The organism is Pseudomonas helleri, from assembly GCF_009600315.1.
Lineage (GTDB): Bacteria > Pseudomonadota > Gammaproteobacteria > Pseudomonadales > Pseudomonadaceae > Aquipseudomonas > Aquipseudomonas helleri_A.
This window is the reverse complement of sequence record NZ_WIWC01000003.1, coordinates 1-114,608: the sequence shown is the minus strand read 5'-3', so window position 1 is coordinate 114,608 and position 114,608 is coordinate 1. Positions and strand designations below refer to the sequence as shown.

Genomic DNA, 114,608 nt, shown 5'->3' with positions numbered 1-114,608 from the left:
AGTGCACTGGGTATTTCGCGTGACCGTCAGGGCGAGTTCCAAATTCGTATTGATGGGCAAAATGCTCGCAGTGCTGCTCAACTGGCAGAAATCCTTCCCCTGCAGTTGATCAACCCGGACAGCTTCCGTCTGCTGGAAGGCGCTCCAAAGATCCGTAGGCAATTTCTCGACTGGGGCGTGTTCCATGTTGAGCCGCGCTTTATGTCTACCTGGCAGCGCCTACAGAAGGCCCTACGGCAGCGGAACTCATGGCTGCGGCATGGTACACTTGACGCCGTTTCACAAGCGGCCTGGGACCGGGAATTGTGCCTGGCCAGTGCCGAAATAGATGAATACCGTCGAGCCTATATCAAAGCCTTGAAACCAGTCTTTGAACAAACTTTAAGCGAGCTGCTTGAGTTGGAAGGGCTAACGCTGAGTTATTACCGAGGCTGGGACAAAGACCGTGAGCTGAGCGCTGTGCTCGCCGGGTCTGTCCACCGTGACCAGCAAATGGGCCATACCCAGGCTGGGCCACAACGAGCTGATTTGCGCCTTAAAATCGGTGCACACAATGCCGCTGAAATCTTGTCGCGGGGTCAGCAAAAGCTAGTGGTCTGTGCGTTGCGTATTGCCCAAGGCCATTTGGTTAGCCAGGCACGGCGGGGCCAATGTATTTATCTGGTAGATGATTTGCCGTCCGAGCTGGATGAGCAGCATCGTCATGCCCTTTGCCGCTTGTTGGAAGACTTACGCTGCCAGGTCTTTATTACCTGTGTAGATCACGAATTATTGAGGGAAGGCTGGCAGACGGAAACGCCAGTTGCCCTGTTCCACGTGGAACAGGGCTGTATCACCCAGACCCACGACCATCGGGAGTGAAGGCATTGAGCGAAGAAAATACGTACGACTCAACGAGCATTAAAGTGCTGAAAGGCCTGGATGCCGTACGCAAACGTCCCGGTATGTACATTGGTGATACTGACGATGGCAGCGGTCTGCACCATATGGTGTTTGAAGTAGTCGATAACTCCATCGATGAAGCGCTGGCTGGCCATTGCGACGACATCACCATCACTATTCACCCGGATGAATCCATTACCGTGCGCGATAACGGCCGCGGCATTCCGGTGGATGTGCATAAAGAAGAAGGCGTTTCCGCGGCAGAGGTCATCATGACCGTACTGCACGCCGGCGGTAAGTTCGATGACAACTCCTATAAGGTTTCTGGCGGTCTGCACGGTGTAGGTGTATCCGTTGTTAACGCCCTGTCCGAATTGCTGGTGTTGACCGTTCGCCGTAGCGGCAAAATCTGGGAACAGACCTATGTCCATGGTGTGCCGCAAGCACCAATGGCGATCGTTGGCGAGAGCGAAACGACGGGTACTCAGATCCACTTCAAACCTTCGGCTGACACGTTCAAAAACATTCACTTCAGCTGGGACATCCTGGCCAAGCGGATTCGTGAACTGTCCTTCCTTAACTCCGGTGTGGGTATCGTCCTTAAGGATGAGCGCAGCGGTAAGGAAGAACTGTTCAAGTACGAAGGCGGCTTGCGTGCGTTCGTTGATTACCTGAACACCAACAAGACCCCGGTCAACCAAGTGTTCCACTTCAACGTTCAACGTGAAGACGGCATCGGTGTAGAAATCGCCCTGCAGTGGAACGACAGCTTCAACGAGAACCTGTTGTGCTTCACCAACAACATTCCGCAGCGCGATGGCGGCACGCACTTGGTGGGCTTCCGCTCTGCCCTGACGCGTAACCTCAATACCTACATCGAAGCTGAAGGCTTGGCCAAGAAGCATAAAGTCGCCACGACCGGTGATGATGCTCGTGAAGGTTTGACGGCCATTATTTCGGTGAAAGTGCCGGATCCCAAGTTCAGCTCCCAAACCAAAGACAAGCTGGTGTCTTCCGAAGTGAAGACGGCTGTTGAGCAGGAAATGGGTAAGTTCTTCTCCGACTTCCTGCTGGAAAATCCCAACGAAGCCAAACTGATTGTCGGCAAGATGATCGACGCGGCACGCGCGCGTGAAGCCGCACGTAAAGCCCGTGAGATGACCCGCCGCAAAGGTGCGCTGGACATCGCAGGCCTGCCCGGCAAACTTGCTGACTGCCAGGAAAAAGACCCGGCACTGTCCGAGCTGTACCTCGTGGAAGGTGACTCTGCTGGCGGCTCCGCCAAGCAGGGACGTAACCGCCGCACTCAAGCCATCCTGCCGTTGAAAGGTAAAATCCTCAACGTCGAGAAAGCCCGCTTTGACAAGATGATTTCTTCGCAAGAAGTAGGCACTTTGATCACCGCATTGGGCTGCGGTATTGGTCGCGAAGAGTACAACATCGACAAGTTGCGCTATCACAACATCATCATCATGACCGATGCTGACGTTGACGGTTCGCACATCCGTACCTTGCTGCTGACCTTCTTCTTCCGTCAGTTGCCGGAACTGATCGAGCGCGGCTACATCTACATCGCTCAGCCACCGTTGTACAAAGTGAAAAAGGGCAAGCAAGAGCAATACATCAAAGACGACGAGGCCATGGAAGAGTACATGACCCAGTCGGCTCTGGAAGACGCCAGCCTGCACTTGAACGAAGAAGCCCCGGGCATTTCGGGCGAGGCGCTGGAGCGCCTGGTGTATGACTTCCGCATGGTCATGAAGACCCTTAAGCGTTTGTCGCGCCTGTACCCACAGGAGCTGACCGAGCACTTCATCTACCTGCCAGCCGTTACCCTTGAGCAATTGGGCGACCATGCTGCCATGCAAGAGTGGATGGCGAAATTTGAAGCCCGCCTGCGCCTGAATGAAAAATCAGGTCTGGTGTACAAAGCGAGCCTTCGTGAAGACACTGAGCGTAATGTGTGGTTGCCAGAGGTCGAACTGATCTCCCACGGCCACTCAACGTTCATCACCTTCAACCGCGACTTCTTCGGCAGCAACGATTACAAAACCGTTGTTACCTTGGGCGCCCAACTAAGCACCTTGCTCGATGAAGGCGCTTACATCCAGCGTGGCGAACGTCGTAAACAAGTGACCGAGTTCAAAGAAGCCCTTGAGTGGTTGATGGCTGAAAGCACCAAGCGCCACACCATCCAGCGCTATAAAGGTCTGGGCGAAATGAACCCGGATCAACTTTGGGAAACCACCATGGACCCAAGCGTGCGTCGCATGCTGAAAGTCACCATTGAAGATGCGATCGGCGCCGATCAGATCTTCAACACCTTGATGGGGGACGCCGTAGAACCGCGTCGTGAGTTCATCGAGAGCAACGCACTGGCAGTGTCCAATTTGGACTTCTGATGTGTGACTGACTGGGGTAGATGTTTATCCACAGTTTAAAAAAACCGCCCCATCTCAAGATGGGGCGGTTTTTTTTTACGTGGATAAACCTGCTGTGCAAAAACGCACAAGCCGTAGGTGAAATCGCATCTATTCAACCTAAAATTATTCAATAGGATGGTGCAGACTGAACAATAAATAAAAGGCGCGAGGTCTTAGATGCCATCAGCCAATCAGGTGTACGACTACATCATTGTGGGCGCAGGACCCGCAGGCTCTGTACTGGCGAATCGGCTGTCTGCTGATTCCAAAAACAACGTACTGCTGCTTGAAGCGGGTGGTGAAGACAACTACCCGTGGATACATATTCCTGTGGGTTACCTCTACTGCATCGGCAATCCGCGTACCGACTGGTGCTTTAAAACCGAAGCGCAGGCCGGTTTGCAAGGTCGCAGCCTGAGTTATCCCCGAGGCAAAGTTCTGGGCGGTAGTTCGTCAATCAACGGCATGATTTACATGCGAGGCCAGGCAAGCGATTACGACCGTTGGGCCGAGCAAGGTAACCCTGGCTGGGCCTGGAAAGATGTTTTGCCGTTATTTAAACGCAGCGAAAAACACCATGGCGGCGATTCGGACTTACACGGTGCGGGTGGTGAATGGCGGGTTGAGCAACAGCGCTACTCGTGGTCGATTCTGGATGCGTTCCGGGAGGCTGCTGCCCAAAGCGGGATTCCCACCGTTGCGGACTTCAACACCGGCGATAACCAGGGCTGTGGATACTTTCAGGTCAATCAACGTGCCGGTGTGCGCTGGAATGCATCCAAGGCTTTCCTGCGGCCCGTGCTCAAGCACCCGAATTTGACTGTCTTGACCCATGTTCGAGTCGACAAGGTGGTGCTTGAAAACCTTCGCGCCACACAGGTGCGCGCCCGCTGGAAGGGTGCCGAGACGATGTTCACCGCGCGCCGAGAAATTATTTTGTGTGCCGGAGCAGTCAGTTCTCCAGGCATCTTGCAGCGCTCCGGTATCGGCCCTCGCCCTTTGCTGGAAAGTATGGGAATAACCGTTGTGCATGAATTGCCTGGCGTAGGCGGCAACTTGCAAGACCATCTTCAATTGCGGCTGATCTTCAAACTGACGAATGCTCGAACCCTGAACCAAGTAGCGAACAGCCTGTGGGGAAAAGTCGGTATGGGCCTGCGTTATGCCTACGACCGCAGTGGTCCACTGGCGATGGCGCCGAGCCAACTCGGGGCGTTCGTTAAATCTGATCCCGGGCAACCTTCCGCAAACTTGCAGTACCACGTGCAACCTCTTTCACTTGAGCGCTTTGGCGAACCGTTACATACCTTCCCGGCATTTACGGCATCGGTGTGTAACTTGCGGCCCAAAAGTCGGGGGCGTATTGATATTCGCTCTGCCAACCCTGACGACGCCCCCTTGATCGACCCTAATTACCTGAGCCATCCAGACGATTTAAAGGTGGCCGCCGATGCCATCCGCCTAACCCGAAAAATTATCGCAAACCCTGCGCTCCAGGCTTTCTGCCCCGAAGAGTATTTGCCGGGCATTGAATTGCAAACAGAGCAGCAGTTGCACGAAGCTGCCGCCCGCATAGGGACCACAATCTTTCACCCGGTGGGCACGTGCCGCATGGGCCAGGACACTGAGGCGGTGGTGGATGCCGAGTTGCGGGTTCACGGTGTTGCAGGATTGAGAGTCGCAGATGCGTCAATCATGCCCACTATTGTGTCGGGCAATACGTGTTCACCTACGCTGATGATTGGAGAGAAAGCTGCACAGATGATTCTTGCCGTACGTATTCATACAAAAGAAACAGACCACATTCGTGAAACAGTAATACCGGTCGCCTGAAGGCGATCGTGGTTTCGGTCGCAGTCATCCGAAACCGACAGTGGACAACAACAATAATCACTGTGGCCTACAAGGCCGAGGGCATTGAATATGTCGGACTCACTTGCACAAACCGCCGCTCCCGCCAAGGGAACAACCGGCCGTGAAGAACGTAAGATTATTTTTGCGTCATCCCTCGGAACCGTATTCGAGTGGTATGACTTTTTCTTGTATGGCGCTTTGGCCACGGTCCTGAGCAAGCAGTTTTTTGCCGGGGTTAACGACACCACTGCGTTTATCTTTGCGTTGATGGCTTTTGCTGCGGGGTTTTTGGTGCGCCCATTTGGCGCGTTGGTCTTTGGCCGCTTAGGCGACATGATCGGGCGAAAATATACCTTTCTCATGACCATCATTCTGATGGGCATATCCACTTTTGCAGTGGGTCTGCTGCCGACTTACGCCAGCATTGGCATTGCCGCCCCGATCATGCTGGTGGTGTTGCGCATGCTGCAAGGGTTGGCGCTGGGTGGTGAATACGGTGGGGCTGCCACATACGTGGCCGAACATGCCGCCCCACGCAAGCGTGGTTTCAATACCAGCTGGATTCAATCAACCGCCACCTTGGGCCTGCTGCTCTCGTTGGTGGTCGTGCTGAGCTGCCGCTACCTCACAGGTGATCAGTTTGAGGTCTGGGGCTGGCGCTTGCCGTTCCTGCTGTCCATTGTGCTGCTGGGTATTTCTACCTGGATCCGCATGAGCATGCATGAGTCGCCTGCCTTCGCGAAAATGAAAGCCGAAGGAAAAACAAGCAAATCGCCGATCCGTGAGTCGTTCGGCAAATGGGAAAACCTGAAAATTGTGCTGATTGCTCTGTTCGGCATAAACGCGGGCCAAGCCGTGACGTTCTATACGGCGCAGTTCTACGTGCTGTTCTTCCTCACTCAGATGCTCAAGATGGATCCGGCACAAGCCAATATGCTGCTGATTATCAGCGTGGTAATTGGTGCGCCCTTCTTTATCTTCTTTGGTTGGCTGTCTGACCGTGTAGGGCGCAAACCCATTCTGATGTTGGGCCTGTTACTGGCCACCGTGCTGTACTTTCCGTTGTTCAAAGCGCTAAGTCATTACGCGAACCCGCAGATTGATACGGCCAGCCGTCAATCACCGATTGTGGTGATGGCAGATCCATCCACCTGCACCTTTCAGTTTGATCCGGTGGGTAAGGCGCGTTTTGACAGCCCGTGCGACAAGGTTAAAACCTTTCTGGTGAAACAAGGTTTGCCCTACACCTCACAAGCTGCTGCCCCCGGCACAGGAGTACAGGTTTCGGTCGGTGAACAGAAAATCAGTGGTTTTGACGAAGCGGCCCTGCGTGCAGCGATAACAGAGGCCGGCTATCCGGCCAAGGCTGACGCGAGTTCGGTGAACGAACCGATGGTGGTACTCATCATGGTGCTTCTGACCCTGATCGCCACCATGACTTACGGCCCGCTTGCGGCAGTGATGGTGGAGCTGTTCCCGACCCGCATTCGTTATACCTCTATGTCACTGCCCTACCACATTGGCAACGGTTGGTTCGGTGGCTTTCTGCCGACCGTGTCCTTTGCTTTGGTGGTGTACACCGGGGATATTTTTTATGGGTTGTGGTACCCGATAGTGATTACGGGCGTCAGTTTTGTGGTTGGGATGTTGTTTCTCAAGGAAACCAGAAATGTGAATATCGATAAGGTTTGAACTTGCGCCGTTTTACCCTCTCCCGGAGGGAGAGGGGCCACTAACGATGGAAGTATCAGGCATAAAAAAACCGACTAAACGTCGGTTTTTTTATGCCTCAGAAAAACTTATGCACGTTTTTCACTGAAAATTAATAACCAGAAATTAGTATATAAATCATAAGGTTATGGCTTGTTTTCAAGAGAAATAAAAAAACTTGCGCACAAGTTATCCACAATTTTTCAAACCACTGCTGTTTCTTCCTGCACAGCTAAAGGTGGCAATGACCCCATAGCCCGCTGAGCATCTTCATTCCAGGCTTGCACACGGTCATTCAGCTCGGCGATTGCTCGCGGGCCTGTGCCGTTGGCGTACATAGGCTTGCCAATCACCAGCTCAATGGTCCCTGCCTTTTTAGCCCAGCCGGTCTTGGGCCAGAACTTGCCGGCATTATGGGCAATCGGTAGTACCGGCAAGTCAGCATTGACCGCCAAAGCTGTGCCTCCGCGGGAAAACTTGCCGATCTGACCATAGGGAACGCGTGTGCCTTCAGGGAAGATCAGCACCCAGATGTTGTCCTTAAGCAGCTCATCCCCCTTTTTGGCGATGTGCTTGAGCGCCGCCTTTGGGTTATCCCGGTCAATGGCAATCGGACGTAGCATTGCCATTGCCCAGCCAAAAAACGGCACGTAAAGCAATTCGCGCTTAAGCACCTGACTCAACGGCTGAAAGTAAGCCGAGAGAAAAAATGTCTCCCAGGTACTTTGGTGGTTGGCCAAAATGACACAGGGGCGCTTAGGGATGTTTTCAGCACCGGTGACTTTGACGTTGATGCCTAGAAACACCCGTGTCAGCCATAGTGCACAGCGGCACCAGTACACGTTGATAAACCGATAACGCGCACGAAAGGGCAGGAAGGGGGCGACAAAAAAGCTCAGCGAGCACCACAACAAAGAACTGGTACCCAACAGCAGGTAAAAGAAAAAAGTTCTGATGGCCTGCAGGATCGACATAGCGTCTTTTACCGTTGCTGACTAAAACCTACCCGAACAAGGCCTGCATTCACGAGACAGGCAATGGTTCAAAGCGGCTTTATTTGTTGATAAGTTCTGCGGCAATTGCCGCCAGATCGTCAAATACTAGAGTATTAACCGGAAACACTTTGGTTAAAGTTTGTAGGCCTTTTCCGGTTTTTACCAAAACTGGCTGAGAACCGACGGCTTCAGCAGCCTGCAAGTCACCTAAACTGTCGCCCACGAACCAACATTCTGCCAAGTCAGCGCCGTAATGAGTGGCAATCGTGCGCAGCATGCCAGGCTTGGGCTTGCGACAATCACACCCTTGATCAGGGCCGTGAGGACAATAAACGATAAGACCGACCTCCCCACCCTGCTCGGCCACTAACGCACGCAAGCGTGCGTGCATGGCGTCGAGGGTCGCGAGGTCGTAGTAACCGCGGGCAATGCCGGACTGGTTGGTGGCAATCGCCACCGTCCAGCCGGCCTTGCTCAACTGCGCAATGGCCTCGATCGCGCCGGGAAGTGGTATCCACTCCTCCACAGACTTGATGTAAGCGTCGGAGTCGTAATTGATCACTCCGTCCCGATCGAGAATCAGCAGTTTCAACAGCAGCCCCTTAGCCCAGCAGCGAAATATCGGCAACGCCGAGGAACAGACCGCGCAGACGTGCCAGCAAGGCGTAGCGGTTTGCCCGCACGCTAGGGTCTTCTGCGTTGATCATTACCGCCTCGAAAAACGCATCCACAGGCTCGCGCAGCGAGGCCAGGCGTGTCAGCGCTTCGTTGTACTGACGAGCAGCCGCCATTGGCTGTACGGCTTCGTCGGCTTTCTGAATGGCCGAGAACAACGAGAACTCGCTGGCATTATCGAAGTAGCGCGCTTCAACGTGAGTTGAAACCTTACCCTCAACTTTGCTCAGCAAGTTGGAAACACGTTTGTTCACCGCTGCCAGTGCTTCAGCTTCCGGCAGTTGACGGAACGCTTGAACAGCCTGCACGCGTTGGTCAAAGTCCAATGCCGAGGTCGGATTGAGCGCACGCACCGAGAGGTAGGTGGCCACATCCACGCCTTCGTCTTCATAACGCGCCCGCAGGCGATCGAAGATGAATTCAAGCACTTGATCCGCCAGACCGGCTGATTTGATCTTGGCCCCGAATGCGCTCACGGCGAATTTCACGGCTTCGGTCAGATCGAGGTCGAGCTTTTTGTCGATCAGGATGCGCAAGATACCCAGCGCCGCACGACGCAGTGCATACGGATCTTTGCTGCCGGTTGGCAACATGCCAATGCCGAAAATACCCACCAGGGTGTCGAGTTTGTCAGCGATCGCTACCGCAGCGCCCGTCAGGGTACTTGGCAACTCAGCGCCAGCGCCACGCGGCATGTATTGCTCGTTCAGAGCCAGTGCAACATCCTCTGGCTCGCCATCGTTGAGCGCGTAGTAGTAACCGGCAACGCCTTGCATTTCCGGGAACTCGCCAACCATTTCGGTCGCCAGATCGCACTTGGACAGCAACCCTGCACGGGCTGCGCGTTGTGCGTCGCCACCAATACGTGTGGCGATAAACGCAGCCAGTTTGGACACGCGCTCGGCTTTGTCATAGACGCTGCCCAGTTGTGCCTGGAACACGACGTTTTGCAGACGCTCGTTGAAGCTTTCGAGCTTCTGTTTTTTGTCTTGCTTGAAGAAGAACTCAGCATCGGTCAGACGCGGGCGAACCACTTTCTCGTTGCCGGAAATGATTTGCTGCGGGTCTTTGCTTTCGATGTTGGCCACGGTGATAAAGCGCGGCAGCAACTTGCCTTCAGCGTCCAGCAGGCAGAAGTACTTCTGGTTGTCCTGCATGGTGGTGATCAGGGCTTCTTGCGGTACATCCAGGAAGCGCTCTTCAAACGAGCACACCAGCGGCACAGGCCACTCAACCAGCGCCGTCACTTCGTCGAGCAGTGCAGGCGGAACGATAGCCGTGCCTTCCTGCATCGTGGCCAATTCAGCCACACGCTTGGTGATCAGCTCGCGACGCTCAAAGAAATCAGCCTGCACGTAGGCTTTGCGCAAGTCTTCGGCGTAGTTGGCCGGCGCGCTGATGCGTACGTTTTCCGGGTGGTGGAAGCGGTGACCACGGGATTCACGGCCGGCTTTTTGCGCGAGGATCGTGCAGTCGATCACTTCATCGCCGAACAGCATGACCAGCCATTGGGTCGGACGCACGAATTCAACCTTGCGCGCACCCCAGCGCATGCGCTTGGGAATCGGCAAGTCGTTGAGTGAGTCTTCAACGATGGTCGGCAGCAAGCTGGCGGTCGGCTTGCCGACGATTACCTGGCTGAAGCGCAGTTTTGGACCGCTCTGGTCGATTTCGCTCAGATCAACGCCGCACTTTTTGGCAAAGCCCAAGGCTGCTTGAGTCGGGTTGCCGTCTGCATCAAAGGCTGCCTGACGTGGCGGGCCGTCGATGTTGATGCTGCGGTCCGGTTGCTGGGTTTCGAGCTGGGTCAGCAGCACGGCCAGACGACGCGGGGCGGCGTAGACTTTTTTCGCGCTGAATTTTACGCCAGCGTTTTGCAGGCCTTTTTCAATACCGGCCAGAAACGCGTCAGCCAAGGTGTTAAGGGCTTTTGGCGGCAGTTCTTCAGTGCCCAGTTCAACCAGAAAATCTTGAGCACTCATTGTGCAGCCTCCAACTTAGCCAACACTTCATCACGCAAATCGGGTGGAGCCATCGGGAAGCCCAGCTTGGCGCGTGCTTCGAGATAGGCTTGAGCAACCGCGCGTGCCAAGGTACGTACACGCAGGATGTATTGCTGACGCGCCGTCACGGAGATGGCGCGACGGGCATCCAGCAAGTTGAAGGTGTGCGAGGCCTTGAGGACCATTTCGTAGCTTGGCAACGGCAGCGGCTGGTCGAGTTCGATCAGACGCTTGGCTTCGCTTTCGTAGAAATCGAACAGCTCGAACAGTTTGTCGACGTTGGCGTGTTCAAAGTTGTAAGTCGACTGCTCGACTTCGTTCTGATGGAACACGTCGCCGTAGGTGACTTTGCCGAACGGGCCGTCAGTCCAGACCAGGTCGTAGACGGAATCGACACCTTGCAGGTACATCGCCAAACGCTCAAGGCCGTAGGTTATTTCGCCAGTTACCGGGTAGCACTCAATGCCGCCAACCTGCTGGAAGTAAGTGAATTGCGTGACTTCCATACCGTTGAGCCAGATTTCCCAGCCCAGACCCCAGGCGCCTAGTGTCGGCGATTCCCAGTTGTCTTCGACGAAACGTATGTCATGCACCAGCGGATCGAGGCCGATATGTTTCAGCGAGCCCAGATACAGCTCTTGAAAGTTCGGCGGATTAGGCTTGAGAACCACCTGAAACTGGTAGTAATGCTGCAAACGATTCGGGTTTTCGCCGTAGCGGCCGTCAGTCGGGCGACGACTGGGCTGCACATAAGCGGCGTTCCAGGTTTCTGGGCCCAGGGAGCGCAAAAACGTGGCGGTATGGAATGTGCCGGCGCCCACTTCCATATCGTAGGGCTGAAGCACCACACAACCTTGCTCGGCCCAGTATTGCTGGAGGGCGAGGATCAAGTCTTGGAAGGTACGCACTGCTGGCGTAGGCTGGCTCACAAATTCACCTGTTTCTTGGGCTGCGATTTAAAGAGCGGGAGTATACCCGATTCGGTCGCGCCTCCACCTCTTGGAGCCTTTATGGCACGTTGTTTCTGGTGTTCGGATGACCCCCTGTACATGGCCTATCACGATCAAGAGTGGGGCGTGCCGCTGCGCGATGCGCATGGTTTGTTCGAGTTGTTATTGCTCGAAGGGTTCCAGGCGGGTTTGTCATGGTTCACGGTACTAAAGAAACGTGAGCACTATCGCAAGGTCATGTTCGGCTTTGATGTGCAGCGGCTGGCGGTCATGAGCGACGCTGAAATTGAGGGGTTGTTGCAAGATCCGGGGATCATTCGCAACCGTCTCAAAGTGACTGGAGCCCGCCGCAATGCCCAAGCCTGGCTGGCGCTGGAAGATCCTGTGGCGTTCTTGTGGTCGTTCGTGGGGGGCAAGCCCAAGATCAATCACTTCACCGAACGTGAGGAATTCCCGGCCGTCACTCCCGAGGCTGAAGCCATGAGCAAAGCCCTGAAAAAAGCCGGATTTACGTTCGTCGGACCGACTATTTGCTATGCCTTCATGCAGGCCAGCGGCATGGTCATGGATCACGCCACGTATTGTGATCGCTACGCGGAACTGGCCAGCGGCGGTTAGACTACTGGCTTTTGGCACACATTTAAGCCGTAGCAGCTGCCGAAGGCTGCGTCCGGCGCTGTGACATTGACTCAGCATTTACGATTGCTTCGCAACCGAACGCAGCCTTCGGCAGCTGCTACTTGTATTTTCGAGAGATCATTCTGTGGAAAAGTTTAAAGGTGCCCTGCTGGTCGGGGCTTTACGATTGTTTGCCATGCTGCCTTGGGGCGCCGTGCAACGTGTCGGTTCGGCCATTGGCTGGCTGATGTGGAAACTGCCCAACCGTTCGCGCGAGGTGGTGCGCATCAATCTGGCTAAATGCTTTCCGGAAATGGACCCGGTCGCCCGCGAACAACTGGTCGGGCAAAGCCTAAAAGACATCGGTAAAAGCCTGACCGAGAGCGCGTGCGCATGGATCTGGCCTGCGCAGCGCTCAATTGATCTGGTTCGAGAGGTCGAAGGCCTGGATGTGCTCAAGGAAGCGCTGGCCTCGGGCAAGGGCGTGGTGGGCATCACCAGTCATTTGGGCAACTGGGAGGTGCTTAATCACTTCTATTGCAGTCAGTGCAAGCCGATCATTTTTTATCGACCGCCCAAGCTCAAGGCAGTAGACGAACTGCTTCAAAAGCAACGCGTTCAGTTAGGTAACCGTGTTGCGGCGTCAACCAAAGAAGGCATCTTGAGCGTCATCAAGGAGGTGCGCAAAGGCGGTCAGGTGGGTATTCCGGCAGATCCGGAACCCGCAGAGTCGGCCGGTATTTTTGTGCCCTTTTTGGGCACTATGGCGCTTACCAGTAAGTTCGTGCCGAACATGCTGGCAGGCGGTAAAGCGGTCGGTGTTTTCCTGCACGCCTTGCGCCTACCTGACGGTTCAGGTTTCAAAGTGATACTTGAAGCGGCACCCGAAGAGATGTACAGCACCGACACGGCAACCGCCTGCGCAGCGATGAGCAAAGTGGTCGAAAAATACGTGCGGGCCTATCCGAGCCAGTACATGTGGAGCATGAAGCGCTTCAAAAAACGTCCGCCAGGCGAGGCGCGCTGGTACTGATACATCAACGCTTGTTGAGTACTCGGGCCAAACGGTCGCCGCTGAGCTGAATCACGGCGACCAGCACCACCAGCAGAACGATCACGGTGAGCATCACTTGCGTGTCAAAACGCTGATAACCGTAGCGATAGGCAATATCGCCCAAGCCGCCGGCACCAATCGCCCCCGCCATGGCGGATGAGTTGATCATCGTCACCAGAGTGATCGTGAACCCTGCGACGATGCCCGGTAACGCTTCAGGCAACAGCACATGCCAGATGATGTGATGGCGTTTGCAGCCCATGGCCTGTGCGGCCTCGATCAGGCCATGATCCACTTCGCGCAGACTGACTTCGGCAATGCGTGCGAAGAATGGTGTTGCGGCGATGGTCAGGGGAACAACGGCCGCCCAAACGCCATAGGTTGTACCGACAATCAAGCGGGTGAACGGGATCAGCGCCACCATCAGAATCAGAAAGGGAATTGAGCGAAATAAATTCACAAACGCGCCGAGTGCTTTGTTCAACGCGGGCGCCTGATAAATCCCGCCTTTGTCACTGGTAACCAGAATCACCGCCAGCGGAATGCCCAGCACCAATGCAATCAGCGATGACACACCGACCATCAGGAAGGTGTCGATTACCCCTTGCCATAAACGATCAAACCCCATAACCCACCACCTCGACGTGTTGTGCCCAGTGTTCGGCGCGCTGACGCAGCTGGTCTGCGCTCAACGCTGTGCTGCTCACACTGAGCAACAGCTGGCCCAGCGCATGCCCTTGAATGTGTTCAACGCCACCGTGCAGCAGGCGAACCTGCCCGCCGAGTGCGCTGAATAACGCACCCAAATCAGGCTCCCGTGCCTGATTGCCTGTGAAGCGAAGACGCAATATCACGCTCGACTTTGCCGACACTGGCTGCGCCGTAATACGCCCGTGCAGCGCTTCGGGCAGGCTGTCTTGCAGAGGTGCGAGCAGGGTTTTGCTGACCGCGTGCTGTGGGTCTCCAAACACCTGCCACACAGGACCTTGCTCTACGATCTGTCCCTGTTCGAGTACGACCACGCGGTGGCAAATATCGCGAATGACCGCCATCTCATGGGTAATCAAAATGATGGTCAGGCCCAACCGTTGATTGATCTCGCGCAGCAGGCCGAGAATTGACTGAGTGGTTTCCGGATCAAGGGCCGAGGTGGCCTCATCGCAGAGCAGAATCGACGGGGCGTGTACCAGCGCCCGGGCAATACCGACGCGCTGTTTTTGCCCTCCGGACAACTGGGCCGGATAGGCTGTGTGTTTGCCCTGTAAACCCACCAGTTCCAGCAGTTCGCGCACTTTCTGTTCGCGCTGAAGTTTGGGCACCCCCGCCACCTTGAGTGGTAACTCAACGTTCTGCCATACCGTTTTGGCTGACATCAGGTTGAAGTGCTGAAAGATCATGCCGGTCTGACGGCGCAACGCGACGAGCTTGTTCTCATCGAAGTCGCTGATATCGATCTGATCAATCAGCACCCGGCCGCTGCTGGGTTGTTCAAGGCGGTTGATGGTGCGGATCAACGAGGATTTACCCGCCCCGCTACGGCCAATAATTCCGAATATTTCGCCGCGCGCAATAGCCAAGTCAATGCCCTTGAGGGCATTGACTGGCCCTTGGCGACCTTTATAGGTTTTGCCAACGTTAATGAAGCGCACGTGTGCGCTGCTCAATTGCGGGTGCAATTCTGTGGGGTTCACGCCGGGCGGCGGCGGTTCGAGCCGCTCGTGAGCAATAGCCACATTCATGGTTAACCTCCCCAGCCGGGTTGGTACAGGCTGCCGTAGGTTTTATCCAGCGATGCTTTGACTACAGGTGAGTGCTGATAAATATCGATGAACTTGGCCAAGCGCGGGTCGTCTTTGTTTTTCGGCTGGATGACGAACTGAATGACATATTCGGGGTGATCAATGCCATCGAACAATAAGGCGGATTCGGCATCAAAGGTCTTGGACAGACGAATATAAGCCGGATAGCCCTGTACCAGATCGGCATCGTCATACGCACGAACCAGTTGTACGGCTTCCACCTGAAGGATATTGATCTTCTTCGGATTGGCGGTGATGTCTTCTTCAGTGGCTTTATAGCCGACGCGGGGCTTGAGGGTAATCAGCCCGGCCTTGGCCAGCAGCTGCAAACCTCGGCCACTGTTGATCGGATCGTTGGCAATGGCGACCGTGGCGCCTTGGGGTAAAGACTCAATGCTTTTGTATTTTTTTGAATACAAACCCACGTTATTGATCACCCCTTTTGCGTAGGGCACCAGATCAAAACCAGCGGCGGCATTGGCGTTTTCCAGAAACGGAATGTGCTGGAAATAGTTCACGTCTATATCGCCGCTGGCGAGGCTGACGTTGGGGGCGATCCAGTCGGTGAATTCCACCAGCTCGACTTTCAGGCCTTGTTTATCGGCCTCGGCCACTGCAGTTTCCAGCGGGATGGCAAAGGCCGCCGTTGTGCCTACCTTGAGCGGAGCCGTATCGGCGGAAGCAAAACCGCTAAAAAAGCCGAGTGCCAGAACCAGTGCCTTGACTGGGTGAGTGATGTGCTTTTTGTTCATGGTTGATTTCCAGTCAGTGCTAAAACGAATCACGCGTTGTGTCTGAATGCGGCGCCGGTATGCCGTTCCGGTAAGTGTGCGTCGCCCTCTACAAACAGCTTTTGCCGCAGGCTGCCGGTGTCGTACGCCGTTTTGTAGGACCCACGGCGTTGTAACTCAGGCACCACCAGGTCGATAAAGTCGATGTAACTTTGTGGCGTCACGATGCGGGTCAAATTGAAACCATCGAGGCCGGTTTCCGAAATCCACGATTCCAGTTCGTCAGCGACCTGCTCGGGGGAACCCACCAAGGTCATGTAACGCCCGCCGAGCGCGTGTTCCTCCAACAGCTTGCGGCGCGTCCAGTCGTTGTTTTGCAGCATTTTGGTCGCCGATTGAATGGCATTGTTTTTCACGTACTGGATTGGTTCATCCAGCTCATAGTCAGCAAAGTCGATGCCGGTGGAGCTGGAAAAATGCGCGACACCGGCTTCGGCGCTGGCGTAGCCGAGGTATTCATCACGCTTGGCCAGGGCTTCTGTTTCAGTGGGGGCAACGATGACGTTAAGGCCCATAAACAGTTTGATGTCATCCGGGTTACGGCCCGCCGCAACTGCGCTGGCGCGTAGGTTATCGACCTGTGTTTTGGTGGCTGCTTTGGTTTGCCCGCTGATAAACACACATTCGGCATGGCGTCCGGCAAACGTCAGGCCGCGCTCTGAACTGCCTGCTTGAAACAATACGGGGGTGCGTTGAGGTGATGGCTCGCACAAGTGATACCCCTCAACCTGGTAGAACTCACCCGCGTGGCTGACTTTGTGCACTTTGTCGGGTTGGGCGTAGATGCGTTGTACCGGGTCATTCAAAACTGCGTCGTTTTCCCAGCTGCCTTCCCACAGTTTGTAGAGCACTTCGAGGTATTCGTCGGCTTGGTCGTAGCGCCGGTCATGCTCGACTTGCTCCGTCAGGCCCATGGCCTTGGCGGCGCTGTCCAGGTAGCCGGTGACGATGTTCCAGCCCACTCGCCCCCCGCTTAGGTGGTCAAGGGTCGACATGCGGCGTGCGAATAAATAAGGAAGTTCGTAGGTCAAGTTAGCGGTCAGACCAAAGCCGAGGTTTTTGGTGACGGCAGCCATGGCCGAAACCAGCAACAGCGGATCGTTGACCGGCAACTGAATGGACTCTTTGAGCGGAACATCAACTGATTGTTGATAAACGTCATACACGCCTACGATGTCGGCAATAAAAAGTCCGTCAAACAGTCCGCGTTCCAGTAGCTGCGCCAGCTCTGTCCAGTATTCCAGCGTGTTGAAGCGCGTGGACGTGTCCTGTGGGTGAGTCCACATGCCGTGGTTGATATGACCAATGCAGTTCATGTTGAAGGCGTTGATCAAGATTTTCTTTTTGCTCATCAGATCGTCCCCCGCAACGGTGGATTTTCGCCATTGAGGTAGTAATTACCCACAGCGTGATACTTCCAGCGCACAGGGTCATGCAGCGTGTGCACACGTGCGTTGCGCCAATGCCGATCAAGGCCGTGTTCGGCAAGGGTTGCCTGGCTACCGGCCAGTTCAAATAACGTGCTACCGGCGGCCAGAGATATTTCGGTACTCAGGGCACGCACCTCGGCGACGGCGATGGACGCTTCGGCCACGGTGTTGGCGGTGGGGTTGGCCTGAGCCGTGTCGAGATATTCACCTGCGCGCTCAAGCAGCGCTTCTGCAGCGTGTAGACGCACGCTCAAGTGGCCGAAACTTTTTAAAGTCAGCGGGTCTTCGCTGGCGATGTCGGTGGTGGCGTCGATCCATGGCCGGGTTTTAGTGCGGACAAAGTGCAGCGAATCCTCAAAGGCCGCGCGAGCAATCCCGGTATCAATGGCTGCGTGGAGAATTTGAGCTAGCGGGCCGACGGGCGTTGGCCGTTCGAAAGCAGTCTGGAACGGGATCACATCTTCACGGGCCACAAATACGTTGTCGAACACTACAGACCCGCTGCCAGTGGTGCGTTGACCAAAACCGCTCCAGTCATCGATAACGTTTAGCCCTTCGCTGCCACGCCTTACAAAGGCCAACAGATGAACGCCGTGGTCATCCACGACCGAAGTCGGGATGCGATGCGCATAAAGCGCCCCGGTAGCGTAGAACTTGCGGCCATTGATGCGGTAACCGGTTTCTGCGGTGACCAGATGAGTGGTGCGCTCGTGTGCAGTTTTAGTCCCCAGCTCAGCCAAGGCATTGCCGAAGCGCTGGCCAGCCAATACCTCAGCGTAAAGCCGTTCTTTTTGCGTGTCAGAGCTGTTGACCCGAAGGACTTCGAGTGCATAAAAATGGTTTTGTGGAATTTGCCCCAATGAGGCATCAGCGGCAGCGATTATCGCCACAACCTGCGCTAGCGTGACATTGGAAACGCCCGCGCCGCCGTATGCCTTGGGCACAGTAATGCCCCACAGACCGGTGTGGGAAAACAGTTCGAGCTCATCGTGGGGCAGGCGCCGCTCGCGATCACGAACAACGCTCTCGCGTTTGAAATGGGCCGCTAACTCACGGGCTACATTCAGGGCCTCGGCATCGTTACGGATGACCGCAACCTGTTTGGATATCAGTGTCATGAGGGGTGGCTCCGAGGTCAGATCCAGGAATGCCGGGCAGGCAAAGTACCGTTGAGGCGATAGGCGCCGATGGCGTGATACTTCCAGCGCACCGGATCATGGAGGGTGTGAACCCGGGCATTACGCCAGTGCCGATCCAGGTTGAATTCGGCAAGGCTGGCGCGGCTTCCGGCCAGTTCGAAAAGCTTTTCACTGGCCAGCAACGACAGTTCGGTACTCAGCACTTTGGCTTCGGCGACGGCAATCGAGGCGCGAGCGGCTGTCTGCGCGTCAATCGGGGCCGCACTGACCTGATCAAGCACGCGCCCCGCTTTGTGCAGCAGCGCTTGGGCGGCATGCAACTCAATGTTCAACCTGCCGATGTCGGCAATGACATAAGGATCATCGCTGTTGCGTTCGACGTTGGCGTCGATCCAGGGACGGGATCGCTCGCGCACAAAGCTCACTGTGTCGTCGATGGCGCCACGAGCGATGCCAAGGTCTATTGCCGCTTGAATCAATTGCGAGACGGCACCTTGAATATTTGGGGTTTCGTTCAGGCGCCAGTTATCAATGACGTGCTCAGCATCGACCCGCACGTTGTTGAGTAACACGGTGCCGCTGGCGGTGGTGCGCTGGCCAAAGCCGGTCCAGTCATCAACCACGCGCAGGCCAGGTGTACCGCGACGGACGAAGGCCATGACTTGCTTGCCATCATCATTGAGCGCCTTGACCGCAATCCAGTGGGCGAACAGCGAGCCCGTGGAGTAAAACTTCTGGCCATTGATCATGAAATCATCGCCATCGGCGGTGATGCGCGCTTTTAAATCGAGGGTGTTTTTGCTGCCCCGCTCCGGCCCTGCATTGGCAATTCGCCAGCCTTTGAGAACGTGGCTGAATAGCTGCTCTTTTTGCGTTTGCGTGGCGGTGCTGGCAATCAGATTGAGAATACCCACCTGATTTTGAGGAATTTGCCCCAGCGCCGGGTCGGTAGCCGAGATGATGGCAAACACTTCGGCCAAGGTGACGAACGATACCTGCAGTCCGCCAAATTCGCGGGGAATGGAAATACTGCCCAGACCGCTGCGGGTGAATTGTTCGATCAGAGACCAAGGCAACTTTCGCTGCTGGTCCCGCTTGCCTGCCTGCTCACGGGCGGCGTTTGCCAGGTCATGAGCCGCTTGAAGGGCATCGTTGTCGGTGCGCAGGTGATGCGCTTCGAGCAACAAGGGGGCGACATCCAGGTCGCTTTGCAGATGTGCATCGGCCAAGTTGGACATTAGTACTGCTCCTTGGCGGCACTCAATGCCCTGGCGTTATGCACAAGGGTGATTGTTTTACGGGCCATACCTACCTCACGTTTACTGGGGCGCCGCTTACGCGGCGCGGATACAAAGCAAGAGAGTCCGGTGGCCCGGTGTATATACCCTAAGTGATTAAATAAATTAAAAGAACTAACTTTTAGGAATATGCATAGATTGATCGCGACGGTGCTAACTACGCCAGTTAGGCCTTGGCTCTGCAGCCTGCAGAGCCTCGCGCGGTGAAGGGTTGACGTAGTATTTATTGGCACCGATCTTGAGCGTTCGTGCGGGGGCCCAGCGTGAGTTATTGCCTACGCGGTCAATCACGCAATAGGTGACTTCAAGCTTTGGGTCTTCGCCGGCCTCTAGAATGATATGCGCAGGTACAAATACGCTGATGGGCAAGTCAACATCGGCCTTGCGTAGCTTGGGCAGGTCCATACGCACATCCCCCCAAAGCAAGGTGATCTCATCGTCAACGGCCATGTTGCGATAGGGTTCGATGCTAATGGGTACTCCGCGTTTCATCTGACTGGGATTTACCCCATAGCGCTGAATGGGTTCGGGGATCATCAAAGGGGCCAGACCCTGGTTCTCTTCGCCGATGGCGTGCCCGCCGGGGCAATCCAGCTTGATCAGCACTTTAAGTTGTGCAGAAAGAGCCGGGCTACTGCCTATATGCATCACGCGATAATAAAGACGCGCTGTACCGTTTTGAATGAAACTCTCGGGCACTCTAAGGGCCACAGGCTGACCCATATCAGCTTTGGATATTTGTTTCGAGGTTACATAACAACCGTCCCAGAAGAGTTCGATTAAGTCTCCTTCCTCCATATTTATATACGGTGTTATATGAATAAATAATTGTTCGGCCGCGCGTGCACAAATAGTGTGTTTACCCGTATTGGAAAGAGTAGGTGCGGCTAACTTGTTAGCGTGGGATGTGAAGGGCATTGTTTAGAGTTCCTGTCGTGCTAATGGGTAACGGGCCACGTCTGTACAGGTTTCACAAGGTGTGAAGAAGGTGTGTGTCACCCGGCGGGGCATTTGAATGATTTCCCCGTCGAGTAGCTGTTAACTAATGGTTTAAAGTTTTGATACGGTTTGGCCAGTTGTACTTATTAGATAAGAGGCTCTAGGCATGAGTGTCAAGTCGGGAAGTAATGAATATAAATGTCGGCGCTTGATTCAGACAATTCCTACTGGTTGAGTGCTTTTTGTTTTTTGTGTAGATAAAATATCACTTCATAAACTATTTATGTCTAGTCACGATGTATGTAGCCAGTGGAAGTACAATGCCGTCTTAAACTGAGCGGTTGATGCGTTTACCAGCTTTGCTTTAGATCGCCTGCAAAAGCCACTGGGCTCGGCGCCTTGTGTTTTTACGATTTATTTCACATTGTGATCTGCATAATACGTGAGCGAGGCAGCCCTGCCCGCTATGAGTATTCAGTCGTTGCCTCATTTCCGGGATGATCATTCAAATGGCCGTAAACCCACAGCAAACCTCACCCGAGCGTCGCTCCATGCGCCCTAACCTGCGCTGGTATCACTGGCTTTTACTGCTGGGCACATTGATTTACGGGTTAGCGTTCATCATGCATTGGGATGACCGTGGGGCGTTGTGGGTCCTCGAGCGCTTTGAAAGCACGTCAGAGCAGAATGAAAGCGTGTGGTTGCCGGACTATGTCGCGGTGATTGATGCCAAACCGTTGCCGGGCATGGAAAAGGACGAGGCGTCCGATCTGGCTTATAACCCGCTGACTAAAACACTGTTTTCAGTCATGGGTAAAAACCCGTTTTTGGTGGAGTTAACCCTCGACGGTGAGGTGCTCCGTAAAATGCCTTTGGTGGGTTGGAGCAACCCTGAAGGTTTAACGGTCATGGAAAACGGCTTGCTGGCCATCGTCGATGAGCGTGATCATATGCTGAGCATCGTCAACATTGATGCAAACACCCAAAGCCTGAATATTGCAGACTTCCCCAAATATGACCTTGGACCTTCGAAAAACCAGAATAAAGCCTTTGAAGCCATTGCCTGGGACCCGCGTCGCCAGCAATTAGTCCTCGGTGAAGAGCGTCCACCGCAATTGTTTGTGTGGAAAAGCAATGGCAGTCAGGTGCTGACCGGGGACAAGCAGAAAGTGACCAGCGACGAACTGGATCTGCGTAACCTTTCAGCGTTGAGCGTAGACCCGCGAACCGGCCACATGCTGGTGTTGTCGGCAGACTCGCACATGTTGCTGGAGCTGGATGAACTGGGCGAGCAGGTGAGCTTCATGACGTTACTGCGTGGCTTCAATGGTTTGAAAGACACCATCCCACGCGCCGAAGGTGTGGCGATAGATGATCACGGCAACCCGTATATGGTGAGCGAGCCCAACCTGTTTTATCGCTTCGAGAAAAAGGCCAGGTAGTTGGTTTAAAGGTTTAAGGTTGAATTCAGGCTATCGTGATATTTATCGCCTCTGACCTGTTTAAGAGTTCGACCCCATGCGCCGTACAAGTCCTCTGGTTCTCTGTGTAATGCTGGTGGCCTTTTTGGCTATTGGCTTTGTCGCGCAACACTTTCGTCTGTTCGAGCGTACGTGGTTTCAGATCAGCCTGCTGTGGCAGCCCTCTGATCCTTCGGCGATCAATCTGGGTGACTACCGCGCCGTCTTGCAAGGCAAGACGATTGACGGGCTTGAAGACGATGTCTCCGCTTTAACTTACGACCCGCTACGCAAAAGCCTGTTTACAGTCACCAACAAGAAAAGTGAACTGGTGGAGTTGTCTCTTGACGGCCGGATTTTGCGCCGTATCGCGTTGGTCGGTTTTGGCGATGCCGAGGCTGTGGAGTTCATTGGTCCCAACACCTATGTGATTACTGACGAGCGTCAACAACGGCTGATCAAGGTAACCATTGACGACGACACACACGAGCTTGATGCCGCTCAAGCTGAACAATTGACGCTGGGGATCAACCAGTCGGGGAATAAAGGCTTTGAGGGGTTGGCGTATGACTCGGCGGGCAAGCGCTTATTTGTGGCCAAAGAACGCGACCCGATGCTGATATATGAAGTGCGTGGCTTCCCCCATGACAACCCCCAACAACCCTATGCGACCCATGTGGTGAGCAATCCACGACGGGATGCGCGATTGTTTGTGCGGGATTTGTCGAGTTTGCAATTCGATGAACGCAGCGGCCATTTATTGGCGCTATCTGATGAGTCCAAGTTGTTACTTGAACTGGATCTGGACGGGCGGCCGATTAGCACGCTGTCGCTGAAAAAAGGCAGGCATGGTCTGGAGAAATCAGTGCCTCAAGCAGAAGGCATCGCGATGGACGACGAGGGGACGGTTTATGTCGTGAGTGAGCCGAATCTGTTTTACGTATTCAAAAAGCCCAAAAAATAGAGGGTTGATACTCTGCTGCCGATCGAGCGGCAGCAAAGTGTCAACAAAGCGCGCAAACCCTTTTCGGCTTAGTGCGCCTCATCCCAGTTATTGCCCACGCCCACTTCAACCACCAACGGCACATCCAGCGTTGCCGCTTCGCTCATGTGGCTACGCACTTGCTCGCGTACCTGATCTACCAGGTCTTCGCGCACTTCCAGTACCAATTCATCGTGCACTTGCAAGATGACGCGGGCATCAGTGCCCGAGGCCGTCAGCCAGTTATCCACAGACACCATGGCTTTCTTGATGATGTCGGCCGCAGTGCCCTGCATCGGGGCGTTGATTGCGGTGCGTTCCGCGCCTTTGCGCAACGCCGGGTTTTTTGCGTTGATATCCGGCAGGTACAGGCGACGACCAAAGATGGTCTCGACATAACCCTGCTCGGCGGCTTGGGTGCGCGTGCGCTCCATGTAATCCAGCACACCGGGATAGCGTGCGAAATAACGGTCGATATAGGCTTGTGACTGTTTACGGTCGACGCCAATCTGCTTGGCCAAGCCAAACGCGCTCATGCCGTAGATCAAACCAAAGTTAATGGCCTTGGCTTTGCGGCGCTGATCGGTGGTGACATCGTTGAGTTCAACCCCGAAAACTTCTGCGGCCGTGGCGCTGTGAACGTCCAGGTTATTACGGAAGGCGTTTAGTAAACCGGCATCCTTGGCTAAATGCGCCATGATCCGCAGTTCGATTTGCGAGTAGTCCGCCGCCAGCAATTTGTAACCTTTAGGGGCTATGAATGCCTGACGAATCCGGCGGCCTTCGGCCGTACGGATTGGAATGTTCTGCAAGTTTGGATCGCTGGAGGACAAGCGACCGGTCGCTGTGACTGCCTGATGGTAAGACGTGTGAATCCGGCCTGTGCGCGGATTAATCTGCTCTGGCAATCTATCGGTGTAGGTACTTTTCAGCTTGCTCATCGAACGGTACTGCATCAGCACCTTGGGCAACGGGTAGTCCTGTTCGGCCAGTTCGGCCAACACCGCTTCGGCGGTAGACGGTTGCCCCTTGGCGGTCTTGCTGAGGATTGGCAAACCCAGCTTTTCGTACAGGATCACGCCCAATTGCTTGGGTGAGCTGAGGTTGAATTCTTCGCCAGCAATGGCGAAAGCCTCACGTTCCAGTGCGATCATCTTATCGCCCAGCTCAACGCTCTGAACGCCCAGCAGGTTGGCATCCACCAGCGCCCCCTGACGCTCGATACGCGCCAGCACGGGCACCAACGGCATTTCGATATCGGTCAGAACCGTGTTAAGGCTTGGGATGGCCGCCAGCTTTTCGTGCAGTACGTTGTGCAAGCGCAAAGTTACATCGGCATCTTCAGCCGCGTATGGGCCTGCCTGTTCCAGTGAAATCTGGTCAAAAGTCAGTTGTTTGGCACCTTTACCGGCAATGTCCTGAAAGCTGGTGGTGCCATGACCCAGGTATTTGAGCGCCAGGCTGTCCATGTCGTGACGCGTGGCTGTCGAGTCGAGTACGTAGGACTCGAGCATGGTATCGAAGGCAACGCCCTGCACCTTAATGCCGCATGCCTGATCACCGCCAATGGCACAGTTGGCCAGAATATTGATGTCGAACTTGGCGTGCTGACCGACCTTGGCTTTGTTCGGATCTTCCAGAATGGGTTTAAGCGCGCGCAATACGGTGTCGCGATCCAGTTGCTCCGGCACACCCATATAAGAATGGGTCAACGGGATGTAGGCGGCTTCACCCGGCTTCACCGCAAAAGACAGGCCGACCAATTGCGCTTGCTGAGCATCCAACCCGGTCGTCTCGGTATCAAAGGCAATCAGTTTGGCGTCATTGAGTTTTTTGAGCCATACCTCAAACTGCGCCTGATCGAGGATAGTTTCGTACTGCGACTCAGCCTCAGCCGGTACCTCAGGTGCTTCATGAACGATTACCTGACCGGCACGCTTGGCCTCACGCTCGACTTCGGCGATCCAGCTTTTGAATTCCAGTTCGGTGTACAACTCGATCAGTTTTTCGCAGTCGGGTTCTTTGAGGTGTAAGTCTTCCAGGCCGATATCCAATGGCACATCGATTTTGATCGTCGCCAGTTGATACGACAGAAAGGCCATCTCACGGTGTTCTTCGAGCTTGGCCGGCAGGTTTTTAGCGCCGCGGATCGGCAAGGTCGGCACGATGTCGAGTTTTTCGTACAGGTCCACCAGACCGCCACCGACGCCTACCAACAAGCCTGACGCGGTCTTGGGGCCAATGCCCGGGACGCCCGGAATGTTATCTGACGAGTCACCCATCAAGGCGAGGTAATCAATGATTTGCTCAGGTGAGACGCCAAACTTCTCTTTAACGCCTTCAACGTCCATCGTGCTGCCGGTCATGGTGTTGACCAGTGTGATGTGACCATCGACCAGTTGCGCCATGTCCTTGTCGCCGGTCGAGATCACCACCGGGCGGTCAGCGGCCGCGCTGCTGCGGGCGAGCGTACCGATGACGTCATCGGCCTCAACGCCTTCAACGCACAACAACGGGAAGCCCAGCGCGATCACGCTGGCGTGCAAAGGCTCGATCTGAACCCGCATGTCATCAGGCATGCTTGGGCGATTGGCTTTATATTCGGCGTACATGTCATCGCGAAATGTCCCGCCCTTGGCATCGAACACCACGGCAAACGGGCTGTCCGGATACTGTTTGCGCAGGCTTTTGAGCATGTTCAACACGCCCTTCACGGCACCCGTCGGCATACCCTTGGAGGTAGTCAGCGGCGGCAGCGCGTGGAAAGCGCGGTAGAGATATGAAGAACCGTCCACCAGGACGAGGGGTGCTTGGCTCATGAGCAGGATCAACCTTTTCGGCGAGTCCGGCGCTAGAATGTCCGGACCAATGACGACAAAGGGACAAGGTTATCATGCGTACACTTAATCGACTGTTGCTGACCGGTTTGTTTGCACTCACTCCGCTGTTAACCTTTGCAGCCGATGATCCAGAAGTCACGATTCGCACGGAAGGCGATAAAACCATTCAGGAATACCGTCAAAACGGTTTCCTATATGCCATCAAGGTCACCCCAAAAGGAGCACCGCCGTACTTTTTAGTGCGTGCTGATGGTACTGATGCCAATTTCATCCGTTCCGACCAGCCGGATATGCTGATTCCTTCGTGGAAAATCTTCGAATGGAAGTAGCGTCTTAACTTTAATTGGCGCCGCCTTTATGCGGCGCCCGTACTGGCAATCTAAATCATGTCTGTATTCACGCCACTGACTCGCCCTGAGTTGGAAACCTTCCTTGCGCCTTACAATCTCGGCCGCCTGCTCGATTTTCAGGGGATTGCCGCGGGTAGCGAAAACACCAACTATTTCATCAGCCTTGAGCAGGGTGAATATGTGCTGACACTGGTGGAGCGCGGGCCAGTCAAAGAGATGCCGTTCTTCATTGAGCTGCTGGATGTGCTGCATGACGCTGACTTGCCAGTGCCTTTCGCTTTGCGCACTGTTGACGGTCAGGCCTTGCGCGAGCTCAAAGGCAAGCCGGCATTGCTGCAACCGCGTCTGGCGGGCAAACACATTCGTGACGCCAATGCGCAGCATTGCGCGCAGGTGGGTGAGTTGCTGGGGCACTTGCATCTGGCCACACGCGACAATGTGCTGGAGCGTAAAACCGATCGCGGTCTTGACTGGATGCTGGCCGAAGGCCCGGCGTTGAAAGCCGATCTGGAGCCTGCGGCCGCCGAGCTGCTACAAAAGGCGCTGGATGAAATTACCGCGCGTAAAGAACAGATCATGGCCCTGCCCCGAGCCAACCTGCATGGCGATCTGTTTCGCGATAACGCGATGTTTGAAGGGACGCATCTCACCGGCCTCATCGACTTTTACAACGCTTGTTCCGGGCCGATGCTGTACGACGTGGCGATTGCCCTGAACGACTGGTGTGCAGATGAGCAAGGCCAGATCGATGCGCCACGCGCTCGTGCCCTGCTGGGCGCCTATGCGGCACTGCGACCGTTCACTGCCAGTGAAGCCGAACTGTGGCCAACCATGCTGCGCGTGGCCTGCGTTCGGTTTTGGCTGTCACGCCTGATCGCCGCGCATACGTTTGCCGGTCAGGATGTGCTGATCCATGATCCGCGAGAGTTTGAAACCCGCTTGGCAGCGCATCAGGCAGTCAAGATTCAACTGCCGTTTGCGCTGTAACCCGCAATACCCGTATTCGCTGACGAGGAGCGAAGGCTGCGACACTAGTCCTGTAGCAGCTGACGAGCTCCGCGAGGCTGCGATCGGCGGCAAAGCCGTCGTAAAGCCCTTCAATCCGGTGCATCAGGCACACCCTCATTGCCGGGTTTGAGCTTTTGCGACGATTAGATCGCCGAACGTAGCCTCGCACTACTCGTCAACTGCTGCGGCCTCAACAAGGCAGGCTGAATCCCTGTCGCTGATTACAAGCTTTCCAGGCAGCCAGCCAAGTCGTTGCCCAGTTTTTCCAGCAATTGCTCATAACCCTGTGCGGTGGCCTCGGTGTAGCCACCCAAGGCATCCAGCTCCGCCAACTTCACCGGCAGGCCGGCAGTCAGGGTTTCAGCCAGGCGCGGGCGCAATGGCGGGTCACTGAACACGCAGGTCTTGCCCGCTTCCTGCAATCGCTTGCGCATGGCTGCTACGTGCTGGGCTCCCGGCTGTACTTCTGACGCCACGCTAAACGTGCCTGCATGCTGAAGGCCATAGGTGCTTTCGAAGTAGTCGTAGCCTTCATGGAAGACAAAGAACGGTTTGTCGGCTATCCCGGCTAAACGGGTTCTAAGGCGTGCATCCAGCGCATCCAGACGCTGATTGAAGGCCTTGAGATTGCTTTGATATTTAGCTGCGTTGGCGGGATCTTGCTGGCTCAGATCGGCAGCCATCTTGGCCGCGATCACTCGGGCGTTGTCGGGTGCCAGCCACAGGTGCGCATCCAGTGTGCCCGGACGATGATCATGATCATGTTCGGCGGCATCTTCTGCGTGTGAATGGCTATCTTCGGCAAAGTGACGCAGCTTGAGCTCTGGCAGGGTTTGCACCGACACCGATGGTTTAGTGCGCGTTTTGATCACGCGCGGCAGGAACCCTTCCATGTCCGGGCCGATCCAGTAAAGTAAATCGGCATCTTGGACGCGCCGTACGTCGGATGGACGCAAAGCGTAGTTATGCGGCGACGCATTAGGCGGCAGCAGCACTTCTGGCTGACCTACACCCTCCTGTACCGCTGCGGCAATCAGCTGCAACGGCTTGATGCTGGTGAGCACGGTCACCTCGGCCTGAGCCGGGCCAACCACCAGTAAACTGGCGGACAAAGCAATAAATATCGCAAAAAGACGGGGCACGATGATCACTCAGAGTGGTTTAAACAGGTAACATAATAACGTCTCTCTCGGAAATCGTCGCCGCCCATGCCTATTACCCCTCTTGCCAGTCGTCCCCATGATCACTCTCACTGTGTGCACAGCGCCTTGTCTGAAGCGGATGCGTTGTGTGCTCAAAAAGGGTTGCGCCTGACCGCTTTGCGTCGTCGGGTGCTGGAATTGGTCTGGCAAAGCCACAAGCCGTTGGGTGCCTACGATATTTTGGCCGTGTTGAGCGAGCAGGATGGTCGGCGCGCAGCGCCCCCGACCGTTTATAGGGCCCTGGATTTCCTGCTGGAAAACGGCCTGGTGCACCGCATTGCTTCGCTTAACGCCTTTATGGGGTGCAGTCATCCCGAGCACGCGCATCAGGGGCAATTCCTGATTTGTCGTCAGTGTCATGCCGCCATTGAGCTTGAGCAAAAATCCATCAGCGACGCAATCATCCACAGTGCACGAGAGGTCGGCTTTACTGTCGAAACCCAAACCGTTGAAGTGGTGGGGTTGTGTTCGGGTTGTCGGGAGGCCTGATGAGCGCTGCATTGATTCATCTGCAACAGGTGTGTGTGACCTTCGCCGGGCAAAACGTACTCGATAATATTGAGTTAAGCGTTGAGCCGGGGCAGATCGTGACGTTGATCGGCCCAAATGGCGCAGGCAAAACCACCTTGGTCAAAGCCGTATTGGGTTTGCTGAAACCGACCAGTGGTAGCGTATGGCGCAAGCCCAAGCTGCGTGTGGGGTATATGCCGCAAAAACTGCATGTCGACCCGACGCTGCCTTTGTCAGTGCTGCGCTTTTTGCGTTTGGTGCCGGGGGTTGATCGGGCCCAAGCGTTGGCTGCGCTGAAAGAAGTCGGCGCCGAAAAGGTCATCGACAGCCCGGTGCAAAGTGTCTCCGGTGGCGAAATGCAGCGCGTGTTGCTGGCGCGTGCATTGCTGCGCAAACCTGAACTGTTGGTGCTCGACGAACCCGTTCAAGGGGTGGATGTGGCGGGTCAGGCCGAGTTGTACAGCCTGATTACCCGCCTTCGCGATCGTCATGGCTGCGGCGTGCTGATGGTGTCTCACGATTTGCATCTGGTGATGAGCACCACTGATCAGGTGGTATGCCTTAATCGCCATGTGTGCTGTTCGGGTCATCCTGAGCAAGTCAGTAATGACCCGGCATTCGTCGAACTGTTCGGTAAAAACGCGCCAAGCCTGGCGATTTATCACCACCACCACGACCATGCCCATGATTTGCATGGCTCGGTGGTCAGCGAAGACGCTGCTGCGGCGTCCGCTCACGTTCATGGAGAAGGCTGCAAGCATGGCTGATTTTCTGTTGTACGCCCTGCTGGCAGGCTTGGCTTTGGCGATCGTTGCGGGGCCCTTGGGCTCATTTGTGGTGTGGCGACGAATGGCTTATTTCGGCGACACACTGTCCCACGCAGCATTGCTCGGCGTGGCGATGGGCTTTTTGCTGGATGTAAGCCCGACCATCGCTGTTACCGTTGGCTGTCTTTTGTTGGCCGTGATATTAGTCACCCTGCAACAGCGCCAGCCTTTGGCTTCTGACACGTTGCTCGGAATTCTCGCACCCAGCACCTTGTCCCTCGGGCTGGTCGTACTAAGCTTCATGCACGAAGTCCGGATCGATCTGATGGCGTACTTGTTTGGCGATCTTTTGGCCATCAGCCCTAATGATTTGATGTGGATCATCGGCGGCAGTGCGGTGGTTCTGGCATTGTTGGTGGCGCTGTGGCGGCCATTGCTGGCCATTACCGTGCATGAAGAGTTGGCGACGGTTGAAGGCCTGCCGGTCGCGGCCCTTCGCCTGACGCTGATGCTGTTGATCGCGATTGTGATTGCGGTGGCCATGAAGATCGTTGGCGTGTTGCTGATTACTTCGCTGCTGATCATCCCGGCGGCGGCGGCTCAACGACACGCCCGCTCCCCGGAGCAGATGGCTCTGGGGGCGAGTATGCTGGGGATGATGGCGGTGTGTGGTGGTCTTGCGCTGTCATGGTTCAAGGACACACCTGCCGGGCCATCGATTGTGGTGTGTGCCGCTGCACTGTTTTTGCTGAGTTTTGTTCTGCCCCGTCGAGGGGTGTAGACTTGCCCGTTTTTTGCGCACTTAGAGAGCCGCAGGAATGAAGCTGTTTAACTCCCGTTATTTGCTCCTGGCCGCATTTTCCTTGCTGCTGGGGGCCTGCCAAAGCACACCGACTGCCGACCAGCTCGCGCAGCAACAGCGTGCTGCGGCTATCGCACAGCTGGAGCAAAACCTGACCAGCAATGAACTCGCAACCGCTGAAGACGAATTGGCCGCCTTGCAGGCTCAAACTCCTGACGATCCGCAGCTGGTGCAGTATCAACGTCAATTGGCTGAGGCTTACCTGCAGCGCAGTCAGATCTTTCTGCAAAAAGGCGATGTCAACGCCGCAGCGACAGCGCTTAGCCGTGCCCGCACGTTAATGCCCAAGGCACCTGCGTTAACCAGTGGCGTCAACAGCGCCATTGCCCATGCTCGCAAGGCTGAGCTGGATAAGGCCGAAGCGGCGCTCAAAGCAGCCGAAGCGCGGCCACCGGCCAAGGTGCTTGACCCTGCCGCTGAAAGCACAACCGTGGCGCTGAACATCGCTGATATGAAGAAACTTCGCCATCAACTGGACTTGATCGCGCAAGATGTTGTCAATTATCAGTGTGGCGTTACATTGCAGGTGCCACGCACGGCTGACTATCCGTGGCTGGCCACTTTGATCAGCAAGCGAGTCAAAAAGCTCAACCCCGACTTTGACCTGAAACTGAACCGCCAGATCATTCGCCATGTGCCAGCGCAAATGGTGTTGGTTCCCAGCAAGCCGTAACATGACGCCAACCAAAAAACCCGTAGCTGTGTCATAGGCTACGGGTTTTTTTGTTTCTTAGGCTGGAATGGCCTTGGCCTTTGGCTCTCGCGCCCACACGCGGTGCTGTGCAATGGCGGCGAAGAAGGCTTTCAGATCCTTGGCATCCGTGATTGCCAATAACCCCTCATCTGCCTGCAAATGCAGCACATCCAGCAATTGTTTGGCGTCGCCGTGCAAGGCGATCGCTTTCAGGTGCTTGTAGGCCTCAAGCAGGTAATGCAGCGCAACACCATCGCCACTCAATGCTTTGATTGACGCCGCGCCACCCGGCACGAATACCGCATCAAAAACCACCGAAGGCATCCCTTCCATGGATGCGTCCACCGGCAGCAATTTGCCGTCAGCGGTTTTAACGGGTGCCGAGGTAGGGCCAAGCAGTTTGGCATGAGCGCCTTCGGCTTTCAGGGCCTGTTTCAACGTTTCGATAGCCTGACCGTCCACCCCGTTGGCTGCCAGAATCGCCACTTTGCGGGTTTTGATATCGCCCGGCAGCAGGTTGGCTTGACTCAACGCTGGCGACTCGGTCACAGAGACCTTGCGCGCAGTGACTGTGCCGGCTTTAGGGGCCGGTAAGCCCAGGTTCTCGGCAACACGCTTGGCCAGCTCAAGGTCGATATTGGCCAAGATCTCGTTCACTTGTCGTGCGCGAATGTGTTCGCGTTCGACCTTGCCCAGTTCAAAGCTATAGGCCGCGATGATGTGTTCTTGCTCGTGCTTGCTCATGCTGTGGAAAAACAGCCGGGCTTGAGAGAAGTGATCGCTGAACGAGTCGCTGCGCTGACGAATCTTGTTGGCATCGATGCGTTCCGGGTAGCTTTCAAACCCCCCGTCCTTGGCGGCGGGTGGTGTTTCTTTCGGCCAGCCGCCATCGATGGAATTAGGCTCGTAGGACGCACGGCCCTTATGGATCGTGCTGCGATGCTGGGCATCACGCTGGTTATTGTGAAAAGGCGCAACAGGCCGGTTGATCGGGATTTCGTGGAAGTTAGGCCCACCTAGGCGGCTGATCTGCGTGTCGGTATACGAGAAAAGACGGCCTTGCAGCAGCGGATCATTGGAGAAGTCGATACCCGGCACGATATGCCCTGGGCAAAACGCGACTTGCTCGGTTTCTGCGAAGAAATTGTCAGGGTTGCGATTCAGCACCATCTTGCCCAGCGGAGTGATGGGTACCAGTTCTTCGGGGATCAACTTGGTCGGATCAAGAATGTCGAAGTCGAATTTATGCTCGTCTTCCTCCGAGATGATCTGAACGCCGAATTCCCATTCAGGATAGTCGCCTGTTTCAATCGATTCCCACAGATCTCGGCGGTGGTAATCGGTATCTTTGCCTGCCAGTTTTTGTGCTTCGTCCCACACCAATGAGCAGGTGCCGGCACTTGGACGCCAATGGAATTTGACGAAGTTCGACTTGCCCTCAGCATTGATCAGCCGAAAGGTGTGGACGCCGAAACCCTGCATGCTGCGTAGGCTTTTAGGAATGGCGCGGTCAGACATGGCCCAAATCACCATGTGCGCCGACTCGGGCACCAGCGATACAAAGTCCCAGAAGGTATCGTGGGCAGAGCCTCCGGTGGGGATTTCGTTATGGGGCTCTGGTTTGACCGCGTGTACGAAGTCGGGAAACTTAATCGCATCCTGAATGAAAAATACCGGCATATTGTTGCCGACCAGATCGAAGTTGCCTTCGTCGGTGAAAAATTTGACCGCGAATCCACGTACATCTCGCACCGTATCGCCGGAGCCCCGAGGGCCTTGTACGGTTGAGAAGCGTACGAAAACGGGCGTTTTTTTGCCCGGGTCTTGCAGGAATCCGGCTTTGGTCAGCGCGCTGTGGGATTTATAGGTCTCAAAGTAGCCATGTGCACCCGTGCCTCGGGCATGCACGATGCGTTCTGGAATACGCTCGTGGTCAAAATGCGTGATTTTTTCACGCATGATGAAATCTTCGAGCAGCGACGGGCCGCGAGCACCGACTTTCAGGGTGTTCTGATTGTCGGCAATCTTCACTCCCTGATTGGTGCGCAACGCTTGGTCCGTTGCATCGTCACGAAAGGTTTCGAGACTGTCCAGTTTGACGTTGGTGTTGCTACGGTCCAGGGTGTCGGTCCCGGCCATTTGGCTCTTGCCGGAAGACGGTTTTTTGCTGCTCATCAGACATAACTCCTTGTTGGTGAAAGCCCCACGGTTTGGGCCTTACATACAATTTCCCGAGGCGGGATACGAGTTGCTCAACTAGTGACTGATGGCGGCTGGCGTCGTTCCTTTTTTCTGACCTTTAGTCGTCTTATTGCCAAATCAAAGGTTCGAGCGCAAATAAATGCTAAGAACCTCTATACGGACAGGCTAAAATGCGCGCCCGGCTAACCGCTGACTTCTATTTTCGCGCCCCACAAGGTTCGCTACGTGATTGAGTTCCATAACGTTCATAAAACTTACCGGGTCGCCGGTAAGGACATTCCCGCGCTGCACTCCACGACGTTGCGTGTCGAGAGCGGCCAGGTGTTTGGCCTGATTGGCCACTCCGGTGCGGGTAAAAGTACCCTGCTGCGTCTGATAAACCGCCTCGAAACGCCGAGCGGCGGGCAAATCATTGTCGACAACGAAGACGTGACGGCGATGGATGCCAACGGCCTGCGGCGTTTTCGCCAGCAAGTGGGCATGATCTTTCAGCACTTCAACCTGCTGGCGTCCAAGACTGTGGCGGATAACGTCGCGATGCCACTGATGCTGGCCGGTGAATTGTCCCGCAGCGCCATTGATGCGCGCGTGGCTGAGTTGCTGGCGCGGGTGGGTTTGTCCGACCATGCCAAAAAATACCCGGCGCAGCTGTCAGGCGGCCAAAAACAGCGCGTGGGTATTGCCCGTGCATTGGCCACCAAGCCCAAGGTGTTGCTGTGCGACGAGGCCACCAGTGCCCTCGACCCGCAAACCACGGCCTCTGTGTTGCAACTGTTGGCCGAGATCAATCGCGAACTGAAGTTGACCATTGTGCTGATCACCCACGAGATGGATGTGATCCGTCGTGTGTGCGATGAAGTGGCGGTGATGGACGCGGGCGTGATCGTTGAGCAAGGCCCTGTGTCGCAAGTGTTCTTGCACCCCACCCACCCGACGACCAAGCGATTTGTGCAGGAAGATGAGCAAATCGACGAAAGTGAGCAGCGCGACGATTTTGCCCATGTACCGGGTCGCATCGTACGCCTTACTTTCCAGGGCGAAGCCACCTACGCACCGCTGCTGGGTACGATTGCTCGTGAAACAGGCGTGGATTACAGCATTCTGGCTGGCCGCATCGACCGCATCAAAGACACCCCTTATGGGCAACTGACCCTCGCCATCACCGGTGGCGACATGGAGGCCGCATTTGCGCGCTTCACAGCGGCTGACGTTCATATGGAGGTGCTGCGCTAATGGAATCCCTATTGAGTTTTTTCGCCAATATTGACTGGCTGGAAATCTGGTTGGCCACGGGCGATACCTTGATGATGCTCGGCGGCTCGTTGCTGTTCACCATCCTGCTCGGTCTTCCGCTGGGTGTGCTGCTGTTTCTGTGCAGCCCGCGCCAACTGTTCGAACAAAAGGCCGTGTATTCGGTGCTGTCGCTGGTGGTGAACATTCTGCGATCGTTGCCGTTCATCATCTTGCTGATTGTGATGATCCCGCTGACGGTATTGATTACCGGCACCTCGCTGGGCGTTGCTGGCGCCATTCCACCCTTGGTAGTGGGTGCGACGCCTTTCTTCGCCCGTCTGGTCGAGACGGCGCTGCGTGAAGTGGACCGCGGCATCATTGAAGCCACGCAGGCCATGGGCGCGAGCACGCGTCAGATTATTACCAGTGCTTTGTTGCCTGAAGCGCGTCCCGGCATTTATGCGGCAATCACCGTGACGGCCATTACCTTGGTGGGTTACACCGCGATGGCGGGCGTGGTCGGTGCAGGTGGTTTGGGTGATCTGGCCATCCGTTTCGGCTATCAACGCTTCCAGACGGACGTCATGATTGTCACGGTCGTGCTGTTGCTGATTCTGGTGCAGATTCTGCAAACAGTGGGCGATCGACTGGTGGTGCACTTTTCGCGCAAATAAGCGCGACCCCTCGTTAATAAACGTAACCGCCAGCTCCGTGCTGGCAGGCGCCTGAAATCAGGTGTTCATAAGGAGTTGCTGAATGAAGAAGTTAATTGCTGCTGTGGCCGCTGTTGCGGCGTTTTCAGTTCATGCCGCTGACACGCTGACGGTGGCCGCCTCGCCGGTGCCTCACGCTGAAATTCTGGAGTTCGTGAAACCCGCGTTGGCCAAAGAAGGCGTGGACCTTAAGGTCAAGGTTTTCACCGACTACATTCAGCCCAACGTACAAGTGGCCGAAAAGCGCCTGGACGCTAACTTCTTCCAGCACCAGCCGTACCTGACCGAGTTCAACAAAGCCAAGGGCACAAACCTGATCAGCGTTGCAGCCGTTCACCTTGAGCCGCTGGGTGCTTACTCCAGCAAATACAAGAAGCTGGACGAACTGCCAAACGGCGCCACGGTTGTGATCCCGAACGACGCCACCAACGGCGGTCGTGCCTTGTTGTTGCTGGACAAAGCCGGCCTGATCAAGCTCAAGGACTCGACCAATATTCTGTCCACGGTCAAAGACATCAATGAAAACACTAAAGGCCTGAAATTCCGCGAGCTGGAAGCGGCCACCATCCCACGCGTACTGACTCAAGTTGATCTGGCGCTGATCAACACCAACTACGCGCTGGAAGCCAAGTTGAACCCGGAAAAAGACGCACTGGTCATCGAAGGCAGCGACTCGCCGTACGTGAACATTCTGGTGGCTCGCCCGGACGATAAAGATTCGGACGCCATGAAAAAACTGGCTGCTGCGCTGCACAGCCCGGAAGTGAAAGCGTTCATCAATGAGAAGTACAAAGGCGCCATCGTTCCGGCGTTCTAAGCCTAACTTTGTAGTCGCTGCCGCAGGCTGCGAGAAGAGCCGCTGCGGATCCATTGCAGCCTGCGGTAGCGACTACAGCCTCCCTTTATTTTCGCTTCACCAACTCCGGTAATTGGGCGACCATTTTCTGGGTGTTGAGCGGAGCGCGAATAAACCCTCGCTGTGTGCCGTCCGGCCCTATTAGCGCCAAATTGCCGCTGTGATCAACGGTGTAACCGGGTTTGCGGGTGTCTGCCGGGATAAACGGAATGCTCAGCGCATTCGCCACGGTTTGCAGTTCTTCAATAGACCCCGGCGTCAGGCCCACAAATTGCGGATCGAAATAGCCCAGGTATTGCTTGAGCTGCTGGGGTGTATCGCGGTTCGGGTCGACGCTGACCAGCACAATCTGCACTTTGTCCCGCACGGCCTCAGGCAGTTCACTTTTGATCTGGCGCAGCTGTGCAAGCGTGGTCGGACAGATGTCCGGGCAGAAGGTATAGCCAAAAAACAGCAGGCTCCATTTGTCTTTCAGCTCGTTTATCGCCACCGGCTGACCGTCCTGATTAGTCATCTCTATAGCCGGCAAATGACGGCTTTGCGGCAGCAAAATGATTCCGGCATCAATCAATGACGTGTTGTCGCCTTGCTGTTGATTCGACATCATTTTGTTAAACGTCAGGCCCATGACCAATGCCACCAACGCGACGAGGATATAGACAGTTTTCTGCGTTTTAGTCATAAGGTTCAACACTGGGTAGTCATCAATTAAGCGCAACGGTACAACACCTACGCCCATTGCAGAAAGTGTCCGCCCCTGACTCGGACCAAAGCCGTGCGTGCGTGGTAGTTGACCAGCACCAGTGTGAGCAACAAGGCGGCTCCACCTGCGTTGTGTGCCACCGCCAAGGCCAAAGGCAGGCCGAACAGTACATTGCTCAACCCCAGGCTTATTTGGGCGGCCAGCACCAGCAGCACGAGACCTGCCAGTTTAGGCATGCCGACTCTGCGCAGTTGCCAGGCCAACCCTACCAATACCAGCGTCAGCAGCACCGCCCCGAGTCGGTGAGCGAGGTGAATGGCAGTGCGTGCTTCGCTGTCCAGTTGGCCGCCCAGATAATTGGGGCCGATGTGTTGGGTCAAATGAAAGCCATTGGTGAAATCGGCGGCCGGCCACCACTGTCCATGACATGTTGGGAGATCGACACAAGCCACGGCGGCATAGTTGGAACTGACCCAGCCACCCAGCGCAATTTGCATGATGACCAGCACCAGTCCCGCCGTGGCCCAGCGCTGCAAGCGTCGTGGTATGGCCAGAGCTGGCAGCGACCCGGACAAACGCAGGGTCAGCAAAAACAGCAGGCTCAGGGTCGCAAAGCCTCCCATCAAATGCGCAGTGACCACCTGCGGCCACAATTTCAGGGTCACGGTCCACATGCCAAAGGCTGCTTGAATGATCACCACCAGCAAAATAAACAACGGCAGTTTGAGCGGCTGATCGGGCAGTTTTCGCTGCTTCCAGGCCGGTGCTGTCAATAACAGGATCAAGCATCCGAGGGTGCCGGCAAAATAGCGATGGACCATCTCGCTCCACCCTTTTGCCGCCTCAACCGGCGTCTCGGGAAAGTGCAGTTCGGCATGGGCCAATTGCGCGTCTGTGCTGGGCACGCTGATAAATCCGTAACAGCCCGGCCAATCCGGACAACCCAAGCCTGAATGGGTCAGTCGGGTGTAGGCCCCGAGCAACACGACCATCAGGGCCAGTAAAGTGGCCAAGAGGGCAAGGCGAAATCCGGCTTTGGCCATGACATGGCCTCCCTATCCGATATTGGACAGCTTGAGCAGGTGGCGCAGGTCAGTGAGCACGTCTTTTCCTTTGACCTGCGGGTCGTAGCGCAACACCAGGTTGCCGTGCGGATCAACGATCCACAGTTGCGCTGCGCCATTGCCTTCTGCGCCCTGTGTATAAGTCGGCACGTTCAGGGTGTAGCGCTGTAGTTGCGGGTATTCACGTTGCAACCGGGTGGCATAGGCCGTGTCTACCGGCTGCCCCACCGCCAGCGCGTGGGTCGCTCGTGAGGCATCGCGGCCCAAGCCAATTTGAAGCTGGCGGGCCAAATAGACTAACTGCTGACAATCTCCGTCACACCCGTTCGGGGCGGTCACCAGCAACTGCCAACGCTGTTCATCGCTGCTGACGCCCAACGCTGCGCGGCCTTGCCCGTTGCCAATCATTTCGCCGTGATAGTTGCGGCTTTCAGGTACCCAGAATTTGAGCGTGTACATGCTCGTGGCCAGCGCCATCGGGCCAAGGGTGAGCAGCAGAATCAGGAGCAGTTGCAAACGTCCGCGCCGCCGTATGGCCGGATCGGGCGAGCGAGGGGTATCAGAGCGATTGATGACGCTTGCCATGAGCTTTCTCCTGCGCGTGATACCAACCGAAATACCCATAAAGTCCCAGCAACGCCAGCGCCATCGCGAACCATTGCACGGCATAGGCGGTGTGTTTTTCCGGGCCCATGCCTGTGGATAACAAAGGCCAGTCGGCTAGATAAGCGGCGGCACCCGGCGCGATACGCACTTCATCGGCAAAGCCTTCGCGGCCCAGTTCGGCCCAGAGTGCAGCGGGCGCTACCGCCGTGATGAGACGCGGCCAAGGTGCGGCCAACGGATCAGCCTGTAACTGGAACACCGCACCTGGCGATTCATACACCCAGCCCAGAACATCCAGAATATTTTGCGGCGTGCTAAATACGGGAGGCGTTCGGCGATTGGGCCACGGCAGCCAGCCGCGATTGAGCAGTACCCACTGACCACTGGCTTGATCCTGAAACGGTTGCAGCAGCTCGACACCGGGCTGCCCGTCGCGAATCCGGTTGTCCAACAACAGGCTGTGCTCGGCGTCGAGATGCCCGCGTAGCTGCACACGTCGAAACACCGGTTCAGCGGTGGCTATTAGTTGATTCACTGTCAGCGGTGCGGCCTGCTGGCGTTCGGCATAGCGGGTTAACAGCACGCGTTTTTGCTCCGCCCGGCTTAGCTGCCAAAAGCCCAGTGACACCAACACAGGCAGCAACGCCATAACCACCAGCGTTGGCATTATTCCGGGGCGAGAACGCGACATGGGCACCCCGACTCACAGCACATAAACGAACAGAAACAAGCCGAGCCACACCACGTCTACAAAATGCCAATACCAAGTCGCCGCCTGAAACCCGAACTGGTGCTCGGCATTGAAATGCCCGCGGGCGATGCGAATCAGCATCACCAGTAAAATCAGGGCACCGATGGTGACGTGAGCACCGTGAAAGCCGGTGAGCATGAAGAAGGTGGCGCCATAAACACCGGAGCCCAGCGTCAGCCCCAGTTCTTTGTAAGCATGTAGATATTCCTCAGCCTGGAACCCCAAAAAGCCGATACCCAGCAACACTGTCACGCCGAGCCAGAATTTCAGCTTTTCGCGATGACCTTTGTTCAGGGCGTGATGCGCCAGCGTGAGGGTGATACTGGAAGTGACCAGCAATACGGTATTGAGTAACGGCAGTCCCCACGGGCTGATCGTGCCTTTAGGCGGGGGATAAAGCGCAGGGTCTGGGGTATGCAGCAGCGGCCAGGTGAATTGAAAATCTGGCCAGAGGATATGCGCCACCCCTTTGCTGCCCTCGCCCCCCAGCCAAGGGCCGGAAAAATGCCGCACATAAAACAGCGCGCCGAAGAACGCCACAAAGAACATCACTTCGGAAAAGATAAACCAGGTCATGCCCCATCGAAACGAGCGATCCAGCTGCGCGCTGTAAAGTCCGGCGCGGCTCTCTTTAACCACCGCGCCAAACCAGCCAAACAACATGAAGGCCACCATCAGGCCGCCGATAAAAAACAGCAATGGACCGTGGGACTCTGGTCGGGCCGCCTTCAGGTCATTAAACCAGGTCGCCAGGCCATACACCGTTACCAACAACCCCAGCGTGGCGATGATGGGCCACTTGCTTTGGGGCGGCACGTAGTAGTGATCGTGACTTGCCATGGCGCGTTCTCCTATCGGGCAGCGGTGATATCAAACAGCGTGTAAGCCAGCGTCAGGTGTTTCACTTCCTTGGGCATGTTGCGGTCGACAATAAAACGCACGGGCATTTCGATCCGCTCGCCCGGTTGCAGTGTTTGCTGGGTAAAGCAGAAGCATTCGGTCTTGTGAAAATATTGGGCGGCTTCAGCAGGCGAGATGCTGGGCACCGCCTGAGCTTTCATCGGCTGGTCGGAGGGGTTGAAGGCGACAAAGATCATCTCGTTGACCGCGCCGGGGTTGGTTACTAATTGATCGTTCTTGGGGTAGAACTCCCACACCATGTTGAGATTATTGGTGGTTAAAAATTGCACCCGCACCTGACGACTTGGATCAACTGTTTGCTCACCTTCATATTGGCCAGCGGTTTTGCCATTAATGCCGAAGGCCCGGCACATCACGTCGTAGATGGGCACCAATGCAAAGCCAAAAGCAAACATCACCACCACCATGAGTGACAGACGTAAAACCAGGCGTTTGATCGGCGTTGACGTGTTCATGGTCTTCTCCAAAAGCCCCTCACCCCAACCCTCTCCCAGAGGGAGAGGGAGCTTGAACTGTGGCGCTGCGCAAATCCGCTTTGCTTTCAATCACCTCTCGTAGGGAGAGAGGCTTGATCTGTGGCGGTGCGCAAATCTGCCTTGCTTTCAGTCCCCTCTCCCGGAGGGAGAGGGAGCTTGATCTGTGACGCTGCGCAAATCTGCCTTGCTTTCAGTCCTCTCTCCCGGAGGGAGAGGGAGCTTGATCTGTGACATTGCGCGAATCTGCTTTGCTTTTAGTCCCCTCTCCCTCCGGGAGAGGGCTAGGGTGAGGGGCTTTTAAGCCAAGCGCTCAATCAATCCGGGGTGGTGTTGTAAAGGTGTGATAAGGCGCGGGCGACGGCACGCTCCACTCCAGGCCTTCAGCGCCGTCCCAAGGCTTGGCGGGCGCTTTTGGGCCTCCGCGAATGCATTTGATGACGATAAACAGGAATAACAGCTGCGTCGCGCCAAACATAAATCCACCAATCGACGACACCATATTGAAGTCGGCAAATTGCAGGTTGTAGTCCGGAACCCTGCGCGGCATACCCGCCAGTCCAACAAAATGCATCGGGAAGAAGGTCAGGTTCATGCCCACAAACGACAGCCAGAAATGCAGCTTGCCCAAGGTTTCGTCATACATGTGGCCCGTCCATTTCGGCAGCCAGTAGTAGGTTGAGGCGAAGATTCCGAAGATGGCGCCGGGTACCAGTACGTAGTGGAAATGCGCCACCACGAAGTAGGTGTCGTGGTACTGAAAATCGGCAGGAGCGATGGCCAGCATCAACCCGGAAAAACCGCCAATGGTGAATAAAATCACAAAGGCCACCGCGAACAGCATCGGTGTTTCGAACGTCAGCGAGCCTTGCCACATGGTGCTGACCCAGTTGAACACCTTGACCCCGGTGGGCACCGCGATCAGCAGGGTGGCGTACATAAAGAACAGCTCACCCACGAGTGGTATGCCCACCACAAACATATGGTGAGCCCAAACGATAAACGACAGAAAGGCAATGCTCGCCGTGGCATAGACCATCGAGGTGTAACCGAACAGCGGTTTGCGCGAGAAGGTTGGAATGATCGCGCTAATGGCCCCGAACGCCGGCAGGATCATGATGTACACCTCGGGATGACCAAAAAACCAGAACACATGCTGGAACAACACCGGGTCACCGCCACCCGCGGCACTGAAGAAGCTGGTGCCGAAGTGAATGTCCATCAACATCATGGTCACTACGCCAGCCAGCACAGGCATCACGGCAATCAGCAAGAAGGCGGTGATCAGCCATGTCCAGACGAACAGCGGCATTTTCATCAGCGTCATGCCGGGGGCGCGCAGGTTGAGGATGGTCGCAATGACGTTGATCGCGCCCATGATTGAACTAATACCCATCAAATGGATTGCAAAAATAAAGTAAGTCACGCTTTCGGGTGCGTAAGTGGTGGATAAAGGCGCATAGAACGTCCAGCCAAAGTTCGGCCCGCCTCCGGCCATGAAGAGCGTCGAAATCAGCATTAAAAAAGCCGCTGGCAGCAGCCAAAAGCTGAAGTTGTTCATCCTTGGCAGGGCCATGTCGGGTGCGCCGATCATCAACGGGATCATCCAGTTTGCCAGCCCGACAAACGCCGGCATCACGGCGCCAAACACCATGATCAGACCGTGCATGGTGGTCATCTGATTGAAGAAGGCCGGTTCGACAATCTGTAAACCTGGCTGGAACAGTTCGGCACGAATCACCATGGCAAATGAACCACCCAGCAAAAACATGCAGAAGCTAAACCACAGGTACAACGTGCCGATGTCTTTGTGATTGGTGGTCAGAACCCAGCGCATAAGGCCTTTTGCCGGGCCGTGGGCGTGGTCAACCGCTGTGTGATCGTCGATAGCCGCACTCATGTCCTGACTCCTGCAAAGGGCCATTGGGTATTGCGCGCCCGTATGTTCATTTGCCTTGCGCCTGTTTGAGTGCCAACACATCTTTTGGGGTCACCATGTCGCCTTTATTGTTGCCCCAGGCGTTGCGTTCATACGTCACCACCGCGGCAATATCGACTTCCGAGAGTTGCTTGCCGAAAGCGGCCATCGCAGTGCCCGGCTTGCCAAAGTACACGCGGTGCAGGTGGTCTTCTTTAGGGCCAATGGCAATAGGTGAGCCTTTGAGTGCGGGGAACATGGGCGGCAGGCCCTGACCTTCAGCCTGATGACAGGCCGTGCAGGCGGTGTGATAAACCTTGTCACCTCGGGCCATCAGTTCCTCAAGGGTCCACTCTTTGCTGGTCAGTTCCTTGAGCTGCGCAGCCTGGGCTTTACGCTCAGCAAGCCAGGCGTCGTAGTCCGGACGGGCTTTGACGTCCACTACGATGGGCATAAAGCCGTGATCCTTGCCGCATAATTCGGCACACTGACCGCGATAGAGGCCGGGCTTTTCGACGCGGGTCCAGGCTTCATTGATAAATCCCGGAATGGCATCACGTTTAACTGCAAACGCCGGCACCCACCACGAGTGGATCACGTCGGCAGAGGTCACCAGAAAGCGAATTTTGGCGCCAGTGGGCAGCACTAGCGGCTCATCGACCTCAAGCAGGTAATGCTCGCTTTTTGGGGCTTGATTGTGAATTTGATCGGCAGGGGTGGCCAGATTGCTGAAGAACTCGACATCCTGCCCCAAGTATTTGTAATGCCACTTCCATTGGTAACCGGTGATCTGGATGTCGATATCCGAATCACTGTTGTCGTAAATGTCGATCAGGGTTTTGGTTGCCGGGATGGCCATCACGATCAGAATGATCAGGGGCACGACGGTCCAGAGAATTTCGACCTTGGTGCTTTCATGAAGCGTCGCCGCTTCCTGACCGGTGGAGCGTCTGTGAACAATCATTGACCACAACATGGCACCAAACACAATGATGCCGATGATCACGCAGATCCAGAAGATGGTCATGTGCAAATCGAATACGGCGTGGCTGACCTCGGTCGCGCCCGGGGACATGTTCACCGTCCAGGCCGCGTGTGCCGGGTTGAAAACTGACCACAACAACAGCCCCATCCATAGGTGTGGATGTCGCATCGCGGTGTTCCCCTTGGCTTTTCTTGTTAGTACGCCGGTCTATGCCTGGGTGCCAGCTATGTGTACAAGGGGGCGGTTTCGGCGCCTGGCCTCGTCTGCTCGGGCAGTCGGGCATCATCGAAAATCGGTTTCTAGGATCGAGTATAGACAGCGACATAAACCCTGCACGCAGGAGGGTTAAATCTGTCAAATACGGTCCCATCGACAAATGGCACTCACTGCCGCGTCATAAAATGAATAACAATAACGTCCCTGAAAAACCCCCTTTGCGTTTTAAGGGCTACTTTTAAAGTTCTTCCCTGTCTAGCGTCCCTCCCCTGGAGTTCCCATGAACACCGCCGCCATCCGTGCGCAGATCTTGTGTGCCCAAACACATGAGGCAACAACGGGCCTGCTCGCCCAGCATTTGGCCACGCAATTGCCGCAGCTTCATACCGCGATTGAACTGCCTGATTTTGATAAAAATGAAGTCATGACGCGTTTTGTCAGCGCCTACATCGAACAGGTGCCCGACTTGCTTGATGCTGCCAATGATGTGGCGAAAAAGGCCGGTATCGAATCGCAAATCACCCCGGTATTGCGAATCGCCGAGCATTATTTCACTGATGCCCAAGAGTTACTTAAGGGGCACGAAGGGCTTGAGGCTTTGCTGGACGAAGCGTATCTGGCACATCGGCTCGTCGAAGAGGTCAATGACGTCTATATCAAGCATTTTGGTCAGCCTTTGATACCGCTGGACACGACCGTGGCCAATATCATTGCCCATCAACTGATCGGCGAAGCGTTTGCCAATCAGCTGGACGAAGCCGTACACCACGCGGTCGATGAAATGCTCGACGACGAAAATTTTGCACTTGAAACGGTCGAAGCCTACCGCAAAAAACTCGTCAGCCCGGACACCGGCACGGCATGGAGCCAATGGCCGTGCATGTCCAAGCAACTAGGTGTTGGGCTGACGTTTTGACCGGTTGCGTCAGAACCGTGCTTTAGGCGTTGCACTTGGGATCGGACTGGTGCCATCCAGCGGCAGGAAGGCCCCTTTGTCGGCATCGTATGCTTTGATCTCGCTGGTTTCGATGTCGTATACCCAGCCGTGAATGAACAACTGCCCGTTGGCCATGCGTGAGGCCACCGACGGGTGTGTACGCAAATGCTGCAACTGGGCAATCACGTTCTCTTCGGTCAAAACGTGCATGCTTTCGGCTTCATTGGCGCAATTGCAGTTCTCTTGCACCATGGTTTTAGCCACTTCTACGTGATGTAACCAGGCTTTAACCGTGGGCATCTTTTTCAGGCTGGCGGGGTTTAATACCGCACGCATGGCGCCGCAATCGGAATGCCCGCAAATGATGATGTGCTGCACGCCAAGCGCCAGTACTGCGTACTCAATGGCGGTGGAAACACCGCCGTTCATCTGACCGTAGGGCGGTACGACATTACCGACGTTGCGAGTGACAAACAGATCACCGGGCGCGCTTTGAGTGATCAGTTCGGGGACGATCCGTGAATCGGCACAGGCAATAAACATTGCCCGCGGGCTTTGCGCAGTGGCGAGTTTCTTGAAGAAGGCTTCCTGCTCGGGAAAGATCTCGTGATGAAAATGCAAAAAGCCATCAACGATATGGTGCAGTGCTGAATCGGCACTTTCAGCCGTGTCCGAAGGCTGCGTTTTAGGCTTGTCAGTCATCGTAATATCCCTGGGCAAAGTGGTAGCGAATGTTACCTGAACTCAATCTTCGTAGCAGCCTTCGCCAGCGACTCGAACGTTGCTAACGCCTGGGCGGCTTCTGCTAACTGCAATTCGTTGAATACTTGTACACCGGCTTGCGTCAGCAACGCTGCCGTCACGCCCTGCCCTTGCACTTTGACCCCGCTGAAGCTGCCGTCATAGGTCAGAACATTGCCACAGGACGGACTGTTGGCCTTGAGGATCGCAATGCGAATGCCGTGTTGCTTTACCAGCGCCAGGGCTTGCCGCGCTCCAGATACAAAGGCAGCGGTGACATCCTCTGCGTCAGTGGTGATCACTGGCGCAATGCCCTTGAGCACTTGAGCGCCCTGACCTCCGGGAATTTCTGCAGCCGCGCGCGGTGTGGGTAACCCCCCTGCGACTTCCGGGCACACAGCAACAATTCGGCCTTCATCCTGCCACAGGGCCAGCTGTGCATATGGGCCACTGGCACCACCGTCGTATCGCACGCGATGGCCCAGCAAGCAGCGACTGACCAACAGTTTTTGGCTCATATAACCACCTCCGTAGCGCGGCGGCGAAACCAGCCAGTCAATGAAAGGCGGTCACGGGTGGCGGGCATGACTTCATGAGGGACTTCGCCTGACATAAACACCACCAGACAGCCGCCGGTCGGGAGTACGTCGTAATCGACGTTGTCTTCAAGGTACATGCGCAACTGGCCGCCATGCTCGGGCAGCCACGATTGGTTGAGGTACACCACGGCAGACACCATTCGCCGGTCATCATCGCGGAAACGATCCAGGTGTTTAAGGTAAAACGCACCGGGCGGGTACAGCGCGAAGTGACTTTCGAAGTCTTCCAGGCCCAAAAAAAGCCTGCGATTCATGGCGATTCGCAGGCTTTCCATCAAGCCTAAATAACTGTCGCAGGCTAGAGCCTCTCCCGGCTCCAGCCATTGAATATGGTCGCCGCGAATACCCTCTCGAACCTCTTGGGCAAGACCGCGCCCGACCGCCGCTGGGGTCAGCTCACCTTCGGCAGAACGTTTGTGGCACTCAGCCGCCAGTTCGAGGGTCAAAGCCTCGGGCAGAAAAATGTTTTGTTGTGACCATCCCTGCGCGTACAGGTCGTCGACAATGCGTAACAACAGCGGATGATCAGAGGGTATTTGCATGCGGCGCATAATATCCACACCCCTTGAAATCTGACAGCTCCGTCTAGCTGGCAATGTGTAAATAGTTGGCCCGACTATTTAAAATTTCTTGGGTAACAGGATTCTCGACAAGTCCTACGCCACACCCGGACAATAGCGCCTTGCTGACAGGAGTCCCCCATGCGCCGTTTGTTATTCGTTTTAATGATGTTGTGTACGTTACCCGCATGGGCAGACAGCCTCGATGATCTGTTTCAGCTTGCTGGTTGGCCGCAACAGCGCGCGCATTTCAATGATGCGCTCAGAGCCACCCAGGAGCGCTACCGCACTACGTTACCGCCCGCTGTTTATCAGGCCTTGATGAATAACAGCAACCAGCGCTTTGACCCTGACGCTATGGATAAGCGGGCCAAAGAGCAGATGCGCAAAAACTTGCCAAATCCAAACCCTGCGCTGACCTTTTTTCAGTCGCCCCTGGGTCTCAAAATTGTGGCTGCGGAGCTGCTTGCTACGCGTCCCGATCAACTGGCCAAGCATGCACGGGGCCTACCCCGTATTGAGGCCAGCGCCACTCGTCAGTTGCTGGTTAATCATTTGTCGCGAGCCTTGCCGGTCCGCGAAGCAGGCGCAGAAGTGACCCTGGCCATCGCGGGTGTTGCTGCAGACAGCTTGAGTGCAATGATTCCGGGTGTATTGGGGGGTGGTTTGGCACCTGCCATGCTCAATGGTCAGCGCCAACGCTTGATGGAGCAAATTGGCGGAGAATTGGATAACACGTTGCTCTACGTGTATCGCGACCTTTCTGACCCTGAACTGGAAGAGTTCGTCACCTTCGCCGAGTCGCCCGACGGTAAAGCTTATTATCAGGCGGCACTGGCAGCAATTCGCGCCGGGTTGGCCGTGGGGCAGAGCACCGCCAGCTTGAACCCATGAAAGCCATTCTGTAGCTGTCCCGCCTGGGCGCACTCATTATGGATGTACCTTTGCGACGGACGTCATGTGGGACAGCCCGGCGCACTGCGTTACAATCCGCCGCCTTAATAGCCATCAGGCTTAACTCATTGAATCGCGAGGTACCGTCCATGGTGCATAGCATGACCGCCTTTGCCCGCGTCGAAAGCGCCGGCACTCAGGGCACCCTGAGCTGGGAGTTGCGATCGGTCAACAGCCGCTACCTGGAGCCGCACCTGCGCCTGCCTGAATCGTTTCGTGACCTGGAAGGCGCCGTGCGTGAAGCGCTGCGCCAAGGGATTTCTCGGGGAAAACTGGAATGCACCTTGCGTTTCACTGAGGAAACTACCGGCAAGCCGCTGCAGGTCGATCGTGAACGTGCTGCGCAATTGGTAGCCGCCGCTGAAACCATCGCCGGTCTGATCAAGCAGCCCGCACCACTCAACCCGCTCGAAGTGCTGGCGTGGCCGGGTGTGTTGGTCGCAGACGCCAGTGATCCGCAAGCCCTCAACACTCAAGCGCTGGCGTTGTTCAAGCAAGGTTTGCAAGAGTTGAAAAACGGCCGCGAGCGCGAAGGCGCAGAGCTGGCGCGCTTGATCAGCGACCGCTTGACCGCAATTGAAAGCGATGTCGAAACCCTGCGTGAATTAGTGCCGCAGATGCTCGCTACCCAACGTCAAAAGGTGCTTGATCGCTTTGCTGACATGAAGGCCGAGCTTGATCCCCAGCGCCTTGAGCAAGAAATGGTTTTGCTCGCGCAAAAAAGTGATGTTGCCGAAGAGCTCGACCGCTTGAGCACCCATATTCTGGAAGTGCGCCGTGTGCTCAAGTCGGCGGGTGCTGCAGGTCGGCGTCTCGACTTCCTGATGCAAGAGCTTAACCGTGAGGCCAATACACTGGGCTCAAAAGCATTCGACCCGCGCAGCACCCAAGCGGCGGTCAACCTCAAAGTGTTGATCGAGCAAATGCGTGAACAAGTACAGAATATTGAGTAAGGCTCCCCCTGACATGACCCACAGCACTGGCACCCTTTATATCGTTTCCGCGCCCTCGGGTGCAGGCAAGACCAGCCTGGTCAAAGCATTGATCGACCTGGAGCCGCAGATTCGCGTCTCGGTATCACACACCACCCGGGCCATGCGTCCGGGCGAGGTAGACGGCGTGAATTACCACTTCGTCTCGCGCGAAGATTTCGTGAAGATGATCGAACACGGTGATTTCCTGGAGCGCGCTGAAGTCTTCGGGAACCTTTACGGTACCTCGCAGAGCTACTTGCAACAGACGCTGGATGAAGGCCACGACCTGATTCTGGAAATCGACTGGCAAGGTGCCGAGCAGGTTCGCAAGTTGATGCCGCAAGCACGCTCGATTTTCATCCTGCCGCCGAGCCAGCAAGCGTTGCGTGAGCGTCTCAATAACCGCGGTCAGGACAGCGACGAAATCATTGACGGGCGTATGCGTGAAGCCGTGAGTGAAATGAGCCACTATGTTGACTACGACTACCTGATCATCAATGACGATTTTGCACTGGCCCTCGAAGATCTGAAGGCCATTTTTCACGCCAATCGGCTACAGCAAAAACGTCAACAGCAGCGTTTTGGCAAATTACTGGCTGAATTGCTGGCTTAATCAGCGCTTCCCAAAACCCCTGCAAGGGCTTTACATTGGCGCTTACAGAGGTTTTGAAGAGCGGCTTGAAAAATCAGCGCTTCCCTAATGGCTGGTGATTTTTTAAACTGTTCAGTCCGCTCGCCCATCCGGGCAGCGCGCATATTGCATTTGCTACGAGGAAGACCATGGCCCGCGTAACCGTTGAAGACTGTCTAGAACACGTGGATAACCGCTTTGAGCTGGTCATGCTCTCTACCAAGCGTGCCCGTCAACTGGCCACAGGCGGTAAAGAGCCTTTGGTTGAGTGGGAAAACGACAAGCCTACCGTCGTTGCCCTGCGTGAAATCGCTGCAGGCCTGATGAGCTACGAGTTTATCGCCAACGCTGAAATCGTCGAAGACGAACCGCTGTTCGCAGCGTTCGAGGACGAGTCCAACGAGGCGAACTAAGCCTATGCCCGGTCGACGTAGCACGGCGAAGGGTTCACAGTTTTGGCAGGAGGCTCACTCTTGCCGAGCATAGACGCCCTCGCCGATCGCTTGTCGACTTACCTCAGTGCGGATCAGGTCAATCTGGTCCGACGAGCGTACTTCTACGCTGAACAAGCCCACGACGGCCAACGCCGACGTAGCGGCGAACCCTATGTCACGCATCCGCTAGCAGTCGCCAATATCCTTGCCGACATGCACATGGACCATCAAAGTCTGATGGCCGCCATGCTGCACGATGTGATCGAAGACACCGGCATTGCCAAGGAAGCACTGGTTTCGCAGTTCGGCGAAACCGTGGCTGAACTGGTCGATGGAGTCAGCAAGCTGACTCAGATGAACTTCGAAACCAAGGCTGAAGCCCAAGCTGAAAACTTCCAGAAAATGGCCATGGCCATGGCGCGGGATATTCGCGTTATTTTGGTGAAGCTGGCTGATCGCCTGCATAACATGCGCACCCTCGAAGTGCTGTCCGGCGAGAAACGTCGGCGGATTGCCAAGGAAACCCTGGAAATCTACGCGCCCATTGCCAACCGGCTGGGTATGCACAGCATTCGTATCGAATTCGAAGACCTCGGCTTCAAGGCGATGTACCCGATGCGTTCCGCGCGCATTTACCAAGCCGTGAAGCGCGCTCGGGGCAACCGCAAAGAAATCGTCAACAAAATTGAAGAGTCGCTTAGCCACTGTTTGGCCGTTGATGGCATTCAGGGTGAAGTCAGCGGTCGTCAGAAGCACATCTACGGCATTTACAAAAAAATGCGCGGCAAGCGTCGGGCTTTCAACGAAATCATGGACGTCTACGCGTTCCGGATCATCGTCGACAAGGTAGATACCTGCTATCGCGTGCTGGGTGCTGTACATAATTTGTACAAACCCTTGCCGGGACGCTTCAAAGACTACATCGCTATCCCCAAAGCCAACGGCTACCAGTCGTTGCATACCACGCTGTTTGGCATGCATGGCGTACCGATCGAAATTCAGATCCGTACCCGTGAAATGGAAGAAATGGCCAACAACGGTATTGCCGCCCACTGGCTGTACAAGTCCAGTGGCGACGAGCAACACACCGGCACCCATGCCCGAGCGCGGCAATGGGTCAAAGGCGTGCTGGAGATGCAGCAGCGCGCAGGCAACTCCCTCGAATTTATCGAAAGCGTGAAGATCGACCTGTTCCCGGACGAGGTCTACGTGTTCACGCCCAAGGGCCGCATCATGGAGCTGCCCAAAGGCTCCACGGCGGTCGACTTTGCCTACGCGGTTCACACTGACGTTGGTAACAGCTGCATTGCCTGCCGCATCAATCGCCGTCTCGCGCCGCTGTCCGAGCCGCTGCAAAGTGGCTCCACGGTCGAGATCGTCAGCGCCCCTGGCGCCCGGCCGAATCCGGCGTGGCTCAATTTTGTTGTCACCGGCAAGGCGCGCACGCACATTCGTCACGCGCTGAAATTGCAGCGTCGTTCCGAGTCGGTCAATTTGGGCGAGCGTCTGCTGAACAAAGTACTCAACGGCTTCAACAGCGCGCTGGACAAAATTCCCGCCGAGCGCATTCAGGCCATGCTTCAGGAATACCGCCTGGAGCAGGTCGAAGATCTGCTTGAAGACATTGGTCTGGGCAACCGCATGGCCTATGTCGTTGCACGTCGCCTGCTGGGCGAAGGTGATCAGTTGCCAAGCCCTGAAGGCCCGCTGGCGATCCGCGGTACAGAAGGGTTGGTGCTCAGCTACGCGAAATGCTGTACACCGATCCCCGGCGACCCGATTGTGGGTCATCTGTCTGCGGGCAAAGGCATGGTGGTGCACCTGGACAACTGCCGCAATATCAGTGAAATCCGCCATAACCCCGAAAAGTGCATTCAGCTCTCGTGGGCCAAGGACGTCACTGGCGAATTCAATGTCGAATTGCGCGTCGAGTTGGAACATCAGCGCGGCTTGATTGCGCTGCTGGCCAGCAGCGTCAATGCGGCAGACGGTAACATCGAAAAAATCAGCATGGACGAACGCGATGGTCGTATCAGCGTGGTCCAACTGGTGGTCAGCGTGCACGACCGCGTGCACCTGGCCCGCGTGATCAAAAAACTGCGCGCCCTTACCGGGGTTATCCGCATCACACGTATGCGTGCGTAGCCATCCCATTACAAGGAGTCACCCATGTCCAAGACTGTTATCACCAGCGACAAGGCACCTGCTGCTATCGGTACTTACTCTCAGGCGATCAAAGCTGGCAATACTGTCTACATGTCCGGTCAGATCCCGTTGGACCCGAAAACCATGGAACTGGTTGAAGGCTTCGAAGCCCAGACCATTCAGGTGTTTGAAAACCTGAAGTCCGTGGCAGAGGCAGCAGGTGGTTCGTTCAAGGACATCGTCAAGCTGAATATCTTCCTGACCGACCTGAGCCATTTCGCCAAGGTTAACGAAATCATGGGCCAGTACTTCGAACAGCCTTACCCGGCCCGTGCTGCCATTGGCGTTGCTGCCCTGCCCAAGGGTTCGCAGGTTGAGATGGACGCTATTCTGGTCATTGAGTAACACCCCCTCGGCGCAGCACCTTCCTGCTGCGCCAACCCTCTGCTTCCCCCGCTTTAAAAGGATTCCGCCATGCGCAATGCGCTCGCTATGTCACTGCTTGCCATTTTTCTGGGTGGCTGTGCCAGCGACCCCGCCTCTCGCGATATCAGTGGTGTATGGATCAATCAGGCGGCGATTGATGAAGCAGCCAAAGGCGGCAACTTGCGTGAAGCCTTGCTGGCTAATGGGCCAAACCTTGAGTGGTCTATCGACAGCCAAACGGCCAAAGCCAATTACACCAATGGATTCGAGTGGGTTGAAGGCAAGCTGATGCCTGAGAAAGACGGGGTTTGGCAGGTCAGCTTTTATGGCGGTACGTCTACCGACTTGAGCATCAGCGGCAACCAATTGATTCAAGCCGCCAGCGACGACGACCCACGACAATCATTCATGCGCTCGGGCGTTAACCTGGCCAGCGATGCGCCTTTGGGCACGCATTTCGAACATGCGCTCAAGTCTGCTTATCTGGGCGGTCAGTGGCGAGTGGTCAGCGGTAAAGGCCAAGGCAATCAAGTGACATTTCTGGCCGATGGCCAAGTCAAAGGACTGCCCGATGCGAATGCTTACGCCCTGTGTCTGGCAGGCGACTGCGCGTCGATGAGCGGCGAGTACGACAGCCTCTGGTTGCAGCAGGACGAAGTGGGTGCGGCCCACATCTTTGTACGCAAAGGGCCCCAGCTGGAAATATTCCAGGCCTTGGACTCTGCAAAGCCTGACGAAATGCCCCAGCTTTATCCCGGCAAGCGAGAGTGGTTGTTGGAAAAGCAGCTGTAAGCGTCAAGCTGCAAATTTGCAGCTTGCAGCTTAATTATTTAGACAAAATCTCCCCATACCCTTCGCGATAACTCGGGTACCGAGGCTCCCATCCCAACGCCTTGGCCCGAGCATTGCTGCAACGCTTGCTACCCGCCCTGCGTACGCTGGCTTCTTCTGCCCACGTCGTCACACCCAGACGCTCGCGTAGCCATCCCACCACCTCTGCCAGAGGGGCCGGGTCGTTGTCTACGCCGATGTAGCAGTCGTCCAAAGTCTTACCTTGCAAATCTGCATCAAGCAAGAAGGCCAGTAAGCCGGCGGCATCATCCGCATGAATTCGGTTGCCATACAGCGGCGGGTCGACAGCCACGCGATAACCTTTGCGCACTTGCCCCAGCATCCACTCACGGCCTGGGCCGTAGATACCGGTCAAACGTACAGTGCTGGCTGGAATGCCGCTCTTCAACGCTACCCGCTCGGCCTCCAGCATGATTCGCCCCGAGTAACTGGTCGCTTGGGCAGGAGACATTTCATCGACCCACTCGCCATTTTTCTGACCATAAACGCCGCTACTTGAAACAAACAACAGGCGCTTTGGCTGCTGACCGTTTTGTTTGAGCCACGCCAGCGTATGGGTCAGTCCGTCGACATAAGCGGCTTGATAACCCGCCTCATCATGGTCGGTCGCGGCAGCGCTGTAGACGACATAGTCGATCTGACCTGTAGGCCATTGCGCGGGGCACTGCTCGCTGAACAGATCGCCTGCGATTCCTGTGACACCTGCTGGCAACCGCTCAATCGAGCGCCGAAGTCCATAGACCTGCCACCCTTTGTTCAACAGTTGAGTGGCCAAACGGCTGCCGATATCGCCGCATCCGGCAATCAGTACTGAGGCTTTGGACATCTCAAAACTCCTAACAAATTGTTACAAAGCTGCGTGGATAAGCACTACCAAGGTAGTGACAGACGAAAAAAACAGAGGCTATTGCTTTTGTTAACAAGAATTACTTGCAATAATAACGCATCAATTGCCCTGGGTCTTAAGACGCGTTGTAGGGCAAAACCTTCATACTTTTCTCAGGTCCGGCTAGCATGACACGCAATCATCCCAACGCTTCGCCAACCCCGCTGTTAAGCCCGACACGCCTTTGGCGTGGGCTAGCTGCGCTGATGTTCAGCTTGTTGCTGGCACCTGCTGCGGCCTTTGCAGACGAGCCTGCCACTCCAGCCGTTCAACCGGCAACCGAATCTGTCGCTCCGGCGCCTGCTGCAACGCCGGGTGCAACTGACCCTGCTTTGGCTGAAGGCGCCGTAGCGCCGGCCAATGATGCGCCACAGATCGTTGCCGAGGAAGGCAATAGCCTGGGCATGGCCCACGACCTGTCGCCTTGGGGCATGTACAAGAACGCCGACATCATCGTCAAAATCGTCATGATCGGTCTAGCCATCGCCTCGATCATTACCTGGACGATCTGGATTGCCAAAGGCTTCGAAGTGCTGGGCGCCAAACGCCGTCTGCGCATTGAAATCGCCCAACTGAAAAAAGCCCGCACCCTCAAAGAAGCCAGCGAGACGGCCGGCAAAGAAGGCACGCTTGCCCACTTGCTGGTGCAGGATGCCCTTGAAGAGATGCGCCTGTCGGCCAATAGCCGCGAGAAAGAAGGCATCAAAGAGCGCGTCAGCTTCCGCCTTGAGCGTCTGGTTGCTGCTTGCGGCCGTAACATGAGCAGCGGCACGGGTATTCTCGCCACCATCGGCTCCACGGCCCCGTTCGTGGGTCTGTTCGGTACGGTGTGGGGCATCATGAACAGCTTTATCGGCATCGCCAAAACCCAAACCACCAACCTGGCCGTCGTAGCGCCCGGCATTGCCGAGGCCCTGCTGGCCACTGCATTGGGTCTGGTTGCGGCGATTCCAGCGGTAGTGATCTACAACGTATTCGCTCGCTCCATCACCGGCTACAAAGCTCAAGTGGCTGATGCGTCGGCAGAGGTGTTGCTGTTGGTTAGCCGTGATCTCGATCACCTGCCGCCCGAGCGCAGCTCGCAACCGCACATGGTCAAAGTGGGGTAATAGACCATGGGCCTGCATTTAAAAGAAGGCGATGACGATCTCGCCGAGAACCATGAAATCAACGTCACCCCTTTTATTGACGTGATGCTGGTACTGCTGATCATCTTCATGGTGGCCGCACCGCTGGCCACCGTGGATATCAAGGTTGATCTGCCTGCGTCGACGGCCAAGCCAGCGCCGCGTCCCGAGAAGCCTGTGTTCCTGAGCGTCAAGGCTGACCAGCGTTTATATCTGGGTGAAGACCCGGTGACAGTTGAGGCGCTGGGACCAACCCTGGATGCCAGGACGCACAACAACAAAGACACGACCATCTTCTTCCAGGCCGACAAAGGTGTGGACTACGGTGACTTGATGAGCGTGATGGATGCATTGCGCGCAGCGGGTTATTTGAAGGTAGGTCTGGTCGGACTTGAGACGGCAGCCAAGAAATGACCATAGCGCGCCAAAAGATGACGCGTTACGCAATCAGCTTGGCCGCGGTGTTGGCGATCCATGCAGTGGCAGTGATTCTTGCCCTGCAATGGTCCAACCCGCGGACTGTCGAACTCCCACCGCAAGCGATGATGATTGATCTGGCACCGTTGCCAGCACCGCCACCGCCTGCGCCGCCGAAAGTGGTGACGCCACCACAACCGCCGGCTCCCGTGGAAGAGTTGCCGATCCCCAAGCTGGCGGAAGCGCCCAAGCCGAAGATTGCTGTTCCCAAACCGGTTAAACCCAAGCAGAAGCCTCAGCCGCCCAAGCCTGTGGAAAAAACTGAGCCGGTTAAAGAAAAGCCTTCAGAAGAGAAACCGAGCGACGCGACACCGACCAAGGCACCGAGTGAGAAGTCTGCCGCACCGGCCCCTGGCCCGTCGGCCCAACAATTGGCTGCCAAAGCCAGCTGGGAAGGTACGTTGCTGGCGCACTTGGGCAAGTACAAAAAGTACCCAGCTGCCGCGCAGTCGCGAGGCAAGGAAGGTCTGAACCGTCTGCGCTTTGTGGTCGACGCCGAAGGCAAGGTGCTGTCTTACGAGCTGGTAGGACGTTCCGGCAATGCGGATCTGGACCGGGCCACCCTGGAAATGATCCGTCGGGCACAGCCATTGCCCAAGCCGCCACCCGAGATGCTAACCAACGGCACTATCGAAATCGTGGCACCGTTCGTTTACTCCATCGATAAACGTCGGCGTTAACACCATAAAGGGCACCTCAGGGTGCCCTTTATGCATCTGGGCTATAGATAAAAACGTCTGACAGCCATTAGCCTCTTTAGCTGTAAGGAGAATGTCTGATAACGTGCGTCTATCGATTGCAGCCGCTATTCTTGGCCCGCAACCACAGGGACGCCCGCTATGACGCTTACAGAATTACGTTACATCGTGACGCTCGCCCAAGAGCAACACTTCGGCCACGCGGCCGAACGCTGCCATGTCAGCCAACCGACGTTGTCGGTGGGTGTGAAAAAACTGGAAGACGAACTCGGTGTGCTGATTTTTGAACGCAGCAAAAGCGCCGTGCGTCTTACGCCGGTCGGCGAAGGTATCGTCGCCCAAGCGCAAAAAGTGCTGGAGCAAGCCCAAGGTATTCGCGAGCTTGCCCAAGCCGGCAAAAACCAGCTGACCGCACCGCTCAAGGTCGGCGCAATCTATACCGTTGGCCCGTATCTGTTTCCGCACCTGATTCCGCAACTGCACCGGGTAGCCCCGCAGATGCCGTTGTATATTGAAGAAAACTTCACTCATGTGCTGCGCGACAAACTGCGCAATGGTGAACTGGACGCGATCATCATCGCCCTGCCGTTTCAGGAGGCTGATGTCCTGACCCTGCCGCTTTACGATGAGCCGTTCTACGTTTTGATGCCCAGTGAACACCCCTGGACCCAGCGCGACACCATTGACGCCAGCCTGTTGAATGACAAGAGCTTGCTGTTACTGGGTGAGGGTCACTGTTTTCGCGATCAGGTACTTGAAGCCTGCCCGACGCTGGCCAAAGGCAAAGACGGCGCCAGCCACACCACCGTTGAATCCAGCTCGCTGGAAACCATCCGTCATATGGTGGCTTCGGGCTTGGGTATTTCCATCCTGCCGTTGTCGGCTGTCGACAGTCACCATTACGCCCCCGGCGTACTGGCCGTGCGTCCGCTGACCCCGCCGGTGCCGTTCCGCACGGTGGCGATTGCCTGGCGCGCCAGCTTTCCACGGCCCAAGGCGATTGAAATCCTCGCGGACTCCATCCGTCTGTGCTCGGTGGCCAAGCCACCTGCCGCGACCTAAGAGCGGCGCCGATGTCCGAGTTGTCGAATGTGTCGGTCACCGCGCTCAAGGGCGTGGGCGAGGCTATGGCCGAGAAGCTGGCCAAGGTCGGTCTCGAAACCGTTCAGGACGTGTTGTTCCATTTGCCCCTGCGTTATCAGGACCGCACGCGCGTGGTGCCGATTGGCGCTTTGCGCCCGGGTCAGGATGCGGTGGTCGAGGGCCGTGTTATCGGCACGGATGTGGTCATGGGCAAGCGTCGCAGCTTGCTGGTGCGCATCAATGACGGCACGGGCGGCCTGAGCCTGCGCTTCTATCACTTCAGCAATGCGCAAAAAGAAAGTTTAAAGCGTGGCACTGAGGTGCGTTGTTATGGCGAAGCGCGGCCCGGTGCTTCAGGTCTGGAAATTTATCACCCTGAATACCGTGCCATTACCGGTGACGAGCCGCCGCCCGTCGATACCACACTGACGCCCATTTACCCGACCACCGAAGGTCTGACTCAGCAGCGCCTGCGCCAGCTCAGCCAGCAAAGTCTGGCCATGCTTGGCCCTCGCAGCCTGCCCGATTGGCTCCCGCCCGAACTGGCGAAAGACTATCAACTGGCCCCGCTCGACGAAGCCATTCGCTATTTGCATCAACCTCCGGCAGATGCCGATGTGGAAGAGCTGGCACTGGGTCATCACTGGGCGCAACACCGTCTGGCGTTTGAAGAGCTGTTGACCCATCAGCTCTCCCAACAACGTCTGCGTGAAAGCCTGCGTTCCCAGCAGGCGCCGGTGCTGCCCAAGGCCAAAAAGCTGCCCACGAAATTCCTCGCCAATCTCGGCTTTGCGCCCACCGGGGCTCAAATACGGGTGGGCAATGAAATCGCCTACGATCTCTGCCAGCCTGAACCCATGCTGCGTCTGATACAGGGCGATGTCGGCGCCGGTAAAACGGTGGTGGCGGCGCTTGCAGCGTTGCAGGCATTAGAGGCGGGGTATCAGGTGGCCTTGATGGCCCCCACCGAAATTCTCGCCGAGCAGCATTTCATCAGCTTTAAACGCTGGCTGGAACCGCTGGGTATTGAAGTCGCCTGGCTGGCCGGCAAGCTCAAAGGCAAAGCACGCACGGCGGCCATGGAACAAATCGCCAGCGGCGCACCGATGGTGGTGGGTACCCACGCGCTGTTTCAAGATCAGGTTCAGTTCAAAAACCTTGCACTGGTCATCATTGATGAGCAGCACCGTTTTGGTGTTCAGCAACGTCTGGCCCTGCGCAATAAAGGTGTGGGCGGGGTGATGTGCCCGCACCAGTTGATCATGACGGCCACGCCGATTCCTCGCACGCTGGCCATGAGTGCTTACGCCGATCTGGACACCTCGATCCTCGACGAATTGCCGCCCGGCCGAACCCCAGTCAATACCGTGTTGGTGGTCGACACGCGGCGCGTCGAAGTGATTGAACGGGTCCGTGCGGCCTGCGCCGAAGGGCGACAGGCCTATTGGGTGTGCACGCTGATCGAAGAATCCGAAGAGATGACCTGCCAGGCCGCCGAAACCACGTTTGAAGACCTGACCAGTGCTTTGGGCGAGCTGCGTGTGGGCTTGATCCACGGGCGCATGAAAGCCGCCGAGAAAGCCGAGGTCATGGCCCGCTTCAAGGCCGGTGAACTGCAATTGCTGGTTGCCACGACGGTGATTGAAGTGGGCGTGGACGTTCCCAATGCCAGTTTGATGATCATTGAAAACCCCGAGCGCCTGGGGTTGTCGCAACTGCACCAATTACGCGGGCGTGTAGGCCGGGGCAGCGCGGCCAGTCACTGCGTGCTGCTCTATCATCCGCCGCTGTCGCAAGTGGGGCGTCAACGCTTGGGCATCATGCGCGAGACTAACGACGGGTTTGTGATTGCAGAAAAAGACTTGGAGTTGCGCGGCCCCGGAGAAATGCTCGGCACTCGGCAAACCGGGCTGTTGCAGTTCAAAGTGGCTGACTTGATGCGTGATGCCGACCTGCTGCCCGCCGTGCGCGAGGCGGCGCTGGCTTTGCTGGAGCGTTGGCCAAGCCATGTCAGTCCCCTGCTCGACCGCTGGCTGCGCCATGGTCAACAATATGGCCAAGTCTAAATAATCGTTCAGTAAATGAACCCGCAGCCGATTCAGTGGTGGCTTTACCATTTCGAGTTAAGAAGACCCCATGCAAACCACAACTGACGTCGCTGGCGTGCCAACCATTTTGAGCACGCCGCCCGCTCTACAGCGGGTATTAGCAGAGTTGTCCATCGCGTACCGGGAAGTCATTGATCACGCTGGGCTCGACCCGGCGTGCAAGGTTCAAGCGGTATTGCTCAATGATTCGGTCGGCGAGCTTATGGTGCTGTTCCCTCAGAGCCAATTGCTCGACCTCAATCGACTCGCCGATTTGATTGGGCGAGACATGACGGCCGTGCCAGCTGACCGCCTTGCAGGGCTGCTGGCTAAGCACTCACTGCGCACCCTGCCGGGCTTGCCTACAGTGACCGGTTCGACCTGCCTGTACGAAGAGCATCTGCTGCATCAACCGTTGCTGTTTATCAGCAGCGGCGAACCTGGCTTGCTGCTGGAAGTCACCCCTGAAGACTTCAAGTGCCTGCTCAGTAAAGCCAGCGTCGGCCGTTTTGGTGAACCCCTGAGTGCTATCCGCTTCAGCCTTCGACAGGCGGTTGACGACGGTGAAGCCATCACCCGAGCGGTTAAAGCGTTCACCACGCGGCGTATACAGCAGCGGCTGGAAGCCACCATTGAGTTACCGCCTCTGGCGGAAAGCGTGCGCAAGCTCATACAGTTCCGTGCCAATCCAGACATCTCCATCGACGAGGTGACGAGCGTTGTCGAAACAGACCCGGCTTTGGCGGCGCAGCTTCTAAGCTGGGCGTCATCTTCGTACTACGCCCCAAAGAGCAAGATTCGCTCAGTGGAAGACGCTATTTCTCGTGTGTTGGGCGTCGATGTCGTCGTCAACCTCGCGTTGAGCCTGTCGTTGGACAAGAGCTTGGGCTTACCCAAGGATCACCCGCAAGCCAGCATGCCTTACTGGCAACAGTCCATTTACACGGCCGCCGTCATTGAAGGGCTGACCCGTGCCATGCCTCGGGATCAGCGCCCGGAAGTCGGCATGACCTACTTGGCGGGGTTGCTGCACAACTTTGGCTATTTACTGCTGGCCCATGTGTTCCCGCCGCACTTCTCCCTGATTTGCCGTCACCTTGAGGTCAATGCTCACGCCAGTCACAGCGAGATAGAGCAGCACTTGCTGGGCATCAGCCGCGAACAGATGGGGGCTTGGCTGATGCGTTTCTGGGGTATGCCGGAAGAGCTGGTCACTGCCGTGCGTTTTCAGCACGACCCGGGTTACGTGGGGCAAGATGCGCCCTACCCTAATCTGGTATGTGTCGCGCTGGGACTGCTGCGCAGTCGAGGGATGGGTCATGGTTCGGGCGCACCCTTGCCGGATGCCATATTCGAGCGATTGGGCGTGACGCGCGATGAGGGCGAAGCGGTGGTGGATAAAGTCCTTGAGGCAGAAGCGTTGCTACGGGAAATGGCCGCGCTGTTTAGTCGGGCGTGAACTCAACGTTGGCCGTGAGCCATAAAAAACCCCGAAGGGCTCACGCCTTTCGGGGGTGTAGGTACACCACGATTTAGAGCTTGGCGATGGACACTTCAGTGGATTTTACGAACGCAATCACTTCGCTGCCGACCACCAGTTCCAGCTCTTTGACCGAGCGGGTGGTAATGACCGAGGTGACGATGCCGGACGCTGTTTGTACGTCGATTTCTGATAACACGTCGCCCAGCACGATTTCCTTGATGTGGCCTTTGAACTGGTTACGAACGTTAATGGCTTTGATGGTCATGGTGTCGATTCCTGTCTTGGGATAGAAAAGTGAGGTTATTGCGCCCAACGCAATTGCGTGGGCAACGGTGCAACGGGTTCTGGCTCAGGGGGCGAGCCAGGTAAAGCGAGTACTCGGTTCAGCACTTCGGTTTCCAGCGCGGCCAGTCGATGTGAACCTCGCACCCGAGGGCGCGGCAGTTCAACGGTGAGGTCCAGCCCCACTTCGCCGTCTTCGATCAGGATCACCCGATCGGCAATGGCGACGGCTTCGCTGACGTCGTGAGTGACCAGCAATACGGTGAAACCATGCTGGCGCCACAGACGCTCAATCAAGTGCTGCATTTCAATTCGGGTCAGCGCATCGAGTGCGCCCAACGGTTCATCCAGCAGCAATAAACGCGGTTGGTGAATCAGGGCGCGCGCCAGCGCAACCCGTTGTTTTTGCCCACCTGACAACGCCGCCGGCCACTCATTGGCGCGCTCGGCCAGGCCCACTTCTTCCAGCGCTTTCAGGGCTTTTGGCCGCCAGTCGCCTTTGAGGCCAAGGCCCACGTTGTCGATGACTTTTTTCCAGGGCAGCAAGCGTGCTTCCTGAAACATCAACCGCGTGTCTTCGCGAGCGTCTTGTAACGGCGCCTTGCCGGCCAGCAGTTCACCGCCCGAGGGTTGATCGAGACCCGCCAGCAAGCGCATCAGGGTGCTTTTACCGCAACCGCTGCGCCCGACAATGGCAACAAACTGGCCCGCCGGGATGTGCAGGTCGATGCCCTTCAAGACCTGACGATCGCCAAAGGATTTCTTCAGGTCTTGCACCACCAGCGGGATGCCCTGACGCAGGTGTGGAGGTTGTTGAGCTGTCATGCTGCACCGCCTTTAACCACTTGATACGCCGGGTGCCAGCGCAACCACACGCGTTCCAGACCTCGGGCCGCGCTGTCAGCCAACTTGCCGAGCACCGCATACAAAACGATTGCCAGAACGACGACGTCGGTTTGCAAAAATTCCCGGGCGTTCATCGCCAGATAGCCAATGCCTGAACTGGCGGAGATGGTTTCGGCCACGATCAGCGTCAACCACATAAAGCCCAATGCAAAGCGCACGCCGACCAGAATCGAAGGCAACGCGCCGGGCAGGATCACTTGCCAGAACAGACTAAAACCGGACAGCCCGTAGCTGCGGGCCATTTCGACCAGCGCCGGGTCGACGTTGCGAATGCCGTGATAGGTATTGAGGTAGATGGGAAACAACGTCCCCAGCGCCACCAGAAAAATCTTCGCCGACTCGTCAATCCCGAACCACAGAATAACCAGCGGAATCAGCGCCAAATGGGGAACGTTGCGGATCATTTGCACCGAGCTGTCGAGCAGGCGCTCGCCCCATTTCGACAGGCCGGTGATAAACCCCAGGGCCAGACCGATGCTGCCACCGATCACGAACCCCAAGCCCGCTCGCCAGCCGCTGATGGCCAGGTGTTTCCAGATCTCGCCACTGCGCACCAGCTCGACGCCTGCCGCAAACACGGCGCTGGGCGCCGGCAAGATGCGCGTCGATAACCAGCCCGCAGAAACCGACAACTGCCACACCGCCAGCAGCAACACGGGCAATACCCAGGGTGCTGTTTTGTGGGCAATAGAATTGAGGCTGAGCGCCTTCGCCTTACTCATGGCCGCCTCAGCTCTGCGACGCAGCTTTGGGGAGAATGTCGTTGGCGACCATTTCGCCAAACGGGCTCACGTAACCCGCGCTTTTCGGCAGTTCCGGGCGCTCAATATCAAGGTGCGGGAACAGCAGTTCAGCCACGCGGTAGGACTCCTCCAGGTGTGGGTAGCCCGAGAAAATAAAGGTGTCGATGCCCAAGTCTGCGTATTCCTTGACCCGCGCGGCCACCGTGGGCCCGTCGCCGACCAATGCCGTACCGGCACCGCCGCGTACCAGACCCACGCCCGCCCACAGGTTTGGGCTGACTTCGAGGTTATCGCGGCTGCCACCGTGCAGGGCGGCCATGCGCTGCTGCCCGACGGAATCAAAGCGCGACAGTGACGCTTGAGCGCGGGCAATGGTCTCGTCGTCCAGATGCGAAATAAGCTTGTCGGCGGCTTTCCACGCTTCGTCGTTGGTTTCGCGAACGATAACGTGCAGGCGAATGCCGAAGCGTACGGTGCGACCCAATTTGGCGGCCTTGGCCCGCACTTGTTCGATCTTCTCGGCTACGGCAGCGGGTGGCTCGCCCCAGGTCAGAACCATTTCTACTTGCTCGGCGGCCAAGTCTTGCGCCGCTTCCGACGAGCCGCCGAAGTACAGGGGTGGACGGGGTTGCTGAATCGGTGGGTAAAGCAACTTGGCGCCTTTGACCTTGATGTGCTGACCGTCGTAATCAACGGTTTCGCCTTCGAGCACGCGGCGCCAGATACGGGTGAATTCCACCGACGCTTGATAGCGCTCTTCGTGGCTCAGGAACAAACCATCGCCAGCCAGCTCTTCCGGATCACCGCCGGTCACCAGATTGAACAGCGCACGGCCGCCAGACAGGCGATCCAGTGTCGCCGCCTGACGGGCCGCCACGGTCGGTGAAACGATGCCGGGACGCAGAGCTACCAGAAATTTCAGGCGCTGAGTCACCGGGATCAGCGAGGCGGCCACCAGCCACGAATCTTCGCACGACCGACCGGTGGGGATCAGCACCCCGCCAAAACCCAGGCGATCTGCGGCTTGCGCGACTTGTTGCAGGTAGCCGTGGTCAACGGCGCGGGCGCCCTCGCTGGTGCCAAGGTAATGGCCGTCACCGTGGGTTGGCAGGAACCAGAAAATATTGAGGCTCATGGAGTGGTCTCCTAAATAGGGTTCTGCAAGCGTTAGTTAGCGTTGGCCACAGCGGCCGGTGGGGTCCAGATCACGTCTTTGATCACCAGCGGCTTGGGAATCAACTTGAGCTGGTGAAAGGTGTCAGCGATTTTTTGCTGCGCGTTGACCACTTCCGGGGTCAGAAACTGCGCGCCGTAGCCTTGGCGTTTAACCGCTGTGAGGGTGATCTCAGGCGACAGGCCGAGAATCGGTGCCACTTGCTTCGTCACGTCTTCAGGGTTGCTTTTGGCCCACTCACCGACATTGCGCACTTCATCAACCAGGGTTTCGATCACCTTGGGGTGCTGCTCGGTAAAGGGCTTGGTGGCCAGATAAAACTGATGGTTGTCAGCGATGCCGCTGGCATCACGCAGCGTGCGTGCGTGCAGTTGTTGTTCAACGGCGGCCTGGTACGGGTCCCAGATCACCCAAGCATCGACACTGCCGCGCTCGAACGCAGCACGAGCATCGGCAGGCGGCAGGAAGACTGTCTGGATGTCGGAGTATTTAAGACCAGCATCCTCAAGGGCGCGCACCAACAGGTAATGCACGTTGGAGCCTTTGTTCAGTACGACTTTTTTACCTTTAAGGTCTTTCACCGACGTGATCGGCGAATCCTTGGGCACCAGAATCGCTTCGCTGGTCGGCGCCGGTGGTTCATAAGCGACGTAGAGCAAATCAGCCCCGGCCGCCTGAGCAAATACCGGTGGAGTTTCGCCGGTGACGCCGAAGTCGATTGAGCCTACGTTCAAGCCTTCAAGCAGTTGCGGGCCGCCGGGAAATTCGGTCCATTGCACGTCAACGCCTTGCTCGGCCAGACGCTTTTCCAGCGTGCCTTTGGTCTTGAGCAGTAACAGCGTGCCGTATTTCTGGTAACCGATGCGTACGGTGTCGGCTTGAGCTTGCAGGGTAACGCCGAGGGACACTGCCGCCACGAACAGGGCGACCAGACCACGACGCAAAATGACAGGGCGCATGGCGCTCTCCTTTTGTTATTCGAGATTCGGGTAGCACCTGCCGAGCCGTTAGCGGTTCAGTAAGGTGAGGGTGTTGCGCTCAGATGCTCCAGCGAGACGTGATCAGACGCTCGTTGAGAATATTCGGGTCCAGCGGTTTGGGACGGCGAGCCAGCGCACTGTAAAAGTGCTCCAGAGACTCGTTCAGGCGTTGTTCCAGCACCGGCACCAGCTGGGCTTGGGCGCTGCCTTCGCCGTAGGCAATCTGGCTGTCCTCGGCAAAGATGCCGTGCAGCATTTCCTGGGCTTTTAGTGCTGACAGCACGGGTTTGAGCGCGTAATCCACCGCCAGCATGTGGGCGATGCTGCCGCCAGTGGCGATGGGCAAGACCACTTTGTGGCTCAGTGCACGCTCGGGCAGCAAATCGAGCACCGTTTTCAGGGCACCGCTAAATGAAGCTTTGTAGACCGGCGTGGCGATAACCAAGCCATCTGCACGCTCAATCTGCGCTAACAGGTTGATGATGTGGGGGCTGTCAAAGCGGGCATGCAGCAAATCTTCAGCCGGGAAGTCACGAACTTGATAGCTCACCACTTCGACGCCCTGCTGGTTGAGCCAGCTTTTAGCGCGATCCAGCAACACCCCGGAGCGGGATCGTTGGCTGGGGCTTCCTCCGAGTGTCACGACCAGCATCTAGGCAATTCCTTGAATGAATTAGTGCAAATTGCTGTCAGCGTTTTCGCTTAAGTGAGGTGACCATATCAGGTGATTTATATATCTATAAATCATATTTATTCATTTGTTTATTCCGTGAATGCATAAGCGGTGGCGCGAGCCTTGTAGCAGCTGACGAGCAACGCGAGGCTGCGTTCGACGATGCAATCGTCGCTAGGTCTAGGAACGAGATGTGTCTGACATCCCAAATGGAAGGTTTCACGACGGCTGCGCCGCCGAACGCAGCCTCGCATTACTCGTCAGCTGCTACGAGTAATGCGTTCCCCCCGTGACTACAAGGTTGAGGTCAGAAGTTGTAACTCAACGACGCGGTGACGTTGCGCGACGGGCCATAGAAACCCGAACCCCCGCTGTACAGGCTCATCAGGTATTTGCGGTTGCTGACGTTGTTGAGGTTTAACGACGTGCTCCAGTGTGTGTCGATGTCGTAGCTGGCCATCAGATCCACCAATGCGTAGGCGTTCTGGCGAATGCGGCTGTCGCCATCCACTTGTATGGCGCTTTGCCAAGCCACGCGGGTGCCGACCTTGGCCTTGGGCATATGCGGTAATTGATAGGTCAGGCTGGTACGCACGGTGTGGGTCGGTATGTATTGACGGGCTTTTTCGCCATCCGGGTCTTCGATGTGGACATAGCTGTAGCCGCCTTGTACCTGTAATCCCGGCGCCAACTGGCCGCTGGCTTCCAGCTCCACGCCTCGGCTTTTAAAGTTTTCACTCTGGTAGACCGACTGAGTGCCGATCATCTCGCCGGTGGCTTCGGCGACATTGCGTTGATCGGTTTTGAATACCGCCGCCGAGACGTCCAGTTGCTCATCCAGCAAGCTGCCTTTGACCCCGACTTCATAGCTTTTGCCTTCCAGCGGCGCGAGCACCTTGCTCTGCGCGTCTATCACGTATTGCGGGTTGAAGATTTTGGTGTAGCTGGCGTAGACCGAGTACTGATCGTTGAGGTCATAGACCAGCCCGGTGTAGGGCGTGACTTTGCCGTGAATACGCACATCCCGGGGCGGGCCGTAATCGGTGCCATCGCTGTCGACACTGAGCATGCGTGCACCGGCAATCCAGTGCAGTTTATCCGTCAGGCTGAAACGCGCCCCGGCATAGATACTTTTTTGGCGGTCGGTGAAGTTGGCCATTTTGGTGTCGTCGTCGGTGTACGACAAATCGGGCTTGGGCACGTTGCCGCTCAAGGTCTGGCCCAAATCAGCGGGCATAAACTCGTCAACACTGTTGTAGTAGCCGCGCTCTTTATGACGCGAACGTCCGTAATCCACGCCCACCGTCAACTCATGCTCGCGACCGCCCAGACTGAAGGGGCCGCTGAGTTGAGCTTCACCCAGCAATTGTTTTTCATCGGCGTTGGTGTGGCTTGGGTCAGCCAGCCAGGGCTGGCTTTCATCACCCGCCATCAAGTAGTACATATTGGCCGACTGACGCTGATCGACTGCGGTAACGTTCAGCTTGCTCTTCCAGCCATTGCCGAAGTCGTGGGTCAGTTCAGCGAACGCGCGCAGGGTATGCACGTCCCAGTAGCTCCAGTTCTGCCCCACGTTGGAACCGCGTCGGCTGTAGTGGATCAGGTTGCCTTGGTAATCGGTCAGCGGAAGCCCGCCCCAACTGCTGCCATTGGAATTGCTCTTGCTGTCTGAAAGGCCGACGGTGAGGGTGTCCGCTTCGGACAGGTCAAACGCCAGCATGCCGCTGAGCACGTTTTTCTCCCGCGAGTAACGATCGAGGTAGGAGTTACCGGTTTCATTGGCGTAGATAAAACGTCCGCGTACGTTGCCGCTGTCGGTCAACGGCCCGGAGACGTCGAGGTCAATGCGGCGTGTATCCCACGAGCCCGCAGAGACTTTTACCTGGGCTTGCGGGGTGTAGGTGGGTCGCTTGCGGATGAAGTTGACCGTGGCCGAGGGGTTGCCGGTGCCGCTCATCAACCCGTTGGCGCCGTGGAGGATGTCGACTTGCTGATATTCGGCCATGTCCAGGTCGCCACTCAGCAACCCGGCACTGAAGGGCGCGCCTATGCCATCGTATTCAAAGTTGTTGATGTCGAACCCGCGCGATGTGAAGTTGGTGCGGTCGGTTTCGTATTGTTCGACCGTCACGGAAGGTGCGCTGCGCAGCGCGTCCTTGACGCTGTTGAGGTTGAAATCATTCAACTGTTCGCGGGAAAGGCTGGTCACGCCTTGAGGCGTTTCCTTGGGCGTAAGGCCCAGTCGCGTGGTGCTGCTGTCCACCGGCTGCTGGTAGCCGGACGTCGAAGCGTCGCTCTGGGCACTGGCTTGCACGTCAGTCTTGGGCAGCGTCAGAGGGTCGGCAAAAGCGGCAGGTGTGACGGCCCATACAACGGTCAGCAGGGCTGAAACGGGCAAGAAAGTTTTCAAGGCGGCGAGTCTCTGAATGCGGATGCGCCCGAATACTATTTGAGAATGATTATTACGTATAGCAATGAGCGGGTTTTTTGTAACATTTAATGTTTATAAAAAAAGGCCGTCGAGACGGCCCAAACCCTGTTGCACTTGAAGACTTACTCAGTCCGTAGCAGCTGCCGAAGGCTGCGTCCGATTGCGTAGCGATCGTAAAGCCTGAGCCCGATGTTCATCTGACAGACCGGATAGTAGCTATTACGACGGCTACGCCGCCGGACGCAGCCTGCGGCAGCTGCTACGGGATAGAAGGCGTTATTTGTTCGGCTGTGGAGTCAGGCGCAGGTACGGCTTCACGGCTGTGTAACCTTTTGGGAAGCGCTGACTGATCTCCTTCTCATCCTTGAGCGACGGAACGATCACCACGTCGTCACCGTCCTGCCAGTTGGCCGGGGTGGCGACTTTGAAGTTGTCGGTGAGTTGTAGCGAATCAATCACCCGCAAAATTTCATTGAAGTTGCGACCGGTGCTGGCCGGGTAGGTGATGGTCAGACGGATTTTTTTGTTCGGGTCAATCACGAACAGCGAGCGCACGGTCAGGGTGTCGCTGGCATTGGGATGAATCAGGTCGTAGAGGTCGCTTACCTTGCGATCAGCATCGGCCAGGATCGGAAAGTTGACCACCGTATTCTGGGTTTCATTGATGTCGCCAATCCATTTGTGGTGGGAGTCCACGGGGTCAACCGACAGTGCGATGGCTTTCACGCCGCGTTTAGCAAATTCATCCTTAAGCTTGGCGGTAAAGCCCAACTCAGTGGTGCACACCGGCGTGAAGTCCGCAGGGTGCGAAAACAGAACGCCCCAACTGTCGCCCAGCCATTCATGGAACTGAATCGGACCCGCACTGGAATCCTGTTGGAAATCGGGGGCGATGTCGCCAAGTCTGAGGCTCATGGTGCAGCTCCTTTTTATAGGGATTGGCAGGGCGTGATGGGCTTACTGTGCCTGCAGCAAAAACTATTTAAAAAGAATATATATCGATTTATTTATACTCAAATCGCATATTAAAAAGTGTTTCATTGGACGCACCTCTGCCTGCGGTTCACTCTTGAGTCAGGTTTAGGCAAGGGGAGCGGCAGGGAGCTGCGACATTTGAATGTGTTGCGAATTGATCGATTCGGTCTTCGGTAAACACCCTGCCCGGCATTGCGCCGGGCAGGATTTTTCTAACCTTTTGCTACAGCCGGCTTACAACAACGGGATCGAGTAGCTGACGATCAGACGGTTTTCGTCCTGATCGCGAGTCGACGGAATATCGTTGCGCCACATGGCGTTTTTCCACATCACACCGAGATTTTTCAATGGACCGTCCTGAACCACGTAGGCCAGGGTAATGTCGCGTTCCCATTCGGAGCGGCCAGTGCCTGTGACTTGTCCTGCGCTACCCACGGTGTCGATATTATCGCCACGCAGGTAAACAAGGCCCGCAGTCAGGCCAGGTGCGCCCAGTTTGGCAAAGTCATAGGAGTAACGTGCCTGCCAGGTCCGCTCGCCAGCGCGGGCGAACTTGGAGATTTGCATGTCAGTGATGATGTAAGCCGACGAGCCGTCGCCCTGGTTCAGCCAAGGGAAGTCGCTGCTGCCGTTGCTGACTTGATAACCGGCACCGAAGGTATGGCCTTCCACCGAGTACAAGAACAGACCGCTGAGCAGGTTGTTGTCGACCTTGCCTTTGCCGCTGACCTGGCCACGGTAATCGCCCGACGAGTAGTAGGCCGGATCGCTGCCATTCTTGCCGTCGTCAGTGCTGTGGAAGTAACGCAGATCAGATTTCAGCACGCCCGGACCAATTGCCCAGTTGTGAGTCAGCCCCAGGAAATGCTGTTTGTAGAAATCTTTCAAATTGCCGTAGTAGTACTGCAACAACAGATCTTTGTTGAGCTTGTAGTCGGCACCGCCATACAGGAACTTGTTGCTGAACTCACCGGTGCGGGCATTGTTGGCGCCTGCAATCGACAGCTCTTCATTGTTGCTGGAGTTACGACCCTTGGCGTGTTCGATCTGACCGCCGATCAAGGTCAAGTCCTTGAACTCGTTGGAGGTGATCTGCCCACCTTCAAATGTCTGCGGCAGCAAACGACCGTCGTTGTACGAAACAACCGGCAGTTTTGGCATCAGTGTGCCGTAGCGCAATTCAGTCTGAGAGATTTTGGCTTTGGCAGTCAGGCCCAAGCTGGAGAAGTCGCTCACCGCACGGCCATCGCTGTCCGTCGGGAAAACCGTGCCGCCGTAGTTGCTGCTGGCCGGGTTGCCGTGACGGCCTTTGCCCGAATCCAGACGCACGCCCAGCAAGCCAATGGCATCAACACCAAAACCTACGGTGCCTTGAGTAAAGCCGGAGGTGAAATCCAGCTGGAAGCCTTGGCCCCACTCTTCTTGATAGTTGGCGTTCTTGGCAGTGCCCGAGTCGCGGTTATCGTTGTTGATATAGAAGTTACGCAGTTTTAGCGTGGCTTTACTGTCTTCGATGAAGCCAGCTGCATTCGCTTGCTGCGCCAACAAACCTACGGCCACAGCGATGGCCAAGGTGGACTTGTTCATGGTGTTGCTCCTTTGTATTTCTAATTTTTGTAGTTCTTTAGCCTCGGATCTAACGTCCGAGTGCTATAGATGCGCGATTAGCGCCAGACAGTGACTGGCAAGTCAATCGTCACCAATCGTGTCTACGACTATCGTCTAGTCGGTTGACAGGTGTGCGCAGGGTAAAGGCAATTTTATAAACCCAAAAAGAATTATTTCTAAATTCTTCATAACTAACGGGTATATGTAGGATATTTCCTACGCTATGGCGCGCGAATGCTATAGAGCTTTGGTCTAATCCTTAAACAGATTTTTATTAAATTTTTAAGATGACTCACAGCATTTCTTCTATGGAAATGCTACTTGCAGGCGTCAGCCCTATAACTGCTCGTGTGCGCGCACGTGCTTAACAAGGCGTCAGAACTTTATAAGCTAATGCTTAAAAGTTATTTATTTACTCGTTCTTAGATCATTTAACCTCGCGTTCTGCCGATATCCGGCCGCCTGCCGAGGAGCTACACCATGAATTTGCGTTCTCCCCTACGCCTTTTGGCTGCTTTATCCCTGGCAGGTGCCAGCTTCTTCGTGCAGGCCGCCCCAGATGTCACCGTGGCTTACCAGACTTCAGCCGACCCGGCCAAAGTGGCTCAAGCGGACGGCGCTTACGAACAGGCCACTGGCGCCAACATCAAATGGCGCAAGTTTGATAACGGCGCCGACATCATTGCGGCCATCGCCTCCGGTGATGTGCAAATCGCTTATCTGGGTTCCAGCCCTTTGACCGCCGCGATCACCCGCAATGTGCCGGTTGAAACGTTTTTGATTGCCACCCAGCTTGGTGGCTCTGAAGCGCTGGTGGCGCGCGACGGCTCGGGCATTAACAGCCCACAGGATCTGGTCGGCAAGAAGGTTGCTGTGCCGTTTGTTTCAACTGGCCACTACAGCCTGCTGGCGGCGCTGAAGCACTGGAACATCGACCCTTCCAAAGTGACCATTCTCAACCTCGCCCCGCCAGCCATTGTGGCGGCCTGGAAGCGCGGCGATATCGATGCGACTTATGTATGGGACCCGGCCCTGGGCACCGCCAAGGAAAACGGCAAAGTGCTGATCACGTCGGGTGAACTGGGCAAGCTGGGCGCACCGACCTTTGACGCCTGGATTGTGCGCAAGGACTTCGCTGCCAAGCATCCTGAGGTGGTCAAGGCCTTTGCCAAAGTGACCCTGGATGCATACGCCGACTACAACAAAGACCCGAAAGCCTGGCTGGCCAATCAGGGCAACATCGACAAAGTGGTGAAACTCTCGGGCGCTAAAGCAGCCGACATTCCGTTGCTGCTGCAAGGCAACGTGTACCCGCTGGCTGCAGATCAAGCGGTATTGCTGGGCGCTCCAACCAGCAAAGCCCTGGCCGATACGGCCGCGTTCCTGAAAGAGCAAAAAAAGGTCGACGCTGTGCTGCCGGACTACGCCCCGGCGGTTAACGCCACGTTTGTTAATTAATTCTTTTTTGCCGCACAGGAGTCGACCGTCATGGCCTTGTTATCACTGGAGCGCATCAGCGCACAGTACCCAGGCGCAGCTGAGCCAGTGCTGTCGGATATTTCCGTCAACCTGGGTCCTCAGCAACTGCTGGTCGCACTCGGCCCTTCGGGCAGCGGCAAAACCTCGCTGCTGAATTTGATTGCCGGCTTTGTTGAGCCAAGTGCCGGGCGCATCACCCTCGATGGCGCCCCGGTCAAAGGCCCAAGCGCTGAACGCGGCGTGGTGTTTCAAGATGATGTGCTGCTGCCTTGGCAGGACGTGCTGGCCAACGTGGCCTTCGGCCTTGAACTGGCCGGTGTACCGCGCAACAAACGTGACATTCGCGCTCGTGAAATGTTGGCCCTGGTGGACTTGTCGGGCTTCGAACAGCGTCGTGTGTGGGAGTTGTCCGGCGGTCAAAAACAACGTGTCGGTCTGGCTCGCGCCTTGGCGGCTGATCCACGTGTGTTGCTGATGGACGAACCCTTCGGCGCACTCGATGCCTTCACCCGTGAACAGATGCAAGAACTGCTGCTGCAAGTGTGCAAACGCACCGACAAACCAGTTTTTTTGATTACCCACGACATCGAAGAAGCCGTGTTTCTGGCGACTGACTTAATTCTGCTGGCACCGAATCCGGGGCGTATCGTTGAGCGCCTGACGCTGGACTTCGGCCAGCGTTACAACGCTGGCGAGTCGGCGCGCTCAATCAAGTCCGATCCTCGTTTTATCGAAACCCGCGAGCACGTGCTGGAGCGTGTGTTTTCACAACGCGGTGCCGCCCAGTGGCAGGAGCGCGCATGAGTACCTATGAAGCGGCACCGTCCGCCCCGATTGTCGCTGCCCACACGCCGCGCCCGAACAAACGAAGCCTGAGCACACGCTGGATAAGCGTGCTGACCCTGCTGACATTGATCGGCACGTGGTGGGCCGTCACAGCGGCGGGTTTGATTGAACCGCTGTTTTTGCCACCGCCCTCTGCCGTGCTGGAAAAAGGCTGGTTGCTGGCCACCACCGGATACATGGACGCCACTTTGTGGCAGCACTTGGGCGCGAGCTTGACCCGTATCGGTCTGGGTCTGGGGTTTGCGATTTTAACGGCTGTGCCGGTCGGTATAGCCATTGGTCATAACCGTATCGCGCGAGGCATTTTCGATCCGCTGATCGAGTTTTACCGACCTATTCCGCCGTTGGCTTACCTGCCGCTGATCGTGATTTGGTGCGGCATTGGCGAACTGTCGAAAGTGTTGCTGATCTATTTGGCGATTTTCGCCCCGATCGCCATTGCCACCGCCACCGGCGTACGCACGGTCGATCCGGCCAAAGTGCGCGCCGCGCAGTCGTTAGGGGCAAGTCGCTGGCAGTTGATTCGCTATGTGATCTTGCCCAGCGCCCTGCCGGATATTTTGACCGGTGTGCGCATTGGTTTGGGGGTGGGTTGGTCGACATTGGTGGCCGCCGAACTGATCGCTGCCACTAGCGGCTTGGGCTTCATGGTGCAATCGGCAGCGCAATTTCTGGTCACCGACGTGGTGGTTCTGGGGATTCTGGTCATCGCCATCATCGCTTTCGCGATGGAAATGGGCCTGCGCGCCCTGCAACGCAAGCTGGTGCCGTGGCACGGCCAGGCTCACTAACCCTTTTTAATAAAACTCGACGCTGATCAATCGGCGCGCTGATAAAGAGATCACCATGAGCCTGACCATTACTCCGCTTAGCTCTGCCCTTGGCGCCCAGATTGACGGCGTAGATTTGACGCTGCCTTTGACCGAACAACAGCGCACTGCCATTGAACGGGCGTTGCTTGAGCACCAAGTCATTTTCTTCAAAAACCAGTCGATCACGCCGCAGCAGCAAGCGCGCTTTGCCGCCAACTTTGGTGATCTGCATATTCACCCGATTTACCCCAATGTGCCTGAACAGCCCGAGGTGTTGGTGCTGGATACGGCGGTCACTGACGTGCGTGACAATGCGGTATGGCACACCGACGTGACCTTCTTGCCGACGCCAGCGATGGGCGCAGTATTAAGCGCCAAGCAATTGCCGGCATACGGTGGCGACACGTTGTGGGCCAGCGGTATCGCAGCGTTTGAAGGGTTGTCCAAACCTTTGCAGGTGTTACTGGACGGCTTGACCGCGACCCACGATTTCACCAAGTCCTTTCCGCTGGAGCGTTTTGGTTCAACGCCTGAAGATTTGGCGCGCTGGGAGCAGACCCGCAAAAGTAACCCGCCGCTGTCGCATCCAGTGATTCGTACGCACCCTGTGAGTGGGCGAAAGTCGCTGTTCGTCAATGAAGGGTTCACCACCAAAATCAATGAGCTGTCAGAGGCGGAAAGCGAAGCCATTCTGAAATTGCTGTTCGCCCACGCTACCCGGCCCGAGTACACCATTCGCTGGCGCTGGCAGGAAAATGACGTCGCGTTCTGGGATAACCGTGTGACCCAGCATTACGCGGTTGATGATTACCGGCCGAATCGCCGTGTGATGCACCGCGCGACTATTTTGGGTGATGCGCCGTTTTGATTTGAGTCCGTGTAAACCCTCTGCCCTCACCCCAACCCTCTCCCAGAGGGAGAGGGAGCTTGATCTGCTTTTGCTTTTAGTCCCCTCTCCCTCCGGGAGAGGGTTAGGGTGAGGGGCTTTGGCGTTTTGGCAAAAAAGGCGGCAAGTACAGCCCCAAATACGCATCCACCACCCGCGAGCCTTCTTCAGCCATGCGCTCAGTTATAACGCCGTGAATCTGAATTGACCGCGCATACACCCGGTCACCCAACGCCATCGCCAAGGCAAACACCTCCACGTCCTGCGGCAATGCTGGTAATTCAAAATGGCGGGTAAACAACCCCTGCATTAACTGGCCCAATTCAAGGTCGTGCTGGCGATCAGCGCGGGTCACTTCAATCAGCCCGTGCTGGGCCAAAATCAACTGCCGGGCCGCCGCATCGTCGCTGTATATCTTCAACATACGTTGCTCGACGATCTGCGACAGATCGCGCCAACTCTTTAATGACTCATGCGCAATGGGTGCTTGAAGGCACGCGCGAAACGCCGCATGCACATCCCCGGTCAACGCCTGGAGCAAAGCCGGTACACCGGCAAAAAAGTGATAAACCGATGAGGGCGCCATGGCCGCACGTTCGGCCACGCTGTAAATCGACAGGCTGCTCACACCTTCTGCTGCGAGCAATGCACGGGCCGCATCAAGAATAGTGTCGATTCGGCTCTGGCTACCTGCGCGGGGTTTGCGAGGGCGTGGAAGGGCGGGGCGCGTCATGGCTGTCTCCTGCGGGGCAGCAGGCATTGTACGAGCCGGGTTTGATGTTAGCCACCGACCTGTATGGTGCGGTTGTTGGTCGGCTGGATGGGGCGGGCGCTCATCGGGAACGCCAGCTGAAAGGTATTAAGCTGAGCTTCGGATAGCTGCACAGGTGTCCTCATGACCAGCCAGCGGACGCCTTCGCTGCAAGGTGGAGTGGTCATTGACCCCATGAAGTCATAGTAATCGCGCAAAACAGGGTACAACTGCTCCGCATCAAAACGGCCCAGCGTCAGGACGTCGCCTCTTTGAGCAGGAATTGAAGAGATAAATCGTTCCAATACCGGATTTTTAGCGCCGATCTCGAACAGGATGGCCACCATCATTGACTGGCCTGCCTGGTTGCGGTGCTCCAAGTACACGGCCAGAGGAAAATTTCGGCCGTTTATCTGCACTTCACTGGGTGTTTGAACGTACACACTCTGGAAGTCGAAAACATCGGACCCAACACTGATCCAGCCCTGTGAAGTGGGTTTGATGTTCAGGTTATGTCCGTTGTGCAGAAGGGTTGAAGGGCCCGGCGAGTAGTTGAGATTCAGTGATGGCAGCTCTGCAGGCGAGGCGGCGTCAATATTGATCGGTGACTGGACCTTACCTGAGCGGCATAACGAGAAAGCAGGGTCTAGCTCAGCCCAGTGCTCTGGCCCGGTGGTTCCGGCATAGCTCCACGTGGGGGCATTTGCATAGGCCTTTGTACACATGCTCAGTCCCAGTAAAAGAACCATCGCATGCAGTAAGTGAAACTTCATAAGGAGAGCCGTCGTCGCAAGATAAATACGGCGCGAATCCTGAAGTCTTACCGTCTTTTTTTATGTAGGGCTTTTCCTTAATTATTTAAGAAATTGACTATTTATCAGACAAAAAAACGCCGCAAGCGTTAACCAGCGGCGTTTTTTAGGTACTGCAATCGCTTAGACGGTATGCAAGTACCAGTTGTATTCGAGGTCGGAGATAGAGTGTTCAAACTCTTCCAGCTCACTCTCTTTACAGGCTACAAAGATATCGATGTATTTCGGATCGATATATTTGGCCATGACTTCACTGTCATCCAGCTCGCGCAGCGCATCGCGCAGATTGTTTGGCAGGCTTTGTTCGTTCTGCTCGTAGCTGTTGCCTTCGACGGGCGCCCCCGGTTCGATCTTGTTGGTCAAACCGTGGTGAATACCGGCAAGCACAGAGGCCATCAACAGATACGGGTTGGCATCGGCACCGGCGACCCGGTGTTCAATACGCACCGAGTCGGCCGAGCCGGTCGGAACTCGAATGGCAACCGTGCGGTTGTCCAGGCCCCAGCACGGCGAATTAGGCACGTAGAACTGTGCGCCGAAACGACGGTAGGAGTTGACGTTAGGGCACAGGAACGCCATTTGCGCCGGTAGGGTCTCCAGCACACCGCCGATTGCATGGCGCAATGCGGCGTTCTGCTCGGGATCCTCGCTGGCAAAAATATTTTTGCCCTCTTTATCCAGAATCGAAATATGAACGTGTAGCCCGTTGCCCGCCTGCCCCGGATAAGGCTTGGCCATGAACGTGGTGTCCATCTCATGGTCGTAAGCGATGTTTTTGATCAGACGTTTGAGCAGTACGGCGTAGTCGCACGCCTTGATCGGGTCGGCGACGTGGTGCAGGTTAACTTCGAACTGCGCCGGAGCACTTTCCTTGACGATGGCGTCAGCCGGAATGCCTTGCTCTTTAGCACCTTCCAGAATGTCCTGGAGGCAGTCGACGTATTCGTCGAGGTCGTCGATCAAGTAAACCTGGGTCGAATGCGGACGCTTGCCGGAGATCGGCGAACGGGGTGGCTGCGGGCGGCCGTTAACGTTCTCCTGGTCGATCAGGTAGAACTCCAGCTCGAAGGCGGCGCAGATAGTCAGGCCCATATCGTCAAATTTGGTAACAACCTGACGGAGCACTTCGCGCGGATCGGCGAAGAACGGTTCACCTTCTAGTTCGTGCATGGTCATCAGCAATTGCGCGGTAGGGCGCTTTTGCCAAGGCTCGTTGCACAGGGTGTCAGGAATTGGATAACAGATTCGGTCAGCGTCACCGATATCCAGACCCAGACCGGTGCTTTCTACGGTCGAGCCATTGATATCCAGCGCAAATAAGGAGGCAGGCAAATTGATGCCTTTCTCGTAAACCTTGTGGAGGCTGGTGCGTTCGATGCGCTTACCGCGCACCACACCATTCATATCCGCAATTAGAAGGTCTACGTACAGAACCTCAGGATGATCCTTAAGGAACGCGTTCGCTTCATTAAGCTGAACGGCACGCGGGGGTACCGACATGATGCAACACCTTTGTTGTTAAAAATATCAATCATTGAGCGCTACGGGTTTCAGTCAACCCGAACGCCCTACCGAAGTCAAGCAGCTGATTTTCTGCCCTAAAAAAGCGCCGAAGGGCCATTTTTGACGCTTTTTAGGGCGGCTTCGCACTTAAATAAAGCTTGCCTGCCGCAGGCTTGAGCGGGCCGTTTAGTATTTTTTACGGGGGTGTTGTGGAAAAAAATGAACAAGGCTAAGCTCGATTCAAACCCATAACAGCAATAATACCGGGGTGCTACATGCCACGCCTGCCGTTAATCGGCGTCACCGCCTGCACCAAGCAGATCGGTTTGCATCCTTATCACGTCACGGGTGACAAGTACGTGCGAGCTGTTGCAGTGGCAGCCAAAGGCTTGCCTCTGATTGTTCCCTCGTTGGCGGAACTGATTGATCCGGCCGATATTATTGACGGTCTGGACGGCCTGCTTTTTACCGGTTCACCGTCCAATATCGAGCCTCATTTGTATCACGGCCCCGCCAGCGCGCCTGGCACCTTGCATGATCCCGAACGCGATCGCACCACCCTCCCCTTGATCCGCGCTGCATTGGCCGCCGGTGTCCCTGTGCTCGGCATTTGCCGCGGTTTTCAAGAGTTGAATGTAGCGCTCGGTGGCTCACTTCACCAGAAACTGCATGAAGTTGAAGGATTTATCGAGCATCGGGAAGACGCCGACGCACCGCTCGACGTGCAGTACGGTCCCAGTCATGCAGTGCATATTCACCCCGGCGGCGTGTTGGCTGGTCTAGGCTTGCCGACGTCGTTTGAGGTCAACTCGATCCATACGCAGGGTATTGATCAGGTGGCTCCTGATTTACGAGTTGAAGCCACCGCCCCGGACGGTTTGGTAGAAGCCGTTTCGGTCGAAGGCGGCAAGGCTTTTGCTTTAGCGGTTCAGTGGCACCCCGAATGGCAGGTAAGCTCTAACCCGTTTTATCTCGCCATCTTCCAGGCATTTGGAGATGCCTGCAGGCGGCGCGCAACACAACGTGACGCCGATGCGTCAGTAAACCCCTGACTTATTCAAGTCAGGACACTCAGCCCAGAGGCATTTATGAGTAACAACCTCGACCAGCTCACCGATTGGTTGAAAGACCACAAGATCACAGAAGTCGAATGCATGATCGCCGACCTTACCGGGATTACTCGCGGCAAGATCTCGCCGACCAATAAGTTCATTGCCGAAAAAGGCATGCGCCTGCCCGAAAGCGTCTTGCTGCAAACCGTGACGGGCGACTACGTCGAAGACGACATTTATTACGAACTTCTCGATCCGGCTGACATTGATATGATCTGCCGTCCTGATCAGAACGCCGTATTTGTCGTACCTTGGGCGATAGAGCCAACGGCTCAGGTGATTCACGATACCTACGACAAACAGGGCAACCCGATAGAGCTGTCGCCGCGCAACGTGCTCAAAAAGGTCCTGAAGCTTTACGCCGACCATGGCTGGCAGCCGATTGTGGCCCCGGAGATGGAGTTTTACCTGACCAAGCGCAGCGACGACCCGGATTATCCGTTGCAGCCGCCAGTAGGGCGCTCCGGGCGTCCAGAAACCGGTCGTCAGTCTTTCTCTATTGAAGCCGCCAACGAATTCGACCCGCTATTCGAAGATGTTTACGACTGGTGCGAACTGCAAGAACTGGATCTGGACACCCTGATCCATGAAGACGGCACGGCGCAGATGGAAATCAACTTCCGTCACGGTGACGCACTGTCGCTGGCCGACCAGATTCTGGTGTTCAAACGCACCATGCGTGAAGCCGCGCTCAAGCACGATGTTGCCGCCACGTTCATGGCCAAACCCATGACCGGCGAGCCCGGCAGCGCCATGCACTTGCACCAGAGCATCATCGACATCGAGACCGGCAAAAACGTCTTCTCTAATGAAGACGGCACCATGAGCCAGCTGTTTCTCAATCATATTGGCGGGTTGCAAAAGTTCATTCCTGAACTGCTGCCTTTATTTGCGCCCAATGTGAACTCCTTCCGCCGCTTCCTGCCAGATACGTCTGCACCGGTAAACGTTGAGTGGGGTGAAGAGAACCGCACCGTGGGCTTGCGAGTACCGGACGCCGGGCCGCAAAACCGCCGGGTTGAAAACCGCTTGCCGGGTGCTGACGCCAATCCGTATCTGGCGATTGCCGCCAGCTTGCTGTGTGGTTTCATCGGCATGGTCGAAGGCATCAACCCGAGTGCCCCGGTGGTCGGTCGCGGGTATGAACGCCGCAACCTGCGCCTGCCATTGACCATCGAAGACGCGCTGGAGCGGATGGAAAACAGCAAGACAGTCGAGAAGTACCTGGGCACCAAATTCATCACCGGTTACGTCGCGGTCAAACGTGCCGAGCATGAAAACTTCAAACGCGTCATCAGTTCGTGGGAGCGGGAATTCCTGCTGTTCGCCGTCTGACACGCCGGGGGCTGGCGTCAGGAACGTCAGCCCCCCAACTGAATAAAGGAGCGCTGTATGACTAATAAAAACCCGCAAACCCTCGCTTGGCAAAATCTGAGTAACGATCACCATCTGGCACCGTTCAGCGACTTCAAACAGCTCAAGGAAGTCGGCCCACGCATTATTACGCACGCCAAGGGCGTGTACCTGTGGGACAGCGAAGGCCACAAAATTCTCGACGGCATGGCCGGCCTGTGGTGTGTCGCCATTGGTTACGGACGTGACGAGCTGGCCGATGCTGCCAGCAAGCAAATGCGCGAACTGCCGTACTACAACCTGTTTTTCATGACCGCTCACCCGCCTGTCCTTGAGCTGGCCAAAGTGATTGCCGAAATTGCCCCCGAAGGCATGAACCATGTGTTCTTCACCGGCTCCGGTTCCGAAGGCAACGACACCATGCTGCGTATGGTTCGCCACTATTGGGCGATCAAGGGCCAGCCAAACAAAAAAGTCATCATCAGCCGCAAGAACGGCTATCACGGCTCAACCGTGGCGGGCGCCAGCCTGGGTGGCATGACGTATATGCACGAGCAGGGCGACTTGCCGATTCCGGGCATCACCCATATCGCGCAGCCGTACTGGTTCGGTGAAGGCGGCGACATGTCGCCGGAAGAGTTCGGGATCTGGGCTGCCAACCAGCTCGAAGATAAAATTCTCGAACTCGGCGTGGACAATGTCGGTGCCTTTATTGCCGAGCCGATCCAGGGCGCAGGCGGGGTGATCGTGCCGCCAGAGACTTACTGGCCTCGTATCAAAGAGATCCTGGCCAAGTACGACATTCTGTTCGTGGCCGATGAAGTGATCTGTGGCTTTGGTCGCACCGGTGAGTGGTTTGGTAGCGATTTCTACGACCTTAAACCGGACATGATGACCATCGCCAAGGGCCTGACTTCGGGCTACATCCCGATGGGTGGCCTGATTGTGCGCGATGAAGTGGTGGCCGTACTCAACGAAGGCGGCGACTTCAACCACGGTTTTACCTACTCCGGTCACCCGGTAGCCGCAGCCGTAGCGCTGGAAAATATCCGCATCCTGCGCGACGAAAAAATTATCGAGAATGCCCACAACGAAACGGCACCGTATTTGCAAAAGCGTTTACGTGAGCTGAACGATCACCCGCTGGTAGGTGAAGTGCGCGGTGTAGGTCTGTTGGGTGCCATTGAACTGGTGCAGGACAAAGCCACTCGTAAACGTTACGAAGGCCGTGGTGCCGGCATGATCTGCCGCCAATTCTGCTTCGACAGCGGACTGATCATGCGTGCCGTTGGCGACACCATGATCATTGCGCCCCCACTGGTCATCAGCAAAGACGAGATTGATGAGCTAGTGACCAAGGCGCGTCAGTGCCTGGATCTGACCTTGGAAACATTGCAAGGTTGACGGTTTGGCTCTGAGCGCTGAAATCTGCCGCTTTAGTGTAGGTAAATGCGTTCAGAGCCTTAAGAATCAAGGCTCTTCCCTTGAAAGCCTGCCCCGTATCTTGCCAGACTAGCCGCCGGCTTTAGCCACCTTGAGATCAGGTCGTTGAATCGGTGGTTTAAAAAGAACAATTGGAGCATTACAGATGAAGGCATCAGGTTTTAAAAAAGCTGGCAAGACTCTTCTTGCCCTGTCCTTGATGGGTGTGATGGCTGGGGCGGCACACGCGGCAGATAACGTGCTGCACATTTACAACTGGTCCGATTACATCGCGCCAGACACCGTGGCCAAGTTTGAAAAAGAAAGCGGTGTGAAGGTTGTCTATGACGTCTTCGACAGCAATGAAACCCTTGAGGCCAAGCTGCTGGCGGGCAAGTCCGGCTACGACATCGTCGTGCCGTCCAACAATTTTCTGGCCAAGCAGATCAAGGCCGGGGTTTACCAGGAGCTGGACAAGTCCAAGCTGCCTAACTGGAAGAACCTCGACCCTGCGTTGCTCAAAGCCGTGGGCGATGCCAGTGATCCGGGTAACAAACATGCGTTCCCGTACATGTGGGGCACCATCGGCATTGGTTACAACCCTGAGAAAGTCAAAGCGGCTCTGGGCGTCGATACCATCGATTCCTGGGACGTGCTGTTCAAACCCGAGAACGCAGCCAAACTCAAAAGCTGCGGCATAAGCTTCCTCGACTCGCCGACCGAAATGATCCCGGTTGCCCTTCACTACCTGGGCTACCCGACCGATTCGCAAGACAAGAAGCAACTGAAAGAAGCCGAAGACCTGTTCCTGAAGATCCGTCCTTCGGTGGGTTACTTCCACTCTTCCAAGTACATCTCCGACTTGGCCAACGGCAACATCTGCGTCGCGGTGGGTTACTCGGGTGATCTTGAGCAATCCAAAACCCGTGCAGCCGAGGCCGGTGGCAAAGTCAAACTGGCCTACAGCATTCCTAAAGAAGGCGCTGGCAGCTTCTACGACATGGTCGCCATCCCTAAAGATGCTGAAAACGTCGAAGCTGCCTATAAGTTCATGAACTTCCTGTTGCAGCCGGAAGTGATGGCTGAAATTACCAACAGCGTGCGCTTCCCGAACGGCAACCAGGCCGCAACACCACTGGTGGATAAAGACATTTCGGGCGATCCGGCCATTTACCCGTCGGACGAAGTGAAAGCCAAGCTGTACGCGATCAGCGACCTGCCGGCTGGCACTCAACGGCTGTTGACACGTAGCTGGACCAAGATCAAATCCGGTAAGTAAAACCCTGTAGTCGCTGCCGAAGGCTGCGAAGGGTTGCGAAGCAACCCGTTGCCCCGAACAACCTGCGATCCCCATCGCAGCCTGCGGCAGCGACTACGAAAAGGAGTAAATCCGGAGAAATCAGGGCTTTACAGCAATTAATTGCAGAAAACTTTGCTGTGTCGGTTTATCGAGGGTAAGTTGCGCGCCGGTTTTGTCTTTGGCGGTTCTGCTGCCGTGTGACGCGGGCAACCCAAGCCCAACTATTTTGAGGACCACCACGTGTCTAAATCTTTGTTTCGCAAGACCCTGCTGGTCGGAGCTGGTTTGACGCTTGCCGTCAGCGTACAAGCGGCACCTACCGTGCATATTTATAACTGGTCGGACTACATCGCGCCGACCACGCTGGCTGATTTCGAGAAATCCACCGGTATTAAACCGGTGTATGACGTATTTGATTCCAACGAAACGCTGGAAGGCAAACTGCTGGCCGGACGCACCGGTTATGACGTGGTCGTTCCGTCTAACCACTTTCTGGGCAAGCAAATTAAAGCGGGCGCGTTCCAAAAACTCGACCTGTCTCAGCTACCTAACTATTCAAACCTGGACCCGGCCCTGCTCAAGCGCCTCCAAGCGAACGATCCGGGCAACCAATATGCCGTGCCTTATCTGTGGGGCACCAATGGCATCGGTTACAACGTTGACAAGGTCAAGGAAGTGCTGGGTGTCGACTCGATCGACTCGTGGGACGTGGTGTTCAAACCCGAGAACATGAAGAAGCTGCAATCGTGCGGTGTGGCCTTCCTTGATTCTGCCGATGAAATGCTGCCAACCGTGCTCAACTATCTGGGGCTGGATGCCAACAGCACCAACCCGGAAGACTACAAAAAAGCTGAAAAAACCCTGATGTCGGTGCGTCCTTACGTCACCTATTTCCACTCGTCCAAATATATTTCGGACCTTGCCAACGGCAATATCTGCGTGGCCATTGGCTTCTCCGGTGATGTATTCCAGGCCAAGTCCCGTGCCGAGGAAGCGAAAAAGGGCGTCAACATCGCCTACATTCTTCCCAAGGAAGGCGGCGCGCTGTGGTTTGACATGCTGGCGATTCCCAAAGACTCCAGCAACGTCAAGGAAGCTCACGCGTTCATCAACTACTTGCTGGACCCCAAGGTGATCGCTCAGGTCAGTGATTATGTCGGCTATGCCAATCCTAATCCGGCAGCTGACAAGGTGATGGACGAGTCCATCCGCACCGACGAAGCGGTTTACCCCACACAAGCGGTGCTGGATAAAACCTACGTTTCGACCGAACTGCCGCCGAAAGTACAGCGTCTCATGACGCGTACGTGGACCAAGGTCAAAACGGGCAAATAGCTCGCCAGACCACCTATCCAAGGCCCGACACTTTTGATCGGGCTGCTAAATTTGTTGGGAGTTTCGTAAATGGCTGTTGCCTCCGGCGCCTATAAGAAAGCCCTCGAGGGCGACCAGACCCCTAAACAGGTGCTGGTCAAAATCGACCGGGTCACGAAAAAATTCGACGAGACGATTGCCGTGGACGACGTGTCCCTGGAAATCAACAAAGGCGAAATTTTCGCCATGCTCGGCGGATCGGGATCGGGCAAATCCACCTTGCTGCGCATGCTCGCCGGTTTCGAGCGCCCAACAGAAGGCCGTATTTTCCTCGATGGCGTAGACATCACTGATATGCCGCCGTATGAGCGGCCGATCAATATGATGTTCCAGTCCTACGCCCTGTTCCCGCACATGACCGTGGCCCAGAACATCGCGTTCGGTCTCAAGCAGGACAAAATGTCCAATGCCGAGATTGATGCGCGCGTCGGTGAAATGCTCAAACTGGTGCACATGACCCAGTATGCCAAGCGCAAGCCGCACCAGTTGTCGGGCGGTCAGCGTCAGCGTGTCGCCCTCGCCCGCTCCCTGGCCAAGCGTCCAAAATTGCTGCTGCTTGATGAGCCGATGGGTGCGCTGGACAAAAAGCTGCGCTCTCAAATGCAGCTGGAGCTGGTGGAAATTATCGAGCGCGTTGGCGTGACCTGCGTCATGGTGACCCATGATCAGGAAGAGGCCATGACCATGGCCCAGCGCATCGCGATCATGCATCAGGGCTGGATCGCCCAAATCGGCAGCCCGATCGACATCTACGAGACCCCGGTCAGCCGTTTGGTGTGCGAGTTCATCGGTAACGTCAACCTGTTCGAGGGTGAAGTGGTCGACGACGCTGAAGGTTACGCGCGCATCGACTGCCCGGAGCTGGAAAACGATATCTACGTCGGGCATGGCGTCAGCACTTCGGTTGAAGACAAGCACATCACCTACGCCATTCGCCCGGAAAAAATGCTCGTCACCACCGAAAAGCCGACCTACGAGTACAACTGGTCGCGTGGCAAGGTGCATGACATCGCTTACCTGGGCGGCCATTCGGTGTTCTACGTCGAGCTGCCAAGCGGCAAGCTGGTGCAGTCATTCGTGGCCAACGCCGAACGCCGTGGCGCACGCCCTACATGGGACGACGAAGTCTACGTGTGGTGGGAAGACGACAGCGGCGTGGTATTGCGCTCATGAACATGCGCAAATTCAAACGCCGACTGCATCGAATAATCCCCGGTGGCCGCCATGCGGTTATCGGGATTCCATTCCTGTGGCTGTTTCTGTTTTTCATGCTGCCGTTCTTCATCGTTCTGAAGATCAGTTTTGCAGAAGCGGACGTGGCGATCCCGCCTTACACCGAGATCTACAGCTACGTTGATCAAAAGATTCAGATCCTGCTGAACCTCGGCAATTACGCCTTGTTGGGCGACGATGAGCTGTATATCGCTGCTTATCTTGGCTCGTTGAAGATGGCCTTCTTCAGCACGGTGCTGTGCCTGCTGATCGGCTTTCCGATGGCCTATGCGATTGCCAATGCGCGCAAAGAGATGCAGACCGTACTGGTGCTGCTGATCATGATGCCGACCTGGACCGCCATTCTGATCCGCGTTTACGCGTGGATGGGCATCCTCAGCAACAACGGCCTGCTCAATGGCTTTTTGATGTCGATGGGCTGGATCAGCGAACCCTTGCAGATCCTCAACACCAATATCGCGGTGTACATCGGTATCGTTTATTCGTACCTGCCGTTCATGATCCTGCCGCTGTACGCCAACCTGGTAAAACACGATCACAGTTTGCTGGAAGCGGCGTCTGACTTGGGCTCAAGCACCTTCAACAGCTTCTGGAAAATCACCGTCCCGCTCTCTAAAAACGGCATCATTGCCGGCTGCATGCTGGTGTTCATTCCGGTGGTGGGCGAGTTCGTGATCCCGGAACTGCTGGGGGGCCCGGAAACGCTGATGATCGGTAAAGTGTTGTGGCAAGAGTTCTTCAACAACCGTGACTGGCCTGTAGCGTCCGCGCTTGCCGTGGTGATGCTGGCAATCCTGATCGTGCCGATCATTCTGTTCAACCGCAGCCAGGCTAAAGAACTGGAGGGCAAGATATGAATCGCTTCCGTTTTTCTAGCTTTATGTTGGTCGCGGGGTTGTTGTTCATCTACCTGCCGATGCTGATTCTGGTGATCTACTCGTTCAACGCCTCCAAGCTGGTGACGGTGTGGGGCGGCTGGTCGCTGAAGTGGTACACGGGCCTTCTGGACAACACGCAACTGATGGGCTCGGTGATGCGCTCACTGGAAATCGCCTTTTACACGGCGATTGCAGCGGTGGCACTGGGGACGTTGGCGGCCTTTGTGCTGACGCGTATCTCGCACTTCAAGGGCCGCACGTTGTTCGGTGGGTTGGTAACCGCGCCGCTGGTGATGCCTGAAGTGATCACCGGTCTCTCGCTGTTGCTGCTGTTCGTGGCCATGGCGCAGATGATTGGCTGGCCGCAGGAGCGCGGTATCGTCACCATCTGGATCGCCCACACAACGTTCTGTGCGGCCTATGTGGCGGTCGTGGTGTCTGCGCGCTTGCGAGAGCTGGACCTGTCGATTGAAGAAGCTGCCATGGACTTGGGCGCCAAGCCCTGGAAAGTGTTCTTTCTGATCACTATTCCGATGATCGCGCCATCGCTGGCAGCAGGGGCAATGATGTCCTTTGCCCTGTCGCTGGACGATCTGGTTCTGGCCAGCTTTGTGTCCGGGCCGGGGTCGACGACTTTGCCGATGGAAGTGTTCTCGGCGGTCCGTCTGGGGGTTAAACCCGAGATCAACGCGGTGGCCAGCTTGATTCTGCTGGCCGTCTCGCTGGTCACTTTCCTGGTGTGGTTCTTCAGCCGCCGCGCAGAAGAACACCGTAAAAAATCCATCCAGCAAGCCATCGACGAATCAATGGCCGAGTCCTGGAAGCAACCGGATGTACGCCGTCCAAAATCGCCAAACGCGGTTTAAGGCCGTACCCTGAAAACCTCGCTTCTCTTCAATGGGAAGCGAGGTTTTTTATGGCCTTGAACTCGCCGACTCCCCCGGTGCTCAGAGCATCTTCTCCAGCCCGACACGTTTGCTGAACCACGCATTAAGTCGGCGCCACCAGTTGCCCGGCTCATGGCGCAAGGTGTGCAACTGGCCATTGTCTTCAGTCACCCAGACGATGTTTCCCTGCTCCAGAATCGCCTCATAACTGAGCTCGGGGGCCATGCCCTGCAACGCCAGTTCGCGGGCTTGAGCGGCCAGCTCAGGGCTATCAACCAACACGCCGACCTCGGTGTTCCACAATCCGGAACGCGGGTCGAAGTTGAATGAGCCGATAAATGACTTTTGCTGATCGAAGATCATGGCTTTGCTGTGCAAGCTGGAGTCACTGCTCAGGCTGGTCTTGAACAAATGGGGCCCGCTGCCGCTGGTGCTGCCCGGCTGGCGGCGCAGCTCGAACAATTTCACGCCATGCTCAAGCAATGCCTTGCGATACGGTGCGTACCCGCCATGCACGGCGGGCACATCGGTGGCTTCCAGCGAATTGGTCAATAAACGTACATCGACGCCAGCGTCTGCCCGGCCGGTGAGGTACACCAGGCCTGTTTCACCCGGTACAAAATAGGCTGAGACTAAAATCAGTTCTTTGTTCACCGCCGCCAGATCCGGGGCCAGCTGGGTTGTCAGCAATAAATGCGGATCAGGCTCATCCTTGGCCAATACCTTGCTCGGAGCATCCCAAAGTGCCTGATTCCAGGCCCAGATAAGGTTTTTGCGCCATACATCCAACTGCGGATTGGTTTCATACGAGGCCAGTTGTTGATAGAGCGTAGGGTTGCTCTGTTTCGCCCGTTTGAGCGACGCTTCCAGTACAGCACGGGCCTGTGCCAGCTCCTGAGTTGAAAGGCGGGTCGAGACAAAATCGCCAATGGGTTGGCTCAGGGCGCTGTTCCAGTATTGGTCGAAGCTATGCCCCAATTGTTCGGCCACCGGGCCAACGCCCAGCAAATCGATGTCGGTAAAGTTCAGGTCAGGCTGTGCATCGAAATACTCATCGCCCAAATTGCGTCCGCCGACAATCGCCGCACTGTTGTCGGCCAGCCATAGTTTGTTATGCATGCGCCGGTGTTGGCGTGAAAGGTTGAACAGACGACCCACAGCCCGGGTCACGCCAGTGCTACGGCCCAGTTGCAGCGGGTTGAACACGCGAACCTGAACATTGGGATGGGCTGCCAGCGTTGCCAGAATCTCGTCCAGCCCATCGCTTGCCGTGTCATCGAGCAGCATGCGCACGCGCACGCCACGGTCTGCCGCCTTGAGCAGTTCATCCACCAGCATGCGAGTGCTCAAGCCGTCATGGACAATGTAGTACTGCAAATCCAGGCTGCTTTGCGCCCTGCGGATCAGCTCGGCGCGCGCCCGGAAGGCCTCGCTGCTGTTGGGCAGCAAGCGAAAACCCGAGCGGCCATTATAAGCCGCGGCCTGATGCTGGATTGACCGCCCAAAGGATGACGTCGCCGCAGGCGTAGCCTGGCTCGATTGCCGGGGTTCATCCAAGGTGCTGCACCCTCCCAATAACAGTGCGAAGGCCAGTATGCAGAGTGATTTCAGCATGCGATGCCCCGCTCAACTGTGCGCAGGTTCAACCTCGTCGATCAACAGCGTGCTCGCCGCGGCCCCGACCTTACGCACGGCTTCTTCAACCTCAAGCGTAGGCTTGGCAGCGTAGTTCATCCGCAAGCAGTTACGGTACTTGCCCGATGCAGAAAAAATGCTGCCCACGGCGATCTGTACGCCTTGGCCAAGCAACAGTCGATTGAGGCGCAAACTGTCAAAGCCTTCCGGCAGTTCGAGCCACAGCATAAAGCTGCCCTGGGGCCTGCTGGCGCGAGTACCGGCGGGGAAGTAGCGGCTCACCCAGCCCAGCATCAGGTCTCTATTACGCTGATATTGAGTGCGCATTTTGCGCAGATGTGGCTCGAAGTGCCCGTTTTTCAAAAAGTCGGCCACCGCCAGTTGCGGCTGGGGTGCCGTGGAGCCGGTGCTGATGTATTTCATGTGCAGCACACGCTCCAGATAGCGTCCCGGCGCAACCCAACCCACACGTAACCCTGGGGCCAACGTCTTGGAAAACGAGCTGCACAACAGCACGCGGCCATCGTCGTCGAATGACTTGATGGTGCGCGGACGTGGGTAGGTGTAAGCCAGTTCGCCGTACACATCGTCTTCGATAATGGCCACATCAAAGCGCTGCGCCAGCGTCACAAGCGCCCGCTTGCGTGCCTCGGGCATGATGTATCCCAGCGGGTTATTACAACTTGGGGTGAGCTGGATGGCCTTGATCGGCCATTGCTCCAGTGCCAGCTCCAAGGCGTCAAGGCTGATGCCGGTCAGCGGGTCGGTAGGAATTTCCAGCGCCTTCATGCCCAGGCCTTTGAGGGTTTGCATGGCCCCGTGAAAACTGGGCGAGTCTACGGCCACAATATCGCCCGGTTCGCACACCGCCCGAATGCTGCAGGACAGCGCTTCATGACAACCCGTAGTAATCACCAGATCATCGGCACCCAACTGGCAGCCCGAGTCGAGCAGCAAGCGCGCCAATTCCTCGCGCAGGCCCAGCACGCCGTACACATTGTCGTAATACAGCCCTGGCGCATCCTGACGCCGACTGATCTGCGCCAAGCTGCGTAGCAGAGGTTTCAACGTGGGCGTGGTGACGTCGGGCATGCCGCGACCTAACTGAATGACGTCCTTTTGTGGCACCGAACGCACCAACTCCAGCACCTGTTCCCACTGAGAAATTTCTACGGGCCGCTGGGCAGGTTTGCCCATGCCCGGCAGGGCCGGCAGCTCACGCTCCATCGGCACAAAGTAGCCTGATTTCGGGCGAGGTATGGCCAGACCGTTGTCCTCCAATAAGCGGTAAGCCTGCTGCACGGTGCTCAGGCTCACACCGTGCTCGGCGCTTAAGGCTCGGACCGAAGGCAAGCGGTCGCCGGGCCGGTAAAACCCCTGCTCGATGCGCGTGCCCAGTAGGTCTGCAAGGTTTACATAAAGGGTCATGGCCGGACTCTCTGAAAAATAAGCAGTACAGATGGCACGAAAACAGAGGATTCAGTGCCTTGGCAACGGTTTCTGTATGGCTTTAATAACTACTTGCTGAATCTGTCATGGTTTTTAGCTCGCGGCCATCATGCTGACTCCTGTCACCTGAGTCAAAAGGAGCTGCCTGATGAATGGTTTGAGCGATGTGCGCCTGACGTTGCACGGCCCTCAGTTAGAAGCCGAGCACGACGCAGTAAAGGACGTTTTGCAACCCCGCAGTGCCCCCACCGGTTTGGGGCGCTGGGGTTTATTTGCGCATCGCTTCAATACGCGCCGTGTCTTGCGCACTTTGGATGCTGATCAACTGCGCGACGTTGGATTGAATCAAGAGCAGGCTCGGCGAGAAGGCTGCAAGCCGTTTTGGCGCTCATAAATCCTTAACGCAGCTCTTTCAGGCGATGCCACAGCATGCCCAGCGCCAACAAGGGTGAGCGCAGGTATTTGCCGCCGGGGAAGGTTATATGCGGGACTTTCGCGAATAAGTCGAAACCATCACTGTGCTGTCCGCTGATGGCTTCGGCCAGTAACTTGCCCGCCAAATGGGTGGCATTCACGCCGTGACCCGAATAAGCCTGGGCGTAGTACACGTTTGGTTGATCGTGCAACCGGCCAATCTGTGGCAAACGGTTGGCGCCGATGCCAATCATGCCGCCCCATTGGTAGTCGATTTTCACGTCAGCCAGCTGCGGGAATACCTCGAGCATTTTCGGACGCATGTAAGCGCCAATATCGTGCGGGTCGCGTCCCGAGTAATGACACGCGCCGCCAAACAACAAACGCCGATCCGCCGAAAGCCGGTAGTAATCCAGCGCCACACGCTGATCACACACGGCCATGTTTTGCGGCAACAAGGCGTGGGCCTGGGCTTCACTTAATGGCTCGGTGGCGATGATGTAACTGCCCGCAGGCAGCACTTTGCCACTGAGTTGCGGGTTGAGGTCTTTCAAGTAGGCATTACAGCCCAGTACCAGACTTTTCGCCCGCACCGTCCCTAAAGCCGTATGAACCTTCACTTCAGGGCCATAGTCGATGTGGGTAACGGCGGAGTTTTCGAACAGTTGAACGCCCAGTTGCTGCGCCGCCGCCGCTTCGCCCAACGCCAGGTTCAGCGGGTGCAAATGGCCTGAGCCCATGTCTATCAAACCGCCCACATAGCGGTCAGAACCCACTACGCTGCGCATTTCGCTGGCTTGCAGCAAGCGCGTTGAGTGGCGATAACCCAAGCTGCGCAGCTCATCGGCCTCTTCGGCAAAACCTTCCAGATCTCGAGGCTTATTGGCCAGGTCGCAATAACCCCATGTCAGGTCGCAGGCAATATTGAAACGCTCGACGCGCTGGCGAACGATTTCCACCGCCTCCAGGCCCATCAGTTTCATTTGCCGCACGCCTTCCTTGCCGATGACGCCTTCAAACTGCTCAAGGCCGTGGCCGACACCGCGAATGAGTTGACCGCCGTTACGGCCGCTGGCGCCCCAGCCGATTTTGTGAGCTTCGAGCAAGATGACGCTCATGCCGCGTTCGGCCAGTTCCAGTGCCGTATTGAGCCCGGAAAAGCCGCCGCCCACGACGCAGACATCGGCCACCCACTCGCCTTGCAGCACCGGATGGTCAGGCTGCGGCAGGCTGCTGGCGGCGTAGTAAGAGGTGGTGTGCTGGCTGCGCTGAACAGGGGCGTTCATGTGCGTAATCCCGATTATGTGTGTTTGGAAAATTTTACGGAGCATAAGCCGTGCCATTCACATGGGGCAAGAACAGCCAGACGGCGTTGTTCATTGCGTGGCTTTTGGGGCAGACTTTGCGGCCTTTTCACATCCGGTAAGCCTTAGATGAGCTGCAACAGTCATAAAATCCGCTTTCTCAGGCAGCAAATTCCGTCATTCGATTGCGTGCCGGGTTGCCATGATTGCTGTGGGCCAGTGACCACCTCATCCGAAGAAATGGCCCGCTTGCCGCGTAAAACGGCGGCAGAGCAAGAGGCTGCAATGGATGAACTGAATTGTGTACACCTGGGGCCTCAAGGCTGCACGGTGTATGAAGAGCGCCCATTGATCTGTCGTTTGTTCGGGACGACCCCGACCTTGCCGTGTCCGAATGGTCGTCGTCCGGTCGAGATGATTCACCCGAGTGCGGAAAAGCTGGTGCATGAGTACATCGCCAGTACGCGGCAGGTGCTGGTTTAAAGGCCCCTCACCCTAACCCTCTCCCAAAGGGAGAAGGGACTAAAGGCAAAAACAGATCTGTGTAACACCACAATCGAGCTCCCTCTCCCTATGGGAGAGGGTTGGGGTGAGGGCCCCGGTCAGTCCGCGATCGGCAAGCACAAACTTTCCTTCACTTCTTCCATCACGATATAGCTTTTGGATTCACGCACATGGGGCAGTTTGAGCAAAATATCGCCCAGCAATTTGCGGTACGAGGCCATCTCGCTGATACGCGCTTTTACCAGGTAGTCGAAATCCCCCGACACCAGATGGCACTCCAGCACATGGGGCAGCTTCAACACGGCGCGACGGAACTCATCAAAGGTATCGCCTGACTTGTAATCCAGGCTGATCTCGACAAATACCAGCAAGCTGCCCTGCAAATGCTGCGGGTTGAGCCGCGCGTTGTAGCCCATGATGATGCCTTCACGTTCCAGCCTGCGTACCCGCTCTGTGCAAGGCGTGGTCGACAGCCCGACCTTGTCGCCCAACTCGGTAAATGAGATGCGCCCATCTGCCTGCAAGATGCGCAAAATGTTGCGATCTATCTTGTCCAGTTCACGCTTTGTTTGATGATTTGTGCGCATAGGAGATTCTCCTTTGTAAAAAGCGTTTTTGCCGAGAATTGTCTCCAAATATAGCTACTTATACGGTGAAATCCACTGGCCATTGCTTCTTATACTGCGCTCATCTTCGCTTTGAACAATAAACGTCTGCGGCGGGCCGCGATGAGGGAAATAAATATGCGAGTTATGGTATTGGGTGGCGGCGTCATTGGTACTGCCAGCGCCTATTATCTGGCCCGGGCCGGTTTCGACGTCGTGGTTGTCGACCGTCAGCCAGCCGTTGCAATGGAAACCAGCTTTGCCAACGCCGGTCAGGTCTCTCCTGGCTATGCCTCGCCGTGGGCTGCACCCGGCGTACCCCTCAAAGCGATCAAGTGGCTGCTGGAGCGCCACGCGCCTCTGGCGATCAAGGCTACTGCCAATATTGATCAATATCTGTGGATGGCGCAGATGCTGCGCAACTGCACCGCCAGCCGTTATGCCGTCAACAAGGAGCGCATGGTTCGCCTGTCCGAATACAGCCGCGACTGCCTTGATGAACTGCGCGCTGAAACCGGTATTGCCTACGAGGCGCGCAACCTCGGTACGACGCAATTGTTTCGAACTCAGGCTCAGCTCGATGGTGCCGCCAAAGACATTGCCGTGCTCAAGGAGTCAGGCGTTCCGTTCGAGCTGCTCGACCGCGCCGGTATTGCTCGGGTTGAGCCAGCGCTGGCCAGTGTGACCGACATTCTGGCCGGTGCTCTGCGCCTGCCCAATGACCAGACGGGCGATTGTCAGATGTTCACCACGCGCCTGGCTGAAATGGCTAAAAATCTGGGTGTTGAATTCCGTTTCGGTCAGGACATTCAGCGTCTGGACTACGCGGGCGATCGCATCAATGGCGTGATGATCGACGGTAAGCTCGAAACCGCTGACCGCTATGTCCTCGCATTGGGTAGCTACTCACCGCAGATGCTCAAGCCGCTGGGGATCAAGGCGCCGGTATACCCACTCAAGGGTTATTCGATGACTATCCCGATCACCAACCCGGCAATGGCGCCGACTTCAACGATTCTGGATGAAACCTACAAGGTCGCCATTACCCGTTTCGATAACCGCATCCGCGTTGGCGGCATGGCTGAAATAGCCGGTTTTGACCTGTCGTTGAACCCGCGTCGACGTGAAACGCTGGAGATGATCGTCAACGACCTTTATCCTCAGGGCGGTGATTTGTCTCAAGCCAGCTTCTGGACGGGTTTGCGGCCGACCACACCGGATGGCACGCCCATTGTGGGCGCCACCCCGTTTAAAAATCTGTTCCTGAACACCGGTCATGGCACACTCGGCTGGACCATGGCCTGCGGCTCCGGTCGCTTCCTCGCTGACGTGATGGCTAAAAAGACGCCACAAATCAGCGCCGAAGGCCTTGATATTTCCCGTTACGGAAACCACCAGGAGACTGCAAAACATGGCAATCCAGCGCCAGCTCACCAATGAACGCATGAGCCAGATTGTGGCTCATAACGGCACTGTTTACCTGTCCGGCCAAGTGGGCGATGACATGAGCGCCGGGGTTGAGCAGCAAACCCGTGAAACATTGAAAAATATCGAGCATTTGCTGGATTTGGCAGGCACCGACATTACGCGCATTCTCTCAGTGACCATTTACCTGAAAGACATCGACGCCGACTTTGTGGCCATGAACCGTGTGTGGGATCAATGGCTGCCTAAAGGCGTGGCGCCTGCCCGCGCGACCGTCGAAGCCAAGCTGTGCGAACCGGAAATTCTGGTTGAACTGTCCGTTATCGCCGCGCTGCCCTAGATCCATCGATGCAGTAAAGAGTCCCTCTTGCGGTGCAGCGCGTGGCTTGCCACGAACTAGCGCCGCTTTTTTATTCAATAGCCGTTAGAAGTCCGCCGCCATGCGCCCAGCCCGTGCCCTGATCGACCTTCAAGCCCTGCGTCATAACTACCAACTGGCCCGTGAGGTGACAGGAGCCAAGGCGCTCGCTGTGATCAAGGCCGATGCCTACGGTCATGGTGCTGTGCAATGTGCGCGGGCGCTTGAAGCCGAGGCCGATGGTTTTGCTGTCGCCTGTATCGAAGAAGCGCTGGAGTTGCGAGCTGCCGGTATTCGCGCGCCGGTGTTGCTGCTCGAAGGTTTTTTTGAAGCCGATGAGCTGCCACTGATCGTTGAAAATGACCTGTGGTGCGTCGTCCATTCCTTGTGGCAGCTCGACGCTGTTGAACAGGCCGCGCTGAGCAAACCGATTCACGTGTGGTTAAAACTGGACAGCGGCATGCACCGGGTCGGCTTGCATCCAAGCGATTACCAGGCCGCGTATCAGCGACTGCAAGCCAGCGCCAATGTTTCCAAAATCGTATTGATGAGCCACTTTGCCCGCGCCGATGAGCTGGGCAGCGTGCGCAGTGTCGAACAAGTGGCTGTATTTCTCGGCGCTCGCGCTGCTCTCACAGCTGAAATCAGTTTGCGCAATTCGCCTTCTGTGCTGGGTTGGCCGAGGGTACCGAGTGATTGGGTACGTCCTGGGCTGATGCTCTACGGAACCTCGCCTTTTGAAGAGCCGCAGGCTGTCGCCGCGCGCCTGCAACCAGTCATGACGCTGGAATCCAAAGTCATTTGCGTCCGTGAATTACCGGCGGGCGAACCCGTGGGGTATGGCGCCAAATTTATTACCTCGAAACCGATGCGTATTGGCGTGGTAGCGATGGGGTATGCCGACGGCTACCCGCGTCAGGCGCCCACGGGCACTCCAGTGTTGGTGGACGGTGTTCGTAGCCAGTTGTTGGGCCGCGTTTCGATGGACATGCTGTGCATCGACTTGACCGATGTGCCGCACGCCGGTCTCGGTTCAACCGTTGAGTTGTGGGGTAAAAACATTCTCGCCAGCGAAGTGGCTGCCCAGGCGGACACCATTCCTTATCACATATTTTGCAACCTGAAACGGGTGCCACGCGTCTATTCCGGGGCCTGATAGGTTGTAGTCAACGTGTGGGGCCAACAGGGCGCACAGGTTTGAAGTCGAAGTGTTGTAAATACTGAACGCTATCGCCATGATGGCGACTTCTCGACCTGAATCTGATCCCTAGGAGGCTCCCGCATTGGACGTCGGTGAACGACTGCAATCCATCCGCAAACTCAAAGGCCTGTCACAGCGTGAACTCGCCAAGCGCGCGGGCGTCACCAACAGCACTATTTCGATGATCGAAAAGAACAGCGTGAGCCCTTCAATAAGCTCCCTGAGAAAAGTGCTGAGTGGCATTCCCATGTCTATGGTCGAGTTTTTTTCCGAAGAAATCCTTCAGGAAAAACCGACGCAGATTGTCTACAAAGCCAATGAACTGATCGATATATCTGATGGCGCCGTGACCATGAAATTGGTCGGTAGGGCCCATCCGAGTCGGGCGATTGCCTTTCTGAACGAAATTTATCCACCGGGCGCAGATACCGGGGATGAAATGCTGACCCATGAAGGCGAAGAAACCGGCATTTTGGTTGAAGGCCGGCTGGAATTGACCGTAGGTCTTGAGACTTTCGTGCTTGAGGCGGGCGACAGCTATTATTTTGAAAGCGCCAAGCCACACCGTTTCCGTAACCCGTTTGACGTGGCAGCGCGGCTAATCAGCGCAGCCACGCCGGCAAATTTCTAAGAAAAGAGGCGCCCTGCTACTTGCAGAGGCCCCCGTTGCTGTATTTCGCTTCCTCTAAAGCCCCCTTTAAATATAGGGTTGTTTCGGAGTGGCGGGCTAACCGTTATACTTTCGCCGCCTGCAAAACCGTGGTTGTGGGCGTGAATAGCCACCATTGAGGGTGAACGCGTGAACCTGATTATGAACATGCTGGCCGTACCAGCAGCCGTGTTAACCCTGTGGGCCGTCAACGCTCAAGCCTCTACCAACGATGACATTGCCAAGCGTCTCGAACCGGTGGGTAAAGTGTGTGTCCAGGGTCAGGAATGCCAAGGGATGGATGTTGCCGTGTCTGCTGGCGGTGGCGCCAAATCGGCTGATGACATCATTGCCACACATTGCACTGCCTGCCACAGCATTGGCTTGTTGGGTGCGCCTAAAGTGGGTGATACCGCGGCCTGGAAAGAACGTGCCGACAAGGAAGGCGGGCTGGATGGCCTTTTGGCCAAGGCCATTACCGGGCTGAACGCCATGCCGCCTAAAGGCACGTGTTCTGAATGTTCAGATGCCGAGTTGAAGTCAGCCATCGAGAAAATGTCGGGTTTGAAATAAACGATCTTGCGCAAAAAAAAGCCGCTGAAAAGCGGCTTTTTTGTGGGTGTGGCCTGTATCAACGGCCATTAACGGCCTAAACCAACCCGCCATTGCCCCTTAATACTTGCCCGTTGACCCATGCCGCCGCCGGGCTCACCAGAAACGAGACGATATTGGCAATGTCTTGCGGCTGGCCTAAACGTTCCAGAGGCGGCATTTTTGAAAACGCCTCAATTTGTTCTTCGGTCTTGCCGTGCATAAATAATTCAGTCGCCACCGGCCCTGGTGCGACGGCGTTGACGGTGATTTGCCGACCTCGTAATTCTTTGGCAAACACGTGAGTCAGCGATTCTACCGCCGCCTTGCTGGCGATATACACCGCATAACCGGGCAGGTTCATGCCCACCGTGCTGCTGGAAAAATTAACGATTCGCCCGCCGCTGTTCAGCCGGGTGGCCGCCTCACGCAAGGTGTTGAAGGTGCCTCGTGTGTTGATGTTAAAAGTCTGTTCAAAATCTTCGTCGCTGTGCTGAGCCAAGGGTAGAACCTTGAGCACACCGGCGTTATTGATCAACACATCAACCTTGCCCAACTGTTGTTCGGTTTCATCAAACAACCGGGCCACGTCGTTGGCATTGGCCACATTGGCCTGCACCGCAATGGCTTGATGCCCGGCCTCGCGCAGCTCTGTCACCAGCGCTGTAGCTTCACTGGCACTGTTGGCGTAGTTGATGACGACAGCAAAACCCTCTTTGGCCAGCTGTTGGGCGATGACGGCGCCGATACCGCGCGAAGCACCCGTAATAAGGGCGACTTTTGGGTTGGCTGTACTCATGGCAACACTCCGTAATGTCTAAGGCGTGGGGCTAGGTTTACATGTCGGTTTTCAAGGATAAAGAGGGTGGATTTCATAGCGGTATTCGTAAATTCACAATAATCCCTGTAATCACGCAAACCTGTAGCCGCTGACCAGGAACGAAGGCTGCGATGGGCGGTATTACCGCCCAAAACCTGACACAACAAGGTGTCTCATTTTCGACCGCTTCGCGCTCGATTGCAGCCTTCGTCAGAGACTACTAGGGTTTACTAAGTTGGATAGCATGCGCAGGCGGTGCGTCTTTACTCTCCTTGATTTTGTACCAGGCCACGTACAGCGCTGGCAGGAACAACAGGGTGAGCAACGTGGCGGAGATGATGCCGCCGATCATGGCGTAGGCCATCGGCCCCCAGAACACGTCTCGGGCGATGGGGATCATGCCCAAGCTGGCCGCCGCAGCAGTCAACAAAATCGGCCGGCGACGGTGCTGGGTGGCTTGCAGCACGGCATGCCAAGGGTCGTAGCCGTCCCGTTCGTACTGGTCGATCTGGGTGACCAGAATCACCGAGTTACGCACGATGATGCCCACCAGCGCCAATATCCCCAATATCGCCACAAAACCCATCGGCGTACCCGTGGGTACCAGCGCCAGTACCACACCGATCAGGCCTAGCGGCGCGACACTCACCACGATGAACATTTTCTGCACGCTTTGTAGCTGGATCATCAGGAAGGTGGCCATCAGAAACAGCATCAAGGGCACCACTTTGGCGATAGGCCCTTGGGCCTTGGCGCTTTGTTCGACCGTGCCGCCGGTTTGCAGGGTGTAGCCTTGGGGCAGGTTGGCGGCGAATTTATCGACCTCAGGTTTAAGCAGCGCAACCAGATCCGTCGGTTGAATTGAACCGCGTACCGAGGCCTTGAGGGTCAAGGTCGGGATGCGGTCACGGCTCCAGATCAGCGGTTGCTCCAGTTCATAGCGCACGGTGGCAAACGCCAGCAGCGGGATGGAGGTGCCGCTTGGTGTGGTGATCTGCAGGTTAAGCAGGGTTTGCGGGGTGTCGCGTTCATTGCCAATCGCCCGGCCGACGATGTTGATCAGGTAAATATCGTCTTTGACCTGACTCACGGCCGCGCCGCTGACAATGCTGTTCATCACGTGGGCAACGTCTTCGGACGACAACCCGAACTGGCGGGCCTTGTCCTGAGCAATGTCGACGCGCAGCACCTTGCCTGGTTCGTTCCAGTTAAAAATGGTTTCGCCCACGTTGGGGTTGGCGTCGAGTACCGAAGCCAGTTCCAGAGAATATTTGCGTACCAGATCGACATTGCTGCCGCTGACCCGATATTGCAGAGGCTGCCCGACTGGCGGGCCCAATTCGAGGGTGTGGACAAAGCTGCCGACCCCGACGAAATCTTCGCGCAGGCGTTTGTTCAGACGTTCCATCAGAACGTCGCGGCTTTCCAGTCCGGTGCTGACAATCACCAGTTGAGCATAGAAAGGGTTTTGCAGTTGCTGGTCCAATGGCAGATAGAAACGAATCGCCCCTTCCCCGATATAGGAACTCCAGCGCACGATGTCCGGGTCTCCCTTGAGGGTGTCTTCAAAGCGCTGGGTCACTTTGAGGGTTTCTTCAATTGAGGCATTTTGTGGCAAGTTCAGGTCTACCAGAATTTCCGGTCGGTCAGAGGCAGGAAAGAACTGATTTTGTACAAACGTCATGCCGACGATCGACAACACAAACATCAGTACCGTCGCGCCAATGGTCCACCAGCGATTGCGCATGCACCACAACAAGCCGGTGTCGAAGGCATGGGCCAATCGGCCCGGCTTTTCGGGCTTGGGTTTGACCTTGGCGCTGAGGATATGCACGCCCAGGACGGGGGCGAATAAAACCGCCACCACCCAGGAGACCAACATTGCGACGGCAATCACGGCGAACAGGGTGAAGGTGTACTCCCCCGCCGAGCTGTTGTTGAGGCCGATGGGCACAAAGCCAGCCACCGTGACCAGCGTGCCGGTGAGCATCGGAAACGCTGTGGAGTGGTAGGCGAAAGTCGCGGCCTGTTCCTTGGTTTCGCCCAGTTCGAGCCGCGTGATCATCATTTCTACGGTGATCATTGCGTCGTCCACCAGCAGGCCGAGGGCGATGATCAGTGCACCCAGCGACACGCGCTGCATGGCAATGCCGGTGAACTCCATGAACACGAACACCAGGGCCAACACTAACGGGATCGAGATAGCCACCACCAGCCCTGCGCGCAGGCCAAGGCTGATAAAACTCACGGCCAGTACGATGATCACCGCTTCAAACAACGCACTGGTAAAGCCGCTCACGGCCACCTCCACCACTTGCGCCTGATCAGACACCATGTGCACGTCCACGCCTACCGGCAGCTCTGCGGTCAGGTCGTTGATGCGTTGTTGCAGTTGTTGGCCGAACTCCTGGATGTTGCCGCCATCGACCATGGCAATGGCCAGCCCGATGGCGGGTTTTCCGTTGTAGTGGAACATCGGCGTGGCCGGGTAAACGTAACCGCGACTAATGTCTGCAACGTCGGCCAGTCGATAAAATCGGTCATTGACTCGCAGGTTGACCGCCTCAAGGTCGGCCACGCTGTGAAATTGGCCCGAGGTACGCACGGACATGCGCTCCGGCCCCGCCTCGATAACACCCGCCGGGGTCACGGCATTCTGTGCTTGCAGACTTTCGAGCACTTGCTGTTGATCGAGGCCCAGCGCGGCCAGTTTGCGTGTGGAGAAATCCAGGTAGAAGGTTTCGTCCTGCTCGCCAATGGTCATGATCTTGCCGCGATTGGGCACGTCGCGAATGCCGGTGCGTACCTTTTCGACGTAATCGCGCAACTGGCGCATGGTAAATCCATCGCCAGTAAAGGCGAAGATGGTGCCGTACACATCACCAAATTCATCGTCGAACCCCGGGCCTTGAATGCCTTGGGGAAAGTCGCCGCGAATGTCGCCGATTTTTTTGCGCACCTCGTACCAGATATGCGGGATGGCATCCGCTTTAGTGGTGTCTTTGAGGAACACAAACACGGTCGATTCGCCCGGCCGTGTGTAGCTTTGTACGTAGTCGAGGGAATCCAGCTCTTCGAGCTTTTTCTCGATACGGTCGGTGATTTGCAGGCGTGTTTCATCGACCGTGGCGCCCGGCCACTTGGCCTGAATCACCATGGTTTTGATGGCGAAGGACGGGTCCTCTGCACGGCCCAGATTGATATAGGAAAAGATGCCGGCAACCGTGGCCATAAACATCAAATACCAGACAAACGACTGATGCTTAAGCGCCCACTCGGACAGGTTGAACTTCCCATTCATTGCGCGCTTTCCTTATCGAGTCTGACGGTCTGTCCGGGGGTGAGGCTGTGTACGCCATAGCTGACCACGTAATCGCCTGCTTTTAACCCTCCTTCAAGCAATGCGGTTTTCTGATCACGGCGCAGTACGGTGACATCACGAGGGGCGACGGTGTGGTTGGTTTTGTCGATGATCCACACGCGAGTGTGGCCGCCCGTTTCTTGCACGGCGGTAAGCGGCAATGAGTAGTGCTCGGCAATGGGCGAGCTGACGGTCACGCTGACCGAACTGCCCAGACGAAAGGCTGGCGGCGTTTGATCCAGGGTCAAGCGAGTGCGCCGGGTGCGCGTGGCACTGTCGGCTTGCGGAGCAATTTCACGCACATGGGCCAAGGTGTATACGCTCGGATCGAGCTGACCCGCGACGCGGAATTCGATGCCTTTGGGCAGGGCTTCGGCCAACGGCCCCGGTAAATCAATCACCGCTTCCTTGATCTCTGGACGGGCCAGCGTCACTACCGATTCACCGACGCTCACCACTTGCCCGGCCTCGGCCTGCCATTGAGTGATCACAGAGTCATGGTCAGCGCGCAGGTTGCAGTAGCTGAGTTCGTCCCTGGCCTGATTGACGGCCGCTTGGGCTTGCTGCACCGAGGCTGCCGTTGTTTTGAGATCCGCTTGTGCCGTGTCCAATTGCGCCTGAGCGCCGACACCTCGGTCAAACAGCTCTTGCTGGCGACGAGCGTTGGCCTGGGCATTGATCAGTTGGGCCTGTACTTTGGCCAGATCGCCCTGAGCTGCACGTAACTGATTCTGCTGATCGGTGGGGTCGAGATTAGCCAGAATATCGCCCTCTTTGACCACCGCCCCGACATCGTAATTGCGCCGCACGATACGGCCCGGCACCCGAAAACCCAGGGTGCTTTCGTAGCGCGCTTCGATCGTGCCGGCAAAGCGTCCCAAATGGTCGATGAGCAAGGGTTGCGCTACGACATACAACGCCGGACGAATGGGCTCAGGTGCTTCTTTTTCGGAACAGCCCAGCAGCAGGGCCGCCAGTGGCAGCAGCCATAACGGGTGGCGGGTCAGGCGGCTCATAACTGAGCCCCTTGCGCCGGGAGCGGTGCTACTTCGACCTTCATACCGGGGTGTAACAATTGACCGCCTGCGACCACGACGTTTTCTCCATCCTTGAGGCCCTCGCTGATAATTACGCTGCCGGTCAGGTAGCGACCGACTTTTACGCGCTGGAGCCGCACATTGTTTTTCGCATCTGTAATCCACACGGCGGGCTCGCTGACGTCTTTGGTCAAGGCAGACCACGGCAACTCGATGCTGGGGCTAGGGTGCGGGGTGAGGTTAACGGTCACTATCGAACCTAAATCCATGCCTTTGGGCAGTGCGTCCAGTTGCACCTTGATTTGCAGGGTGCCGCTTTGTGCCGACACCGTTGGGGTGATTTCACGAATTTGGCCGCTCACGGTGATGGCCGGGTTGCTCAGCAACGTGACCTGCACGGTAGGGTCTTTAGGCGGTTCGATAAACAGCGACTCATATACGTTAAACACCGCGTCACGGGCGCCATCCCGAGCCAGGGTGTAAATCGGCATGGTGGCCTGCACCACTTGCCCGACCTCGGCCTGACGCGCCGTAATCACCCCCGGCGCTTCTGCTTCCAAATTAGCGTAACTGAGTTGTTCGCGGGCGTTGGCCAGCTGTGCCTGCGCCGCAGCCAACGCACTTTGTGCGCTCAGTTGCGCCGCATTGGCAGCATCGTATTCGCTTTGGCTGGTGTAACCCTTGGGCAGCAATTTTTGCTGGCGAATAAAAGCAGCACGGGTTTGCACCACTTGGGCTTGTTGCGCTGAAACGCCCGCTTGTGCTGTTTCGACTTGAATTTTCAAGTCTTTGGGGTCAAGCCGGGCTAACACCTGATGGGCCTGGACATGGTCGCCCACATCCACCTTGCGTTCGATAATCTTGCCACCCACGCGAAAGGACAGCTGAGTTTCAACCCGCGCTTGAATATCACCGCTGAGCTGAATGGGGGGCGCAAGTTCGCGGGTGGTGACCTGCTGAACATATACCCGCGGCGCCAGCGGCTCTTGGGGGCCTTCCTTGCTGCACGCTGTCAGGAATACCAACAGGCTCAAGCCCAAAATGCTCGTGTTCAGTGGACCCGCCATGCAAGCTCCTTTGCGTGATGCTGATTAACATTCCGATACGACTGACAGCGTAGAACAGGGTTCAGTAACTGTGTGACTCTATATTAGCGCTGGTCTTGAACTGAAATAGCGGGTTTGGTGTAGGGGCAGGTCAAATTGAATCGCGTCTAATAAGACCGCTGCTGGAGGTTATTTGTTTTTTTATGCTTCTACGAGTCATGGCCAAGATCTGTATATTTTTTTTATCGATCATGCCTTGCTGGACTTGGCTCTCTAACGGCGCTGACGCACGCGCATTTAAAGCACTGTTATTGAATGACGTTTGCGACCCTGATGATGTGGATGACAGGGGCGTGCCAACTGTAGGGGTATTGGACCCAGAGCTACTGATATTCGAATTCGATATGGTTTTAAGATTACCAAGGTTTTTCTGACGACGAGCGTTAACCACTCCAAGTCGTGTCCCAAAGGCTGTAAGTCCAAGTCCCGACAAAGCCAAAATGGTGCTGGCAATCACCATTCCGCTTTTACCCGTATCTTCTCCCGCGGCCCCCATTGATAGTCGGACAACCCCGACCACACCGCCAGAAATGGTCAGCGCCGAGCCGGCGACCTTTGCAGCTACAGCGGTACTCAGCTTGGCTGTTTTCATTGCACGCGCGGCTTTTAGAGTGGCATACAGACCGAGCCCGCCCCCCAAAACGCCTATCACGCCCAGCCCAGCGATAAGAATATCGTTGATAGAGGCTCGGCCACTGGGATCGGATCGATTAACCGGGTCCCCGGCACAATAAGCGTAGGCATTCAGGCCTCCAGCACCGAACGGACTCAATTGGTCGGGGCTGTTGAAACGCATCAGATGCGGGTTATAAGCACGATGACCTTTGCCCAGATGATAGTGGCCGGTAAGCGGGTCAGGTCGCTCGCCATTAAAGCCCGGCAAACCGGTCAGCCCTTCCTGAATGTGGTGATGCCCAAAAGGAGTGAACGCCTGAGTAATTATGTTTGAGCGGCTAATTGAATGTAAAACACTGCACTGACGGTTGGTACTCAGCAGCGTCGTCTTACGCGATTGATCATCAACGTATGCTTGCGCCAGCAATTGATTTTGAACGTGCATCAATGAACGCGATACCGCCCCTTCCTTCTCGGTAATCAGTCGCTCGCAATCATAGAAAAATTGCTCGTGATTTTTTTGTCCTGCGTGTATTCCCGTAAGCCGGTCAAGCGGGTCGTAGTCATAAGTTTTTATCAGACCTTTTTTTTGGACCATGATGGCGACTCCTCACGTAATAGAGCTGTAGAGTCGACCCTCGGCCAATTATTGACTACCTGTTGAAAAGGGCAGGTAGTTTTGCAAACAATAAAAAAACGCCGACAGCAATAATCATGCTGTCGGCGTTTTCTGTGGTGTGCAGGTTAAATTAGAACGCCGGGAACACCGCACCATCGTATTTTTTGGCAATAAACGCTTTTACTTCAGGGCTGGTCAGCGCCTTGGCCAGTTTTTGTATGGCCGCGCTGTCCTTGTTATCAGGGCGAGCCACCAGGAAGTTGACGTATGGCGAATCAGCGCCCTCGATGATCAGTGCATCTTTGCTCGGCTTCAGACCGGCATCCAGTGCGTAATTAGTGTTGATCATGTCCAGGTCAACCTGATCAAGTACGCGCGGCAACATGGCAGATTCAAGTTCTTTAAACTTGAAATTGTGCGGGTTCTTGGCGATGTCCCTTGGGGTAGAAACAGCGTTGGTCGGGTCTTTGAGCTCGATCAAACCGGCTTTTTGCAGAAGAATCAAAGCGCGACCGCTGTTGCTGCCTTCATTCGGGATGGCGATGGTTGCGCCCTCTGGCAGTTCAGCCAGGCTTTTGTATTTTTTAGAATAGCCACCGAACGGTTCAACGTGAACGCCGATCACCGTCTCCAGATCAGTGCCTTTGCCTTTATTGAAGCTGTCCAGATAAGGCTTTGTCTGAAAATAGTTGGCGTCCAGGTGCTTCTGCGCGAGCTGCACATTGGGCTGCACGTAATCAGTGAACACCTTGATTTCCAGGTCAACGCCTTCTTTGGCGAGGGTCGGCTTGATCAGCTCAAGGATTTCGGCGTGCGGTACCGGGGTCGCAGCCACTACCAGTTTTTCGCCTGCTTGTGCCAGGCCTGCCGTTAAAGCAGCCGCCAATGCGGTAAACAACAGAACCTTTTTCATGCAATGCCCTTAAGTGAGTGACCGCTTGGGTGACGTTTTTTGGAAGACGAAGCGGACAATACCGAGAATCTTTATTCCCGAACAATAATATTTATTCAGCTTCTTATTCCATTTTGTTCACTTGCCTTTTGAGGCTTAAGCCAGCAATTTTTTTAGAGCCGCCAATTCCTGCGCCGTCGCACCTTGGACGAAGGCCTCAATCTGGCTGAGTGAATCAGGCAGATTTAAATGCTCCGGCAAAATCTCATCGCCCGTGCTCACCAGCAACGCAAAATGAATCACATTCTCCAGCTCCCGGGTATTACCCGGCCAACTATGGCGCTCCAGTACGCGTTGCGCGCTGTCACTGATAAACGGCACCGGCAGATTCAAACGCTGGCTGTAGATACCTAAAAAGTATTCGGCCAACGACATAATATCGCCCACCCGCTCACGTAAAGCCGGCAAGTCAAGGCGGCCTTCACTGAGGTAGTGGTACAACCGCTCGTGGAACTTGCCGGCCTTTACTGCTTGTGCCAGATCAATGCTGGTAGCGGCCACCAGACGTACATCCACCGGGTTGGGGAGGTGGGCCCCTACCCGCGTTACTTCATGGGTTTCAAGCGCGGCCAGCAGTTTGACCTGAATGGCCTGTGGCAAATCGCCGATTTCATCCAGGTACAAGGTGCCGCCATTGGCGGAGCCGAACCACCCGGCGCGGCTGCTGGCCGAACTGGTGTGCGCGCCGGGGGCGTAGCCGAACAGCTCCGCGTCGGCGTAAGTTGGGCTGATTGCCCCGCAGTTCACTGACACAAACAGACCTGTACGGTCGCTGGCACGGTGAATGTGACGGGCGAGCAGTTCCTTGCCGCTGCCGGTTTCTCCGCGTATCAAAACGGGCAGCGCTCGCGGGGCTAAACGCTCCAGGTCGTCGCGCAACTGACGCGAGCGCGGGTCGACAAACACCAGTGCCTTGGCGCGGATGCTTAGTGGGCTTTTTTCAGCGTCGGGAAAGGTCAGCAACGGCTGGCCAAAGGTTTCGTGCAGGCTCATGACAGGCTCCCGCCCGCCGCCGGGGGGTGGGCGCGGGCGTTACTAAAAATTACGCGCGGCGCAGGGCGTCGTGCTCGATGCGGGTTTGCAGGTGATAGAGGTAAGCGAACCCTTGCTCCCAGCGTTGATGCCCGGATTTGACGTTGATATGACCGGCACCGCTGATAATTCCGATCTTGGCGCCCCATTGCTGAGCGAAGTCCATTGCCCGGGTGGCGCTGACCGCTGCGTCATTGTCTGAGCTGACAATCTGACTAGGGAACGGCAAACGCTGAGCAGGGATCGGTGCAAAGTTACGCAAGGCCGGGGCGCAGGCGGGTCGTTCGACATCGGCTGGGGCGACCAGTAAAGACCCGCGCACCTGTCTGAGCTGGCTGGCAGGCGCACGCTGGGCCCAATGCGCGACGGTGATGCAGCCCAAGCTATGGGCAATCAAGATGACCGGTGTATCGTCGCAGGCGATGGCCTCGGCGAGTGCTGCAACCCAGTCTTCAAGGCGCGGCGTCAGCCAGTCGGCCTGCTCCACACGGGCACTGTTCGGCAAGCTGTTTTGCCAGTGGGTCTGCCAATGATCGTCAGACGAACCTTGCCAGCCCGGCACTATCAAATAGCGAATCGACTCGTTTCCCATGGGGGTGCGCCTCCTGCTGTAGGTGTGTTACCGAGTCAGTATAGGGACGCTTTTTAGATTCGCTAAGGAATAAGAAGCTATTTGTTAATAACCAAAAAGTCATTTGTTGCTAGTAATTCATCCTTCATCGATGGGGAATAGCATCACCCGTACGCTTTCACGGGTTCTGTGGATAACTGCCAAACAGCACCCATTGGGGCGTTCGATCCGGTGCACATCACCGTATAATGCGTGCTTTCTGTTTTCAGTCCCGTTCCGGAGCCCGTATGACTCAAGATCAACTCAAGCAGGCCGTTGCCCAGGCTGCTGTCGACTTCATCCTTCCAAAACTGGATGACAAGAGCATCGTTGGTGTCGGTACCGGCTCCACGGCCAACTGCTTCATCGACGCGCTGGCGTTGCACAAAGGTGCCTTCGACGGCGCCGTGGCCAGCTCTGAAGCGACCGCTGCACGTCTCAAAGGCCACGGCATTCCCGTCTACGAATTGAATACCGTGAGTGACCTGGAGTTTTACGTTGATGGCGCCGATGAAAGCGACGAACAGCTGAATTTGATCAAAGGCGGGGGCGCTGCTCTGACCCGCGAGAAGATCGTTGCGGCGGTGGCAAAGACATTTATCTGCATCGCGGATGCCAGCAAGCTGGTGCCTGTTTTGGGCGCTTTCCCGTTGCCGGTAGAAGTGATTCCCATGGCCCGCAGTCACGTGGCCCGTGAGCTGGTCAAGTTGGGCGGTGACCCGGTTTACCGTGAAGGCGTAGTGACAGACAACGGTAATATCATCATCGACGTGTTCAACATGCAGATCACCAACCCGGTGGAGCTGGAACGTCAAATCAACAATATTGTGGGGGTTGTCACCAACGGGCTGTTTGCGGCCCGCCCTGCTGATTTGCTGCTGCTGGGCACACCTGAGGGCGTCAAAACCCTCAGCAAGTAACAAGCAGCGATTTCACCTTGGATGCGAAATTATTTCAGTCCCAAGGAACTAAATCTGCCAAACACGACTCAGATTTTTTGAATGGCTGCTAAAGCCCTTCAATGCTCCTGATGTTGTGTTAAGTGTTGGCAGATTGCTGGAACAGCCCCTAACGTTCCAGCGCTTGAACCCCGAACTTCTCCCCCCAATACGAAGTCCGGGGTTTTTTTTGCCTGAAATTGCTTACTCTGCCGTCTCTTCAATCAGCTCTTCGCCCTTGTTGGGCAGCTCCATCCAGCGCGCCAGCACGGTGTAAGCCTCTTCAAGGCCCATGCGCTTAGGTGTGGAGAACAACTGGATGGTGACTGCGTCGCCCCACTGTTTGCGTATATCAGACTGAATTTTGAGCAGTGTATTTTTTGCCGCGCCGTACGTCAGTTTGTCGGCTTTGGTCAGCAAAATATGCATCGGCATGCCGCTCGAAACTGTCCAGTCGAGCATCAGCAGGTCGAAATCGGTCATTGGATGACGGATATCCATCATCAAAATCACGCCTTTAAGGCTTTCGCGGCTGCCGAAATAGGCTTCAAGGTGACGCTGCCAGTGCAGCTTCAACGGGATCGGCACCTTGGCGTAACCGTAGCCCGGCAAGTCGACCAGACGGCGTTCTTCGTCCAGTTTGAAGAAGTTCAGCAACTGAGTACGGCCCGGTGTTTTCGAAGTGCGGGCCAGGCTGGCGTGCGTCAAAGTGTTGAGTGCGCTGGACTTGCCGGCGTTAGAGCGCCCGGCAAAAGCGACTTCATAGCCTTCGTCGTCAGGGCATTGCTCCACTTTGGCAGCGCTGAGCATAAAGGTAGCCTGTTGGCACAGGCCGAGAATGGGGTTCTTGAGTTGCATGGGATTTCCGATGTGAGCGGCGTCAGGAAGGGACGCGGCGAGCGTGTCGTTTCCGTTTCAGTAGCGCCAGTATATAATGCCGCAGATTTTGTGTGTGCTTTGTCCCAGCGCAGGATGAAGTACGCGGAAGCAAAAACCAGGTTGCGCATTAGAACGCAGCCAGCTCCCCGTGTCTTGATGCCATTTGTCAGCATTGAGGCTACACCGGAATCAGAGACCGTGTTCAACCGCGTTAAATTGTCTGCCATGCAGGTCTGCCTGTAGCCCTTTAACCGGCGAACGCCCTGCTCAAGCACGGTATACAGACGCTGTTACAGCGCGTGACTCAGGGTTTCAAGGCGATGCCGCCGCGTGAAGTGTGTGCATGGACTGCTGTGCCGAGGATTACCGAAGATTCATCCTCTGGATGACGGAGTAAGCCCGGCCACAACTCTTTAACCCTTAGCCGTAGTTGGATTAGCTGATGAACAAATTATTCGTGAGTCTGCTGTTGACATTGGGCGTTACCGGGATGGCGCAGGCGGCGGGCTCCGCTGTCGTGGGCGATGCAACGGCCGGTCAGGCAAAAACCGCTGTATGTGCTGCGTGTCATGGCCCGAACGGCAATAGCGCGGCCCCTAACTTTCCGAAACTGGCCGGGCAAGGTGAGCGCTACTTGCTCAAGCAGTTGACGGATATCAAGGACGGCAAACGCCAAGTATTGGAAATGACCGGCCAATTGACCAACCTGAGCGATCAGGACCTCGCGGATATTGCCGCTTACTACGCGCAACAGAAAAATACCGTTGGCGCGGCTGACCCGGCACTGGTCGCCCGTGGTCAAGCGTTGTTCCGTGGGGGGGACTTGAGCAAAGGCCTGCCAGCCTGCACCGGTTGCCATTCACCTGATGGAGTGGGCAATGCCGCAGCCGGTTTCCCGCATCTGGGAGGTCAACACGCCGATTACATCGAGAAACAGCTGATCGGCTTCCGCGAAGGCGACCGCACCAATGATGGCGACACCATGACCATGCGCAGCATTTCGGCCAAGCTGAGTAACAAGGACATCAAGGCGCTGGCCAGTTACATTCAAGGCCTGCACTGACACTTGAGCGGTCGTCAGCGCCCAAAGACGGTGCTTTTGGCGACGTTAACGATCGTTTAATGTATGACTGTGAACCTGAAAGGGCAGCCTAGGCTGCCCTTTTTCGTAGCATCTACCGCTACACTACCGACCACAAGTTGCAACAGGCCTGTCAGACAGGTCACGTTGAAGCGCCCTCACTATGTCCAGGAGTAAAGCATGCGTAACCTGATTCTCAGCGCCGCTCTCGTCAGTGCCAGCCTGTTTGGCATGACCGCTCAAGCTGCTGATGTACCGCTCGAAGCGGGTAAAACATACTATGAGTTGAGCAACCCTGTATCCGTAGCCGTGCCTGGCAAAATCGAAGTGGTTGAGCTGTTCTGGTATGGCTGCCCGCACTGTTACGCGTTTGAACCCGTGGTTAACCCTTGGGCTGAGAAGCTTCCTTCCGATGTGAATTTCGTCCGCCTGCCCGCCATGTTTGGTGGCCCGTGGGATGCACACGGTCAAATGTTCCTGACCCTTGAAGCCATGGGTGTTGAGCACAAGGTCCATGCGGCGGTTTTCAACGCCATCCAGAAAGAAGGCAAGCGTCTGACCGACAAGGACGAAATGGCTGATTTCCTGGCCACTCAGGGCGTTGATAAAGCAAAATTCCTGCAGACCTTCGACTCGTTCGCGATCAAAGGCAAGATTGCCAAAGCCAAAGATCTCGCCAAAAAATATGAGATTTCTGGTGTGCCAACCATGATTGTTGACGGCAAATACCGCTTTGACCTCGGTACGGCAGGCGGTCCTGAGCAGGCGCTGAACGTTGCTGATCAGTTGATCGCCAAAGAACGCGCAGCCAAAACGGCTAAAAATTAAGCGGCGCCCTCCTCTATGCGACGCTGGAAAAACGAACGAATCGTTGGCCTGCATGATGCGCAGGTCAATGAGGATCATCTGTCGACCTACGGGTTGCCGGATGATCGACGTTTACGGTTACTCAGTTTCAATATTCAGGTCGGTAACAGCACGCAAAGTTACCGCCATTATCTGACTCGCAGTTGGCAGCACGTGCTGCCACACAAAGGGCGGGCCAGTAATCTGGATAAAATCGGTGACTTACTGAGTGACTTCGATCTGGTGGCATTGCAAGAAGCGGATGGCGGCAGCCATCGATCTGGCTACGTCAATCAGGTGAAGTACCTTGCCCAACAAGGCGAGTTCCCCTACTGGTATCAACAACTCAATCGCAACCTCGGTCGCTTGGCCCAACACAGCAATGGCATGCTCAGCCGGCTGCGTCCTTCAGCGATTGAGGATCATCCCCTGCCCGGCCCTGCGGGTCGTGGTGCCATTCTGGTCCGCTTTGGTGAAGGTGCGGATGCGTTGGCCGTGGTGATCATGCACTTGGCGCTGGGTACCAAAACCCGAACGCTGCAATTGGCCTATATTCGCGAGCTGGTGAGCGGCTATCAACATCAGGTGCTGATGGGCGATATGAATACCCATGCCGCAGACCTGTTACAAACATCTCCTTTGCGCGACCTTGGTTTGCTGGCGCCGCAACTGCAGGCCACCTTCCCCAGTTGGCGCCCACAACGCTGTCTTGACCATATTTTGCTCAGCCCCAGTCTGACGCTTGAGCGCGTGCAGGTATTGGATCAACCCATTTCTGACCATCTGCCTGTGGCGGTTGAAATTCGTTTGCCCGGTACTGTGGGCGTCGATTCGTTGCCGGTGGTAAGCCCGACCGGCAATGAGCCCCTTGCATGACCGCTGACGACGCCAAGCGCTGGAAAGAAAAGTACCTCAAAAGTATCGAGCAACAAGAAAAGCTTGAACGGCGTTGGGATGCCCGTCTCGACTTACTGCGCCGTGGTTTGGTGCGCAGCACACTGGCGGCCGAGGGCACAGACCGTACTGTCGACCAGTGCATGAAAGAGATGCGCGAAGCCGTGCGCACCGATGACATGGACGCTGCGCTGGCAGCGTTGCTGCCACGTCTCGAAAAAGCCGTGCTCGACTCTGAGCAGCGTCGCGAAACCCGTGTCGAGCAAATCAGCACCGCACTCACTGCCTTGGTTACCCAACTGCAAACCATGCCGCTGCCCCGAGAAGTCAGCAAGCCGCTAAAGGCTTTTGCCAAACAGCTCGACAGCCGAGTAACTCAAGCGCGCGAAATCCCCCTCTTGCTTGGCGAACTCAGCCACTTGCAAGGTTTGGTGCTGGCGCGCCAGGCGCATGAACCTGAGCCCGCCAAACCAGGGTTGTTTCAGCGGCTGTTCGGGGGTAATGAGAGCGAAAATACGCCGACCCATCCTGCTCCATTGGTTGAAGTCGCTTCATACCTGCCTTCTGCTACCAAAGAGCCCGACGAGCTTTCGCGGGTCGTCAACGACGGGCAGCAACCGTTTGTTGAAGAATACAGCACCACGTCTTTAGACGTTCAGTCGCCTGAAGCAATGTTGGCCGCGCCAGAAAAACCTGTATCTGAAACCTGTGTTGAGCAAGCTCCAATTGACGCTAGAGCGCTTGATACGCAGGACAGTGACGCAGCCAGCAGCCTGCCTGAAAAGCAGATCGATATCGCGGCCATCGAAATCATCGAAACGTCGGCGCTTGTCGATCCAGATAACATATATGCCTTGCCAGAATCGCCCGAGCCATCCTACAGCTCAGTTGCGGTGCATATTGAGTCCACTTTGCTCGGGCTACTCGGCGACCTGTCACTGCCTGAGCACCACCGTCCGCAAGCGCAAGCCTTGCGATCGCGTCTCGAAAAAGGCCTTAACTGGTACGAATTGTTGCCCATTCTCGATGATCTGGCGGTTTTGATGCTAGCCGTGACCGACAGTGGCCAGCATGAGTTCGAGGCTTACCTGAAACAGCTCAACGGGCGCCTTGAGGCCTTCCAGAACAACCTGCAAGCGGCGAGCGAAGGTCACGCAGAAGGGCGCAGCGCTGCCGCTGACCTGCATGAGCAATTGCGCGAACACGTCGACGGGTTGCAAAGCAGCATGCAAGACGCCGTCGACCTGCCGAGCCTCAAGCATCTACTGGAGAGTCGTCTTGAGGGACTACTGGGTACGCTGGACCAACACCGCCAGCAACGTGACGCGCGCGAACAAGAGGTCGCGGCACATCTGCACGGGCTGGCCGAGCGCGTGGTGCAAATGGAACAGCAGGCTCAAAGCTATCGCGACCACCTTGAAGAACAGCGTAAGAAAGCCCTTGTCGACCCGCTGACCGGTCTGCCTAATCGTGCCGCCTGGGCTGAGCGGCTGGCCTTGGAAGTTGGCCAGTGGCAAGTGCATGGCGACCCTTTGCTGATCGGCATGCTCGACCTTGACCATTTCAAGCGTATTAATGATGGTTACGGCCATTTGGCCGGTGATAAAGTGCTTAAAATCATCGCAGCTCAACTGCGCAAACACCTGCGCACGGGCGACTTTATTGCCCGGTTTGGCGGCGAAGAGTTTGTGCTGTTAATGCCGAGGACAGCGCTGGCTGAGGGCACGGCACTTGCCGAAAGGCTGCGGGCTGCCATCGAAGCTTGCCCGTTCCACTTCAAAGGCGAGCCGGTGACCATTACGGTTTCAATTGGGCTATCAGCCTTCCGAACGGGAGATCGTAATGAGCATGTTTTGAAACGTGCCGATGATGCTTTGTATCGCGCGAAGCATAAAGGTCGCAATTGCATTGAGTCACTTTAGCGCTGACTGAAGATATCAAGATTGGGTTCAATCGCTAAAAGCGGTTTGTTGATGCGTAGTCTGTATCAACTTTAAAAGTAGTCTTCCTCTTTTTTACACCATTATCAACCTTAATGGGGTGTTCGTATTTGACGGATCTTTCACTGATAACTTATATGTTACTGACAATCGGCAACGGTTGAAGAATGAAGCTTGAAGATACGATGGTCATTATTTAAATAATACTCCTTATGGCCATCGCCTTGGTTATGTAGCTTAGAGTTGTTGTGATATGCCCTCTTTCAATGCGATACATGGCGGTTGCAGGAGCTGAGTGCAACACGGTTATTGAATTGACGCAGGAGCATCATATTGCATAGCCAAGGCTTTCT

The 114,608-nt window shown here is 56.2% G+C and carries 106 protein-coding genes and 1 pseudogene (1 of these 107 running past the window's edge); 56 read left to right on the top strand and 51 right to left on the bottom strand.

Annotated elements, in window-relative coordinates:
• The 4 genes from recF to GHN86_RS03045 all read left to right on the top strand — a co-directional run.
• Positions 1-861: the 3' portion of a DNA replication/repair protein RecF gene (gene recF, locus GHN86_RS03060; RefSeq protein ID WP_153377598.1), read on the top strand. Its footprint begins 243 nt before the window's first position; 861 of the gene's 1,104 nt are visible here — the last part of the coding sequence; its start codon lies beyond the left edge, outside the window; it ends in the stop codon at positions 859-861.
• Positions 862-866: 5 nt separating this feature from the next.
• Entirely contained in the window at positions 867-3,284 is a 2,418-nt protein-coding gene (gene gyrB / locus GHN86_RS03055) for a DNA topoisomerase (ATP-hydrolyzing) subunit B (protein WP_153377597.1), read from the top strand.
• Between the two features lie 198 nt (positions 3,285-3,482).
• Positions 3,483-5,138: a GMC family oxidoreductase gene (locus GHN86_RS03050; RefSeq protein WP_153377596.1), complete on the top strand. Its 1,656-nt coding sequence runs from the start codon at positions 3,483-3,485 to the stop codon at positions 5,136-5,138.
• A gap of 90 nt (positions 5,139-5,228) precedes the next feature.
• Entirely contained in the window at positions 5,229-6,851 is a 1,623-nt protein-coding gene (locus tag GHN86_RS03045) for an MFS transporter (RefSeq protein WP_153377595.1), read from the top strand.
• A 221-nt stretch (positions 6,852-7,072) separates the two neighbouring features.
• Here the strand turns inward: GHN86_RS03045 and GHN86_RS03040 are convergent, their stop codons facing one another.
• The 4 genes from GHN86_RS03040 to glyQ all read right to left on the bottom strand — a co-directional run bounded on the left by GHN86_RS03040 (position 7,073) and on the right by glyQ (position 11,471).
• A complete protein-coding gene (locus GHN86_RS03040; RefSeq protein ID WP_153377594.1) occupies positions 7,073-7,843 on the bottom strand; it encodes a lysophospholipid acyltransferase family protein in 771 nt (256 codons plus the stop codon).
• A gap of 79 nt (positions 7,844-7,922) precedes the next feature.
• Positions 7,923-8,462: a D-glycero-beta-D-manno-heptose 1,7-bisphosphate 7-phosphatase gene (gmhB, locus tag GHN86_RS03035; RefSeq protein WP_194286184.1), complete on the bottom strand. Its 540-nt coding sequence runs from the start codon at positions 8,460-8,462 to the stop codon at positions 7,923-7,925.
• 4 nt (positions 8,463-8,466) lie between these two features.
• Entirely contained in the window at positions 8,467-10,521 is a 2,055-nt protein-coding gene (gene glyS / locus GHN86_RS03030) for a glycine--tRNA ligase subunit beta (RefSeq protein ID WP_153377592.1), read from the bottom strand.
• Positions 10,518-11,471: a glycine--tRNA ligase subunit alpha gene (glyQ, locus tag GHN86_RS03025; RefSeq protein ID WP_019828634.1), complete on the bottom strand. Its 954-nt coding sequence runs from the start codon at positions 11,469-11,471 to the stop codon at positions 10,518-10,520. Before glyQ ends, glyS begins: the two co-directional genes overlap by 4 nt.
• An 81-nt stretch (positions 11,472-11,552) precedes the next feature.
• Between glyQ and GHN86_RS03020 the strand changes: the two genes are divergently transcribed.
• Complete coding sequence (locus GHN86_RS03020; RefSeq protein WP_153377591.1) at positions 11,553-12,110, top strand: DNA-3-methyladenine glycosylase I; 558 nt, start codon at positions 11,553-11,555, stop codon at positions 12,108-12,110.
• 145 nt (positions 12,111-12,255) lie between these two features.
• On the top strand, positions 12,256-13,143 hold the full coding sequence (locus GHN86_RS03015) for a lysophospholipid acyltransferase (protein WP_122783491.1): 888 nt from the start codon (positions 12,256-12,258) through the stop codon (positions 13,141-13,143).
• Positions 13,144-13,147: 4 nt separating this feature from the next.
• Here the strand turns inward: GHN86_RS03015 and GHN86_RS03010 are convergent, their stop codons facing one another.
• The 7 genes from GHN86_RS03010 to GHN86_RS02980 all read right to left on the bottom strand — a co-directional run bounded on the left by GHN86_RS03010 (position 13,148) and on the right by GHN86_RS02980 (position 20,539).
• The gene (locus GHN86_RS03010; protein ID WP_153377589.1) at positions 13,148-13,792 is read right to left on the bottom strand and encodes a methionine ABC transporter permease; all 645 of its coding nucleotides are present in this window, start codon (positions 13,790-13,792) and stop codon (positions 13,148-13,150) included.
• The gene (locus GHN86_RS03005) at positions 13,782-14,903 is read right to left on the bottom strand and encodes a methionine ABC transporter ATP-binding protein (protein ID WP_153377588.1); all 1,122 of its coding nucleotides are present in this window, start codon (positions 14,901-14,903) and stop codon (positions 13,782-13,784) included. Before GHN86_RS03005 ends, GHN86_RS03010 begins: the two co-directional genes overlap by 11 nt.
• Positions 14,904-14,905: 2 nt before the next feature.
• The gene (locus GHN86_RS03000) at positions 14,906-15,715 is read right to left on the bottom strand and encodes a MetQ/NlpA family ABC transporter substrate-binding protein (protein WP_153377587.1); all 810 of its coding nucleotides are present in this window, start codon (positions 15,713-15,715) and stop codon (positions 14,906-14,908) included.
• A gap of 29 nt (positions 15,716-15,744) precedes the next feature.
• On the bottom strand, positions 15,745-17,106 hold the full coding sequence (locus tag GHN86_RS02995) for an LLM class flavin-dependent oxidoreductase (RefSeq protein ID WP_153377586.1): 1,362 nt from the start codon (positions 17,104-17,106) through the stop codon (positions 15,745-15,747).
• Positions 17,106-18,302 carry an SfnB family sulfur acquisition oxidoreductase gene (locus GHN86_RS02990; protein ID WP_153377585.1) on the bottom strand — a complete coding sequence of 399 codons (1,197 nt, stop codon included), beginning with the start codon at positions 18,300-18,302 and terminating at the stop codon, positions 17,106-17,108. The genes GHN86_RS02995 and GHN86_RS02990 overlap by 1 nt, the downstream gene beginning before the upstream one ends.
• Before the next feature lie 17 nt (positions 18,303-18,319).
• The gene (locus GHN86_RS02985; RefSeq protein ID WP_153377584.1) at positions 18,320-19,561 is read right to left on the bottom strand and encodes an SfnB family sulfur acquisition oxidoreductase; all 1,242 of its coding nucleotides are present in this window, start codon (positions 19,559-19,561) and stop codon (positions 18,320-18,322) included.
• A gap of 213 nt (positions 19,562-19,774) precedes the next feature.
• Positions 19,775-20,539: a hypothetical protein gene (locus GHN86_RS02980; protein ID WP_153377583.1), complete on the bottom strand. Its 765-nt coding sequence runs from the start codon at positions 20,537-20,539 to the stop codon at positions 19,775-19,777.
• Positions 20,540-21,069: 530 nt separating this feature from the next.
• Between GHN86_RS02980 and GHN86_RS02975 the strand changes: the two genes are divergently transcribed.
• Positions 21,070-22,002, top strand: coding sequence for an SdiA-regulated domain-containing protein (locus GHN86_RS02975; RefSeq protein ID WP_153386094.1), 933 nt, complete (start codon positions 21,070-21,072; stop codon positions 22,000-22,002).
• Between the two features lie 76 nt (positions 22,003-22,078).
• On the top strand, positions 22,079-22,984 hold the full coding sequence (locus GHN86_RS02970; protein WP_153377581.1) for an SdiA-regulated domain-containing protein: 906 nt from the start codon (positions 22,079-22,081) through the stop codon (positions 22,982-22,984).
• Between the two features lie 68 nt (positions 22,985-23,052).
• On the opposite strand, the gene polA is transcribed toward GHN86_RS02970, so the two are convergent.
• Positions 23,053-25,821, bottom strand: a complete 2,769-nt coding sequence (polA, locus tag GHN86_RS02965; RefSeq protein WP_153377580.1) for a DNA polymerase I — start codon at positions 25,819-25,821, stop codon at positions 23,053-23,055.
• 74 nt (positions 25,822-25,895) lie between these two features.
• On the opposite strand from polA, the gene GHN86_RS02960 reads away from it, so the two are divergent.
• Entirely contained in the window at positions 25,896-26,171 is a 276-nt protein-coding gene (locus tag GHN86_RS02960) for a DUF2782 domain-containing protein (RefSeq protein ID WP_122783481.1), read from the top strand.
• 57 nt (positions 26,172-26,228) lie between these two features.
• Positions 26,229-27,179 carry a homoserine kinase gene (locus GHN86_RS02955; RefSeq protein WP_153377579.1) on the top strand — a complete coding sequence of 317 codons (951 nt, stop codon included), beginning with the start codon at positions 26,229-26,231 and terminating at the stop codon, positions 27,177-27,179.
• Positions 27,180-27,421: 242 nt separating this feature from the next.
• On the opposite strand, the gene znuA is transcribed toward GHN86_RS02955, so the two are convergent.
• Positions 27,422-28,342 carry a zinc ABC transporter substrate-binding protein ZnuA gene (znuA, locus tag GHN86_RS02950; protein ID WP_323369154.1) on the bottom strand — a complete coding sequence of 307 codons (921 nt, stop codon included), beginning with the start codon at positions 28,340-28,342 and terminating at the stop codon, positions 27,422-27,424.
• Between the two features lie 66 nt (positions 28,343-28,408).
• On the opposite strand from znuA, the gene GHN86_RS02945 reads away from it, so the two are divergent.
• From GHN86_RS02945 to GHN86_RS02930, 4 genes are read left to right on the top strand one after another with little or no spacing between them, the layout of a single operon-like run.
• Entirely contained in the window at positions 28,409-28,891 is a 483-nt protein-coding gene (locus GHN86_RS02945; protein WP_153377578.1) for a Fur family transcriptional regulator, read from the top strand.
• Positions 28,891-29,679 (top strand): zinc ABC transporter ATP-binding protein ZnuC, encoded by a 789-nt coding sequence (znuC, locus tag GHN86_RS02940; RefSeq protein WP_153377577.1) that lies wholly within the window; start codon positions 28,891-28,893, stop codon positions 29,677-29,679. The genes GHN86_RS02945 and znuC overlap by 1 nt, the downstream gene beginning before the upstream one ends.
• Positions 29,672-30,460 (top strand): zinc ABC transporter permease subunit ZnuB, encoded by a 789-nt coding sequence (gene znuB, locus GHN86_RS02935; RefSeq protein WP_153377576.1) that lies wholly within the window; start codon positions 29,672-29,674, stop codon positions 30,458-30,460. The genes znuC and znuB overlap by 8 nt, the downstream gene beginning before the upstream one ends.
• Before the next feature lie 37 nt (positions 30,461-30,497).
• Positions 30,498-31,214 carry a PA5502 family lipoprotein gene (locus GHN86_RS02930; protein ID WP_153377575.1) on the top strand — a complete coding sequence of 239 codons (717 nt, stop codon included), beginning with the start codon at positions 30,498-30,500 and terminating at the stop codon, positions 31,212-31,214.
• A gap of 57 nt (positions 31,215-31,271) precedes the next feature.
• On the opposite strand, the gene katE is transcribed toward GHN86_RS02930, so the two are convergent.
• A complete protein-coding gene (katE, locus tag GHN86_RS02925; protein ID WP_153377574.1) occupies positions 31,272-33,410 on the bottom strand; it encodes a catalase HPII in 2,139 nt (712 codons plus the stop codon).
• A gap of 252 nt (positions 33,411-33,662) precedes the next feature.
• Here katE and GHN86_RS02920 point away from each other — a divergent pair, with 252 nt between their 5' ends.
• The 3 genes from GHN86_RS02920 to GHN86_RS02910 all read left to right on the top strand — a co-directional run bounded on the left by GHN86_RS02920 (position 33,663) and on the right by GHN86_RS02910 (position 36,200).
• Positions 33,663-34,670: a methionine ABC transporter ATP-binding protein gene (locus GHN86_RS02920; RefSeq protein ID WP_122783474.1), complete on the top strand. Its 1,008-nt coding sequence runs from the start codon at positions 33,663-33,665 to the stop codon at positions 34,668-34,670.
• On the top strand, positions 34,670-35,344 hold the full coding sequence (locus tag GHN86_RS02915; RefSeq protein ID WP_122783473.1) for a methionine ABC transporter permease: 675 nt from the start codon (positions 34,670-34,672) through the stop codon (positions 35,342-35,344). The genes GHN86_RS02920 and GHN86_RS02915 overlap by 1 nt, the downstream gene beginning before the upstream one ends.
• Positions 35,345-35,426: 82 nt before the next feature.
• A complete protein-coding gene (locus tag GHN86_RS02910; RefSeq protein ID WP_153377572.1) occupies positions 35,427-36,200 on the top strand; it encodes a MetQ/NlpA family ABC transporter substrate-binding protein in 774 nt (257 codons plus the stop codon).
• Between the two features lie 85 nt (positions 36,201-36,285).
• Here the strand turns inward: GHN86_RS02910 and GHN86_RS02905 are convergent, their stop codons facing one another.
• The 8 genes from GHN86_RS02905 to coxB form a co-directional block, all read right to left on the bottom strand.
• Positions 36,286-36,921 carry an SCO family protein gene (locus GHN86_RS02905; RefSeq protein ID WP_153377571.1) on the bottom strand — a complete coding sequence of 212 codons (636 nt, stop codon included), beginning with the start codon at positions 36,919-36,921 and terminating at the stop codon, positions 36,286-36,288.
• A gap of 47 nt (positions 36,922-36,968) precedes the next feature.
• Complete coding sequence (locus GHN86_RS02900; protein WP_153386092.1) at positions 36,969-37,985, bottom strand: COX15/CtaA family protein; 1,017 nt, start codon at positions 37,983-37,985, stop codon at positions 36,969-36,971.
• Between the two features lie 12 nt (positions 37,986-37,997).
• Positions 37,998-38,591, bottom strand: coding sequence for a hypothetical protein (locus tag GHN86_RS02895; RefSeq protein ID WP_153377569.1), 594 nt, complete (start codon positions 38,589-38,591; stop codon positions 37,998-38,000).
• Positions 38,566-39,303, bottom strand: a complete 738-nt coding sequence (locus GHN86_RS02890; protein ID WP_153386090.1) for an SURF1 family protein — start codon at positions 39,301-39,303, stop codon at positions 38,566-38,568. Before GHN86_RS02890 ends, GHN86_RS02895 begins: the two co-directional genes overlap by 26 nt.
• Before the next feature lie 12 nt (positions 39,304-39,315).
• Positions 39,316-40,203, bottom strand: coding sequence for a cytochrome c oxidase subunit 3 (locus GHN86_RS02885; protein ID WP_153377567.1), 888 nt, complete (start codon positions 40,201-40,203; stop codon positions 39,316-39,318).
• Between the two features lie 11 nt (positions 40,204-40,214).
• On the bottom strand, positions 40,215-40,739 hold the full coding sequence (locus GHN86_RS02880; RefSeq protein ID WP_153377566.1) for a cytochrome c oxidase assembly protein: 525 nt from the start codon (positions 40,737-40,739) through the stop codon (positions 40,215-40,217).
• Between the two features lie 331 nt (positions 40,740-41,070).
• On the bottom strand, positions 41,071-42,657 hold the full coding sequence (ctaD, locus tag GHN86_RS02875) for a cytochrome c oxidase subunit I (protein ID WP_153377565.1): 1,587 nt from the start codon (positions 42,655-42,657) through the stop codon (positions 41,071-41,073).
• Positions 42,658-42,703: 46 nt separating this feature from the next.
• Complete coding sequence (gene coxB, locus GHN86_RS02870; RefSeq protein ID WP_153377564.1) at positions 42,704-43,828, bottom strand: cytochrome c oxidase subunit II; 1,125 nt, start codon at positions 43,826-43,828, stop codon at positions 42,704-42,706.
• Positions 43,829-44,156: 328 nt separating this feature from the next.
• Between coxB and GHN86_RS02865 the strand changes: the two genes are divergently transcribed.
• On the top strand, positions 44,157-44,792 hold the full coding sequence (locus tag GHN86_RS02865) for a hypothetical protein (protein WP_153377563.1): 636 nt from the start codon (positions 44,157-44,159) through the stop codon (positions 44,790-44,792).
• Positions 44,793-44,801: 9 nt separating this feature from the next.
• Here GHN86_RS02865 and GHN86_RS02860 read toward each other — a convergent pair whose 3' ends face one another.
• Genes GHN86_RS02860 through GHN86_RS02850 form a run of 3 tightly spaced genes read right to left on the bottom strand, consistent with a single transcriptional unit; the run spans position 44,802 to position 46,704 of the window.
• Positions 44,802-45,515: a carbonic anhydrase gene (locus GHN86_RS02860; protein WP_153377562.1), complete on the bottom strand. Its 714-nt coding sequence runs from the start codon at positions 45,513-45,515 to the stop codon at positions 44,802-44,804.
• A 32-nt stretch (positions 45,516-45,547) separates the two neighbouring features.
• Positions 45,548-46,072 carry a DUF523 domain-containing protein gene (locus GHN86_RS02855; RefSeq protein ID WP_153377561.1) on the bottom strand — a complete coding sequence of 175 codons (525 nt, stop codon included), beginning with the start codon at positions 46,070-46,072 and terminating at the stop codon, positions 45,548-45,550.
• Positions 46,069-46,704, bottom strand: a complete 636-nt coding sequence (locus GHN86_RS02850; protein ID WP_153377560.1) for a 2OG-Fe(II) oxygenase — start codon at positions 46,702-46,704, stop codon at positions 46,069-46,071. Before GHN86_RS02850 ends, GHN86_RS02855 begins: the two co-directional genes overlap by 4 nt.
• Positions 46,705-46,854: 150 nt before the next feature.
• Here GHN86_RS02850 and GHN86_RS02845 point away from each other — a divergent pair, with 150 nt between their 5' ends.
• From GHN86_RS02845 to GHN86_RS02815, 7 genes are all read left to right on the top strand, one after another.
• On the top strand, positions 46,855-47,607 hold the full coding sequence (locus GHN86_RS02845; RefSeq protein ID WP_153377559.1) for a DUF2059 domain-containing protein: 753 nt from the start codon (positions 46,855-46,857) through the stop codon (positions 47,605-47,607).
• A gap of 149 nt (positions 47,608-47,756) precedes the next feature.
• On the top strand, positions 47,757-48,620 hold the full coding sequence (locus GHN86_RS02840; RefSeq protein WP_153377558.1) for a YicC/YloC family endoribonuclease: 864 nt from the start codon (positions 47,757-47,759) through the stop codon (positions 48,618-48,620).
• 13 nt (positions 48,621-48,633) lie between these two features.
• A complete protein-coding gene (gmk, locus tag GHN86_RS02835; RefSeq protein WP_153377557.1) occupies positions 48,634-49,254 on the top strand; it encodes a guanylate kinase in 621 nt (206 codons plus the stop codon).
• Positions 49,255-49,421: 167 nt separating this feature from the next.
• The gene (gene rpoZ / locus GHN86_RS02830) at positions 49,422-49,685 is read left to right on the top strand and encodes a DNA-directed RNA polymerase subunit omega (RefSeq protein ID WP_003437783.1); all 264 of its coding nucleotides are present in this window, start codon (positions 49,422-49,424) and stop codon (positions 49,683-49,685) included.
• Between the two features lie 60 nt (positions 49,686-49,745).
• On the top strand, positions 49,746-51,851 hold the full coding sequence (gene spoT / locus GHN86_RS02825; protein WP_153377556.1) for a bifunctional GTP diphosphokinase/guanosine-3',5'-bis pyrophosphate 3'-pyrophosphohydrolase: 2,106 nt from the start codon (positions 49,746-49,748) through the stop codon (positions 51,849-51,851).
• 24 nt (positions 51,852-51,875) lie between these two features.
• Positions 51,876-52,256 (top strand): RidA family protein, encoded by a 381-nt coding sequence (locus GHN86_RS02820; RefSeq protein ID WP_122786158.1) that lies wholly within the window; start codon positions 51,876-51,878, stop codon positions 52,254-52,256.
• Between the two features lie 69 nt (positions 52,257-52,325).
• Positions 52,326-53,069, top strand: a complete 744-nt coding sequence (locus GHN86_RS02815) for a hypothetical protein (RefSeq protein ID WP_153377555.1) — start codon at positions 52,326-52,328, stop codon at positions 53,067-53,069.
• Between the two features lie 34 nt (positions 53,070-53,103).
• Here GHN86_RS02815 and GHN86_RS02810 read toward each other — a convergent pair whose 3' ends face one another.
• Positions 53,104-53,955, bottom strand: coding sequence for an SDR family oxidoreductase (locus GHN86_RS02810; protein ID WP_153377554.1), 852 nt, complete (start codon positions 53,953-53,955; stop codon positions 53,104-53,106).
• Between the two features lie 188 nt (positions 53,956-54,143).
• Here GHN86_RS02810 and exbB point away from each other — a divergent pair, with 188 nt between their 5' ends.
• The 6 genes from exbB (at position 54,144) to GHN86_RS02780 (ending at position 60,946) form a co-directional block, all read left to right on the top strand.
• Positions 54,144-55,124: a tonB-system energizer ExbB gene (gene exbB, locus GHN86_RS02805; RefSeq protein WP_153377553.1), complete on the top strand. Its 981-nt coding sequence runs from the start codon at positions 54,144-54,146 to the stop codon at positions 55,122-55,124.
• 6 nt (positions 55,125-55,130) lie between these two features.
• The gene (gene exbD / locus GHN86_RS02800; RefSeq protein ID WP_122786162.1) at positions 55,131-55,556 is read left to right on the top strand and encodes a TonB system transport protein ExbD; all 426 of its coding nucleotides are present in this window, start codon (positions 55,131-55,133) and stop codon (positions 55,554-55,556) included.
• Positions 55,553-56,299, top strand: a complete 747-nt coding sequence (locus tag GHN86_RS02795; RefSeq protein ID WP_153377552.1) for a TonB family protein — start codon at positions 55,553-55,555, stop codon at positions 56,297-56,299. Before exbD ends, GHN86_RS02795 begins: the two co-directional genes overlap by 4 nt.
• Before the next feature lie 159 nt (positions 56,300-56,458).
• Positions 56,459-57,379, top strand: a complete 921-nt coding sequence (locus GHN86_RS02790; RefSeq protein ID WP_153377551.1) for a hydrogen peroxide-inducible genes activator — start codon at positions 56,459-56,461, stop codon at positions 57,377-57,379.
• An 11-nt stretch (positions 57,380-57,390) separates the two neighbouring features.
• Positions 57,391-59,466 carry an ATP-dependent DNA helicase RecG gene (gene recG, locus GHN86_RS02785; RefSeq protein ID WP_153377550.1) on the top strand — a complete coding sequence of 692 codons (2,076 nt, stop codon included), beginning with the start codon at positions 57,391-57,393 and terminating at the stop codon, positions 59,464-59,466.
• A 70-nt stretch (positions 59,467-59,536) separates the two neighbouring features.
• Entirely contained in the window at positions 59,537-60,946 is a 1,410-nt protein-coding gene (locus tag GHN86_RS02780; RefSeq protein ID WP_153377549.1) for an aminoacyl-tRNA deacylase and HDOD domain-containing protein, read from the top strand.
• Between the two features lie 73 nt (positions 60,947-61,019).
• Here GHN86_RS02780 and GHN86_RS02775 read toward each other — a convergent pair whose 3' ends face one another.
• The 9 genes from GHN86_RS02775 to GHN86_RS02735 all read right to left on the bottom strand — a co-directional run bounded on the left by GHN86_RS02775 (position 61,020) and on the right by GHN86_RS02735 (position 70,721).
• Positions 61,020-61,235, bottom strand: a complete 216-nt coding sequence (locus tag GHN86_RS02775) for a TOBE domain-containing protein (RefSeq protein WP_003444581.1) — start codon at positions 61,233-61,235, stop codon at positions 61,020-61,022.
• Between the two features lie 35 nt (positions 61,236-61,270).
• The gene (gene ssuB, locus GHN86_RS02770) at positions 61,271-62,077 is read right to left on the bottom strand and encodes an aliphatic sulfonates ABC transporter ATP-binding protein (protein WP_122786167.1); all 807 of its coding nucleotides are present in this window, start codon (positions 62,075-62,077) and stop codon (positions 61,271-61,273) included.
• A complete protein-coding gene (gene ssuC / locus GHN86_RS02765; protein WP_153377548.1) occupies positions 62,074-62,880 on the bottom strand; it encodes an aliphatic sulfonate ABC transporter permease SsuC in 807 nt (268 codons plus the stop codon). Before ssuC ends, ssuB begins: the two co-directional genes overlap by 4 nt.
• Positions 62,881-62,887: 7 nt before the next feature.
• Entirely contained in the window at positions 62,888-64,036 is a 1,149-nt protein-coding gene (gene ssuD, locus GHN86_RS02760) for an FMNH2-dependent alkanesulfonate monooxygenase (protein WP_153377547.1), read from the bottom strand.
• 32 nt (positions 64,037-64,068) lie between these two features.
• A complete protein-coding gene (locus GHN86_RS02755) occupies positions 64,069-65,034 on the bottom strand; it encodes a sulfonate ABC transporter substrate-binding protein (RefSeq protein WP_153386088.1) in 966 nt (321 codons plus the stop codon).
• Positions 65,035-65,113: 79 nt separating this feature from the next.
• Positions 65,114-65,707, bottom strand: a complete 594-nt coding sequence (gene ssuE / locus GHN86_RS02750) for an NADPH-dependent FMN reductase (protein ID WP_153377545.1) — start codon at positions 65,705-65,707, stop codon at positions 65,114-65,116.
• 328 nt (positions 65,708-66,035) lie between these two features.
• Positions 66,036-68,138, bottom strand: coding sequence for a TonB-dependent siderophore receptor (locus tag GHN86_RS02745; protein WP_228384840.1), 2,103 nt, complete (start codon positions 68,136-68,138; stop codon positions 66,036-66,038).
• Between the two features lie 297 nt (positions 68,139-68,435).
• Positions 68,436-69,074, bottom strand: a complete 639-nt coding sequence (locus GHN86_RS02740; RefSeq protein ID WP_153377544.1) for a peroxiredoxin — start codon at positions 69,072-69,074, stop codon at positions 68,436-68,438.
• Positions 69,075-69,368: 294 nt separating this feature from the next.
• Positions 69,369-70,721: an OprD family porin gene (locus tag GHN86_RS02735; RefSeq protein WP_153377543.1), complete on the bottom strand. Its 1,353-nt coding sequence runs from the start codon at positions 70,719-70,721 to the stop codon at positions 69,369-69,371.
• Between the two features lie 501 nt (positions 70,722-71,222).
• Here GHN86_RS02735 and tauA point away from each other — a divergent pair.
• The 4 genes from tauA to tauD are packed head-to-tail and all read left to right on the top strand — an operon-like array spanning position 71,223 to position 74,747.
• On the top strand, positions 71,223-72,200 hold the full coding sequence (gene tauA / locus GHN86_RS02730; RefSeq protein ID WP_153377542.1) for a taurine ABC transporter substrate-binding protein: 978 nt from the start codon (positions 71,223-71,225) through the stop codon (positions 72,198-72,200).
• A 30-nt stretch (positions 72,201-72,230) separates the two neighbouring features.
• The gene (gene tauB / locus GHN86_RS02725; RefSeq protein ID WP_153377541.1) at positions 72,231-73,025 is read left to right on the top strand and encodes a taurine ABC transporter ATP-binding subunit; all 795 of its coding nucleotides are present in this window, start codon (positions 72,231-72,233) and stop codon (positions 73,023-73,025) included.
• Positions 73,022-73,858, top strand: a complete 837-nt coding sequence (gene tauC / locus GHN86_RS02720) for a taurine ABC transporter permease TauC (protein WP_153377540.1) — start codon at positions 73,022-73,024, stop codon at positions 73,856-73,858. Before tauB ends, tauC begins: the two co-directional genes overlap by 4 nt.
• A gap of 55 nt (positions 73,859-73,913) precedes the next feature.
• A complete protein-coding gene (gene tauD, locus GHN86_RS02715) occupies positions 73,914-74,747 on the top strand; it encodes a taurine dioxygenase (RefSeq protein WP_153377539.1) in 834 nt (277 codons plus the stop codon).
• 103 nt (positions 74,748-74,850) lie between these two features.
• On the opposite strand, the gene GHN86_RS02710 is transcribed toward tauD, so the two are convergent.
• From GHN86_RS02710 to GHN86_RS02700, 3 genes are all read right to left on the bottom strand, one after another.
• Positions 74,851-75,498 carry a TetR/AcrR family transcriptional regulator gene (locus tag GHN86_RS02710; protein ID WP_153377538.1) on the bottom strand — a complete coding sequence of 216 codons (648 nt, stop codon included), beginning with the start codon at positions 75,496-75,498 and terminating at the stop codon, positions 74,851-74,853.
• A 47-nt stretch (positions 75,499-75,545) separates the two neighbouring features.
• A complete protein-coding gene (locus GHN86_RS02705) occupies positions 75,546-76,289 on the bottom strand; it encodes a carbonic anhydrase (protein WP_153386086.1) in 744 nt (247 codons plus the stop codon).
• A gap of 162 nt (positions 76,290-76,451) precedes the next feature.
• Positions 76,452-77,828, bottom strand: coding sequence for a glutamine synthetase family protein (locus GHN86_RS02700; RefSeq protein WP_153377536.1), 1,377 nt, complete (start codon positions 77,826-77,828; stop codon positions 76,452-76,454).
• A 278-nt stretch (positions 77,829-78,106) separates the two neighbouring features.
• Between GHN86_RS02700 and GHN86_RS02695 the strand changes: the two genes are divergently transcribed.
• From GHN86_RS02695 to GHN86_RS02660, 8 genes are all read left to right on the top strand, one after another.
• On the top strand, positions 78,107-78,883 hold the full coding sequence (locus GHN86_RS02695) for a gamma-glutamyl-gamma-aminobutyrate hydrolase family protein (protein ID WP_153377535.1): 777 nt from the start codon (positions 78,107-78,109) through the stop codon (positions 78,881-78,883).
• A 36-nt stretch (positions 78,884-78,919) separates the two neighbouring features.
• Positions 78,920-80,278 carry a glutamine synthetase family protein gene (locus tag GHN86_RS02690; RefSeq protein ID WP_153377534.1) on the top strand — a complete coding sequence of 453 codons (1,359 nt, stop codon included), beginning with the start codon at positions 78,920-78,922 and terminating at the stop codon, positions 80,276-80,278.
• Between the two features lie 57 nt (positions 80,279-80,335).
• Positions 80,336-81,700, top strand: coding sequence for an aspartate aminotransferase family protein (locus GHN86_RS02685; RefSeq protein WP_153377533.1), 1,365 nt, complete (start codon positions 80,336-80,338; stop codon positions 81,698-81,700).
• A gap of 184 nt (positions 81,701-81,884) precedes the next feature.
• Complete coding sequence (locus tag GHN86_RS02680; RefSeq protein ID WP_153377532.1) at positions 81,885-82,997, top strand: polyamine ABC transporter substrate-binding protein; 1,113 nt, start codon at positions 81,885-81,887, stop codon at positions 82,995-82,997.
• Between the two features lie 261 nt (positions 82,998-83,258).
• Positions 83,259-84,353, top strand: coding sequence for a polyamine ABC transporter substrate-binding protein (locus tag GHN86_RS02675; protein ID WP_323369947.1), 1,095 nt, complete (start codon positions 83,259-83,261; stop codon positions 84,351-84,353).
• 69 nt (positions 84,354-84,422) lie between these two features.
• The gene (potA, locus tag GHN86_RS02670) at positions 84,423-85,565 is read left to right on the top strand and encodes a polyamine ABC transporter ATP-binding protein (RefSeq protein WP_153377531.1); all 1,143 of its coding nucleotides are present in this window, start codon (positions 84,423-84,425) and stop codon (positions 85,563-85,565) included.
• 35 nt (positions 85,566-85,600) lie between these two features.
• Positions 85,601-86,482: an ABC transporter permease subunit gene (locus tag GHN86_RS02665; RefSeq protein ID WP_199750890.1), complete on the top strand. Its 882-nt coding sequence runs from the start codon at positions 85,601-85,603 to the stop codon at positions 86,480-86,482.
• The gene (locus tag GHN86_RS02660) at positions 86,479-87,369 is read left to right on the top strand and encodes an ABC transporter permease subunit (RefSeq protein WP_153377529.1); all 891 of its coding nucleotides are present in this window, start codon (positions 86,479-86,481) and stop codon (positions 87,367-87,369) included. The genes GHN86_RS02665 and GHN86_RS02660 overlap by 4 nt, the downstream gene beginning before the upstream one ends.
• Before the next feature lie 81 nt (positions 87,370-87,450).
• Here the strand turns inward: GHN86_RS02660 and GHN86_RS02655 are convergent, their stop codons facing one another.
• Together GHN86_RS02655 and GHN86_RS02650 are read right to left on the bottom strand one after the other, a co-directional pair.
• Positions 87,451-89,004 carry a phospholipase D family protein gene (locus GHN86_RS02655; protein WP_153386084.1) on the bottom strand — a complete coding sequence of 518 codons (1,554 nt, stop codon included), beginning with the start codon at positions 89,002-89,004 and terminating at the stop codon, positions 87,451-87,453.
• Positions 89,005-89,016: 12 nt separating this feature from the next.
• Positions 89,017-90,453 (bottom strand): PLP-dependent aminotransferase family protein, encoded by a 1,437-nt coding sequence (locus GHN86_RS02650; protein ID WP_153377527.1) that lies wholly within the window; start codon positions 90,451-90,453, stop codon positions 89,017-89,019.
• 169 nt (positions 90,454-90,622) lie between these two features.
• Here GHN86_RS02650 and GHN86_RS02645 point away from each other — a divergent pair, with 169 nt between their 5' ends.
• Positions 90,623-90,868 (top strand): DUF1127 domain-containing protein, encoded by a 246-nt coding sequence (locus GHN86_RS02645; RefSeq protein WP_153377526.1) that lies wholly within the window; start codon positions 90,623-90,625, stop codon positions 90,866-90,868.
• A 4-nt stretch (positions 90,869-90,872) separates the two neighbouring features.
• On the opposite strand, the gene GHN86_RS02640 is transcribed toward GHN86_RS02645, so the two are convergent.
• Complete coding sequence (locus GHN86_RS02640) at positions 90,873-92,174, bottom strand: NAD(P)/FAD-dependent oxidoreductase (RefSeq protein ID WP_153377525.1); 1,302 nt, start codon at positions 92,172-92,174, stop codon at positions 90,873-90,875.
• Between the two features lie 147 nt (positions 92,175-92,321).
• On the opposite strand from GHN86_RS02640, the gene GHN86_RS02635 reads away from it, so the two are divergent.
• Positions 92,322-92,675 (top strand): YkgJ family cysteine cluster protein, encoded by a 354-nt coding sequence (locus GHN86_RS02635; protein WP_153377524.1) that lies wholly within the window; start codon positions 92,322-92,324, stop codon positions 92,673-92,675.
• Between the two features lie 119 nt (positions 92,676-92,794).
• Here GHN86_RS02635 and GHN86_RS02630 read toward each other — a convergent pair whose 3' ends face one another.
• Positions 92,795-93,283 (bottom strand): Lrp/AsnC ligand binding domain-containing protein, encoded by a 489-nt coding sequence (locus GHN86_RS02630; protein WP_122786194.1) that lies wholly within the window; start codon positions 93,281-93,283, stop codon positions 92,795-92,797.
• 156 nt (positions 93,284-93,439) lie between these two features.
• Here GHN86_RS02630 and dadA point away from each other — a divergent pair, with 156 nt between their 5' ends.
• The 5 genes from dadA (at position 93,440) to GHN86_RS02605 (ending at position 97,507) form a co-directional block, all read left to right on the top strand.
• A complete protein-coding gene (gene dadA / locus GHN86_RS02625; protein WP_153377523.1) occupies positions 93,440-94,741 on the top strand; it encodes a D-amino acid dehydrogenase in 1,302 nt (433 codons plus the stop codon).
• Entirely contained in the window at positions 94,713-95,066 is a 354-nt protein-coding gene (locus GHN86_RS02620) for a RidA family protein (protein WP_153377522.1), read from the top strand. The genes dadA and GHN86_RS02620 overlap by 29 nt, the downstream gene beginning before the upstream one ends.
• A gap of 100 nt (positions 95,067-95,166) precedes the next feature.
• Positions 95,167-96,240, top strand: a complete 1,074-nt coding sequence (gene alr, locus GHN86_RS02615) for an alanine racemase (protein ID WP_153377521.1) — start codon at positions 95,167-95,169, stop codon at positions 96,238-96,240.
• Between the two features lie 127 nt (positions 96,241-96,367).
• The gene (locus tag GHN86_RS02610; protein WP_048363841.1) at positions 96,368-96,916 is read left to right on the top strand and encodes a cupin domain-containing protein; all 549 of its coding nucleotides are present in this window, start codon (positions 96,368-96,370) and stop codon (positions 96,914-96,916) included.
• Positions 96,917-97,096: 180 nt separating this feature from the next.
• Positions 97,097-97,507, top strand: a complete 411-nt coding sequence (locus GHN86_RS02605; RefSeq protein ID WP_194286183.1) for a c-type cytochrome — start codon at positions 97,097-97,099, stop codon at positions 97,505-97,507.
• Between the two features lie 76 nt (positions 97,508-97,583).
• On the opposite strand, the gene GHN86_RS02600 is transcribed toward GHN86_RS02605, so the two are convergent.
• The 8 genes from GHN86_RS02600 to GHN86_RS02565 form a co-directional block, all read right to left on the bottom strand.
• Complete coding sequence (locus GHN86_RS02600) at positions 97,584-98,324, bottom strand: SDR family oxidoreductase (protein ID WP_153386082.1); 741 nt, start codon at positions 98,322-98,324, stop codon at positions 97,584-97,586.
• 241 nt (positions 98,325-98,565) lie between these two features.
• On the bottom strand, positions 98,566-101,646 hold the full coding sequence (locus tag GHN86_RS02595; RefSeq protein WP_153377519.1) for an efflux RND transporter permease subunit: 3,081 nt from the start codon (positions 101,644-101,646) through the stop codon (positions 98,566-98,568).
• On the bottom strand, positions 101,643-102,722 hold the full coding sequence (locus GHN86_RS02590) for an efflux RND transporter periplasmic adaptor subunit (protein ID WP_153377518.1): 1,080 nt from the start codon (positions 102,720-102,722) through the stop codon (positions 101,643-101,645). Before GHN86_RS02590 ends, GHN86_RS02595 begins: the two co-directional genes overlap by 4 nt.
• Complete coding sequence (locus GHN86_RS02585; RefSeq protein ID WP_153377517.1) at positions 102,719-103,810, bottom strand: efflux RND transporter periplasmic adaptor subunit; 1,092 nt, start codon at positions 103,808-103,810, stop codon at positions 102,719-102,721. The genes GHN86_RS02590 and GHN86_RS02585 overlap by 4 nt, the downstream gene beginning before the upstream one ends.
• Before the next feature lie 130 nt (positions 103,811-103,940).
• Entirely contained in the window at positions 103,941-105,062 is a 1,122-nt protein-coding gene (locus tag GHN86_RS02580; RefSeq protein WP_153377516.1) for an RHS repeat-associated core domain-containing protein, read from the bottom strand.
• A 151-nt stretch (positions 105,063-105,213) separates the two neighbouring features.
• Positions 105,214-105,996 (bottom strand): MetQ/NlpA family ABC transporter substrate-binding protein, encoded by a 783-nt coding sequence (locus GHN86_RS02575; RefSeq protein ID WP_153386079.1) that lies wholly within the window; start codon positions 105,994-105,996, stop codon positions 105,214-105,216.
• Between the two features lie 135 nt (positions 105,997-106,131).
• Positions 106,132-107,028, bottom strand: a complete 897-nt coding sequence (locus GHN86_RS02570) for a sigma 54-interacting transcriptional regulator (protein WP_153377514.1) — start codon at positions 107,026-107,028, stop codon at positions 106,132-106,134.
• A gap of 49 nt (positions 107,029-107,077) precedes the next feature.
• Complete coding sequence (locus GHN86_RS02565; protein WP_153377513.1) at positions 107,078-107,659, bottom strand: alpha/beta hydrolase; 582 nt, start codon at positions 107,657-107,659, stop codon at positions 107,078-107,080.
• 266 nt (positions 107,660-107,925) lie between these two features.
• On the opposite strand from GHN86_RS02565, the gene rpiA reads away from it, so the two are divergent.
• Positions 107,926-108,597, top strand: coding sequence for a ribose-5-phosphate isomerase RpiA (rpiA, locus tag GHN86_RS02560; protein WP_153377512.1), 672 nt, complete (start codon positions 107,926-107,928; stop codon positions 108,595-108,597).
• Positions 108,598-108,819: 222 nt separating this feature from the next.
• Here rpiA and yihA read toward each other — a convergent pair whose 3' ends face one another.
• Positions 108,820-109,473, bottom strand: a complete 654-nt coding sequence (gene yihA / locus GHN86_RS02555) for a ribosome biogenesis GTP-binding protein YihA/YsxC (protein ID WP_153377511.1) — start codon at positions 109,471-109,473, stop codon at positions 108,820-108,822.
• Positions 109,474-109,587: 114 nt separating this feature from the next.
• On the opposite strand from yihA, the pseudogene GHN86_RS23570 reads away from it, so the two are divergent.
• The 5 genes and pseudogenes from GHN86_RS23570 to GHN86_RS02535 all read left to right on the top strand — a co-directional run bounded on the left by GHN86_RS23570 (position 109,588) and on the right by GHN86_RS02535 (position 114,237).
• A pseudogene (locus GHN86_RS23570) lies at positions 109,588-109,891 on the top strand (c-type cytochrome).
• A gap of 45 nt (positions 109,892-109,936) precedes the next feature.
• The gene (locus GHN86_RS02550) at positions 109,937-110,557 is read left to right on the top strand and encodes a c-type cytochrome (protein ID WP_153377510.1); all 621 of its coding nucleotides are present in this window, start codon (positions 109,937-109,939) and stop codon (positions 110,555-110,557) included.
• 198 nt (positions 110,558-110,755) lie between these two features.
• Positions 110,756-111,403, top strand: coding sequence for a thiol:disulfide interchange protein DsbA (dsbA, locus tag GHN86_RS02545; RefSeq protein WP_153377509.1), 648 nt, complete (start codon positions 110,756-110,758; stop codon positions 111,401-111,403).
• Between the two features lie 15 nt (positions 111,404-111,418).
• Entirely contained in the window at positions 111,419-112,297 is an 879-nt protein-coding gene (locus GHN86_RS02540; protein ID WP_153377508.1) for an endonuclease/exonuclease/phosphatase family protein, read from the top strand.
• On the top strand, positions 112,294-114,237 hold the full coding sequence (locus GHN86_RS02535; RefSeq protein ID WP_153377507.1) for a GGDEF domain-containing protein: 1,944 nt from the start codon (positions 112,294-112,296) through the stop codon (positions 114,235-114,237). Before GHN86_RS02540 ends, GHN86_RS02535 begins: the two co-directional genes overlap by 4 nt.
• Positions 114,238-114,608 lie beyond the last annotated feature (371 nt).

Excerpts from the sequence above, each read along its gene's own strand:
- GHN86_RS02795 (WP_153377552.1), top strand. The coding sequence starts at position 55,553 with ATGACCATAGCGCGCCAAAAGATGACGCGTTACGCAATCAGCTTGGCC.
- coxB (WP_153377564.1), bottom strand. The coding sequence starts at position 43,828 with ATGCGACATCCACACCTATGGATGGGGCTGTTGTTGTGGTCAGTTTTC.
- ssuC (WP_153377548.1), bottom strand. The coding sequence starts at position 62,880 with ATGAGTAAGGCGAAGGCGCTCAGCCTCAATTCTATTGCCCACAAAACA.
- GHN86_RS02705 (WP_153386086.1), bottom strand. The coding sequence starts at position 76,289 with ATGAAGTTTCACTTACTGCATGCGATGGTTCTTTTACTGGGACTGAGC.
- GHN86_RS02570 (WP_153377514.1), bottom strand. The coding sequence starts at position 107,028 with ATGAGCCTGCACGAAACCTTTGGCCAGCCGTTGCTGACCTTTCCCGAC.
- GHN86_RS02700 (WP_153377536.1), bottom strand. The coding sequence starts at position 77,828 with ATGTCGGTACCCCCGCGTGCCGTTCAGCTTAATGAAGCGAACGCGTTC.
- GHN86_RS02600 (WP_153386082.1), bottom strand. The coding sequence starts at position 98,324 with ATGAGTACAGCCAACCCAAAAGTCGCCCTTATTACGGGTGCTTCGCGC.
- dadA (WP_153377523.1), top strand. The coding sequence starts at position 93,440 with ATGCGAGTTATGGTATTGGGTGGCGGCGTCATTGGTACTGCCAGCGCC.
- GHN86_RS02780 (WP_153377549.1), top strand. The coding sequence starts at position 59,537 with ATGCAAACCACAACTGACGTCGCTGGCGTGCCAACCATTTTGAGCACG.
- exbD (WP_122786162.1), top strand. The coding sequence starts at position 55,131 with ATGGGCCTGCATTTAAAAGAAGGCGATGACGATCTCGCCGAGAACCAT.
- GHN86_RS02890 (WP_153386090.1), bottom strand. The coding sequence starts at position 39,303 with ATGTCGCGTTCTCGCCCCGGAATAATGCCAACGCTGGTGGTTATGGCG.
- gmk (WP_153377557.1), top strand. The coding sequence starts at position 48,634 with ATGACCCACAGCACTGGCACCCTTTATATCGTTTCCGCGCCCTCGGGT.
- GHN86_RS02775 (WP_003444581.1), bottom strand. The coding sequence starts at position 61,235 with ATGACCATCAAAGCCATTAACGTTCGTAACCAGTTCAAAGGCCACATC.
- GHN86_RS03000 (WP_153377587.1), bottom strand. The coding sequence starts at position 15,715 with ATGAACAAAAAGCACATCACTCACCCAGTCAAGGCACTGGTTCTGGCA.
- glyS (WP_153377592.1), bottom strand. The coding sequence starts at position 10,521 with ATGAGTGCTCAAGATTTTCTGGTTGAACTGGGCACTGAAGAACTGCCG.
- GHN86_RS02535 (WP_153377507.1), top strand. The coding sequence starts at position 112,294 with ATGACCGCTGACGACGCCAAGCGCTGGAAAGAAAAGTACCTCAAAAGT.
- rpiA (WP_153377512.1), top strand. The coding sequence starts at position 107,926 with ATGACTCAAGATCAACTCAAGCAGGCCGTTGCCCAGGCTGCTGTCGAC.
- GHN86_RS02885 (WP_153377567.1), bottom strand. The coding sequence starts at position 40,203 with ATGGCAAGTCACGATCACTACTACGTGCCGCCCCAAAGCAAGTGGCCC.
- GHN86_RS02685 (WP_153377533.1), top strand. The coding sequence starts at position 80,336 with ATGACTAATAAAAACCCGCAAACCCTCGCTTGGCAAAATCTGAGTAAC.
- GHN86_RS02630 (WP_122786194.1), bottom strand. The coding sequence starts at position 93,283 with ATGCGCACAAATCATCAAACAAAGCGTGAACTGGACAAGATAGATCGC.
- GHN86_RS02690 (WP_153377534.1), top strand. The coding sequence starts at position 78,920 with ATGAGTAACAACCTCGACCAGCTCACCGATTGGTTGAAAGACCACAAG.
- alr (WP_153377521.1), top strand. The coding sequence starts at position 95,167 with ATGCGCCCAGCCCGTGCCCTGATCGACCTTCAAGCCCTGCGTCATAAC.
- GHN86_RS03050 (WP_153377596.1), top strand. The coding sequence starts at position 3,483 with ATGCCATCAGCCAATCAGGTGTACGACTACATCATTGTGGGCGCAGGA.
- katE (WP_153377574.1), bottom strand. The coding sequence starts at position 33,410 with ATGAGCAGCAAAAAACCGTCTTCCGGCAAGAGCCAAATGGCCGGGACC.
- GHN86_RS02565 (WP_153377513.1), bottom strand. The coding sequence starts at position 107,659 with ATGGGAAACGAGTCGATTCGCTATTTGATAGTGCCGGGCTGGCAAGGT.
- tauB (WP_153377541.1), top strand. The coding sequence starts at position 72,231 with ATGGCCTTGTTATCACTGGAGCGCATCAGCGCACAGTACCCAGGCGCA.
- GHN86_RS02860 (WP_153377562.1), bottom strand. The coding sequence starts at position 45,515 with ATGACTGACAAGCCTAAAACGCAGCCTTCGGACACGGCTGAAAGTGCC.
- GHN86_RS02975 (WP_153386094.1), top strand. The coding sequence starts at position 21,070 with ATGGCCGTAAACCCACAGCAAACCTCACCCGAGCGTCGCTCCATGCGC.
- GHN86_RS02980 (WP_153377583.1), bottom strand. The coding sequence starts at position 20,539 with ATGCCCTTCACATCCCACGCTAACAAGTTAGCCGCACCTACTCTTTCC.
- GHN86_RS02990 (WP_153377585.1), bottom strand. The coding sequence starts at position 18,302 with ATGACACTGATATCCAAACAGGTTGCGGTCATCCGTAACGATGCCGAG.
- rpoZ (WP_003437783.1), top strand. The coding sequence starts at position 49,422 with ATGGCCCGCGTAACCGTTGAAGACTGTCTAGAACACGTGGATAACCGC.
- GHN86_RS02865 (WP_153377563.1), top strand. The coding sequence starts at position 44,157 with ATGAACACCGCCGCCATCCGTGCGCAGATCTTGTGTGCCCAAACACAT.
- ssuB (WP_122786167.1), bottom strand. The coding sequence starts at position 62,077 with ATGACAGCTCAACAACCTCCACACCTGCGTCAGGGCATCCCGCTGGTG.
- GHN86_RS02900 (WP_153386092.1), bottom strand. The coding sequence starts at position 37,985 with ATGGCCAAAGCCGGATTTCGCCTTGCCCTCTTGGCCACTTTACTGGCC.
- GHN86_RS02905 (WP_153377571.1), bottom strand. The coding sequence starts at position 36,921 with ATGACTAAAACGCAGAAAACTGTCTATATCCTCGTCGCGTTGGTGGCA.
- GHN86_RS02580 (WP_153377516.1), bottom strand. The coding sequence starts at position 105,062 with ATGGTCCAAAAAAAAGGTCTGATAAAAACTTATGACTACGACCCGCTT.
- GHN86_RS03010 (WP_153377589.1), bottom strand. The coding sequence starts at position 13,792 with ATGGGGTTTGATCGTTTATGGCAAGGGGTAATCGACACCTTCCTGATG.
- znuC (WP_153377577.1), top strand. The coding sequence starts at position 28,891 with ATGAGCGCTGCATTGATTCATCTGCAACAGGTGTGTGTGACCTTCGCC.
- GHN86_RS02840 (WP_153377558.1), top strand. The coding sequence starts at position 47,757 with ATGGTGCATAGCATGACCGCCTTTGCCCGCGTCGAAAGCGCCGGCACT.
- GHN86_RS02575 (WP_153386079.1), bottom strand. The coding sequence starts at position 105,996 with ATGAAAAAGGTTCTGTTGTTTACCGCATTGGCGGCTGCTTTAACGGCA.
- GHN86_RS02910 (WP_153377572.1), top strand. The coding sequence starts at position 35,427 with ATGAAGAAGTTAATTGCTGCTGTGGCCGCTGTTGCGGCGTTTTCAGTT.
- GHN86_RS02895 (WP_153377569.1), bottom strand. The coding sequence starts at position 38,591 with ATGGCAAGCGTCATCAATCGCTCTGATACCCCTCGCTCGCCCGATCCG.
- GHN86_RS02755 (WP_153386088.1), bottom strand. The coding sequence starts at position 65,034 with ATGCGCCCTGTCATTTTGCGTCGTGGTCTGGTCGCCCTGTTCGTGGCG.
- GHN86_RS02590 (WP_153377518.1), bottom strand. The coding sequence starts at position 102,722 with ATGAGCCGCCTGACCCGCCACCCGTTATGGCTGCTGCCACTGGCGGCC.
- exbB (WP_153377553.1), top strand. The coding sequence starts at position 54,144 with ATGACACGCAATCATCCCAACGCTTCGCCAACCCCGCTGTTAAGCCCG.
- GHN86_RS02930 (WP_153377575.1), top strand. The coding sequence starts at position 30,498 with ATGAAGCTGTTTAACTCCCGTTATTTGCTCCTGGCCGCATTTTCCTTG.
- ctaD (WP_153377565.1), bottom strand. The coding sequence starts at position 42,657 with ATGAGTGCGGCTATCGACGATCACACAGCGGTTGACCACGCCCACGGC.
- GHN86_RS02635 (WP_153377524.1), top strand. The coding sequence starts at position 92,322 with ATGAGCTGCAACAGTCATAAAATCCGCTTTCTCAGGCAGCAAATTCCG.
- GHN86_RS02645 (WP_153377526.1), top strand. The coding sequence starts at position 90,623 with ATGAATGGTTTGAGCGATGTGCGCCTGACGTTGCACGGCCCTCAGTTA.
- GHN86_RS03045 (WP_153377595.1), top strand. The coding sequence starts at position 5,229 with ATGTCGGACTCACTTGCACAAACCGCCGCTCCCGCCAAGGGAACAACC.
- GHN86_RS02550 (WP_153377510.1), top strand. The coding sequence starts at position 109,937 with ATGAACAAATTATTCGTGAGTCTGCTGTTGACATTGGGCGTTACCGGG.
- GHN86_RS02660 (WP_153377529.1), top strand. The coding sequence starts at position 86,479 with ATGAATCGCTTCCGTTTTTCTAGCTTTATGTTGGTCGCGGGGTTGTTG.
- znuB (WP_153377576.1), top strand. The coding sequence starts at position 29,672 with ATGGCTGATTTTCTGTTGTACGCCCTGCTGGCAGGCTTGGCTTTGGCG.
- GHN86_RS02850 (WP_153377560.1), bottom strand. The coding sequence starts at position 46,704 with ATGCGCCGCATGCAAATACCCTCTGATCATCCGCTGTTGTTACGCATT.
- GHN86_RS02585 (WP_153377517.1), bottom strand. The coding sequence starts at position 103,810 with ATGGCGGGTCCACTGAACACGAGCATTTTGGGCTTGAGCCTGTTGGTA.
- GHN86_RS02605 (WP_194286183.1), top strand. The coding sequence starts at position 97,097 with ATGAACATGCTGGCCGTACCAGCAGCCGTGTTAACCCTGTGGGCCGTC.
- ssuE (WP_153377545.1), bottom strand. The coding sequence starts at position 65,707 with ATGCTGGTCGTGACACTCGGAGGAAGCCCCAGCCAACGATCCCGCTCC.
- tauC (WP_153377540.1), top strand. The coding sequence starts at position 73,022 with ATGAGTACCTATGAAGCGGCACCGTCCGCCCCGATTGTCGCTGCCCAC.
- GHN86_RS02855 (WP_153377561.1), bottom strand. The coding sequence starts at position 46,072 with ATGAGCCAAAAACTGTTGGTCAGTCGCTGCTTGCTGGGCCATCGCGTG.
- GHN86_RS02810 (WP_153377554.1), bottom strand. The coding sequence starts at position 53,955 with ATGTCCAAAGCCTCAGTACTGATTGCCGGATGCGGCGATATCGGCAGC.
- GHN86_RS02790 (WP_153377551.1), top strand. The coding sequence starts at position 56,459 with ATGACGCTTACAGAATTACGTTACATCGTGACGCTCGCCCAAGAGCAA.
- GHN86_RS02945 (WP_153377578.1), top strand. The coding sequence starts at position 28,409 with ATGCCTATTACCCCTCTTGCCAGTCGTCCCCATGATCACTCTCACTGT.
- GHN86_RS03020 (WP_153377591.1), top strand. The coding sequence starts at position 11,553 with ATGGCACGTTGTTTCTGGTGTTCGGATGACCCCCTGTACATGGCCTAT.
- GHN86_RS02985 (WP_153377584.1), bottom strand. The coding sequence starts at position 19,561 with ATGTCCAACTTGGCCGATGCACATCTGCAAAGCGACCTGGATGTCGCC.
- GHN86_RS02735 (WP_153377543.1), bottom strand. The coding sequence starts at position 70,721 with ATGAACAAGTCCACCTTGGCCATCGCTGTGGCCGTAGGTTTGTTGGCG.
- GHN86_RS02815 (WP_153377555.1), top strand. The coding sequence starts at position 52,326 with ATGCGCAATGCGCTCGCTATGTCACTGCTTGCCATTTTTCTGGGTGGC.
- GHN86_RS02680 (WP_153377532.1), top strand. The coding sequence starts at position 81,885 with ATGAAGGCATCAGGTTTTAAAAAAGCTGGCAAGACTCTTCTTGCCCTG.
- GHN86_RS02540 (WP_153377508.1), top strand. The coding sequence starts at position 111,419 with ATGCGACGCTGGAAAAACGAACGAATCGTTGGCCTGCATGATGCGCAG.
- dsbA (WP_153377509.1), top strand. The coding sequence starts at position 110,756 with ATGCGTAACCTGATTCTCAGCGCCGCTCTCGTCAGTGCCAGCCTGTTT.
- tauD (WP_153377539.1), top strand. The coding sequence starts at position 73,914 with ATGAGCCTGACCATTACTCCGCTTAGCTCTGCCCTTGGCGCCCAGATT.
- ssuD (WP_153377547.1), bottom strand. The coding sequence starts at position 64,036 with ATGAGCCTCAATATTTTCTGGTTCCTGCCAACCCACGGTGACGGCCAT.
- GHN86_RS03040 (WP_153377594.1), bottom strand. The coding sequence starts at position 7,843 with ATGTCGATCCTGCAGGCCATCAGAACTTTTTTCTTTTACCTGCTGTTG.
- GHN86_RS02640 (WP_153377525.1), bottom strand. The coding sequence starts at position 92,174 with ATGAACGCCCCTGTTCAGCGCAGCCAGCACACCACCTCTTACTACGCC.
- potA (WP_153377531.1), top strand. The coding sequence starts at position 84,423 with ATGGCTGTTGCCTCCGGCGCCTATAAGAAAGCCCTCGAGGGCGACCAG.
- polA (WP_153377580.1), bottom strand. The coding sequence starts at position 25,821 with ATGAGCCAAGCACCCCTCGTCCTGGTGGACGGTTCTTCATATCTCTAC.
- GHN86_RS02695 (WP_153377535.1), top strand. The coding sequence starts at position 78,107 with ATGCCACGCCTGCCGTTAATCGGCGTCACCGCCTGCACCAAGCAGATC.
- GHN86_RS02820 (WP_122786158.1), top strand. The coding sequence starts at position 51,876 with ATGTCCAAGACTGTTATCACCAGCGACAAGGCACCTGCTGCTATCGGT.
- recG (WP_153377550.1), top strand. The coding sequence starts at position 57,391 with ATGTCCGAGTTGTCGAATGTGTCGGTCACCGCGCTCAAGGGCGTGGGC.
- GHN86_RS02845 (WP_153377559.1), top strand. The coding sequence starts at position 46,855 with ATGCGCCGTTTGTTATTCGTTTTAATGATGTTGTGTACGTTACCCGCA.
- GHN86_RS02655 (WP_153386084.1), bottom strand. The coding sequence starts at position 89,004 with ATGCTGAAATCACTCTGCATACTGGCCTTCGCACTGTTATTGGGAGGG.
- GHN86_RS02595 (WP_153377519.1), bottom strand. The coding sequence starts at position 101,646 with ATGAATGGGAAGTTCAACCTGTCCGAGTGGGCGCTTAAGCATCAGTCG.
- GHN86_RS02915 (WP_122783473.1), top strand. The coding sequence starts at position 34,670 with ATGGAATCCCTATTGAGTTTTTTCGCCAATATTGACTGGCTGGAAATC.
- GHN86_RS03005 (WP_153377588.1), bottom strand. The coding sequence starts at position 14,903 with ATGAATGTGGCTATTGCTCACGAGCGGCTCGAACCGCCGCCGCCCGGC.
- tauA (WP_153377542.1), top strand. The coding sequence starts at position 71,223 with ATGAATTTGCGTTCTCCCCTACGCCTTTTGGCTGCTTTATCCCTGGCA.
- GHN86_RS02740 (WP_153377544.1), bottom strand. The coding sequence starts at position 69,074 with ATGAGCCTCAGACTTGGCGACATCGCCCCCGATTTCCAACAGGATTCC.
- GHN86_RS02650 (WP_153377527.1), bottom strand. The coding sequence starts at position 90,453 with ATGACCCTTTATGTAAACCTTGCAGACCTACTGGGCACGCGCATCGAG.
- GHN86_RS02880 (WP_153377566.1), bottom strand. The coding sequence starts at position 40,739 with ATGAACACGTCAACGCCGATCAAACGCCTGGTTTTACGTCTGTCACTC.
- GHN86_RS02620 (WP_153377522.1), top strand. The coding sequence starts at position 94,713 with ATGGCAATCCAGCGCCAGCTCACCAATGAACGCATGAGCCAGATTGTG.
- GHN86_RS02955 (WP_153377579.1), top strand. The coding sequence starts at position 26,229 with ATGTCTGTATTCACGCCACTGACTCGCCCTGAGTTGGAAACCTTCCTT.
- GHN86_RS02960 (WP_122783481.1), top strand. The coding sequence starts at position 25,896 with ATGCGTACACTTAATCGACTGTTGCTGACCGGTTTGTTTGCACTCACT.
- GHN86_RS02710 (WP_153377538.1), bottom strand. The coding sequence starts at position 75,498 with ATGACGCGCCCCGCCCTTCCACGCCCTCGCAAACCCCGCGCAGGTAGC.
- yihA (WP_153377511.1), bottom strand. The coding sequence starts at position 109,473 with ATGCAACTCAAGAACCCCATTCTCGGCCTGTGCCAACAGGCTACCTTT.
- GHN86_RS02995 (WP_153377586.1), bottom strand. The coding sequence starts at position 17,106 with ATGAGCAAAAAGAAAATCTTGATCAACGCCTTCAACATGAACTGCATT.
- GHN86_RS02970 (WP_153377581.1), top strand. The coding sequence starts at position 22,079 with ATGCGCCGTACAAGTCCTCTGGTTCTCTGTGTAATGCTGGTGGCCTTT.